General features: G+C 72.0%; 100 protein-coding genes, 1 tRNA gene and 6 pseudogenes (1 of these 107 cut by a window edge). 69 read left to right on the top strand and 38 right to left on the bottom strand.

The window, feature by feature from the left end:
* Nucleotides 1-2,210, bottom strand: the 5' portion of a protein-coding gene (locus ACIA6T_RS24450) for a DEAD/DEAH box helicase (RefSeq protein ID WP_399448593.1). 295 nt of this gene lie to the left of the window's left edge; the window shows 2,210 of its 2,505 coding nt (coding positions 1-2,210); its start codon is at nt 2,208-2,210; its stop codon lies off the left edge, out of view.
* Nucleotides 2,211-2,289: 79 nt separating this feature from the next.
* Here ACIA6T_RS24450 and bldG point away from each other — a divergent pair, with 79 nt between their 5' ends.
* The 13 genes from bldG to ACIA6T_RS24385 all read left to right on the top strand — a co-directional run bounded on the left by bldG (nt 2,290) and on the right by ACIA6T_RS24385 (nt 20,907).
* The gene (gene bldG / locus ACIA6T_RS24445; protein WP_003991900.1) at nt 2,290-2,631 is read left to right on the top strand and encodes an anti-sigma factor antagonist BldG; all 342 of its coding nucleotides are present in this window, start codon (nt 2,290-2,292) and stop codon (nt 2,629-2,631) included.
* Between the two features lie 112 nt (nt 2,632-2,743).
* Nucleotides 2,744-3,175 (top strand): ATP-binding protein, encoded by a 432-nt coding sequence (locus tag ACIA6T_RS24440; protein ID WP_399448592.1) that lies wholly within the window; start codon nt 2,744-2,746, stop codon nt 3,173-3,175.
* A gap of 341 nt (nt 3,176-3,516) precedes the next feature.
* Complete coding sequence (locus tag ACIA6T_RS24435; protein WP_399448591.1) at nt 3,517-5,922, top strand: sodium-translocating pyrophosphatase; 2,406 nt, start codon at nt 3,517-3,519, stop codon at nt 5,920-5,922.
* 211 nt (nt 5,923-6,133) lie between these two features.
* Nucleotides 6,134-6,706: a small secreted protein gene (locus tag ACIA6T_RS24430; protein ID WP_399448590.1), complete on the top strand. Its 573-nt coding sequence runs from the start codon at nt 6,134-6,136 to the stop codon at nt 6,704-6,706.
* A gap of 36 nt (nt 6,707-6,742) precedes the next feature.
* Nucleotides 6,743-8,272 carry a methyltransferase gene (locus ACIA6T_RS24425; RefSeq protein WP_399448589.1) on the top strand — a complete coding sequence of 510 codons (1,530 nt, stop codon included), beginning with the start codon at nt 6,743-6,745 and terminating at the stop codon, nt 8,270-8,272.
* Between the two features lie 292 nt (nt 8,273-8,564).
* Nucleotides 8,565-8,762 (top strand): hypothetical protein, encoded by a 198-nt coding sequence (locus ACIA6T_RS24420; RefSeq protein WP_399448588.1) that lies wholly within the window; start codon nt 8,565-8,567, stop codon nt 8,760-8,762.
* 246 nt (nt 8,763-9,008) lie between these two features.
* Nucleotides 9,009-11,840 (top strand): type I DNA topoisomerase, encoded by a 2,832-nt coding sequence (gene topA, locus ACIA6T_RS24415; RefSeq protein ID WP_399448587.1) that lies wholly within the window; start codon nt 9,009-9,011, stop codon nt 11,838-11,840.
* Between the two features lie 136 nt (nt 11,841-11,976).
* A complete protein-coding gene (tmk, locus tag ACIA6T_RS24410) occupies nt 11,977-15,135 on the top strand; it encodes a dTMP kinase (protein WP_399448586.1) in 3,159 nt (1,052 codons plus the stop codon).
* Nucleotides 15,136-15,223: 88 nt separating this feature from the next.
* A complete protein-coding gene (locus tag ACIA6T_RS24405) occupies nt 15,224-16,429 on the top strand; it encodes a DNA polymerase III subunit delta' (protein WP_399448585.1) in 1,206 nt (401 codons plus the stop codon).
* Between the two features lie 97 nt (nt 16,430-16,526).
* Nucleotides 16,527-18,119: an alpha/beta hydrolase gene (locus ACIA6T_RS24400; protein WP_399448584.1), complete on the top strand. Its 1,593-nt coding sequence runs from the start codon at nt 16,527-16,529 to the stop codon at nt 18,117-18,119.
* A gap of 117 nt (nt 18,120-18,236) precedes the next feature.
* Nucleotides 18,237-18,313: transfer RNA gene (locus ACIA6T_RS24395), tRNA-Thr, on the top strand.
* Between the two features lie 639 nt (nt 18,314-18,952).
* Nucleotides 18,953-19,921: an RICIN domain-containing protein gene (locus ACIA6T_RS24390; RefSeq protein WP_399448583.1), complete on the top strand. Its 969-nt coding sequence runs from the start codon at nt 18,953-18,955 to the stop codon at nt 19,919-19,921.
* 92 nt (nt 19,922-20,013) lie between these two features.
* Nucleotides 20,014-20,907, top strand: coding sequence for a glycosyltransferase family 2 protein (locus ACIA6T_RS24385; protein WP_399448582.1), 894 nt, complete (start codon nt 20,014-20,016; stop codon nt 20,905-20,907).
* Nucleotides 20,908-20,947: 40 nt separating this feature from the next.
* On the opposite strand, the gene ACIA6T_RS24380 is transcribed toward ACIA6T_RS24385, so the two are convergent.
* Both ACIA6T_RS24380 and ACIA6T_RS24375 read right to left on the bottom strand, forming a co-directional pair.
* Complete coding sequence (locus ACIA6T_RS24380) at nt 20,948-22,639, bottom strand: bifunctional 3'-5' exonuclease/DNA polymerase (RefSeq protein ID WP_399448581.1); 1,692 nt, start codon at nt 22,637-22,639, stop codon at nt 20,948-20,950.
* 38 nt (nt 22,640-22,677) lie between these two features.
* Nucleotides 22,678-23,427, bottom strand: coding sequence for a Clp protease N-terminal domain-containing protein (locus ACIA6T_RS24375; protein WP_399448580.1), 750 nt, complete (start codon nt 23,425-23,427; stop codon nt 22,678-22,680).
* A gap of 86 nt (nt 23,428-23,513) precedes the next feature.
* Here ACIA6T_RS24375 and ACIA6T_RS24370 point away from each other — a divergent pair, with 86 nt between their 5' ends.
* A complete protein-coding gene (locus ACIA6T_RS24370) occupies nt 23,514-24,629 on the top strand; it encodes a DUF2786 domain-containing protein (RefSeq protein WP_399448579.1) in 1,116 nt (371 codons plus the stop codon).
* A gap of 157 nt (nt 24,630-24,786) precedes the next feature.
* Here ACIA6T_RS24370 and ACIA6T_RS24365 read toward each other — a convergent pair whose 3' ends face one another.
* Both ACIA6T_RS24365 and ACIA6T_RS24360 read right to left on the bottom strand, forming a co-directional pair.
* Nucleotides 24,787-25,305 (bottom strand): DUF4232 domain-containing protein, encoded by a 519-nt coding sequence (locus ACIA6T_RS24365; RefSeq protein ID WP_399448578.1) that lies wholly within the window; start codon nt 25,303-25,305, stop codon nt 24,787-24,789.
* 79 nt (nt 25,306-25,384) lie between these two features.
* Nucleotides 25,385-25,942 (bottom strand): hypothetical protein, encoded by a 558-nt coding sequence (locus ACIA6T_RS24360; RefSeq protein ID WP_399448577.1) that lies wholly within the window; start codon nt 25,940-25,942, stop codon nt 25,385-25,387.
* A 386-nt stretch (nt 25,943-26,328) separates the two neighbouring features.
* Here ACIA6T_RS24360 and ACIA6T_RS24355 point away from each other — a divergent pair, with 386 nt between their 5' ends.
* A complete protein-coding gene (locus ACIA6T_RS24355; protein ID WP_399448576.1) occupies nt 26,329-26,598 on the top strand; it encodes a DUF397 domain-containing protein in 270 nt (89 codons plus the stop codon).
* A gap of 327 nt (nt 26,599-26,925) precedes the next feature.
* Here ACIA6T_RS24355 and ACIA6T_RS24350 read toward each other — a convergent pair whose 3' ends face one another.
* Nucleotides 26,926-27,423 carry an ATP-binding protein gene (locus tag ACIA6T_RS24350; RefSeq protein ID WP_399448575.1) on the bottom strand — a complete coding sequence of 166 codons (498 nt, stop codon included), beginning with the start codon at nt 27,421-27,423 and terminating at the stop codon, nt 26,926-26,928.
* A gap of 418 nt (nt 27,424-27,841) precedes the next feature.
* Between ACIA6T_RS24350 and ACIA6T_RS24345 the strand changes: the two genes are divergently transcribed.
* The 5 genes from ACIA6T_RS24345 (at nt 27,842) to ACIA6T_RS24325 (ending at nt 32,760) form a co-directional block, all read left to right on the top strand.
* Entirely contained in the window at nt 27,842-28,666 is an 825-nt protein-coding gene (locus ACIA6T_RS24345) for a helix-turn-helix domain-containing protein (RefSeq protein WP_399448639.1), read from the top strand.
* 127 nt (nt 28,667-28,793) lie between these two features.
* On the top strand, nt 28,794-30,254 hold the full coding sequence (locus ACIA6T_RS24340; protein WP_399448574.1) for an aldehyde dehydrogenase family protein: 1,461 nt from the start codon (nt 28,794-28,796) through the stop codon (nt 30,252-30,254).
* A gap of 61 nt (nt 30,255-30,315) precedes the next feature.
* Nucleotides 30,316-30,957: a PadR family transcriptional regulator gene (locus ACIA6T_RS24335; RefSeq protein ID WP_399448573.1), complete on the top strand. Its 642-nt coding sequence runs from the start codon at nt 30,316-30,318 to the stop codon at nt 30,955-30,957.
* 73 nt (nt 30,958-31,030) lie between these two features.
* Nucleotides 31,031-31,996, top strand: coding sequence for an ATP-binding cassette domain-containing protein (locus ACIA6T_RS24330; protein WP_399448571.1), 966 nt, complete (start codon nt 31,031-31,033; stop codon nt 31,994-31,996).
* Nucleotides 31,997-32,031: 35 nt separating this feature from the next.
* Nucleotides 32,032-32,760 carry an ABC transporter permease gene (locus tag ACIA6T_RS24325; protein ID WP_399448638.1) on the top strand — a complete coding sequence of 243 codons (729 nt, stop codon included), beginning with the start codon at nt 32,032-32,034 and terminating at the stop codon, nt 32,758-32,760.
* Nucleotides 32,761-32,770: 10 nt separating this feature from the next.
* Here ACIA6T_RS24325 and ACIA6T_RS24320 read toward each other — a convergent pair whose 3' ends face one another.
* Entirely contained in the window at nt 32,771-33,097 is a 327-nt protein-coding gene (locus ACIA6T_RS24320; protein WP_399448570.1) for a hypothetical protein, read from the bottom strand.
* On the bottom strand, nt 33,094-33,405 hold the full coding sequence (locus ACIA6T_RS24315; protein ID WP_399448569.1) for a hypothetical protein: 312 nt from the start codon (nt 33,403-33,405) through the stop codon (nt 33,094-33,096). The genes ACIA6T_RS24320 and ACIA6T_RS24315 overlap by 4 nt, the downstream gene beginning before the upstream one ends.
* Nucleotides 33,406-33,526: 121 nt before the next feature.
* Between ACIA6T_RS24315 and ACIA6T_RS24310 the strand changes: the two genes are divergently transcribed.
* The gene (locus tag ACIA6T_RS24310) at nt 33,527-34,321 is read left to right on the top strand and encodes a Scr1 family TA system antitoxin-like transcriptional regulator (RefSeq protein WP_399448568.1); all 795 of its coding nucleotides are present in this window, start codon (nt 33,527-33,529) and stop codon (nt 34,319-34,321) included.
* Nucleotides 34,314-34,535, top strand: a complete 222-nt coding sequence (locus ACIA6T_RS24305) for a DUF397 domain-containing protein (RefSeq protein WP_399448567.1) — start codon at nt 34,314-34,316, stop codon at nt 34,533-34,535. Before ACIA6T_RS24310 ends, ACIA6T_RS24305 begins: the two co-directional genes overlap by 8 nt.
* A gap of 122 nt (nt 34,536-34,657) precedes the next feature.
* Here the strand turns inward: ACIA6T_RS24305 and ACIA6T_RS24300 are convergent, their stop codons facing one another.
* Nucleotides 34,658-35,497, bottom strand: coding sequence for a lysostaphin resistance A-like protein (locus ACIA6T_RS24300; protein ID WP_399448566.1), 840 nt, complete (start codon nt 35,495-35,497; stop codon nt 34,658-34,660).
* 198 nt (nt 35,498-35,695) lie between these two features.
* Between ACIA6T_RS24300 and ACIA6T_RS24295 the strand changes: the two are divergent.
* Nucleotides 35,696-35,872 (top strand): annotated as a pseudogene (locus tag ACIA6T_RS24295) (ABC transporter permease); the annotation flags it as partial.
* Here the strand turns inward: ACIA6T_RS24295 and ACIA6T_RS24290 are convergent.
* Together ACIA6T_RS24290 and ACIA6T_RS24285 are read right to left on the bottom strand one after the other, a co-directional pair.
* Entirely contained in the window at nt 35,869-37,266 is a 1,398-nt protein-coding gene (locus tag ACIA6T_RS24290; protein ID WP_399448565.1) for a glutamate decarboxylase, read from the bottom strand. The pseudogene ACIA6T_RS24295 and the gene ACIA6T_RS24290 sit on opposite strands and share 4 nt — an antisense overlap.
* A 70-nt stretch (nt 37,267-37,336) precedes the next feature.
* Nucleotides 37,337-38,617, bottom strand: coding sequence for an ion channel protein (locus ACIA6T_RS24285; protein WP_399448564.1), 1,281 nt, complete (start codon nt 38,615-38,617; stop codon nt 37,337-37,339).
* Nucleotides 38,618-38,718: 101 nt separating this feature from the next.
* Here ACIA6T_RS24285 and ACIA6T_RS24280 point away from each other — a divergent pair, with 101 nt between their 5' ends.
* Together ACIA6T_RS24280 and ACIA6T_RS24275 are read left to right on the top strand one after the other, a co-directional pair.
* Entirely contained in the window at nt 38,719-39,480 is a 762-nt protein-coding gene (locus ACIA6T_RS24280; RefSeq protein ID WP_399448563.1) for a MerR family transcriptional regulator, read from the top strand.
* Nucleotides 39,481-39,669: 189 nt separating this feature from the next.
* Nucleotides 39,670-40,539 carry a DedA family protein gene (locus ACIA6T_RS24275; protein WP_399448562.1) on the top strand — a complete coding sequence of 290 codons (870 nt, stop codon included), beginning with the start codon at nt 39,670-39,672 and terminating at the stop codon, nt 40,537-40,539.
* Between the two features lie 111 nt (nt 40,540-40,650).
* Here ACIA6T_RS24275 and ACIA6T_RS24270 read toward each other — a convergent pair whose 3' ends face one another.
* A complete protein-coding gene (locus ACIA6T_RS24270) occupies nt 40,651-42,345 on the bottom strand; it encodes a threonine/serine exporter family protein (RefSeq protein WP_399448561.1) in 1,695 nt (564 codons plus the stop codon).
* Nucleotides 42,346-42,483: 138 nt separating this feature from the next.
* On the bottom strand, nt 42,484-42,975 hold the full coding sequence (locus tag ACIA6T_RS24265; RefSeq protein ID WP_030828087.1) for an inorganic diphosphatase: 492 nt from the start codon (nt 42,973-42,975) through the stop codon (nt 42,484-42,486).
* Nucleotides 42,976-43,054: 79 nt separating this feature from the next.
* On the opposite strand from ACIA6T_RS24265, the gene dacB reads away from it, so the two are divergent.
* The 6 genes from dacB (at nt 43,055) to folE (ending at nt 50,884) form a co-directional block, all read left to right on the top strand.
* Nucleotides 43,055-44,680, top strand: a complete 1,626-nt coding sequence (gene dacB, locus ACIA6T_RS24260; RefSeq protein ID WP_399448560.1) for a D-alanyl-D-alanine carboxypeptidase/D-alanyl-D-alanine-endopeptidase — start codon at nt 43,055-43,057, stop codon at nt 44,678-44,680.
* A 248-nt stretch (nt 44,681-44,928) separates the two neighbouring features.
* Nucleotides 44,929-46,062: a zinc-dependent metalloprotease gene (locus ACIA6T_RS24255; protein WP_399448559.1), complete on the top strand. Its 1,134-nt coding sequence runs from the start codon at nt 44,929-44,931 to the stop codon at nt 46,060-46,062.
* Nucleotides 46,063-46,254: 192 nt separating this feature from the next.
* Entirely contained in the window at nt 46,255-47,280 is a 1,026-nt protein-coding gene (gene tilS / locus ACIA6T_RS24250) for a tRNA lysidine(34) synthetase TilS (protein ID WP_399448558.1), read from the top strand.
* Nucleotides 47,281-47,348: 68 nt separating this feature from the next.
* Nucleotides 47,349-47,909, top strand: a complete 561-nt coding sequence (gene hpt / locus ACIA6T_RS24245; protein ID WP_030863364.1) for a hypoxanthine phosphoribosyltransferase — start codon at nt 47,349-47,351, stop codon at nt 47,907-47,909.
* A gap of 187 nt (nt 47,910-48,096) precedes the next feature.
* Nucleotides 48,097-50,136 (top strand): ATP-dependent zinc metalloprotease FtsH, encoded by a 2,040-nt coding sequence (ftsH, locus tag ACIA6T_RS24240; RefSeq protein ID WP_399448557.1) that lies wholly within the window; start codon nt 48,097-48,099, stop codon nt 50,134-50,136.
* A 142-nt stretch (nt 50,137-50,278) separates the two neighbouring features.
* Nucleotides 50,279-50,884, top strand: a complete 606-nt coding sequence (gene folE / locus ACIA6T_RS24235) for a GTP cyclohydrolase I FolE (RefSeq protein WP_385058271.1) — start codon at nt 50,279-50,281, stop codon at nt 50,882-50,884.
* A 90-nt stretch (nt 50,885-50,974) separates the two neighbouring features.
* Here the strand turns inward: folE and ACIA6T_RS24230 are convergent, their stop codons facing one another.
* From ACIA6T_RS24230 to folP, 5 genes are all read right to left on the bottom strand, one after another.
* Nucleotides 50,975-51,463 carry a DUF3180 domain-containing protein gene (locus tag ACIA6T_RS24230; RefSeq protein ID WP_399448556.1) on the bottom strand — a complete coding sequence of 163 codons (489 nt, stop codon included), beginning with the start codon at nt 51,461-51,463 and terminating at the stop codon, nt 50,975-50,977.
* A gap of 60 nt (nt 51,464-51,523) precedes the next feature.
* Nucleotides 51,524-52,135, bottom strand: coding sequence for a 2-amino-4-hydroxy-6-hydroxymethyldihydropteridine diphosphokinase (gene folK, locus ACIA6T_RS24225; protein ID WP_399448555.1), 612 nt, complete (start codon nt 52,133-52,135; stop codon nt 51,524-51,526).
* Nucleotides 52,132-52,491, bottom strand: coding sequence for a dihydroneopterin aldolase (folB, locus tag ACIA6T_RS24220; RefSeq protein WP_399448554.1), 360 nt, complete (start codon nt 52,489-52,491; stop codon nt 52,132-52,134). Before folB ends, folK begins: the two co-directional genes overlap by 4 nt.
* Before the next feature lie 259 nt (nt 52,492-52,750).
* Nucleotides 52,751-53,254 carry a nuclear transport factor 2 family protein gene (locus ACIA6T_RS24215; protein ID WP_385058277.1) on the bottom strand — a complete coding sequence of 168 codons (504 nt, stop codon included), beginning with the start codon at nt 53,252-53,254 and terminating at the stop codon, nt 52,751-52,753.
* Nucleotides 53,251-54,165 carry a dihydropteroate synthase gene (folP, locus tag ACIA6T_RS24210; RefSeq protein WP_399448553.1) on the bottom strand — a complete coding sequence of 305 codons (915 nt, stop codon included), beginning with the start codon at nt 54,163-54,165 and terminating at the stop codon, nt 53,251-53,253. Before folP ends, ACIA6T_RS24215 begins: the two co-directional genes overlap by 4 nt.
* Before the next feature lie 340 nt (nt 54,166-54,505).
* Between folP and ACIA6T_RS24205 the strand changes: the two genes are divergently transcribed.
* On the top strand, nt 54,506-55,777 hold the full coding sequence (locus tag ACIA6T_RS24205) for a hypothetical protein (RefSeq protein WP_399448552.1): 1,272 nt from the start codon (nt 54,506-54,508) through the stop codon (nt 55,775-55,777).
* 605 nt (nt 55,778-56,382) lie between these two features.
* On the opposite strand, the gene ACIA6T_RS24200 is transcribed toward ACIA6T_RS24205, so the two are convergent.
* Nucleotides 56,383-57,717, bottom strand: coding sequence for a PH domain-containing protein (locus ACIA6T_RS24200; RefSeq protein ID WP_399448550.1), 1,335 nt, complete (start codon nt 57,715-57,717; stop codon nt 56,383-56,385).
* Nucleotides 57,714-58,244 (bottom strand): PH domain-containing protein, encoded by a 531-nt coding sequence (locus tag ACIA6T_RS24195; RefSeq protein WP_399448549.1) that lies wholly within the window; start codon nt 58,242-58,244, stop codon nt 57,714-57,716. Before ACIA6T_RS24195 ends, ACIA6T_RS24200 begins: the two co-directional genes overlap by 4 nt.
* A 31-nt stretch (nt 58,245-58,275) precedes the next feature.
* Between ACIA6T_RS24195 and ACIA6T_RS24190 the strand changes: the two genes are divergently transcribed.
* On the top strand, nt 58,276-59,427 hold the full coding sequence (locus ACIA6T_RS24190; protein ID WP_399448548.1) for an NADH-quinone oxidoreductase subunit D: 1,152 nt from the start codon (nt 58,276-58,278) through the stop codon (nt 59,425-59,427).
* Here the strand turns inward: ACIA6T_RS24190 and ACIA6T_RS24185 are convergent.
* A complete protein-coding gene (locus ACIA6T_RS24185) occupies nt 59,392-60,444 on the bottom strand; it encodes an SAM-dependent methyltransferase (protein ID WP_399448637.1) in 1,053 nt (350 codons plus the stop codon). The two genes, ACIA6T_RS24190 and ACIA6T_RS24185, sit on opposite strands and share 36 nt — an antisense overlap.
* 138 nt (nt 60,445-60,582) lie before the next feature.
* Here ACIA6T_RS24185 and ACIA6T_RS24180 point away from each other — a divergent pair, with 138 nt between their 5' ends.
* The 3 genes from ACIA6T_RS24180 to ACIA6T_RS24170 all read left to right on the top strand — a co-directional run bounded on the left by ACIA6T_RS24180 (nt 60,583) and on the right by ACIA6T_RS24170 (nt 63,191).
* Nucleotides 60,583-61,785 (top strand): sensor histidine kinase, encoded by a 1,203-nt coding sequence (locus tag ACIA6T_RS24180; RefSeq protein ID WP_399448547.1) that lies wholly within the window; start codon nt 60,583-60,585, stop codon nt 61,783-61,785.
* A gap of 73 nt (nt 61,786-61,858) precedes the next feature.
* On the top strand, nt 61,859-62,530 hold the full coding sequence (locus tag ACIA6T_RS24175; RefSeq protein ID WP_073936742.1) for a response regulator transcription factor: 672 nt from the start codon (nt 61,859-61,861) through the stop codon (nt 62,528-62,530).
* 31 nt (nt 62,531-62,561) lie between these two features.
* Complete coding sequence (locus ACIA6T_RS24170) at nt 62,562-63,191, top strand: AAA family ATPase (protein ID WP_399448546.1); 630 nt, start codon at nt 62,562-62,564, stop codon at nt 63,189-63,191.
* Nucleotides 63,192-63,212: 21 nt separating this feature from the next.
* On the opposite strand, the pseudogene ACIA6T_RS24165 reads toward ACIA6T_RS24170, so the two are convergent.
* Together ACIA6T_RS24165 and ACIA6T_RS24160 are read right to left on the bottom strand one after the other, a co-directional pair.
* Nucleotides 63,213-64,318: pseudogene (locus ACIA6T_RS24165) on the bottom strand (DUF5937 family protein).
* A gap of 103 nt (nt 64,319-64,421) precedes the next feature.
* A complete protein-coding gene (locus ACIA6T_RS24160; protein ID WP_399448545.1) occupies nt 64,422-65,642 on the bottom strand; it encodes a threonine aldolase family protein in 1,221 nt (406 codons plus the stop codon).
* Between the two features lie 196 nt (nt 65,643-65,838).
* Here ACIA6T_RS24160 and ACIA6T_RS24155 point away from each other — a divergent pair, with 196 nt between their 5' ends.
* From ACIA6T_RS24155 to ACIA6T_RS24110, 10 genes are all read left to right on the top strand, one after another.
* Nucleotides 65,839-66,771: a Rossmann-like and DUF2520 domain-containing protein gene (locus tag ACIA6T_RS24155; RefSeq protein ID WP_399448544.1), complete on the top strand. Its 933-nt coding sequence runs from the start codon at nt 65,839-65,841 to the stop codon at nt 66,769-66,771.
* On the top strand, nt 66,768-67,784 hold the full coding sequence (panC, locus tag ACIA6T_RS24150) for a pantoate--beta-alanine ligase (RefSeq protein WP_399448543.1): 1,017 nt from the start codon (nt 66,768-66,770) through the stop codon (nt 67,782-67,784). The genes ACIA6T_RS24155 and panC overlap by 4 nt, the downstream gene beginning before the upstream one ends.
* Nucleotides 67,781-69,490: an L-aspartate oxidase gene (locus ACIA6T_RS24145; RefSeq protein ID WP_399448542.1), complete on the top strand. Its 1,710-nt coding sequence runs from the start codon at nt 67,781-67,783 to the stop codon at nt 69,488-69,490. Before panC ends, ACIA6T_RS24145 begins: the two co-directional genes overlap by 4 nt.
* A 5-nt stretch (nt 69,491-69,495) precedes the next feature.
* Nucleotides 69,496-70,470, top strand: coding sequence for a carboxylating nicotinate-nucleotide diphosphorylase (nadC, locus tag ACIA6T_RS24140; RefSeq protein WP_399448541.1), 975 nt, complete (start codon nt 69,496-69,498; stop codon nt 70,468-70,470).
* A gap of 8 nt (nt 70,471-70,478) precedes the next feature.
* Entirely contained in the window at nt 70,479-71,276 is a 798-nt protein-coding gene (locus ACIA6T_RS24135; protein WP_399448540.1) for a type III pantothenate kinase, read from the top strand.
* Nucleotides 71,277-71,754: 478 nt separating this feature from the next.
* Nucleotides 71,755-72,333: a hypothetical protein gene (locus ACIA6T_RS24130; RefSeq protein ID WP_399448539.1), complete on the top strand. Its 579-nt coding sequence runs from the start codon at nt 71,755-71,757 to the stop codon at nt 72,331-72,333.
* Between the two features lie 27 nt (nt 72,334-72,360).
* Nucleotides 72,361-72,537, top strand: a complete 177-nt coding sequence (locus tag ACIA6T_RS24125; protein ID WP_399448538.1) for a hypothetical protein — start codon at nt 72,361-72,363, stop codon at nt 72,535-72,537.
* Nucleotides 72,538-72,663: 126 nt separating this feature from the next.
* Nucleotides 72,664-73,065 (top strand): BlaI/MecI/CopY family transcriptional regulator, encoded by a 402-nt coding sequence (locus ACIA6T_RS24120; protein WP_306297956.1) that lies wholly within the window; start codon nt 72,664-72,666, stop codon nt 73,063-73,065.
* Between the two features lie 9 nt (nt 73,066-73,074).
* Nucleotides 73,075-73,608 (top strand): amino-acid N-acetyltransferase, encoded by a 534-nt coding sequence (locus ACIA6T_RS24115; RefSeq protein WP_385059136.1) that lies wholly within the window; start codon nt 73,075-73,077, stop codon nt 73,606-73,608.
* 199 nt (nt 73,609-73,807) lie between these two features.
* Nucleotides 73,808-74,143, top strand: coding sequence for an Lsr2 family protein (locus tag ACIA6T_RS24110; protein ID WP_004928054.1), 336 nt, complete (start codon nt 73,808-73,810; stop codon nt 74,141-74,143).
* On the opposite strand, the gene ACIA6T_RS24105 is transcribed toward ACIA6T_RS24110, so the two are convergent.
* Nucleotides 74,122-74,805, bottom strand: a complete 684-nt coding sequence (locus ACIA6T_RS24105; RefSeq protein ID WP_399448537.1) for an SCO3374 family protein — start codon at nt 74,803-74,805, stop codon at nt 74,122-74,124. The two genes, ACIA6T_RS24110 and ACIA6T_RS24105, sit on opposite strands and share 22 nt — an antisense overlap.
* Nucleotides 74,806-75,236: 431 nt before the next feature.
* Here ACIA6T_RS24105 and ACIA6T_RS24100 point away from each other — a divergent pair, with 431 nt between their 5' ends.
* Nucleotides 75,237-77,762: an ATP-dependent Clp protease ATP-binding subunit gene (locus tag ACIA6T_RS24100; RefSeq protein ID WP_030836002.1), complete on the top strand. Its 2,526-nt coding sequence runs from the start codon at nt 75,237-75,239 to the stop codon at nt 77,760-77,762.
* An 80-nt stretch (nt 77,763-77,842) separates the two neighbouring features.
* Here the strand turns inward: ACIA6T_RS24100 and ACIA6T_RS24095 are convergent, their stop codons facing one another.
* A complete protein-coding gene (locus ACIA6T_RS24095) occupies nt 77,843-78,481 on the bottom strand; it encodes an HAD family acid phosphatase (RefSeq protein WP_399448536.1) in 639 nt (212 codons plus the stop codon).
* Between the two features lie 441 nt (nt 78,482-78,922).
* On the opposite strand from ACIA6T_RS24095, the gene ACIA6T_RS24090 reads away from it, so the two are divergent.
* On the top strand, nt 78,923-79,627 hold the full coding sequence (locus tag ACIA6T_RS24090; RefSeq protein ID WP_399448535.1) for a M23 family metallopeptidase: 705 nt from the start codon (nt 78,923-78,925) through the stop codon (nt 79,625-79,627).
* A gap of 20 nt (nt 79,628-79,647) precedes the next feature.
* Here the strand turns inward: ACIA6T_RS24090 and ACIA6T_RS24085 are convergent, their stop codons facing one another.
* Complete coding sequence (locus tag ACIA6T_RS24085) at nt 79,648-80,232, bottom strand: TetR/AcrR family transcriptional regulator (RefSeq protein ID WP_399448534.1); 585 nt, start codon at nt 80,230-80,232, stop codon at nt 79,648-79,650.
* 149 nt (nt 80,233-80,381) lie between these two features.
* Here ACIA6T_RS24085 and ACIA6T_RS24080 point away from each other — a divergent pair, with 149 nt between their 5' ends.
* Both ACIA6T_RS24080 and ACIA6T_RS24075 read left to right on the top strand, forming a co-directional pair.
* Nucleotides 80,382-81,968 carry an MDR family MFS transporter gene (locus ACIA6T_RS24080; protein ID WP_399448533.1) on the top strand — a complete coding sequence of 529 codons (1,587 nt, stop codon included), beginning with the start codon at nt 80,382-80,384 and terminating at the stop codon, nt 81,966-81,968.
* Nucleotides 81,969-82,118: 150 nt separating this feature from the next.
* Nucleotides 82,119-82,325 (top strand): annotated as a pseudogene (locus ACIA6T_RS24075) (helix-turn-helix domain-containing protein); the annotation flags it as partial.
* Between the two features lie 67 nt (nt 82,326-82,392).
* On the opposite strand, the gene cseC reads toward ACIA6T_RS24075, so the two are convergent.
* From cseC to ACIA6T_RS24050, 5 genes are all read right to left on the bottom strand, one after another.
* Nucleotides 82,393-83,739: a two-component system sensor histidine kinase CseC gene (gene cseC, locus ACIA6T_RS24070; protein WP_399448532.1), complete on the bottom strand. Its 1,347-nt coding sequence runs from the start codon at nt 83,737-83,739 to the stop codon at nt 82,393-82,395.
* Between the two features lie 9 nt (nt 83,740-83,748).
* Nucleotides 83,749-84,447 (bottom strand): two-component system response regulator CseB, encoded by a 699-nt coding sequence (gene cseB, locus ACIA6T_RS24065; protein WP_399448531.1) that lies wholly within the window; start codon nt 84,445-84,447, stop codon nt 83,749-83,751.
* A gap of 143 nt (nt 84,448-84,590) precedes the next feature.
* Nucleotides 84,591-85,247, bottom strand: a complete 657-nt coding sequence (locus ACIA6T_RS24060) for a hypothetical protein (protein ID WP_399448530.1) — start codon at nt 85,245-85,247, stop codon at nt 84,591-84,593.
* Entirely contained in the window at nt 85,235-85,786 is a 552-nt protein-coding gene (locus ACIA6T_RS24055) for a SigE family RNA polymerase sigma factor (RefSeq protein WP_399448636.1), read from the bottom strand. The genes ACIA6T_RS24060 and ACIA6T_RS24055 overlap by 13 nt, the downstream gene beginning before the upstream one ends.
* Before the next feature lie 333 nt (nt 85,787-86,119).
* Nucleotides 86,120-87,055, bottom strand: a complete 936-nt coding sequence (locus tag ACIA6T_RS24050; protein WP_352386349.1) for an A/G-specific adenine glycosylase — start codon at nt 87,053-87,055, stop codon at nt 86,120-86,122.
* A gap of 131 nt (nt 87,056-87,186) precedes the next feature.
* Between ACIA6T_RS24050 and ACIA6T_RS24045 the strand changes: the two genes are divergently transcribed.
* The 3 genes and pseudogenes from ACIA6T_RS24045 to ACIA6T_RS24035 form a co-directional block, all read left to right on the top strand.
* Complete coding sequence (locus ACIA6T_RS24045) at nt 87,187-87,648, top strand: hypothetical protein (protein ID WP_399448529.1); 462 nt, start codon at nt 87,187-87,189, stop codon at nt 87,646-87,648.
* Nucleotides 87,649-87,774: 126 nt separating this feature from the next.
* Nucleotides 87,775-88,973: pseudogene (locus tag ACIA6T_RS24040) on the top strand (RNA-guided endonuclease InsQ/TnpB family protein).
* A gap of 32 nt (nt 88,974-89,005) precedes the next feature.
* A pseudogene (locus ACIA6T_RS24035) lies at nt 89,006-89,427 on the top strand (DNA-binding response regulator); the annotation flags it as partial.
* A 6-nt stretch (nt 89,428-89,433) separates the two neighbouring features.
* Here ACIA6T_RS24035 and ACIA6T_RS24030 read toward each other — a convergent pair.
* Entirely contained in the window at nt 89,434-90,087 is a 654-nt protein-coding gene (locus ACIA6T_RS24030) for a phosphatase PAP2 family protein (protein ID WP_399448528.1), read from the bottom strand.
* 174 nt (nt 90,088-90,261) lie between these two features.
* On the opposite strand from ACIA6T_RS24030, the gene ACIA6T_RS24025 reads away from it, so the two are divergent.
* On the top strand, nt 90,262-91,125 hold the full coding sequence (locus tag ACIA6T_RS24025; RefSeq protein ID WP_399448526.1) for a hypothetical protein: 864 nt from the start codon (nt 90,262-90,264) through the stop codon (nt 91,123-91,125).
* A 166-nt stretch (nt 91,126-91,291) separates the two neighbouring features.
* Here ACIA6T_RS24025 and disA read toward each other — a convergent pair whose 3' ends face one another.
* Complete coding sequence (gene disA, locus ACIA6T_RS24020) at nt 91,292-92,416, bottom strand: DNA integrity scanning diadenylate cyclase DisA (RefSeq protein ID WP_399448525.1); 1,125 nt, start codon at nt 92,414-92,416, stop codon at nt 91,292-91,294.
* Nucleotides 92,417-92,497: 81 nt separating this feature from the next.
* The gene (radA, locus tag ACIA6T_RS24015; protein WP_399448524.1) at nt 92,498-93,907 is read right to left on the bottom strand and encodes a DNA repair protein RadA; all 1,410 of its coding nucleotides are present in this window, start codon (nt 93,905-93,907) and stop codon (nt 92,498-92,500) included.
* Nucleotides 93,908-94,158: 251 nt separating this feature from the next.
* Here radA and ACIA6T_RS24010 point away from each other — a divergent pair, with 251 nt between their 5' ends.
* On the top strand, nt 94,159-95,937 hold the full coding sequence (locus tag ACIA6T_RS24010; protein WP_399448523.1) for a hypothetical protein: 1,779 nt from the start codon (nt 94,159-94,161) through the stop codon (nt 95,935-95,937).
* 189 nt (nt 95,938-96,126) lie between these two features.
* Here the strand turns inward: ACIA6T_RS24010 and ACIA6T_RS24005 are convergent, their stop codons facing one another.
* Nucleotides 96,127-96,999 (bottom strand): hypothetical protein, encoded by an 873-nt coding sequence (locus ACIA6T_RS24005; RefSeq protein WP_399448522.1) that lies wholly within the window; start codon nt 96,997-96,999, stop codon nt 96,127-96,129.
* A 94-nt stretch (nt 97,000-97,093) separates the two neighbouring features.
* Here ACIA6T_RS24005 and ACIA6T_RS24000 point away from each other — a divergent pair, with 94 nt between their 5' ends.
* The 4 genes from ACIA6T_RS24000 to ilvD all read left to right on the top strand — a co-directional run bounded on the left by ACIA6T_RS24000 (nt 97,094) and on the right by ilvD (nt 101,563).
* Nucleotides 97,094-98,050: a Ppx/GppA family phosphatase gene (locus ACIA6T_RS24000; RefSeq protein WP_399448521.1), complete on the top strand. Its 957-nt coding sequence runs from the start codon at nt 97,094-97,096 to the stop codon at nt 98,048-98,050.
* A 64-nt stretch (nt 98,051-98,114) separates the two neighbouring features.
* The gene (locus tag ACIA6T_RS23995) at nt 98,115-98,954 is read left to right on the top strand and encodes a sugar phosphate isomerase/epimerase (RefSeq protein ID WP_073936773.1); all 840 of its coding nucleotides are present in this window, start codon (nt 98,115-98,117) and stop codon (nt 98,952-98,954) included.
* A complete protein-coding gene (locus ACIA6T_RS23990) occupies nt 98,951-99,598 on the top strand; it encodes a TetR family transcriptional regulator (RefSeq protein ID WP_399448520.1) in 648 nt (215 codons plus the stop codon). The genes ACIA6T_RS23995 and ACIA6T_RS23990 overlap by 4 nt, the downstream gene beginning before the upstream one ends.
* Nucleotides 99,599-99,709: 111 nt before the next feature.
* Nucleotides 99,710-101,563 carry a dihydroxy-acid dehydratase gene (gene ilvD, locus ACIA6T_RS23985; RefSeq protein ID WP_399448519.1) on the top strand — a complete coding sequence of 618 codons (1,854 nt, stop codon included), beginning with the start codon at nt 99,710-99,712 and terminating at the stop codon, nt 101,561-101,563.
* 342 nt (nt 101,564-101,905) lie between these two features.
* On the opposite strand, the gene ACIA6T_RS23980 is transcribed toward ilvD, so the two are convergent.
* Nucleotides 101,906-104,023, bottom strand: a complete 2,118-nt coding sequence (locus tag ACIA6T_RS23980; RefSeq protein ID WP_399448518.1) for a PQQ-binding-like beta-propeller repeat protein — start codon at nt 104,021-104,023, stop codon at nt 101,906-101,908.
* A gap of 183 nt (nt 104,024-104,206) precedes the next feature.
* Here ACIA6T_RS23980 and ACIA6T_RS23975 point away from each other — a divergent pair, with 183 nt between their 5' ends.
* Nucleotides 104,207-104,527: an SH3 domain-containing protein gene (locus ACIA6T_RS23975; RefSeq protein WP_399448517.1), complete on the top strand. Its 321-nt coding sequence runs from the start codon at nt 104,207-104,209 to the stop codon at nt 104,525-104,527.
* Nucleotides 104,528-104,576: 49 nt separating this feature from the next.
* On the opposite strand, the gene ACIA6T_RS23970 is transcribed toward ACIA6T_RS23975, so the two are convergent.
* A complete protein-coding gene (locus ACIA6T_RS23970) occupies nt 104,577-106,058 on the bottom strand; it encodes an MFS transporter (protein WP_399448516.1) in 1,482 nt (493 codons plus the stop codon).
* Between the two features lie 62 nt (nt 106,059-106,120).
* On the opposite strand from ACIA6T_RS23970, the gene ACIA6T_RS23965 reads away from it, so the two are divergent.
* The 9 genes and pseudogenes from ACIA6T_RS23965 to ACIA6T_RS23925 form a co-directional block, all read left to right on the top strand.
* Complete coding sequence (locus tag ACIA6T_RS23965; protein WP_399448515.1) at nt 106,121-107,092, top strand: helix-turn-helix transcriptional regulator; 972 nt, start codon at nt 106,121-106,123, stop codon at nt 107,090-107,092.
* 165 nt (nt 107,093-107,257) lie between these two features.
* Nucleotides 107,258-108,097 (top strand): helix-turn-helix domain-containing protein, encoded by an 840-nt coding sequence (locus ACIA6T_RS23960; RefSeq protein ID WP_399448635.1) that lies wholly within the window; start codon nt 107,258-107,260, stop codon nt 108,095-108,097.
* Nucleotides 108,094-108,288 carry a DUF397 domain-containing protein gene (locus ACIA6T_RS23955; protein WP_399448514.1) on the top strand — a complete coding sequence of 65 codons (195 nt, stop codon included), beginning with the start codon at nt 108,094-108,096 and terminating at the stop codon, nt 108,286-108,288. The genes ACIA6T_RS23960 and ACIA6T_RS23955 overlap by 4 nt, the downstream gene beginning before the upstream one ends.
* A gap of 136 nt (nt 108,289-108,424) precedes the next feature.
* Entirely contained in the window at nt 108,425-108,928 is a 504-nt protein-coding gene (locus tag ACIA6T_RS23950; RefSeq protein WP_399448513.1) for an EamA/RhaT family transporter, read from the top strand.
* 135 nt (nt 108,929-109,063) lie between these two features.
* Nucleotides 109,064-109,846 (top strand): class I SAM-dependent methyltransferase, encoded by a 783-nt coding sequence (locus ACIA6T_RS23945; protein WP_399448512.1) that lies wholly within the window; start codon nt 109,064-109,066, stop codon nt 109,844-109,846.
* Between the two features lie 33 nt (nt 109,847-109,879).
* A complete protein-coding gene (locus ACIA6T_RS23940) occupies nt 109,880-110,671 on the top strand; it encodes an ABC transporter ATP-binding protein (protein ID WP_399448511.1) in 792 nt (263 codons plus the stop codon).
* Nucleotides 110,668-111,438: an ABC transporter permease gene (locus ACIA6T_RS23935; protein ID WP_399448509.1), complete on the top strand. Its 771-nt coding sequence runs from the start codon at nt 110,668-110,670 to the stop codon at nt 111,436-111,438. Before ACIA6T_RS23940 ends, ACIA6T_RS23935 begins: the two co-directional genes overlap by 4 nt.
* A gap of 253 nt (nt 111,439-111,691) precedes the next feature.
* Nucleotides 111,692-112,504, top strand: coding sequence for a pyrroline-5-carboxylate reductase (proC, locus tag ACIA6T_RS23930; RefSeq protein ID WP_399448508.1), 813 nt, complete (start codon nt 111,692-111,694; stop codon nt 112,502-112,504).
* Nucleotides 112,505-112,517: 13 nt separating this feature from the next.
* Nucleotides 112,518-112,706: pseudogene (locus ACIA6T_RS23925) on the top strand (RNA-guided endonuclease TnpB family protein); the annotation flags it as partial.
* Nucleotides 112,707-112,789: 83 nt separating this feature from the next.
* Here the strand turns inward: ACIA6T_RS23925 and trpS are convergent.
* Nucleotides 112,790-113,824 (bottom strand): tryptophan--tRNA ligase, encoded by a 1,035-nt coding sequence (trpS, locus tag ACIA6T_RS23920; protein ID WP_399448507.1) that lies wholly within the window; start codon nt 113,822-113,824, stop codon nt 112,790-112,792.
* Between the last annotated feature and the right edge of the window lie 588 nt (nt 113,825-114,412).

Below are 114,412 nucleotides of genomic sequence, written 5' to 3'. Positions count from 1 at the left end.
GTGTCGGGGTGCAGCGGGATCGACACACCGCCGATGTCCCAGCGGTCGCAGGTCGCGAAGAGCGGCAGCATGCCGATCGACGCGTGCTCGGCGGCGTGCAGGGCACCACCGAGGATCTCCGGGTTGATCCGGGCCCGGTCCAGCTGGTCCTCGGTGACCGTCCACCACACCGCGCGGGTGCGCAGCGTACGAGGAGGGAGGTCGAGCTTCGTCTCGCCCAGCACTTCGCCGGTGATGACCCGCCGACGCAGGAAGGAGACCACTTGGTTGGTGACCTCGACGGAGCCGTAGCACAGGCGGCCGTCGCCCCACGGGATCTCGGTGTCCGTCTCCAACACGGAGATCGACGTCGTGTCCCTGGCCACCGTCGTGTACGTCGGCGTTGCCCGCTCGACCAGGGCGACGGAGTCCTCCAGGTCGAGCGAGCGGACGAGATACGTCAGGCCCTGGTGCAGATGGACCGCGCCCTCGTGGACGCTCGTGTGGGCCGCGCCCGCGTCGACCGTGCCGAGCAGCCTGCCCGTACCGGCCTCGACGACCTGGACCGGCCGGCCGCCCTGCCCCCGGATGTCGGTCAGGTCGGCGGCCCGCTCCCGGCGGGTCCAGTGCCAGGCCTTCGTCCGGCGGCGCAGCAGCTTCGCGGCCTCCAGTTGCGGGAGCAGCTCCTCGGTGGCCGGGCCGAACAGGTCCAGGTCCTCCTCGGTCAGCGGCAGTTCCTCGGCCGCCGCGCACAGGTGCGGGGCGAGCACGTAGGGGTTGTCGGGGTCGAGGACGGTGGACTCCACGGGCCGGTCGAAGAGAGCCTCCGGGTGGTGGACGAGGAAAGTGTCCAGGGGGTCGTCGCGGGCGACCAGGACGGCGAGGGCACCCCGCCCGGACCGCCCCGCGCGTCCGGCCTGCTGCCACAGGGAGGCCCGGGTGCCCGGATAGCCGGCGATGACCACGGCGTCCAGGCCGGAGACGTCCACGCCGAGTTCGAGGGCGTTCGTCGCCGCGAGGCCGAGCAGTTCGCCGGAGTGCAGGGCGCGTTCCAGGGCGCGGCGCTCCTCGGGGAGGTAGCCGCCCCGGTACGCCGCGACACGCCGGGCCAGCGAGCGGTCGACCTCGGCGAGGCGTTCCTGGGCGATCACGGAGATCAGCTCGGCGCCGCGCCGGGAGCGTACGAAGGTGACCGAGCGGATGCCCTGCACGGTGAGGTCGGTCAGCAAATCGGCGGCCTCGGCGGTGGCCGTACGGCGGACCGGTGCGCCCTTCTCGCCGTGCAGCTCGGTCAGCGGCGGCTCCCAGAGGGCGAACACCAGTTCACCGCGCGGTGAGGCGTCGTCGGCCACCTCCACGACCGGCACGCCGGTGAGGCGGCGGGCGGCGACCGCGGGCTCGGCGGCGGTCGCGGAGGCCAGCAGGAACACGGGCGAGGCGCCGTAGCGGGCGCACAGGCGGCGCAGGCGGCGCAGCACCTGGGCGACGTGCGAGCCGAAGACGCCCCGGTAGGTGTGGCACTCGTCGATGACGACGTACTTCAGCGACTTGAGGAAGGAGGACCAGCGGGGGTGGGCCGGCAGGATGCCCCGGTGCAGCATGTCCGGGTTGGTCAGCACGTAGTTGGCGTACTGGCGGATCCACTCGCGTTCCTCGAACGGCGTGTCGCCGTCGTGGACGGCCGCGCGCACCGAATGGCCCAGTGGTTGTGAAAGTTCCTTCACGGACCGGCACTGGTCCGCCGCGAGGGCCTTCGTGGGGGCGAGGTACAGGGCGGTCGCGCCGCGGCCGTTCGGGGCCTCGGCACCGTCCAGGAGCGTGGACAGGACGGGCATGAGGTACGCAAGGGACTTGCCTGACGCGGTGCCGGTGGCGACCACGACGGACTCGCCGTCCAGGGCGTGCTCGGCGGCGCGTGCCTGGTGGGCCCAGGGGTGCTCCACGCCCGTGGCCCGTACGGCGGCGAGGACCTCCGGACGGATCCGGTCCGGCCAGACGGCATGGCGACCCTCGCGCGGGGGCAAGTGCTCCGTATGAGTGATGCGCGAAGCCCGGTTCGGTCCGGACGCGAGCCGGTCCAGGACCGCGCCCGGGGCGGGCCCGGACGGGAGGTCCGTCGGGGGTCGATCGGATCGGTGATTCTTGGCCATCGGCACCGAGTGTGTCACTGGCGTGACGGACAATGGGGCCAAGGCGTCGTGCACGCCTGCCGGTAAGTGATTGAATGCCATCGCGGCTGGCGAACCGTCCCGGGGGCTGAGCCGAGATGTCCCAAGGGCGACCGCTCGATAGCTAGGTGCTGGAGGATCCGTGGACCTGTCCCTGTCGACCGAAACCATGGGCGATCGCACGATCGTCAGGGTCGGTGGCGAAATCGACGTATATACCGCGCCCAAGCTGCGCGAACAGTTGGTCGAGCTGGTGAACGACGGCAGTTTCCACCTTGTCGTCGACATGGAAGGCGTGGACTTCCTCGACTCCACCGGACTCGGCGTGCTGGTCGGCGGCCTGAAGCGCGTCCGTGCCCATGAGGGCTCACTGCGCCTGGTCTGCAACCAGGAGCGTATTCTCAAGATCTTCCGCATTACCGGCCTCACCAAGGTGTTCCCGATCCACACCTCGGTCGAGGAAGCGGTGGCGGCCACCGACTGACCACCCCGCTCCCGGGCCGCGTGCCCGGACGGCGGAAGAGAACCCAGGAGGAGGGCCGGGCTTTCGGCGGCCCGGCCTCTCCACAGCACGCCCGTAGTCGCGAGGGGGATGCATGGCCACCGTCGAACTCCGCTTCAGCGCGCTGCCCGAGCACGTCAGGACCGCCCGGCTCGTGGCGGCGGCGGTGGCGCGCAGGGCCGGAGTGGACGAGGCCGTCCTCGACGAGGTCAGACTCGCCGTCGGCGAGGCCTGCACCCGTGCCGTGGGACTGCACCGGAACGGCGGCATCTCGGCCCCCGTGAAGGTGCTGCTGATCGAGGAGGAGAAGCAGTTCTCCATCGAGGTCGGCGACGAGGCACCCCACGCGACCCCCGGCGAGCGGGCGCCCGGTGACGTGCCGGGCGACGCGGAGACCGAGGAGGACGAGATGGGCCTCGCGGTCATCAGTGGACTCGTCGACGACGTCGAGGTCAGCGCGGGGCAGCACGGCGGATCGATCCGCATGAGGTGGCCCACCGTGCCGCCGGCCACCCTCCTCGCCTGACCGCTTCACCCGGACTCGTCTGACCGCTTCACCCGGACGGCGACCGTTTTTCCGAAGGGCCCCCTCGTGGGGCCCTTCGTCATGTGCGGGTGTCAGTGCCCGCGCTTACAGTGGTCTCGTGCGGTTGATCGCGTGAATTCGTTCACGACCGGCCGTGCCACGAAAATGCGATCACGTGAATGCTCCAAAGGCATTACCGATTTCCGGTCGCCGACCGCAGGCGATCATTAGGGAAGAGTGCGTGCAGGACATTTACATTTCACGCGCCCTGTTTTGATCGGCTTCCGGTGCCTACAATCCCGTCCACATCTTGAGCTCAGCCCAAGCGTCAAGGAGGACGAATGGCGGGGCTTTCCCTCACACGAGAGTCGGGCCAATCCACATCCCTCGCAGCCGCCGTGCTGACCGACGACAACCGCCTGCTCGTGGTGGTCATCGGCGTCGTCGCGCTGGCGGCGCTGGTGGTCGCCGGAGTCCTGGTGCGCCAGGTTCTCGCGGCCGGCGAGGGCACCGACAGCATGAAGAAGATCGCGGCAGCGGTCCAGGAGGGCGCGAACGCCTATCTGGCCCGCCAGTTGCGCACCCTCGGCGTATTCGCCGTGGTCGTGTTCTTCCTGCTCATGCTGCTGCCCGCGGACGACTGGAATCAGCGTGCCGGACGGTCGGTGTTCTTCTTGATCGGAGCGGCGTTCTCGGCGGCCACCGGCTATATCGGTATGTGGCTCGCCGTACGCAGCAATGTGCGGGTCGCCGCGGCGGCGCGCGAAGCGACTCCGGCCGAGGGCGAGCCGGAAAAGGATCTCACCGCCGTCTCGCACAAAGCGATGAAGATCGCTTTCCGTACGGGCGGCGTCGTCGGCATGTTCACCGTAGGCCTCGGTCTGCTGGGCGCCTCCTGCGTGGTGCTGGTGTACGCGGCCGACGCCCCGAAGGTGCTCGAGGGGTTCGGTCTCGGGGCCGCGCTGATCGCGATGTTCATGAGGGTCGGCGGCGGCATCTTCACCAAGGCCGCCGACGTCGGCGCCGACCTGGTCGGCAAGGTCGAGCAGGGCATTCCGGAGGACGATCCGCGCAATGCCGCGACCATCGCCGACAACGTGGGTGACAACGTCGGCGACTGCGCGGGCATGGCGGCCGACCTGTTCGAGTCGTACGCCGTGACCCTGGTGGCCGCGCTGATCCTGGGCTCGGCGGCGTTCGGCGACGCCGGGCTCGCCTTCCCGCTGCTGGTGCCCGCCATCGGTGTCCTCACCGCGATGGCCGGCATCTTCGCGGTGGCCCCGAGGCGTGCCGACCGCAGCGGCATGAGCGCGATCAACCGGGGGTTCTTCATCTCCGCGCTGATCTCGCTCGTCCTGGTCGCGATCGCCGTGTTCGTCTATCTGCCGTCGTCGTACGCCGATCTCGACGGCGTCACCGACGAGGCGATCCTGGGCAAGGACGGCGACCCGCGGGTCCTCGCGCTCGCCGCGGTGGCCATCGGCATCGTTCTCGCCGCCCTCATCCAGCAGCTCACCGGCTACTTCACCGAGACCACCCGGCGCCCCGTGCGGGACATCGGCAAGACCTCGCTCACCGGCCCGGCCACCGTCGTCCTCTCCGGTATCTCGATCGGTCTCGAATCCGCCGTCTACACGGCCCTGTTGATCGGCCTCGGCGTGTACGGGGCGTTCCTGCTCGGCGGTACGTCGATCATGCTGGCGCTGTTCGCGGTGGCGCTGGCCGGCACCGGACTGCTCACCACGGTCGGTGTGATCGTCGCGATGGACACCTTCGGCCCGGTCTCCGACAACGCGCAGGGCATCGCCGAGATGTCCGGCGACGTGGAGGGCGCGGGCGCCCAGGTGCTCACCGACCTGGACGCGGTCGGCAACACCACCAAGGCCATCACCAAGGGCATCGCGATCGCCACGGCCGTACTGGCGGCGTCGGCGCTGTTCGGCTCGTACCGGGACGCCATCACCACCGGAGCGAGAGACGTGGGCGAGCGGCTCAGCGGTGAGGGCGCGCCGATGAGCCTGATGATGGACATCTCCCAGCCCAACAACCTCGTCGGCCTGATCGCGGGCGCGGCGGTCGTCTTCCTCTTCTCGGGACTGGCGATCAACGCGGTGTCCCGGTCGGCGGGTTCGGTGGTCTACGAGGTGCGGCGGCAGTTCCGCGAGAAGCCCGGGATCATGGACTACAGCGAGGAGCCGGAGTACGGCAAGGTCGTCGACATCTGCACCAAGGACGCCCTGCGCGAGCTCGCCACACCCGGGCTGCTCGCCGTGATGGCGCCCATCTTCATCGGGTTCACGCTCGGCGTCGGCGCCCTGGGCGCCTTCCTCGCGGGCGCGATCGGCGCGGGCACCCTGATGGCGGTGTTCCTCGCCAACTCCGGTGGCGCCTGGGACAACGCGAAGAAACTCGTCGAGGACGGCCACCACGGCGGCAAGGGCAGCGAGGCCCATGCGGCCACCGTCATCGGCGACACCGTCGGAGACCCCTTCAAGGACACCGCCGGACCCGCGATCAACCCTCTGCTGAAGGTGATGAACCTGGTGGCGCTGCTCATCGCGCCCGCGGTCATCAAGTTCTCCTACGGCGCGGACCGGAGCGTCGGGATGCGGGTGCTCATCGCGGTCCTGGCGCTGCTCGTCATAGTCGGCGCGGTGTACGTGTCCAAGCGGCGCGGCATCGCGGTGGAGGACGAGGACGACCCCGAGCCGGAGCCCAAGTCGGCCGATCCGGCGGTGGTTTCCTAGAGCCGGGCGACGGACACCGGATCAAGGTGCGGGCGGGCGGCGCGTATTGACGCGTCGCCCGCCCTCTCCCCGTGCGCGGGGCCCATGCCGTGAGCCTTCTCTCGCGTGGTGCAAATGGCTTCAAAAGTTCCTTACCGGATGTCCGGCGGGTGGGTGTAGGCCATCTGGCGTGTATGTTCCGGGGCCGAAGGCCATGGAAGGGACCAATCCGGTGAACAAGAAGCTCGCGGCCGCACTGTCCGGCGGTGCGGTACTGGTACTGGCGCTGACGGGATGCGGCGGCGACGACAACAACGAGAAGCTGGACGCCTGGGCGAAGCAGGTCTGCGACGCGGTGAAGCCGCAGGCCGCCAAGATCAAGTCGGCCAACGCCGCGATCCAGAAGGAGACCTCGGACAACAGCACGCCGGAAGAGGTCCAGAAGGCCGACTCGAAGGCCTTCCAGGACATGTCCGACGCCTACAAGGCGATCGGCGCCGCCGTGGACAAGGCCGGGGCGCCGGACGTCGAGAACGGGGAGAAGAAGCAGACGGACGCGGTCAAGGAGCTCAACGACATCTCCGCGTCGTACGCCTCGCTGAAGAAGCAGGTCGACGGCCTCGACACGGACGACCAGGCGGAGTTCGCCGACGGTCTGAAGGACATCGCCGCCGAGCTGGACAAGCTCGGCAAGAGCGGCAGCGACGCCCTCAGCGCGCTGGAGGAGGGCGAGGTCGGCGAGGCCATGTCCCGGCAGGCGAGCTGCCAGACGGCCACCGCGACGCCGGGGGCCACCAAGAGCTGACGCCGCGGGACGCGCCGGGTGAGGGCGGCGGCCACAATGGAGGGCGTGAGTGACGCCAGCCTGCCGCCCCTGCCCTCGTCCGACCGCCCCGAAGCCGCCGCCCGGCTGCGGGACGCGCTGCTCGGAGCCTCCTTCACCGCCGACGGACTGCTCGAACTGCTCGGCGCCCCCGCCTACGCGGCGCTGGCCCGCAGCGAGACCGTGCCCGCCCTGAGGGCCACCCGCGGGGACACGCCGCTGGAGATGCTCGTACGGCTGTTCCTGCTGCGGCAGCCCGTGCCGCACGCGCGCGTGGCCGGCGTACTGCCCGTGGACGTCTGCCTGGAGAGCGGATGGCTGACGCGCGCCGGCGCGGACGGTCTCACCGCGACCGTGGACGTACGGCCGTACGGCGGGCCGGGCGGCGAGGACTGGTTCATCGTGTCCGACCTCGGGTGCGCGGTCGGCGGCGCCGGGGGCATCGGCAGCCGCGACGAGGGTGTCGTGCTCGGCGTCGGCGGGGCGTCCACGACCCTGGCCGGCCTCACCGTCCGTACGCCCGTGGCCTCCGCGCTCGACCTGGGCACCGGATCCGGCGTCCAGGCGCTGCACGCCGCCCGGCACGCCACGCGCGTGACGGCCACCGACGTCAACCCGCGCGCCCTGCACATCACCGCGCTCACCCTGGCCCTCTCCGGGGTCCCGGCCGCCGACCTGCGCGAGGGCTCGCTGTTCGCGCCGGTCCGGGACGACGAGACGTACGACCTGATCGTGTCCAACCCGCCGTTCGTGATCTCGCCGGGCGCCCGGCTCACCTACCGCGACGGCGGGATGGGCGGGGACGATCTGTGCCGCACGATCGTTCAGGAGGCGGGGGAACGGCTGAACGAGGGCGGGTTCGCACAGTTCCTCGCCAACTGGCAGCACGTCGAGGGGGAGGACTGGCAGGACAGACTCAGGTCATGGGTGCCCCGCGGGTGCGACGCCTGGATCGTGCAGCGCGAGGTGCAGGACATCACCCAGTACGCCGAACTGTGGCTGCGGGACGCGGGCGACCACCGCGGTGACGAGGCCGAGTACCGGGCGCGGTACGACGCGTGGCTGGACGAGTTCGAGGCGCGCAAGGTGAAGGCGGTCGGCTTCGGCTGGATCACCCTGCGCAAGTCGGGCTCCGCCGCGGAGTCGATCACGGTGGAGGAGTGGCCGCACCCGGTCGAGCAGCCGCTCGGCGAGACGGTCCGGGCGCACTTCGACCGGCTCGACTACCTGCGGACGCACGACGACGCGGCGCTCCTCGAAGCGCGCTTCGCGCTGGCCGCCGAGGTGGTGCAGGAGCAGGTCGGGCTGCCCGGCGCCGAGGACCCGGAGCACGTCGTGCTGCGGCAGAACCGCGGGATGCGCCGGGCCACCAAGGTGGACACGATCGGCGCGGGCTTCGCGGGCGTGTGCGACGGCACCATGGGCGCGGGCCGGATCCTGGACGCCATCGCCCAGCTCCTCGGCGAGGACCCCGTGCTGCTGCGCGACCGCACGCCGGCCCAGATCCGGCTGCTCGTGGAGCAGGGGTTCCTGGAGCCCGCCGGCTGACACGAGCGGCGGCGGTCCCACGGGCGGGAGGTCCCACGGGGCACCTCGGCGGGGCGCCCCATGAGCCACGTCACTGTCTCCTGCCGCGTCCTTCACGCCGGCCACAGCCGCCGTCCCGGCCCTTTCACATCGATCCGGAATTTCCGTGAAAGGGCCCACGGGCCGCTTTCCGGACACTTGATCAGGTCCCTGGCCCTCCCGTTCACCTCCGATTCGTCTGCCCGCCGCCCGGGCGTGGCAGCGTCACCCCGAGGCCGGTACCAGCGGACGGGAAAGAGGGCATCGGGCGACCATGGAGAGCGGACCGGCGATCTTCGCGGGGATGGTGTTCTGCCTGTTCGGAGGCGGATTGCTGGCCTGGACCGTGACCCGCGCGCGGCAGCACCGCCCCGTCGCCCAGGGTGTGAGCCCCGTCGCATCGGCCACCGTCGCGGGACTGGTCGCGGTGATCTCCCTGGCCCTCGGCGCATGGTGTCTGACCAGCCTGTGAGAAGCGCGAAACCCTAGCAGCTCCCGGTAACCGGTAGATCGCGCTCCGCATAAGCGCGGGTGGAGTCTGGTCGGTCCCGGCGGCAGGAACGGTGGTAGTCGGGTTACCGTTCGAGTGGCCGTTGCGGGCTTTTCCCGTTTGACACGGGAGCGGGATGTACCGTCACACTCCGCAGCGTCACCATGACCCGACCCCGGGGGAGACCGCCTGGGGAGCCCCAGGCGCCGACCGGAGAGAAGAGCGAAGTTGTCCCCGACCAGCGAGACCGCGAAGGGCGGCCGCCGACTCGTCATCGTCGAGTCGCCTGCCAAGGCGAAGACGATCAAGGGCTACCTCGGCCCTGGCTACATCGTCGAGGCGAGCGTCGGGCACATTCGCGATCTTCCCAACGGCGCCGCCGAGGTGCCGGAGAAGTACACCGGTGAGGTCCGCCGCCTCGGTGTGGACGTCGACCACGACTTCCAGCCGATCTATGTGGTCAACGCGGACAAGCGGGCCCAGGTCAAGAAGCTCAAGGACCTGCTGAAGGAGTCCGACGAACTCTTCCTCGCCACCGATGAGGACCGCGAGGGCGAGGCCATCGCCTGGCACCTGCAGGAAGTGCTCAAGCCGAAGATCCCGGTCAAGCGGATGGTCTTCCACGAGATCACCAAGGACGCGATCCGCGCGGCCGTGGCCAACCCGCGCCAGCTCAACCAGAAGCTGGTCGACGCCCAGGAGACCCGCCGCATCCTCGACCGCCTCTACGGCTACGAGGTCTCGCCGGTCCTGTGGAAGAAGGTCATGCCCCGGCTGTCCGCCGGCCGCGTCCAGTCCGTCGCCACGAGGCTCGTGGTGGAGCGGGAACGCGAGCGCATGGCTTTCCGTTCCGCTGAGTACTGGGACCTGACGGGCACCTTCGCGACCGGCCGCGCGGGTGACGCGTCGGACCCCTCGTCGCTGGTCGCCCGCCTGCAGACCGTCGACGGCAGGCGGGTCGCGCAGGGCCGCGACTTCGACTCCCTGGGACAGTTGAAGAGCGCGAACACCCTCCACCTCGACGAGGCGAACGCCCGGGCCCTGGCCGCCGCCCTGGAGAACACGCGGTTCGCCGTGCGTTCCGTCGAGTCCAAGCCGTACCGCCGCTCGCCGTACGCCCCGTTCCGTACGACGACGATGCAGCAGGAGGCTTCGAGGAAGCTCGGCTTCGGCGCCAAGGCGACCATGCAGGTCGCCCAGAAGCTGTACGAGAACGGCTACATCACTTACATGCGTACGGACTCGACGACCCTGAGCGAGACGGCGGTCGCCGCCGCCCGCGCCCAGGTCACGCAGCTGTACGGCGCCGACTACCTGCCCCCGCAGCCGCGCACCTACGCGGGCAAGGTCAAGAACGCGCAGGAGGCGCACGAGGCGATCCGTCCCTCGGGCGACCGTTTCCGTACGCCCGCCGAGACCGGGCTGACCGGCGACCAGTTCAGGCTCTACGAGCTGATCTGGAAGCGGACCGTCGCCTCGCAGATGAAGGACGCCACCGGCGACTCCGTCACCGTGAAGATCGGCGGCACGGCGGCCGACGGCCGGGACGTCGAGTTCAGCGCGTCCGGCAAGACGATCACGTTCCACGGCTTCCTGAAGGCGTACGTGGAAGGCGCCGACGACCCGAACGCCGAACTCGACGACCGCGAGCGCCGGCTGCCGCAGGTCACCGAGGGCGACGCCCTCACCGCCGAGCAGATCACGGTCGACGGGCACGCCACCAAGCCCCCGGCCCGCTACACCGAGGCGTCGCTGGTCAAGGAGCTGGAGGAGCGGGAGATCGGCCGCCCGTCGACGTACGCGTCGATCATCGGCACGATCCTCGACCGCGGTTACGTGTTCAAGAAGGGCACGGCCCTGGTGCCGTCCTTCCTCTCCTTCGCCGTGGTCAACCTGCTGGAGAAGCACTTCGGCCGGCTCGTCGACTACGACTTCACCGCCCGGATGGAGGACGACCTCGACCGCATCGCGCGGGGCGAGGCGCGCGCGGTGCCGTGGCTGAAGCGGTTCTACTTCGGCGAGGGCGCGAGCAACGGTGACGCGGCCGACGCGGGCAACGGCGACGGGGACCACCTCGGCGGTCTCAAGGAGCTGGTGACCGACCTGGGCGCGATCGACGCGCGCGAGGTGTCGTCGTTCCCGGTGGGCAGCGGCATCGTGCTGCGGGTCGGTCGCTACGGCCCGTACATCGAGCGCGGCGAGAAGGACACCGAGCAGCACCAGCGCGCCGACATCCCCACGGACCTGGCGCCCGACGAGCTGACCGTCGAGCTCGCCGAGGAGCTGCTCGCCAAGCCGAGCGGTGACTTCGAGCTGGGCACCGACCCGGCGACCGGTCACACGATTGTCGCCAAGGACGGCCGCTACGGCCCGTACGTCACGGAGATCCTCCCCGAGGGCACCCCGAAGACCGGCAAGAACGCGGTCAAGCCGCGTACGGCCTCCCTGTTCAAGTCGATGTCCCCGGACACGGTGACGCTCGACGAGGCGCTGAAGCTGATGTCGCTGCCGCGGGTGGTCGGGACCGACGCCGAGGGCCAGGAGATCACCGCGCAGAACGGCCGCTACGGGCCGTATCTGAAGAAGGGCACCGACTCGCGGTCGCTGCAGTCCGAGGAGCAGCTCTTCACGATCACGCTGGAGGAGGCGCTGGCGATCTACGCCCAGCCCAAGCAGCGCGGTCGGGCGGCGGCCAAGCCGCCGCTGAAGGAGCTGGGCACCGACCCGGTCAGCGAGAAGCCGGTCGTGGTGAAGGACGGCCGCTTCGGGCCGTACGTCACCGACGGGGAGACCAACGCGACGCTGCGCTCCGGCGACAGCGTCGAGGAGATCACCCCGGAGCGCGGTTTCGAGCTGCTCGCCGAGAAGCGGGCGAAGGGTCCCGCCAAGAAGACGGCGAAGAAGGCCACCACCAAGAAGACGGCGGCCAAGAAGGCGCCGGCGAAGAAGACGGTTGCGGCCAAGAAGACCGCGGCGAAGAAGACCACGACCGCGAAGAAGACGACGGCCAAGGCGACCGCCGCCAAGAAGGCGACCGCCTCGAACGGCGCGGAGGACTGACCTCTTCTCCGGTCACGCCGGGTGGTCTTCGCCCGGCGTTCGGAATGCACACACCCCGACAACACTTCGATGTCGGGGTGTGTGCATGTCAGGCGCGTCGCGCCGGGCTGTCGGCGCGGGCCGATAGGCTGAACGCATGACGCGAGCCGAGCAGCCAACGGCCCCTCGACCGAACCCCGACGACGCCCTTGTCGCGGACTCCCGCGAGCGTGCCGTCCGCGCCCTGCTGCGCCGACCCCAGCTGAAACGGCTGTGGAGCGCGCAGCTCGTGGGCGGGGTCGGTGACGTCCTCGCCCTCCTGGTGCTGGTCCTCCTGGCCCTGCAGGCGGCGGTCGCCGAGGGGTCCTTCGGCGGGGGCTACCGGGGCGTGGCGTTCGCAGTGGCGACCGTTTTCGGGGTACGCATCCTGGCGACGCTGCTGTTCGGCGCCGTACTCCTCGGCCCGCTCACGTCGCTCACCTCGCAGGACGGGCCGCTGGACCGCCGCTGGACCATGGTCGGCGCGGACGGCCTGCGGGCCGCGCTGCTCATCGTGGCGCCGCTGTGGATCGACTGGACGCCCGAGGACGCGCTGGCCGTCCTCCTCGTCACCGCCTTCGTGACCGGGGTCGCCGAGCGGTTCTGGACGGTGTGCCGGGAGAGCGCCGCGCCCGCCCTGCTGCCGGCCCCGCCCCCGGAGGGCGCGACCGTGCGCCCGCTGCCCGACCACATGGACGCGCTGCGCCGGCTGACACTGCGTACGGGCTTCGTGGCGATACCGCTGGCGGCCGTCGCACTCGTCGTGGCGGCCCTGTTCAACAACCTGCTCGGCACCGGGCTCGACTGGTTCGGCGAACACCGGGCGGCTCTCGCCTCGTACGTCGCGGCCGGACTGTTCGCCGCGTCGCTGTCCGTCCTGACCTTCCTGGAACTGCCCGGCACCCGCACCCCGCGCGCACGGTCGCCGCTGGAGGGACTGCGCCGCCCGAAGAGCGCCACCGGCTCCGACAAGGGCCGCACCGGCGCGATGCCGCTGCTGGTGCTCGCGTCCGCGTCCGTCGCCGCCGCGGTGTCGGCCGCCGTCGCCGTGTCGGTGCTGCACGCCAAGGACCTGGGCGGCGGCCCCGTGCTGTACGGCCTGCTGGTGGGCGCGCTGACCGGTGGTGTCGTCGTCGGTATCCGTACGGCGCCCGCCCTGCTGCCGGCCCTGTCCCGGCGCCGGCTGCTCGCGCTCGCCCTCGCCTTCACGGGCGTCGCGCTGCTGGCCGCCGGACTCGTACCGGACGTCACCAGCGTGGTGCTGATCACGGCGCTGGCCGGTGTCGGCGCGGGGCTCGCCGCCAACACCGGGCACACGCTGCTCGACCAGGAGGCCGAGGACCAGCGGAGGGCCCGTACGACCGAGCACCTGCACGCGGTGGTCCGGGTCTTCGTGGCGCTCGGCGCGGTGATCGCCCCGCTGGTCGCCGCGGCCATCGGGCCGCACCGGCTGGAGAACGGCCGGTTCGTCTTCGCGCACGGCGGCGCCGCCTTCACGCTGATGCTGGTCGGCGCGCTGCTGCTGCCGGTGGCCGCGCTGGTGCTGGCCAAGGTCGACGACCGCTCCGGCGTGCCGCTGCGGCAGGACCTGCGCGACGCGCTGCTCGGTGGCGCCGACCCGGACCAGACGTCCGCCGCGTCCGGCTTCTTCATCGCCCTGGAGGGCGGCGACGGCGCCGGGAAGTCCACTCAGGCCGAGGCCCTCGCCGAGTGGATCAGGGCCAAGGGCCACGAGGTCGTGCTCACCCGCGAACCCGGGGCGACCCCGGTCGGCAAGCGGCTGCGCTCCATCCTGCTGGACGTCTCCAGCGCCGGACTCTCGCACCGCGCGGAGGCACTGCTGTACGCCGCGGACCGCGCGGAGCACATCGACACCGTCGTACGGCCCGCCCTGGAGCGCGGCGCCGTGGTCATCACCGACCGGTACATCGACTCCTCCGTCGCCTACCAGGGCGCCGGGCGCGATCTGTCGCCGACCGAGATCGCCCGCATCAACCGCTGGGCGACCGACGGACTGGTCCCGAATCTGACGGTGCTGCTGGACGTGGCCCCGGAGACCGCGCGGGAGCGCTTCACCGAGGCACCGGACCGGCTGGAGTCGGAGCCCGCCGAGTTCCACGCGCGCGTGCGGGCCGGTTTCCTCACCCTGGCCGCGGCCGACCCCGGCCGCTACCTGGTGGTCGACGCCGGCCAGGAGCCGGAGGCGGTCACCACCGTGATCCGGCACCGGCTCGACCAGGTGCTGCCGCTGTCCGAGGCCGAGATCGAGGCCCGCGAGGAGGCCCGCCGCAAGGCCGAGGAGGAGGCCCGCCGCAAGGCCGAGGAAGAGGCGGCCCGCAAGGCCGAGGAGGAGCGCCTGGAGCGCGAGCGCGAGGAGCAGCTCGCGCGGCTGCGCGCCGAGGAGGAGGAGCGCAAGCGGCGCGAGCTGGAGGAGGCGCAGCGGCGCGAGGCGGAGCGGCAGGCGGAGGAGGCCCGGCAGCGGGCCGAGGAAGCACGCCGGCGCGCGGAGGAGGAGCGGCAGCGGCTGCTCGCCGAGGAGAAGGCGCGCGCCGAGGAGGAGGCCCGCCGCAAGGCCGAGGAGGAACGCCGCCGCAGGCAGGCCGAGGAGGAGGCGCGGCTGCGCGCCGAGGCCGAGTCGCTGCGCCTGGAGAAGCAGCGCAAGGCCGAGGAGGCGCTGCTGCGCGCGGAGCAGGCCCGGCGGCTGGCCGAGCAGGCGGCGGCCGCGGCGGAGGCGGGACCGAAGACGACGGCCGCCCCCGATGCCGCAGGCCGGCGAGCGGTCGACGAAGCGGCGACCGTGCCGACGCCGGTGGTGACGCCGACGAACGCGTCGGGCGGGCCGGTCGACGAGACCGCCGTGCTGCCCCGGGTGCCGGAGGAGGACGCCGGGCAGCGGTCCGGCGGCCGGTCCGGGGTGTCCGACGCCGAGGTGACGACCGAGCTGCCGATGCCGTCGGTTCCGCCGGGCGCGGCGGACGAGACGGCGGTGCTGCCCCCGGTGCGGGGAGACGAGCGGGGCCCCGCGGACCGGAGGGTGCCGTCCGGCTACTTCCGGGACGAGCGTCAGGCGAGCGGCCCCGAGGACACCGACGGTCCCGACGACCGCACGCGCGAGCTGCCCCAGATCGACCCCGAGGGCCCGCCCCGCCGCCGGCAGCGCTCGGACTGGGCCGAGGAGACCCCGCTGGACGACCTGCCGACGCTGGCCGACGAACTGCTGGGCCCCCGCGACGGCGAGGACGGCGACGAGGACGGCCGCCGGGGGCGCCGGCGCTGATTGGTCGGTCCACAGGTGCGGGTGTTGTCAGTGCCCACCCGCACAATGGACCCGGTAAGGCAGACGTGACGGAAGGACGGGCTGACCCATGACCGTGTGGGACGACCTCGTCGGGCAGGAGCGGGTGAGCGAGCGGCTCGACGGCGCCGCCCGCGACGCCGACGCGCTCGTCACCGCCGCGGCGGCCGACGCGCCCCCGCCGGAGGCGTCGAGGATGACGCACGCCTGGCTGTTCACGGGCCCGCCCGGCGCGGGAGTGACACAGACGGCGCGGGCTTTCGCCGCAGCGCTGCAGTGCGTGAGTCCCGACCGGGCACTGGGCGGCGCGCCCGGCTGTGGCTTCTGCGACGGATGCCACACGGCGCTCATCGGCACCCACGCGGACGTCAACACGGTGGTCGCCATGGGCGCGGAGATTCTTTACAAGCACATGAAGGAGACCGTCCGCAAGTCGTTCACCTCGCCCGCGAACGGTCGCTGGCAGATCATCCTCGTCGAGGAGGCCGAGCGGCTGAACGAGAAGTCCGGCAACGCCGTCCTCAAGGCCGTCGAGGAGCCTGCCCCCCGCACCGTCTGGTTGCTGTGCGCCCCCTCGATCGAGGACGTCCTGCCGACGATCCGCTCCCGCTGCCGTCACCTCAACCTGAGCACGCCGTCGGTGGCCGCCGTCGCCGACATGCTCGTCCGGCGCGAGGGCGTCGAGCCGGACGTCGCCGCCGCCGTGGCCCGCGCCACCCAGGGCGACGTCGACCGTGCCCGCCGCCTGGCCACCGACCCGGCCGCCCGCGCACGCCGTGCCTCCGTGCTGAAGCTGCCGCTGCGGGTCGAGGACGTCGGCGGCGCGCTCAAGGCGGCCCAGGAGCTGGTCGACGTGGCGGCCGAGGACGCCAAGCAGCTCGCCGAGGAGATGGAGGCCAAGGAGACCGAGGAACTGAAGGCGGCGTTGGGCGCGCCCCAGGGCGGCCGGCTGCCGCGCGGCACGGCAGGCGTGATCAAGGACCTCGAGGACGATCAGAAACGCCGCAGACGGCGCACGCAGCGCAACACCCTCGACATCGCGCTGAGCGACCTGACCGGCTTCTACCGCGACGTCCTCGCCCTCCAGCTCGGCTCCCGCGTCGCCATCGCCAACGGTGACGCCGAGGACGTACTGGAGCGCATGGCCCGCGGCAGTTCCCCGGAGTCCACGCTCCGCCGCATCGAGGCGATCGCGGCGTGCGGCAGGGCCCTGGACCGCAACGTGGCCCCGCTGCTCGCGGTGGAGGCGATGACGATGGCCCTCAGAGCGGGCTGACCGAGGGCATCCGCTCAGTGGCTCGACGCGGTAACTCGTACGAGGCACGACGCGCACACTGAGCACCCATTCCATTGCACACGGTTACGCTCGCCGTATGCACACAAGGCGCACCCCCCGCGGGACCCGTACCGGAACCGGAGTCGCTCTGCTCGCCGCCGCCGCACTGCTGGTCTCGGGCTGCTCCTCGGGGAACAGCCCGAGCACGACCAGTGCGGCGGCGGGGGAGGCGGCGGCAGCCCTCGCCCCCCTGCCCCGCTCCACACCCACGGCCCTCACGCCGTACTACGGGCAGAAACCGGCCTGGCGCGACTGCGGAGTCCCCGGTTTCCAGTGCGCCACGCTGAAGGTCCCGCTCGACTACGCCGAGCCGGCGGCCGGTGACGTGCGCCTCGCCCTCACCCGCAAGAAGGCCACCGGCCCGGGAAAGCGGCTGGGCTCACTGCTGGTGAACCCCGGCGGCCCGGGCGGCTCGGCGATCGGCTACGTCCAGGCGTACGCCGGGATCGGCTACCCGGCCGGTGTGCGGGCCCGCTACGACATGGTGGCCGTCGACCCGCGGGGCGTCGCCCGCAGCGAACCCGTCGAGTGCCTGGACGGGACCGGGATGGACGCGTTCACCCGGACGGACATCACCCCGGACGACGCGAAGGAGACCGGCGCGCTGGTCGCGTCGTACAAGAAGTTCGCCGAGGGCTGCGGGGCGGACGCGCCGAAGCTGCTGCGCCATGTGTCCACCGTCGAGGCGGCCCGGGACATGGACATCGTCCGGGCCGCGCTGGGCGACGAGAAGCTGAACTACGTCGGCGCCTCGTACGGCACCTTCCTCGGCGCGACCTACGCCGGCCTGTTCCCGGACCGGGCGGGCCGGCTCGTCCTGGACGGCGCGATGGACCCCTCGCTGCCCGCGCGCCGGCTCAACCTGGAACAGACGGAGGGCTTCGACACGGCGTTCACCGCCTTCGCCAAGGACTGCGTGCGGCGGAGCGACTGCCCGCTCGGCGGCCGGGGCACCGCCCCCGGGCAGGTCGGCAAGAACCTCAAGACGTTCTTCGAGGAGCTCGACGCCCGTCCGGTCCCCACCGGTGACGCCGACGGCCGCAGGCTCACCGAGTCGCTCGCGACGATCGGCGTGATCGCCGCGATGTACGACGAGGGCGCCTGGCAGCAGCTGCGCGAGGCGCTGACGGCCGCGATGAAGGAGAACGACGGCGCAGGACTCCTCCTCCTCTCCGACAGCTACTACGAGCGTGACGCGCACGGCGACTACAGCAACCTGATGTTCGCCAACGCGGCCGTGAACTGCCTCGACCTCCCGCCCGCCTTCGACTCCCCGGACGAGGTGCGCAAGGCGCTCCCCGCCTTCGAGAAGGCGTCCCCGGTGTTCGGCGAGGGCCTCGCCTGGGCCTCACTGAACTGCGCGTACTGGCCGGTGCGGGCCACGGGTGAGGCGCAGCGCATCGAGGCGAAGGGCGCGGCCCCGATCGTCGTCGTCGGCACCACCCGGGACCCGGCCACCCCGTACCGCTGGGCCGAGTCCCTGGCCGGCCAGCTCTCCTCGGCCCGCCTCCTCACCTACGAGGGTGACGGCCACACCGCCTACGGCCGGGGCAGCGCCTGCATCGACTCCGCGATCAACACCTACCTGCTCGACGGCACCCCGCCGAAGGACGGAAAGCGCTGCTCATAGCCGGTACGACCACCCCCGGAGGCGTACGCTCCGGCCCGCCTCCGGGGCCGGTACGAAGCACCCCCGGAAACTGTGTAGACTTACCGACGTTGCTGATCGCATCATGGTGCGCAGCGCGCCGCCTTAGCTCAGATGGCCAGAGCAACGCACTCGTAATGCGTAGGTCTCGGGTTCGAATCCCGAAGGCGGCTCCATCTCGAACCGCAGGTCATGGTTATGACCTGCGGTTCTTTGTTTCCTGCCGGTGGCTGTGGCCGCCTCGATCCGACGCCGCCCGGAGCGTTGCCACGCCGAGCCGTCGTGCCGGTTCCTTACGTGATCGTCGCAGGAGGTCTCCTGCCGGGCGGGCTGGTCGCGCCGGCACGGCTGCCGGCGTCGCGGCCGAAGCCTGACCCGTGAGTACGGCGTGCTCGCCGTGTGTGCCGTCCTACGTTCACCCAGTCGAGGTTTGGACGCAACCAAGCGTGCTTCAGAGTGGGTTGCGTGAGTTTCGAGCCCTTGGGGCATGCCCGTGACCGACGGGCCGGGTGGGTCGTAGTGAGTGAGGAGCAGCGTTTATGCCACGTCAGCACGAACCTCCGGCCGGCGGGGCGACGCCGGCCGTGGCCGTCCGCCGTGCGGTTTCCGTGCCCGCGCCGGGTAATGACCCCGGCGCGGATCTGAGACCGCGCAGTCCTGAGCCCGTTCCTGCCTCCGGCTCCGTCGTAGAACCGGCCGCCGCCGAGGAGGGACGGCAGCAAGAGCAGAAGCAAGAGCAGAAACAAGAGCAAGAACAGCAACAGCAGCGGCAGGCGGCAGAACCCGGCGGAGCGGAAGCCGAGGCCGCGGTCGGTGTGGTCGCGGCCGGGAACGGCGACGGCGCGAAAGCGGGCGCGGGCGCGGATGCGGACGAGGACGAGACGGTGCCGGGGCGGCTGCGCGGGCCCATGGTGGCCGCGGCCGCCATCGTGGGGGCGGTGCTGATCTGCGTACCTCTCCTGGTGCTCGGCCTCACCCGTGAAGAGGACCGTACGGTCGAGACGGCTCCCGTCGGGGGGACGACCCTTGACCCCGGCACGTCCGACGACATCCCGGCCGCCGACTACCAGGCCGCGTCCCCGTCATCCTCGGCGTCGCCGAGCGGAGCCGCGTCCGCGTCCGGCTCCCCGGCCGAGTCCGAGCCCAAGTCCAAGTCCAAGTCCAAGTCCGAGCCTTCGCCGTCCCGTTCGGCCGAGGTGAAGGCCGCGCCCCGGCCCGCCACCGAGAAGGCGACCGACGGGAAGGAGACGCCGAAGGCGGAGAATCCCCCCGCGATCACTCCCCGGCAACTGGCCAACGCCCTCTCCACCCGCGTCAACGCGCAGTTGAAGAACGTCGCGACCGGCAAGTGCGCCGACCTGCCCTACTTCGAGAAGGGTTCGGTCGACGGCCCGGTGAGCCAGTACAACTGCCGGCCCACCACCAAGGACAACCAGCTCTGGGACCTGGAGGTGGCCGACTCGAACGGCGGGCCCGGCGGAGCGAGCCTCTTCGTCATCAGGAACCGCAAGGACGGGTTGTGCATGGACCTGCCCAACTACGGCAGTGTCGCGGCCGGGACCAAGGTCACCGAGTACCACTGCAGGCCGGCCGCGGACAACCAGCTCTGGTGGCTGGACCCGCGGTCGGGGGGTTACTGGATCCGCAACGCCGCGAGCAACCTGTGCATGAGCGTGGTCGGCGGCAGTTCCGCCGGGAACGACGCCAGGCTCCAGGTGGCGCGGTGCGGCTCGGGGACGGGCGAGCAGCGCTGGTCCGTCGTCTCCGTGGTCAAGCCCTCCTGAACGACATCACCGCCCGGCCTACTGCGGGAGGCCACGGCATGAACGGCTAGCATCGCGAACGCAGTCGTCGGCCGGGATGGTGAGGTGAGGACGTGGGGACGCCGAGGATCGCCGTCGCCGTGGTGACCATGGGGAACCGGCCCGCCGAGGTGGACGCGTTGCTGGAGTCCGTGGCGAAGCAGGACCTCCCGCCCGCGCGGATCGTCATCGTGGGCAACGGCTGCCCGCTGCCCGAGTTCGCCCGGCGGCTGTCGCTCCCCGGCGAGGTCACCACCGTGGAGCTGGAGGAGAACCTCGGCTGTCCCGGCGGGCGGAACGCGGCGATCGCGCGGCTGCGGGAGTTCGGGGACGTGGACGTCGTCGTCGAGCTGGACGACGACGGGCTGCTCGTCGACGCCGATGTGCTGCGCCGCGTGGGGGAGTTGTACGCCCTCGACGAGCGGCTCGGGATCGTCGGCTTCCGGATCGCCGACGAGCTGGGGGAGACCCAGCAGCGGCATGTGCCACGGGTCGGGAGGTCGGATCCGATGCGCGGCGGGTACGTCACCGGGTTCCTCGGCGGCGGGCACGCGCTGCGGATGGCGATGCTGGACGGGATCGGCGACTGGCCCGCCGCGTTCTTCTTCGCGCACGAGGAGACCGACCTCGCCTGGCGGGCCGTCGACGCCGGGTGGCGGATCCTCTACGCGCCCGAACTGCTGCTCCAGCACCCGAAGACCTCCCCCGCCCGGCACGCCATCTACTACCGGGTGAACGCCCGCAACCGGGTGTGGCTGGCCCGGCGACGGCTGCCGCTCCCGCTCGTCCCCGTCCATCTCGGCGTGTGGATGCTGCTCACCCTGGTGCGGAACCGGTCGGCCAGCGGGCTGCGGGCCTGGTTCGGCGGGTTCGTGGAAGGGCTGCGGGAGCCGGCCGGGGAGCGGCGGGCCATGAGCTGGCGGACGGTGTGGCGGCTCACCCGGCTCGGACGGCCACCGGTCGTCTGACCCGACGGGCGGTACGACGAGGGGCCGGCCGGCGATCCGGTCATTTGGCGTCCGCGTAGCACTCCACCACCGCCGTCGTGAACGGGAACCGCACCGGTGTCTGTCCGAAGGTCAGCCGGCCGGCCAGGTCCGCGGCCCCCCGGATCGCCGCCACCACCCTCTCCGCCTCCTCCTCGGGACAGTGCACGATCACCTCGTCGTGCTGGAAGAAGACCAGCTCGGCCGCCGTGCCGCTCAGGGTCCGCCGCAGTGCGGCGAGCAGCAGCAGGGCCCAGTCGGCGGCGCTGCCCTGGACGACGAAGTTACGGGCGAAGCGGCCACGGGCACGGGCGTTGGTCGAGGCGTAGCCCGGCACCCAGGGGCGGCCCCCATCGGTGGCGTCCTCCTCCGCGACCGGGATGCCGGCCTCCTCCACCGCGTCGTCCGTCGTACGGGCGGCCGGCGGGCAGGTGCGGCCCAGCCAGGTCCGTACGAGCCGGCCCTCCTCGCCCGCGCGGGCGGCCTCGTCGACGTAGGCCACCGCCTTGGGGAAGCGGCGGCGGAGCGCGGCGAGGTTCTTCAGGCCGTCGCCGGAGGTCTGGCCGTAGACCGCGCCGAGGACGGCGAGCTTGGCCTGGGCGCGGTCGCCGGAGAAGGCGCGGTCGGACACCGACTGGTACAGGTCGCTCTCCCGGCCGGCCACCTCCATCAGTCCGGGGTCGCGGGAGATCGCCGCCAACACGCGCGGCTCCATCTGGTCGGCGTCGGCGACGACGAGCCGCCAGCCGGGGTCGGCGACGGCCGCGCGGCGGATCACCTTGGGGATCTGCAGGGCGCCCCCGCCGTTGGTCACCCAGCGGCCGGTCACCGTCCCGCCCGCGAGGAACTCGGGCCGGAAGCGGCCGTCGCGCACCCAGTCCTGGAGCCAGGACCAGCCGTGGGCGACCCAGATCCGGTACAGCTTCTTGTACTCGATCAGCGGTTTGACGGCCGGGTGGTCGACGGACTCGATCTCCCAGCGGCGGGTCGAGGTGACCTTGACGCCGGCCTGCGCGAAGGCCTTCACCACATCGGCGGGCAGGTCGGGCCGGACCCGGCGGCCGAAGGCGGCGGACACCTCGTCGGCCAGCTCGGCGAGCCGGCGTGGCTCGCCGCCGCCCGCGTACCGCTCGCCGAGCAGGTCGTGCAGCACCGCGCGGTGCACGTCCGCCCGCCAGGGCAGTCCCGCGCGGTTCATCTCGGCGGCCACCAGCGTCCCCGCCGACTCGGCGGCCGTCAGCAGCCGCATCCGGTCCGGGTGCGCGGCCCGGCCGGTCCGCCGCTGCTGCTCGGCGTAGACCGCGAGGAGGTCCGTCAGCGGCAGCCGGACGCACTGGGGTTCGAAGAGGGAGGACTGGGCGCCCGGTTCGGCATGGCGCTGCGGCGGGTCGGGCGGTACGGGGCCGCCGCGCAGCCGGGCCAGCGCCGCCACGGCCGAACGGGGTTCCCCGTACCGCCCCTCGTGGCCGAGCAGGAGCGTCTCGGCGGCCTCGATGTCGTAGGCCCGCTCCACTCGCACCCCCGCGGCGAGCAGGCCCGGGTAGACCTCGGCGGTGGACCGCCACACCCACCGCGTGACACCGGGACGGCTCCGTACGGCCTCGGCGGGGTCCGCCTCCCGCAGCACCGGACCGGCGGGCAGCCCGTCCGGGCCGAGGGGGGCGACGTCCACGCCACCGTCCTCGGCCGGAGCGAGCGCCCACCGGTCGGCCATGCTGCGAGTGTGGCAGGGGGGTCTGACAACGCCCCCGGTCAGCCTTCCTGACCGGGCTCGTCCTCCGTCCGGGTCTCCACGTACTGCGCCAGCGTCTCGGCGACGTACCGCTCGGTGGCGGCCTTGGTGACGCCGAGGCCGCTGAGGAGGCCCTCGCCGTTCTCGTGCTCCAGCAGGGCGAGCAGGATGTGCTCGGTGCCGATGTAGTTGTGGCCGAGGCGGAGGGCCTCGCGGAAGGTGAGTTCCAGGACCTTCTTGGCCGCCGGGCCGTACGGCACCAGCTCGGGGGCGTCCTCGACGGCCGGTGGGAGCGCCGCGCGGGCGGCCTCGCGGACCGCGTTCACGGTGACGCCCTGCTCGGTGATCGCCTTGGCCGCCAGGCCCTGCGGCTCGGCCAGCAGGCCGAGGACCAGGTGCTCGGGCAGGCCCTCCGCGTTGTGCGCGGCCTGGGCCTCGTTGTGCGCGGCCATGACCGTGTTGCGGGCGCGGGGCGTGTAGCGGTTGAAGCCCTGGCCGGGGTCGAGGTCGTTGCCCTCCTTCGGTACGAAGCGCTTCTGGGCCGCCTGCCGGGTGACGCCCATGCTCTTGCCGATGTCCGTCCAGGAGGCGCCCGAACGCCGGGCCTGGTCCACGAAGTGGCCGATCAGGTGGTCGGCCACGTCGCCGAGGTGCTCACCGGCGAGCACCGCGTCCTGGAGCTGTTCCAGGGGCTCCTCGTGGACCTTCTTGATGGCCGCGATGAGGTCGTCGAGACGCACGGATGACTTGATGGCGGGGTTCGTCGTCATGTGTCAACCGTAGGTTGACAGTCGAGGGGCGTCAACCCGAAGTTGACACTTCCGGGTGAATCCCCGGGGCATGGCACGATCGGCTCGTGAGTACGTCCAGCACCGTCGACCGGGCCTTCCGGGCCGCCCTCTACGACACCGGCGACACCGCCCTCGACACCGGCGCGTCCCTGCTCGCCGCCGATCCGGCGGCCGACACCGAACTCGCCCGGCGCGGCGAGGAGTTCGTGGCGACCGCCTGGCGGCGCGGCTGGCAGCCCGCCGACGTCGTACGGATCGTCCGGCGCGAGCTGGACGACGTCCACGTACGGCTCGTCTCCGCGTTGATCCGTACGCAGGCACCGCGCGACGACCGGCCGCGCGGGCCCCGCTGGAAGGCCCAGCTGGACGGGCTCGGAGCGGACGACGCCCCGCGCGGCGACCGTTTCTCGTACGCCGTGGCCGTCCTGGAGCTGTACCGCCTGCTGCTGCGCCTGCCCGCCCTCGAACCCCTCGACGGGACGGCCGCCCCGGACCCGGCGGACCGGCGGCCGGAGTCCCGCGTGCTCGGCCGCATCCGCGCGCTGCTGGCCAAGGCGGAGGCGACAGGGTTCCCGGACGAGGCGGAGGCGCTCAGCGCCAAGGCGCAGGAGCTGATGGCGCGGCACAGCGTCGACGAGGCGCTGCTCGCCGCGCGGGAGCCCTCGGCCGCGGCACCGGGTGCCTGCCGGATCGGGGTGGAGCCGCCGTACGAGCAGGCCAAGGCGGTGCTGCTGGACGCGGTCGCCGGCGCGAACCACTGCCGGGCCGTGTGGAACGAACCGCTCGGCTTCTCCACCGTGGTCGGCTTCGCCTCCGACCTGGAGGCCGTGGAACTCCTCTACACCTCACTGCTCGTGCAGGCCACCACCGCGATGACCAGGGCGGAGGCCGCACAGCGCGCGGGCGGACGCAAGCGGACCAAGACCTTCCGGCAGTCCTTCCTCGCCGCCTACGCGCACCGCGTGGGGACACGTCTCGCGGCCGTCGCCGAGACCCAGGTGAGCGACGACCTGCTCCCGGTGCTCGCCTCCCGCGCGGTGGCGGTCACCGAGCGGACGGACCGCCTGTTCCCGGAGACGACGACCACCCGGCTGCGCGGGGTGAGCGACGCGGCGGGCTGGGAGGAGGGCGCCCGCGCGGCGGACGGCGCCCAGGTCAGGGCCCGCCCGCACCTTCCCTGAGCGCCAGGCGGGTCAGGCGGGGTCCGCCGCGGTTCGGCAGCGCCCCCGAAGGGGCGCGGGACCGTACCGACGTGCGACCACCGCCGCGTGGGCGCGGCCGTCCGCGACGGCGCCGCGGACGGCCGACGGCGCATCGCCGTACTTCCGGCGGAGCCGTTCAGTCCCCCGCCTGCTGGTAGGCGCTCACGGAGATCTTGTGGCCGGTCCGGCCGTCGGACGCGACCGGGCCGTACGTCCAGCGGAAGGTCCGGGTGCCGGAGAGGCCGACCAGCAGGCTCTCCGCGTCGAAGGCGCCGTCGCCGGGCGTGCCGCGCTCGTAGGTGAGGGTGAACGACGCGGACTCGCCCTTGGCCAGGGTCAGTTTCTGGGCCTTGGCCCCTTCGGCCGGCGGCACCTCGACGGTGGTGGAATCACCGGCACCGGCCAGCCGCACCTCGGGGAAACCGTCCAGGGTGCAGGCGGCGCTCTGGTTGGTGAAGCCGACGGGAACCTCGCCGGTGTCCCCGGCGGCCGGCGCGATGCTCGCGGGCCCGACCTCCATGCTCACCGTGTCGACCGAGCAGGTGGTGCTCTCCTGCTTCCCGTCGCCGCCCCCGTCCCCGCCCGTGCCGCCGCAGGCGGTCAGCAGGAGGAGCGCGGCGAGGGCGGCGGGGACGGCGAGCGGCGTGGTGCGCATGAGTGATCCTCTGGGGTTCGTGGAGGTGCCCACCGGTCATCATCACGCACCCGCCACCGATCCGCCCCGCGGACCGGCCCTAGGAGCCCAGCCCCTCCGTGGGCAGCCCCGTCGGGAGGGAGCCGCCCTCGGCCCTGGTGTACGTCTCGGTGCCGAGGGCGCCCTCCCAGGTGACCTTCAGGGAGTCCTCGCCGACGGAGCCGACCGTGCCGTTCGCCCGGTCCTCGGTGCCCTCGCCGCACTTCAGGCGGATCGAACGGGTCCCGGCCTGCTCCCGCGCGGTGCCGCTGCACACGGTGCCGCCCGTGGCGAAGAGGGCGGCCTCCTCGCCGTGGACCATCAGGACCACGGCCTTGCCGCCGGCCGTGGTGAGCCAGCTTCCCTCCAGCTCGCTCGCCGGGGCCGTGCTCGTGTCGGAGCCCCCGGTGCCGCCACCGGAGTCCGCGGTCGCCGTGGCCGACGGGGTGGGGCCGGTCGCGGAGTCGTCCGAGTCGTCGGAGCCGTTCCCGCCGCACGCGGTCAGCGCGAGCGCGCCGGCCAGTGCCGCGGCCGTGACCGCGACCCGTGAGCGCCGGGAGTCCGACCCGCGTGATGACGGCGATGCGGGCGAGTACGTCACCGAAGCCTGCGAAGTCACTGCGAACCCCCTGGCTGTGGCCGGCCCCGTCGGCCGGACGACCGCCGCCAGCTAACAGGACCCGCCCGGCACCCCACCAGCCTCCGTGACACACCTCGCACAGCATGTCCACGACGAACGGGTGGATCGGCGCGCGGGGAATGCGGAGAACACACAAGGGAACACGATGGAACAGAAAGGCCCCCGCGTGCGTCTCTTAGGAGGCGGGGATCGGTAAAGCGTCCGTCAAAGCGGGCATGGCGCGACCGTCAAGGCTGTAGTCGCAGGAACACCCCGCGTGCACGTGCATCTGCTCATGCATCAGCACATGAACAAAGCTATGATCCCGGTCAGTTGACCACTGCATCAATGGCCACACCAGCCAGTGCACCAGCGGGGAGCGACCTGTGGACCACGACGTGTACGACGGTGCCGACGCGTCCGGCGTGTACAACGGCATGACGGCCACCGGGCTGGACGGCGTGGCCTGGCAGAAGAGCCGGCACAGCAACTCGCAGGGTTCCTGCGTGGAGTTCGCCCGGCTGCCCGGCGGAGAGGTGGCCGTGCGCAACTCCCGCTTCCCCGACGGCCCCGCGCTCGTCTACACCCGCGCGGAGATCGAGGCCATGCTGCTGGGCGTGAAGGACGGCGAGTTCGACCACCTGGTCGTCGGCTGACCGTCCTGCCGGGACGGACGACGGACCCCCGGTCCGCCCCGGCAGGGACCGGAGTGGACCGGCGGACCGGAGCGGACCGGCGGACCGGAGTGGACCAACGGACTGGAGTGGACCGGCGGACCGGAGTGGACCGGCGGACCGGAGTGGACCAACGGACTGGAGTGGACCGGCGGACCGGAGTGGACCGGCGGACCGGAGTGGACCAACGGACCGGAGTGGACCAACGGACCGGAGTGGACCAACGGACCGGAGTGGACCAACGGACCGGAGTGGCTCAGGAGGCGCCAACGCGCGTAGAACCGCGGCACCCAAGAGCGCCGCGGCCCGTCAGGTGCCGGGACGGGAGCGGCCGGCGGGGCGCGGCAGCCGGAACAGGGCCCAGACCACCTTGCCGCCGAACGCGCCGGCCATCGGGTGCCAGCCCCAGCCGTCGCTGAAGGACTCGACCAGGAACAGCCCCCGGCCCGACTCGGCGGAGAAGTCGTCCGACTCGCGGGCGACGGGGCTGTCGTCGCTGGGGTCGCGCACCGCGCACACCAGCCGTTCGGTCCACCGCATCAGATGCAGCCGTACCGGCAGGTCCGGCACCGCCGGCCGCGGCGTGTCGGCCGGCAGGCCGTGCCGCAGGGCGTTGGTGACCAGCTCGGAGACGACCAGGCACACGTCGTCGAAGCGGTCGCCCAGGTCCCACTGGTCGAGCGTCTTGCGGGTGAACCGCCGGGCCTCGCGGACCGCTTCGTAGCGGGCGGGGAGGGCGCAGGAGGAGGCGTCGGACGCGGCCGCGAGGTTCAGCGGCGGAAGGCCCTGCCGTAACGGCTCGAGCATGGTCGATCCATTCGTCCCCATGCGAGGCACTCCCGGGAATTCGCGGTCGTAGCGAGGCTGCGGTGGTGCGGAGACCATGGTTTCGGATGCGTACAGCAGATGCAAGGGCAGATGCACGTGCAGCTGACCGAAATCATCCCTGCCGTACTGGTTTGTTGGCCAATTTTTCCGTCATCTTCCTGTCGTCTTCCGGCTGTTCCCTTGTCTCCTCGTTACTCCTTCCTTCTCCTCCCTTCTCCTCCCTTCTCCTTCCGTGCCCGTTCCGTGCTCCTTCCCGACCGGTATCCTCGGCCGGATTCCGTTTCCGTAACCGGACGAGTACTGCTCGAAGTGTTTTAGTGGCAGACTGCGGGCCCTGAAGACGTTGGGGAGGCTGGCGAACGTGAGCGCGGGAGAGCCGGGATCGGTGGTGCGGCGCATGCTGCTCGGATCACAACTGCGGCGACTGCGTGAGGCGCGGGGGATCACGCGCGAGGCGGCGGGCTATTCGATCCGCGCCTCCGAATCGAAGATCAGCCGGATGGAGTTGGGCCGGGTGAGCTTCAAGACCAGGGATGTCGAGGATCTGCTGACGCTGTACGGCATCACGGACGAGCAGGAGCGCCTGTCGCTGGTCTCCCTCGCCAAGGAGGCCAACGTGGCCGGCTGGTGGCACAGTTACTCGGACGTGCTGCCGAGCTGGTTCCCCACGTACGTGGGTCTGGAGGGCGCCGCCTCGCTGATCCGGGCGTACGAGGTGCAGTTCGTGCACGGCCTGCTGCAGACCGAGGAGTACGCCCGCGCGGTGGTGCGCCGCGGCATGAAGGGGGCGAGCGAGGAGGACGTCGAACGGCGGGTGACGCTGCGCCTGGAGCGGCAGAAGTACCTGGTCTCGGAGAACGCCCCCGAGTTCCACGTGGTCCTCGACGAGGCCGCCCTGCGCCGGCCGTACGGCGACCGCGCGGTGATGCGCGGCCAGCTCCAGCACCTCATCGACGTCTCCGAGCGGCCCAAGGTCCGGCTGCAGGTCATGCCGTTCAGCCTCGGCGGGCACTCCGGCGAGTCGGGCGCGTTCACCATCCTCAGCTTCCCCGAGTCCGACCTGTCGGACGTCGTGTACCTGGAGCAGCTCACCAGCGCGCTGTATCTCGACAAGGCCGAGGACGTCGCCCAGTACGAGAAGGCGCTCAAGGAGCTCCAGCACGACGGCCCGGGTCCGGCGGAGAGCCGGGACCTTCTGCGGGGGCTGCTGCACATGTCCTGAGGGAGTCCTCGACTCCCGAGGCGACCCTCAACTCACATGAGACACAAGTACGATGACGTTCGATCAGGCCGTGCGGTCGATCGGTGCCCCACTGATGCAACGACGCAGCAAGGGATTGAGGGATCACATGTCGTCGTACTTCACCGACCTGGCTCAGCAGTACATCGACGGTGAGTGGCGCCCGGGCACCGGCTCCTGGGACATCATCGACTTCAACCCGTACGACGACGAGAAGCTCGCGTCGATCACGATAGCCACGGTCGACGAGGTCGATCAGGCGTACAGGGCGGCCGCCCGCGCGCAGAAGCAGTGGGCGGCGACCAATCCGTACGCCCGCCGCACGGTGTTCGAGAAGGCGCTCAGGCTGGTCGAGGAGCGCGAGGAGGAGATCGCCGAGGCGATCGTCGCCGAGCTCGGCGGCACCCGCCTGAAGGCCGCCTTCGAGCTGCACCTCGCCAAGGAGTTCCTGCGCGAGGCGGTCCACCTGGCGCTGCGCCCCGAGGGCCGGATCATCCCCTCGCCGGTGGACGGCAAGGAGAACCGCGTCTACCGCGTGCCCGTGGGCGTCGTGGGCGTGATCAGCCCCTTCAACTTCCCCTTCCTGCTCTCCCTCAAGTCGGTCGCCCCCGCGCTCGCGCTCGGCAACGGCGTGGTGCTCAAGCCGCACCAGAACACGCCGGTCGTCGGCGGCTCCCTGGTCGCGAAGATCTTCGAGGACGCGGGCCTGCCCGGCGGACTGCTCAACGTCGTCATCACCGACATCGCGGAGATCGGCGACGCCTTCCTGGAGCACCCGGTACCGAAGGTCATCTCCTTCACCGGCTCGGACGCGGTCGGCCGCCACGTGGCCACCGTCTGCGCCTCCCTCTTCAAGCGCTCGGTCCTCGAACTCGGCGGCAACAGCGCGCTGGTGGTCCTCGACGACGCCGACCTCGACTACGCGGTGGACGCGGCCGTCTTCAGCCGGTTCGTCCACCAGGGCCAGGTCTGCATGGCCGCCAACCGCGTCCTGGTCGACCGGTCGGTCGCCGACGAGTTCACCGAGAAGTTCGTCGCCAAGGTCAGGTCCCTCAAGGCCGGCGACCCGCGCGACCCGGAGACGGTCATCGGCCCGGTGATCAACTCCCGTCAGGCGGACGCCCTGTCCGGCGTGGTCGAGCAGGCGCTCACCGAGGGCGCCACTGCCCTGGTGCGCGGCGACCGCACCGACAACCTGGTCGAGCCGTCCGTCCTCACCGGCCTGCCCGCGGACTCGCCCCTGCTGCGGCAGGAGGTCTTCGGGCCCGTCGCCTTCCTCGTCCCGTTCGACGGCGAGGAGGAGGCGGTGCGCATCGTCAACGACACCCCGTACGGCCTGAGCGGCGCCGTGCACACCGGTGACATCGAGCGCGGCGTGAACTTCGCCAAGCAGATCGACACCGGCATGTTCCACGTGAACGACGGCACCGTGCACGACGAGCCGATCGTCCCCTTCGGCGGCGAGAAGCACTCGGGCATCGGCCGGCTGAACGGCGACACCATGCTGGACGCCTTCACCACGGTGAAGTGGATCTCGGTGCAGCACGGCCGGAGCGGCTTCCCGTTCTGAGCGGGCTCCGGGCGGGCAGGGCAGCCCCCGGGGCCGGTCCCGGGGGTCCTACGCTGGGCACATGTCAGTGATCCGTCTCCTGGTGCTCGGCGCGGTGCGCCAGCACGGGCGGGCCCACGGGTACCAGGTGCGCAACGACCTGGAGTACTGGGGCGCGCACGAGTGGTCCAACGCCAAGCCCGGCTCGATCTACCACGCGCTGAAGCAGATGGCGAAGCAGGGGCTGCTGCACGCGCACGAGATCGCGCCGTCCACGGCCGGCGGCCCGCCGCGCACGGAGTACGAGATCACCGAGCAGGGCACCGAGGAGTTCTTCCGGCTGCTGCGGGAGGCCCTGACCTCCTACGACCAGAAGCCGGACGTGCTCTCGGCGGGGCTCGGCCTGATGGTCGACCTGGAGCGCGCGGAGGCCCTCGCGCTGCTCGAGCGGCGGATGCGTGCGATCGGGGAGTGGCGCAAGGCCGTCACCGAGTACTACACGCCCGAGGACGGTCCCGGTCGGCTCGGCCACATCGGGGAGATCATGGACTTCTGGGTGCACTCCGCCGACACCGGCGCCGAGTGGACCCGCTCCCTCATCGAGCGCATCCGGGGCGGCGCGTACACCTTCGCCGGTGAGGGCGAGCCGTTCGTCGGCGTACTGGCCGAGGGCGAGGAGAACCCGTACGGGACGGGGGAGCGGCATCCCGGGGACGATCGCTAATCAAGTTTGACCAGAAGCCTCGCGGGTATTACGGTCGAGCGGGTAGTCAACTTTGACTAGCGAGGGGATTCGAGTGTCCGACGCGGCGATCACCGTCGAGGAAGCACACAAGACATACAGGGGCGGCAGCAGTGGCCCCGCACTGGACGGGCTCGACCTGACGGTCGCGCGCGGCACGGTGCACGGGGTGCTCGGCCCGAACGGCGCGGGCAAGACCACCCTGGTGAGGATCCTGGCCACCCTGCTGCGGCCCGACGCGGGCCGGATCGAGGTGGCGGGGCACGACGTCGTGCGCGAGGCGTACGCCGTACGGCTGCGCATCGGCCTGCTCGGCCAGCACGCGGCGCTCGACGAGGAACTCGGCGGCCGGCAGAACCTGGAGCTGTTCGGCCGGCTGCACCACCTGGGCGCGCGACGCGCATGCGCGCGTGCCGACGAACTTCTGGAGCGCTTCGAGCTCTCCGGCACCGGACAGAAGGCGGTCAAGCAGTACAGCGGCGGCATGCGACGCCGCCTGGACCTCGCCGCCTCCCTGATCACCGAACCGGAGGTGCTCTTCCTGGACGAACCGACCACGGGCCTCGACCCGCGCGGCCGCGCGGAGGTGTGGGACTCGGTCCGCTCCCTGGTCGGCGGCGGTACGACGGTCCTGCTCACCACCCAGTACCTGGAGGAGGCCGACCAGCTCGCCGACCGCATCTCCCTGGTGGACGCCGGCCGGGTCGTCGCCGACGGCACGGCGGACGAGCTCAAGGCGGCCATCGGCGGCGACCGCATCGACGTCGTCCTGCGCGACGCCGGTCACCTGGGCACGGCCGTCGCCCTGCTGCCCGTACCGAAGGACGCGATCACCGTGGACACCGACCGGCGGCTGCTGAGTGCCCCCGTCACCGACCGCATGGCGGCCCTGGCCGGGGTCGTCCGCGCGCTGGAGGAGGCCGGCGTCGAGGCCGAGGACATCGCCCTGCGCAGGCCCACCCTCGACGAGGTGTTCCTGCGGCTGACCGGGCACGACGACCGGGCGAAGGAGGCCGCGTGACCACCACGGCGTACGCCCTGACCGACTCCTGGACCATGACCCGCCGCGAACTCGCCCGCTGGGGGCGGCAGCCGGTCACGGTGGTGGTGAACCTGGTCTTCCCGGTGATGCTGCTGCTGATGTTCGGCTACCTGGTCGGCGGAGGCCGGGGCGTGAGCGGCGAGTACCTCGACTTCCTGGTGCCCGGCATGCTCGCGCTCACCATGGCCTTCGGCCTGGAGGGCACGATGGTCGCCGTCACCCAGGATCTCGACAAGGGCGTCATCGACCGCTTCCGCTCCATGCCCATGGCCAACGGTGCGGTCTTGGTGGGCCGTTCCGCCGCGGACATGCTCCAGTCGGCGCTCGGCCTGGCGGTGCTCCTCGCCGTCGCCGCCGCGCTCGGCTGGCGCGCCCAGGGCGGCCCGGCGGGCTTCCTGGGCGCCGTGGGACTGCTGCTGCTGTTCCGGTTCGCGATGCTGTGGATCGGCATCCACCTGGCGCTGGTCGCCGGGAAGCCGGAACTGGTGCAGGCCGTGCAGATCCTGGTCTGGCCGGTCGGCTTCCTGTCCAACGCCTTCGCCGCCCCCGGGTCCATGCCCGACTGGCTGGGCACGGTCGTCGAGTGGAACCCCATGTCCCACACCGCCACGGCCGTACGCGACCTGTTCGGCGGCCCCGGCGGCGAACCGGGCCACGTGTGGGCCGCCGTCGTATGGCCGCTGGCGCTGCTGGCGGTGTTCTTCCCGCCGGCGGTAAGGAGGTTCTCGCGGCTCGGCAGGTGAGGGCGGGTCCTCAGCCGTCCGGACCCGTACCGGCGTCGGGGTCCGTGTACACGCGCAGGCGAGCGCCCCTGCTCTCCGCGATGCGGCACACGTCGGTCAGGGCCTCGCCCATGCGGGCCAGCAGGTAGCGGAGCTGGACGGCACTCACGTGCTCCTCGTCGTGGAGCATGTCGGCGAGATGGGCGAGCAGATCGGCGGCCATGTCGAGCTGGACGCCCTCGGCGATGTCGGCGGCCCGGGAGAGGCGCCCGCTGCCGTCTGTCAGGAGGTAGCAGGGCTTGCCCTCGGGGCTCGGCCAGGGCAGGAGGCGGGCGGGGGTGAGGGCGTGGTGTGTCATGCGGTCAGTCCCAGGCGGTGTGTCGGGTGCGGGGGCAGGTGGACGCCCTGAGGGGCGATCAGCAGGGAACGGCGCCGGGCTTGTCGGCGCCGTTCCCGTTCTCGACGCTCGTGCGCGATGACGTAGGGACGTACGAGGCCGTGGTCCTCGCCGCGAAGGGGGCGCGCGCCGAACTGGCGTGGGGCGGGGCCCTCGGCGGGCGGGGGCGGGGGGTCGTAACCGTCCCGTGCGTCGAGCCGGCGTCGTCCGGTACCGGGGGAGACGAGGCTGAGCAGCGGTTCGATGAGGCGGGCGATGAGGCCGAGCATGGTGTGACTCCGTGATCGATGTCGCGTTCTGTAGCGATCGACATACAGAGTGAAACGGCCCGTATTAGGCTCGCCAGGGGGTTCGGCGTGACAGAGCATTTGTCACAGAGGAGTTGATCTCGTGGGCACCAACTACGGCGAGTGGCTCAAGGAGCAGCGCGAGGCGGCGGGGCTGACGCAGCAGCAACTGGCCGAGGCCGCGGTCATGACTCGAACGCACATCGCGCACATCGAGGCGGGGCGCCGGGTGCCGTCGCGGGAGGACGCGCGGCGGCTGGACAACGCGCTGGGCACGGGGGATGTGCTGAGCCGGTTTCTGCCGCAGGAGGACGTAGCGGTCGCCGACTACTTCGAGGCGGCCCGGCGACTCGAACAACAGGCTGTGATGATCCGCGAGTTCGCCCTGTCGTTCGTCCCGGGGATCCTCCAGACGGAAAGGTACGCGCGTGCGGTTCTGAGCACGTCGTTCCCTCCGGTGAGTGAAGAGGAATGTGACAGGCTCGTTGTCACACGCCTGGAGCGGGCGAAGGTCCTGGACGATCCGGTGACGCCCGTAGTGTGGGCGCTGCTGGACGAGGCGGTGCTGCGGCGGGTCGTGGGTGGCCGGGAGGTCATGGCGGAACAGGTCCTGCACATGGTCCGGCTGGCGGAGAGTGGCCGGGTGCGGGTCCATGTGATGCCGTTCGACGTCGGCTTCCATCCGCTGATGGAGAGCATGCTCACGTTGATGGACTTTGAGGATCAGCCGCCAGTGGCGTATGGAGAGGGCTCGCACATGGGCAAGCTCCACGACTCCCCGTCTGTGGTTCGGACGCTGGAGGGACGTTACGCTCTGGCGCTAGGCGATGCACTGCCGCTCAAGGAGTCCCTGGCCCTGCTCAGGGCTACAGCGAAGGACTATGAACACCATGACTGATCGCGTCATGTCCAATGCAGCGATAGCAGCGGGCTGGAGAAGATCCTCCTACAGCAACAGTGAGGGCGGCAGCTGCCTCGAAGTCCTCGACGGCCACCGCCGGGGTGTTCCCGTACGTGACTCGAAGAACCCCCACGGTCCCGCAGTGGTCGTTCCTGCCTCCGCCTGGTCGACGTTCGTCACGGCGGTCAGGAGCGGCGGCTTCCCCTCCTGACCGCCCGCTGACCCACGGCCACGCGTCCGCCTCGGCCTCCGCCCGCTCCAGTACGCGAAGGATCTCGCCCCCGCTCGTAGGGCGAGCGGGGGCGAGACCCCGTGGTCGGCGGGCACCGGGTGTCAGCGGTGCCCGCGGCGCATGGGCACCAGGTTGCCGCGCCGGTGGGCGGCGACGAGCATGGGGATCGCGATCAGCACGCTGACGATGACGGGCACGATCGACGCCTCCAGGCCGAACTCTCCGCCGGTCACCAGGTCGGGGCCGGTCGGAGTGGTGGTCATCAGGCCCTCCGAGGCGTGGCCGGAGACGGGGATGCCGATCAGCCCCAGGGCGGTGTTCCAGGCGAAGTGCAGGCCCACGACGAACCAGATGTTGCGCTTCCACAGGAACGCGGCACCGAGGAGGACGCCGGCCTCGATGGCGATCGCGGTCGAACTCCACAGCGTGGCACCCGGGTTGGCCGCGTGCAGTCCGCCGAACAGCGCCGCGGTGATCGCCAGGGCCGCCCAGCTGCCGCACATCTTCTCCAGTGCCTGGAGGGCGAGGCCGCGGAAGAGCAGTTCCTCGGTCACGGCGGCGCCGACCTGTACCGCGGCCATGCTCGCCACGATCGACAGGCCGTCACCGGGCCGTTCGTCGAAAGAGAATTCGGTGAGGAGCGTGAGCATCGACACGGTGATGAGCCCGAAGCCGATCACGACACCGGACAACGTCTGTGTCACGGCCCCCGACTTCGCGATCTCCGGTACGTCCCGCCGGGCGACGTAGCGCATGACCGCCCAGTAGACGACAACCGCCACGGCCGCACCCATGACGGCGACCACCCCGCCCACCGAGACCAGGCTGGACGCCAGGCCCACACCCACTATCCCGGTCAGCATCCAGCCGAGGGGGGACCGGAGGAAGCGGCCACCCTTTTGGCGTGTGGGCTGGGGGGACGCGGTGTGTGTCGTACTCATGATGACCTCCGTATGGCATCGGTCGAGTGCCTTCCGCGACCTGCCGAGAACGCTACGAGAGCGGCGGCATCTCCGAATCACCCCTGAGCGGACAGATCCGAGTAGCTCCCACGGGGGACACGGGGGGGCGTCGGCATCGAACGCCGTGATGGCCGGTCACGGTGGTGGTGAACCTGGTCTTCCCGGTGATGCTGCCGGCTGGGCACGGCCGTCCAGGGGAACCCGATGTCCCACACCGCCACGGCCGTGCGCGACCTGTTCGGCGGCCCCGGCGGCGAACCGGGCCACGTGTGGGCCGCCGTCGTATGGCCGCTGGCGCTGCTGGCGGTGTTCTTCCCGCCGGCGGTGCGCCGGTTCTCGCGGCTCGGCCGCTAGTGATGGAAGCCGGTGGCCGCTTGCCTGTCACGGGTGAGGGGACGCGGCTGCCGGCGCAGTCCCGGCAGCAGCCGGGTCAGGTCCTCGGCGAAGACGTCGGCGAGGTCCTCGGAGAAGCCGTTGCGGCACACCACGCGGAGCACGGAGAGGTCCTGGCGGTTCGCCGGGAAGGTGTACGCGGGCACCAGCCAGCCGTGCTCCCGCATCCGCCGGGACACGTCGAAGACGTCGTACGCCGTCACGTCGTCGGCGGTCGTGAACGCGAACACCGGGAGCTGGTCGCCCCGCGTGAGCAGCCGGAAGTCGCCGAGCGACCCGATCCGCGCGGAGAGGCCCGTGGCCACGTCCCGCGCGGCCTGCTGCACCGCGCGGTAGCCGTCGCGGCCGAGCCGCAGGAACGTGTAGTACTGCGCCACGACCTGCGCGCCCGGCCGGGAGAAGTTCAGCGCGAAGGTCGGCATGTCGCCGCCCAGGTAGTTCACCCGGAAGACCAGCTCCTCGGGCAGCGCGTCCGCGTCCCGCCACAGCGCCCAGCCGACACCCGGGTACACCAGCCCGTACTTGTGCCCCGAGGTGTTGATGGACGCCACGCGCGGGAGGCGGAAGTCCCACACCAGGTCCTCGTCGAGGAAGGGCGCGACCATCGCACCGGACGCCCCGTCGACGTGCACCGGGATGTCGAGGCCGGTGCGCTCCTGGAGCTCGTCCAGCGCGGCGCACAGGCCGGCGATCGGCTCGTACGACCCGTCGAAGGTGGAGCCCAGTACGCCGACGACCCCGATGGTGTTCTCGTCGCACAGCCCGGCGGCGGCCTCCGGGTCGAGGTGGAACCGCTCGCCCTCCATGGGTACCTGACGGGGCTCCACCTCCCAGAAGGTGCAGAACTTGTCCCAGCAGACCTGCACGTTGACGCCCATGACGAGGTTGGGCCGGGCGTCCCGCGCGGGAGCGCGCCCGCTCCAGCGCCGCTTCAGCGCCATTCCGGCGAGCATGCACGCCTCGCTCGAACCGGTCGTCGAACAGCCCACGACCGCCGCCGGATCGGGCGCGTGCCACAGGTCGGCGAGCATCGCCACACAGCGCCGCTCCAGCTCGGCGGTGCGCGGGTACTCGTCCTTGTCGATCATGTTCTTGTCCCGGCACTCCGCCATCAGACGGCCGGCCTCCGGCTCCATCCAGGTGGTGACGAAGGTGGCCAGGTTCAGCCGCGCGTTGCCGTCCAGCATCAGCTCGTCGTGCACGAGCTGGTACGCCGTCGAGGGCGCCATGGGCGTGTCGGGCAGCCGGTGCTTGGGCGGCGCCTCGGTCATGTCCCCGACCGGATTGGCCGGCCCCAGGAAGGGGTTGACGGACATGGGGCGCTCGTCGTGCTGCGTGCCTTTGTGGAGCGGCATGGGGTCTCCTTGGTCTCGGGAGCGACGGGGGCGACGGGGGCGACGGGGGTGGGGAGAGGCCGGGGGAAGGTCATCGCACGGCCGTGCCGTCCTCCCGCAGCTGCATCAGCGGGCGTCCCGTCACCAGCAGCCAGGTCGGCAGCGACGCGATGCACAGGAGGACGAGGATCCCGGGGGAGACGACCAGGACGGCGGCGACGAACAGGCTCACCCAGCCCTGCCGGGTGATGGCCAGCAGGATCCCCAGCACCCCCGCCGACACGCCCACCGCCGGCGGTACCCCGGGCACCAGGGCGTGCGCGGACAGCCCGAGCGCGGTGCCGACGAACACCGCCGGGAAGATCCGTCCGCCCCGGAAGCCGCAGGGCGCGGCGACGAGCAGCGCGGCCGGCTTCACCACCGTCATCGTGGCGAACTCGCCCGCCGACCAGCCGTCGGGGTCACGTGCCAGGACCGCGATCTCGTCGAGCCCCTTGAACAGGGTCAGGTGCCCGCCCAGGGCCGCCAGGACGCCCAGCACCAGCCCGCCGGCGGGAAGCATCAGCATCGGGTGCCGCAGCCGCCGGAACGCCCCGTGGACGTACGGGAAGGCGTACACGGCGCACATGCCGAGCAGCGCGCCCACCGGAGCCAGCACGAGGGACGCCAGCAGATCGCCCCAGCCGGGCTGCCCGAACGGCGGCAGCCGGAGATCGAAGCTCGGCTCCGACACCAGGGAGATGGTGAGCGCGCCGGCCCCGGCGGCGGCCAGCGGCGCGAAGAGGCTGTCCCACAGCCGCCCCTTGATCCGCTGCCCGGCCAGCGCCTCGGAGATGACCAGCGCGGCGGCGACCGGCGTGCCGAACAGCGCGCCGATCGTGCCGGCCTCCGCCAGCGCCACCCAGCCCTGTTCCCGGGTCTGTGGGAAGGCCCTGAGACCCGCCCATACCGCCAGCGAGACGTTCACGGCGATGATCGGGTTCTCGGGCCCCGGACTGGGCCCGCCGGCCAGCATGAACGCGGTCGCCGGCAGCAGCCCCGGCAGCACCGCGGGCGGCAGCACCGGTGCGTCGAGACCGGTGGTCGCCGGGTCGGGGCCCGCGTGCCCCGGCACCTTCCACACCACCAGTCCGACCGCGATCCCGGTGGCGACGAGCACCACGGACATCCACAGCACGGAGTACCCGCCGACGCCGAGGGCGTCCGGCAGGTCCTGCCAGAGCACATCCTGCAGCTCCTCGGCCGCCGTGCTCACCCCCACCAGGACCAGGCTCGCCACCACGCCCACGACCAGCGCGGGGACGACGGTCGGCAGCAGGGCGCGTGCCGGGGTGGCGGCGGGGAGTGCCTGCTGCGAGCTGTCCTGGGCCACGCGCACACGATAAACAGACAAGCCGGGCAAAACCGTGACCGGCTTGCATCTCACGTGGCGTGAGGACCCAGGCTGGAGCGCGTACCGAGAAGGGAGCGGAAGTGAGCTACTCCGTGGGACAGGTGACCGGATTCGCCGGTGTCACCGTGCGCACCCTGCACCACTACGACGACATCGGCCTGCTCGTCCCGAGCGGGCGCAGCCACGCGGGGCACCGGCGCTACAGCGACGCCGACCTCGACCGGCTGCAGCAGATCCTGTTCTACCGCGAGCTCGGCTTCCCGCTCGACGAGGTCGCCGTCCTGCTCGACGACCCGGACGCGGACCCGCGCGCGCATCTGCGCCGGCAGCACGAACTGCTGACCGCCCGGATCGAGAAGCTGAAGAAGATGGCGGCGGCCGTGGAGCACGCCATGGAGGCACGCAAGATGGGGATCGATCTGACGCCCGAGGAGAGGTTCGAGGTGTTCGGGGACAAGGACCCCGAGCAGTACGCCGCCGAGGCGGAGGAACGCTGGGGCGGCACCGAGGCGTACGCCGAGTCGCAGCGCCGCGCGGCGAGCTACACCAAGGAGGACTGGAAGCGCGTCCAGGCCGAGGTCGACGACTGGCAGGAGCGGTACACCGCCCTGATGGCCGCCGGAGGGCAGCCGTCCGGCGAGGCGGCCATGGACCTGGCCGAGGAGCACCGGCGGCACGTCGGCAAGTGGTACTTCGAGGTGTCGTACGAGATGCACAGGTGTTTCGCGGAGATGTACGTCTCCGACGAGCGCTTCAAGGCGTACTACGACTCCATGCGGCCCGGTCTCGCCGAGCACCTCAGGGAGGCGATCCTCGCCAACGCCGCGCGGCACACCGCCTGAGCGTCGTGGCCCGGCTCACATCCGGGCCACGACCTGCGGGTTGCTTCCCGCACCACGGCTCGCGGCTTTCTCCGGGACGGGTCACAGGGCATCCTGGGTACCCCCGCGGAACCTGGGCCCCGACGGCTGCGTTCATAATTTGGGCAGCCAGCCCAGCCCTTACCCCCCAGCTGCAGGAGCCACATCCCCGTGACCACGCTTGCGCTCGGCCCTGAGTGGCTGAGCCCGGACTACCTGATCGAGACCTTCAGCCTGCCCGGCATCCTGCTGATCGTCTTCGCGGAGTCCGGACTCTTCGCGTTCCTGCCCGGTGACTCCCTGCTGTTCACGGCGGGTCTCTTCGTGGCCGAGGGCACTTACATCAGCCAGCCGCTGTGGCTGGTGTGCACGCTGATCGTGCTGGCCGCCGTCATCGGCGACCAGGTCGGTTACATGATCGGCAAGTTCTTCGGGCCCAGGCTGTTCAGCCGGCCGAACTCCAAGCTCTTCAAACAGGAGAACCTGGAGAAGGCGCACGAGTTCATGGAGAAGTACGGCCCCAAGGCGATCGTCCTGGCCCGCTTCGTGCCGATCGTGCGCACGTTCGCGCCCATCGTGGCCGGCGCCGGCCGCATGAAGTACCGCACGTTCTTCACGTACAACCTCATCGGCGGTGTCGCCTGGGGCTGCGGTGTCACCCTCGCGGGCTACTGGCTCGGGCAGATCGAGTTCATCAAGACCAACGTCGAGCCGATCCTCGTCCTGATCGTCCTCGTCTCCGTGGTGCCGATCATCATCGAGTACCTGCGCGAGCGCGGGAAGAAGAAGCGCGCCGCCGCCGAGACCCCGGCCACCGCCCCGCAGCACCCCCAGCACCCGGTCATGGACGACGCCACGACCCAGCTGCGCCGCATCACCCCGTCCGCCCCGCAGCGCCCCCAGCAGCAGCACTACGGCAACCAGGGGTACCCCCAGCAGCCGTACGGCGACCAGGGGTACCCGCAGCAGCCCCAGCAGCCGTATGGCGACGAGCAGTACTACGACCAGAACCAGCAGCAGCCGTACAACCGGGGCTACTGAAGCGCCCCAAAGGGGCGCGGGGAACTGCGCGATCAGCCCCACCCGGCCCGCGGCCGCCAACGCAGACGAGGCCCCGAGCCGGATGGCGCCGAGACTTGAATGGCGCCCGCGCTAAAACCCCCGCGTCCGCTTCGCCGCCCGGCGCTTCTCCGCGGACCCGATCCGCAGGAAGATCCGCGAGATCTCCGACCCGAGGTTCACCCCGATCGCGATGGCCATGGCCAGTGCCACGGCCTTCGTGAGGGACGTCAGCCCCGAGTCGACCTCGTTCTGGGCGATCCCCAGCAGACCGAAGTACGTCGCGGAACCGGGCAGCAGCGGCCCGATCGCCGCCGTGGTGTACGGCAGCGCGGACGCGAACCGGTACCGGGCCAGCAACTGCCCGAACAGGCCCACGAGGCCCGCCGCCGCGGTCGTGGAGACCACCGGTGAGATGTCGCCGGTGTAGTGCATCGCGCCGTACACCACCCAGGCGACCCCGCCGTTCAGGGTCGCCATCAGCACGGTGGACCGTTCCTGCTGGAGCAGCACCGCGAAGGCCAGGGACAGCAGCATCGACGCGGCGATCTGCCACAGCGGGTCGTCGGAGACGCCGAGCGCCGCGTCCGGGTTCAGCCTGGCGCCCAGCTGCACGCCGAAGTACAGCACCGTCAGCACCCCGGCCACGATGCCCACGAAGAAGTACAGGACCTCCAGCAGACGCGCGGACGCCGTGATGTAGAAGCCGGTCAGGCCGTCCTGCACGCCGGCCACCAGCGCCCGCCCGGGCAGCAGCGCGAACAGCCCACCGGTGATCACCGCGGACGCCTTCACGTCCGCGTGCGCCAGCGTCAGCGCCACCCCGATCGCGGCCGGCGGCATCGCGGCCACCGTGAACTGGTAGAACTCCGGCAGCCCGCGCCCCGCGCACAGCCAGGCCAGCCGGTCGCCGAGCATCGCGCCGACCGCGGCCGACACGAACACCAGGAAGCCGCCGCCGACGAGCACCGAGGCCGCTCCCGCGAGCAGTCCGCTCGCCGCGGTCAGAGCCCAGCCGGGGTACGGGTGCCGGTTGCGGCGGATCTCCGCCAGCCGGCGGTAGGCCTCCTCCAGGGAGACGTGCGTCTCGTCGTCGCTGAGGTCGTCCACCAGCTGGTAGACGGCCGCCAGCCGGGTGTAGTCGGGGCTGCGGCGCCGCACCGTGCGCGACGCGGTCACCGGGTCGTCGACCAGGGACGGCTGGTGGGAGATCGACAGCAGGGTGAACGTGACGTTGGGCTCGCAGCGGTCCAGGCCGTAGGAGCGGCACACGGCGAACATCGCCGCCTCCACGTCCTCGGCACCCTCGCCGCCCGCCAGCAGCAGCTCGCCGATGCGCAGGGTCAGGTCGAGCACGCGCGGCACGGCCGGACCGGCCTCGTCGTGCCGCTGCACCGGCTCCGGAGCCGGCCGTTCGGTCACCGGCATGCGCAGCATGGTGCGCATCCGGTCCTGCCACGGCACGTCCTTGGCCAGGCTGACCAGCGGGATCCCGCTCGCCGGGGTGAACGTCGCGGTCTGCTTCGCGCTGTAGGTGCTCGGCGTGCTGAACGCCGACCCCTCCGTCCCGTCCGGGGGCGGCGGGGCCACGTCCAGCCCCTCCGGGAGAGCGAACTCGGAGGTCGTCTCGGACTCCGTGCCGGTCCTCGGGACGGCCAGCCCCTCGGGGACGGCGAACTCGGACGTCGTCGACGACTCCGGCTCGGCCGGCGCCGCGACACCGGTGGGAGGCGCGAACACGCTCCTCGCCTCGTCCGACCGCGGCTTGCGGCCCTCCGCGTCCGTCACCTGCTCCGCTCTCCCTTTACGACACCGTCCGTGAGACCGTCCGTAAGCCTGCCCCGTACAGCCTCAGTATGCGCACGCACGGCAAGACGGGCCGCACGCGCGCGTGCGGCCCGTCTCTGCGTCGCGCAGCGGGAGGGCTCAGTGGCCGCCCGTCTCCTTGAAACGCTTGTAGGACCGCTCGATCTCCGCCTCGGCGTCCACCCGGCCGACCCAGTTGGCGCCCTCGACCGACTTGCCCGGCTCCAGGTCCTTGTAGACCTCGAAGAAGTGCTGGATCTCCAGGCGGTCGAACTCGGACACGTGGTGGATGTCCCGCAGGTGCTCCACGCGCGGGTCCGTCGACGGGACGCAGAGCAGCTTGTCGTCGCCGCCGGCCTCGTCCGTCATCCGGAACATGCCGATCGCGCGGCAGCGGATCAGGCAGCCCGGGAACGTCGGCTCGTCCAGGATGACCAGCGCGTCCAGCGGGTCGCCGTCCTCGCCGAGGGTGTTCTCGACGAAGCCGTAGTCGGTCGGGTAGGCGGTCGAGGTGAAGAGCCGACGGTCCAGGCGGATCCGACCCGTCTCGTGGTCCACCTCGTACTTGTTCCGCGAACCCTTCGGGATCTCGATCGTGACGTCGAACTCCACCGGACGCTCCTCCATGATCAGCACATAGTTCTGGTGATTAAGTGTCCCTCACGCAGGTGTGTGATCGCGAAAGGGGCTGGTGGTCGTGCCAGAGCTGAGGCCTTGGCGGGCCGCGGGACCGCACGTCGTGCGGATCGCGGACGCCGTACGACCTCGTCTCACCCGGGCCGCGGAGACCGTACGACCACGTCTGGCGCGCGTCACCGCGGCCGTCGGGCCATGGTTCGCGCGGCCGGGCCGGCCGGGATCACCGCAGGCCCCGCGGGTCGCGCGGCCGAAGACCTGGCAGTTCACCGCGACCGCCGCCACCGCCGGTCTGGCGCTGGCCGCGGGTGTGGCGACCGCCGCCGGTCCCTGGGACTCCTCGGGTCAGCGTACGGCCGAGCGGGACCGGGCCGTGGCCCTGGAAGCCGCGCGTGGCACAGATCACGGTGGCACCCGCGCCCACGCCGGTACGCCGCCCCGCGGACCACAGGCCGTCCCGCCGGCCGTCTCCGTGCTCACCGGCCTCGGTGGCACCGCCACCACCGTGAAGTCGGCGCCCGGCGGCAAGGCCCTCGGCGCCGTCCTCGACCCGCTGCTGAGGAACCCGGCGCTCGGCCGCCACTCCGCCGCCGTGGTCGACGTGGCCACCGGCGAACGGCTCTACGGCACCGGCTCCGGGGACGCGCTCATCCCCGCCTCGACCACCAAGATCGCCACCGCCGTCGCCGCGCTCTCCGCGATGGGCGCCGACCACCGCCTCACCACCCGCGCGGTGTACGAACCCGACACCGGGGAGGTCGTCCTGGTCGGCGGCGGCGACCCCACGCTCACCGCCCGCAAGGAGGCCGGCGGTCTCGCGAGCCTGCGCGACCTCGCGGAGCGGACCGCCGCCGCCCTGGCCAAGCGGGGGGTGCGCGAGGTGACGCTGTCGTACGACACGACCCTCTACGAGGGCGCCACGATCCACCCGATCGGGGTCAACCCGAACCTCGCGGCCGTCACCCCCCTGATGGTCGACGAGGCCCGCTCCGACGGCTCCACCAGCGGACCGGCCCCGCGGATCGCGGACCCGGCGGCCGACGCCGCGCGGAAGTTCGGCGACCTGCTGAAGGAGCGAGGTGTCAGAGCCACCCCTCCCGGCCTGTCGAAGGCGACCACCCGCGCGTCCACGCTCGCCACGGTCTCCTCGCCCCCGCTGGCCGCCCTCGTCGAGCGGATGCTGACCAACAGCGACAACGACCTCGCCGAGGCCCTCGCGCGCCACACCGCCCTGGCCACCGGCGGGAGCGCCGACTTCGCGGGCGCCGGCGCGGCGGTCACCGCCCGTCTGAAGCACCTCGGTCTGTCTTCGAAGGGCGCGGAGGTCAAGGACGGCAGCGGCCTCGACCGGCGCGACAAACTCACCACCGACCTCCTCACCGCCCTGCTCGTCAAGGCCGGCGACCCGGCCCACCCCGAGCTGCGGCCCGCCCTCACCGGCCTGCCCGTCGCCGGCTTCACCGGCACCCTCGCCGGCCGCTACACCGACGGCGCGGCCGGCGTCGTACGCGCCAAGACCGGCACGCTCACCGGCGTGAACACACTGGCGGGCACGGTCGTCGACAAGGACGGCCGCCTCCTGGCCTTCGCCTTCCTGGCGAACGACACCACCGCCCCCACGGCGGCCCAGTCCGCCCTGGACAAGGCGGCCACGGCCCTGGCGGCGTGCGGCTGCCGCTGACCTTCAAAGGGGGTCTGGGCATAAAGGGGCGCGGGGAACTGCGCAAGGGGGTCTGGGGGCAAAGCCCCCAGGGACGGGACGGGAAGGGGCGGCGGGGCGAAGAACTCAAAGCACGACGACCACCCGCCCTGCCCGGAACCGACGTCGGCTTCCTGTGGAGCCGCGCGAACCGCGTCAAGGGGACCGGGGGTCACCCCCGTCACCTCGCCGTCCTGCCCGAAACCGGGGCACTCACGTACCGTTGACGCATGACGAGCATCGGTGGTGCTGCCTCTTCCGGGATGGTCGACTGGAATCTCGCGGTCGCGACCGCGACCCGCCTCATGCGGCCGGGCCCCGACGTGAGCCGCGACGAGGCCAGGGCCGTCGTCGCGGAACTGCGCCGGCACGCGAAAGCCTCGGAGGAACACGTCCGGGGCTTCACTCGTCTGGGCACCGAGGAGACCCACGACACCCCCGTCCTCGTCGTCGACCGCCCCGGCTGGGTCCGGGCCAACGTCGCCGGCTTCCGCGAACTGCTCAAACCGCTCCTCGACAAGATGCAGGAACGACGCGGCACCAGCCCCGGCAACGCGGTCCTCGGTGCCGTCGGCGGCAAGGTCACCGGCGTGGAGCTGGGCATGCTGCTGTCCTTCCTCGCCTCCCGCGTCCTCGGCCAGTACGAGACCTTCGCCCCCGCCACCCGCGACCTCCCGGCCGGTGCGAACGGTGCAGGACGGCTGCTGCTCGTCGCCCCCAACATCGTCCACGTCGAACGCGAACTCGATGTCGAACCGCACGACTTCCGCCTGTGGGTGACCCTCCACGAGGAGACCCACCGCACTCAGTTCACCGCCGTGCCCTGGCTGCGCGACCACCTGGAGGGCGAGATCCAGTCGTTCCTGGGGGAGACCGACGTCGACCCCATGACCGTCCTGGAACGCGTCCGTGAGGCCGCCCAGTCGCTCGCCGGAGGGCGTCCCGAGGGCGAGGAGGGCGACGAGGGGCGTTCCCTCGTCGAGCTCGTGCAGACCCCCGCCCAGCGTGAGATCCTCGGCCGGCTCACCGCCGTGATGTCCCTGCTGGAGGGCCACGCCGACTTCGTGATGGACGGTGTCGGCCCCGCCGTCGTGCCGAGCGTCGCCGAGATCCGCGAGAAGTTCCAGCAGCGCCGCGCCAAGGGCGCCTCCCGCCTGGACACGGCCCTGCGCAAGCTGCTCGGCCTGGACGCCAAGCTCCGCCAGTACCGGGACGGCGAACGCTTCGTGCGCGCCGTCGTCGAGGAGGTCGGCATGGACGGCTTCAACCGGGTGTGGACCTCGCCCAACACGCTCCCCACCAAGGCGGAGATCGCCAAACCGGCGGACTGGATCACACGGGTGCACCGCAAACCGGAAGCCTGAGCACCGCGCACCGTCATGCGCCGCACACGGCCGGCGGCAGACGAACGCCCCTCCAATCACCCGTCCGAGGGACCGTGAGCCTTGAGTAGGCGTGCAATGCTCGGGGAACGGCCCGGTTCTGTCACCATCTACACACTCTGAGTGACCGAACCTCGGGCTCACCCCCCGACAATTTCATGAAGGGAACCGGACATGGGTCCCCATCCCGCGGTCGCGGCGATACGCCTGGCGGTCCGCCGCGTCCTGACCGACATCCTCGACGACCACGGCCGAGCCCCCGGCCGCGCACCGCACGAGCAGCCGCCCTCCCCGCTCGTGCTCGTGGCCTGCTCCGGCGGCGCCGACTCCATGGCGCTCGCCTCCGCCCTCGCCTTCGAAGCCCTCCGTCTCGGCGTCCGCGCCGGCGGCGTCACCGTCGACCACGGCCTCCAGGCCGGCTCCGACCTGCGCGCCGCCGAAGTCGCCTCGCGCCTGCGCGAACTCGGCCTCGATCCCGTCGAGTGCACCGCTGTCACCGTCGGCCGGGGCGGCGGCCCGGAGGCCGCCGCCCGGGACGCCCGCTACGCCGCCCTGGACGCCGCCGCCGAACGGCACGGCGCCACCGCCGTCCTGCTCGGCCACACCCGCGACGACCAGGCCGAGACCGTCCTGCTCGGCCTCGCCCGCGGCTCCGGCATCCGCTCCCTGTCCGGAATGGCCGCGGTCTCGGGGGCCGACGGCCGTTACCGGCGCCCCTTCCTCCAGCTCGACCGGCAGACCGCCCGCAAGGCCTGCATGGTCCAGTCCCTGCCCGTCTGGGACGACCCGCACAACGCCGACCCCGCCTACACCCGTTCCCGGCTCCGCCACGAGGGCCTGCCCGCCCTGGAGAAGGCCCTCGGCAAGGGCGTCGTCGAGGCCCTCGCCCGTACGGCCCAGCTCTCCCGCGACGACGCGGACGCCCTCGACGCCTGGGCCGGCCGGGCCGAAGCCGGCGTCCGCGACGCCGACGGCCGCCTGGAGTGCGCCGCACTGCACGACCTGCCGCCCGCCGTACGCCGCCGTGTGCTGCGCCGCGCCGCCATCGAGGCCGGCGCGCCGGCCGGTTCGCTGTTCGCCCGCCACATCGAGGAAGTCGACCGGCTGATCACCGGCTGGCGCGGTCAGGGGGCCATCAATCTCCCCGGCCGGGTCGTGGCCCGCCGGCAGGGTGGCAGACTGGTGATTCGGCAGGGCTGAATCCGGACCCCACCGACCCGTACGAGTCGCGGGACGGACCGGACCGGCCGGTGGGACGACCGAAAGTGATGCGGGTGGACGCGAAAGACATGGGTGCCGACCTCGAGAAGGTACTCATCACCAAGGAAGAGATCGACGCCAAGCTGGCGGAGCTGGCCGCGAAGATCGACGCGGAGTACGCGGGCAAGGACCTGCTGATCGTCGGCGTGCTCAAGGGCGCGGTGATGGTGATGGCCGACCTCGCGCGGGCGCTGTCCACCCCCGTCACGATGGACTGGATGGCCGTGTCCTCGTACGGGGCGGGCACCCAGTCCTCCGGTGTGGTGCGGATCCTCAAGGACCTCGACACCGACATCAAGGGCCGGCACGTCCTGATCGTCGAGGACATCATCGACTCCGGACTGACCCTGTCCTGGCTGATCTCCAACCTCGGCTCGCGCGAGCCCGCCTCCCTCAAGGTGTGCACGCTGCTGCGCAAGCCCGATGCCGCCAAGGTCGCCATCGACGTGGAATGGGTCGGCTTCGACATTCCCAACGAGTTCGTCGTCGGCTACGGCCTCGACTACGCCGAGAAGTACCGCAACCTCCCGTTCGTCGGTACGCTCGCGCCTCACGTCTACGGCGGCTGAACCCCGGGTCCGGGCCCGCCGTACGTGATCGGGAACCCCGGCGGGCTCCGCGGCGTTGGAGCATGCGTGGACGCGATTGCCGGCTGTCCCCCGCAGCTTCGGGGGACAAAGCTGGGGTACCGTCCGAAGAACAGCCTTTATCAAACTCACTATGGCAGGAGGGACGGGGCGGCACCGCTCCGTATGGATGGACGTGAAGCGATACTTCCGTGGGCCGGTCATGTGGATCGTGCTGGCCGTCCTCGCCGTGGTCGTGTTGATGCAGGTCGTCGGCTCGTCCGGCGGCTACAAGACGGTGGACACCGGCGAGGTCGTCCAGGCGATCAATGAGAACAAGGTCGAGTCGGCCAAGCTGACCACCGGCGACGAGCAGATCATCAAGGTCCAGCTCAAGGACGGCGTCGAGGTCAAGGACAGCTCGAAGATCCAGGCGAGCTATATCGGCGACCAGGGCGTCACCATCGCCAGCACGCTGCAGGACAAGTTCCAGAACAAGCAGATCCCGGACGGCTACACCGTCTCGCCGTCCAAGCAGAACGCGTTCGTGAGCATTCTGCTGTCCCTGCTGCCCTTCGTCCTCATCGTGGTCGTCTTCCTGTTCCTGATGAATCAGATGCAGGGCGGCGGCTCCCGCGTCATGCAGTTCGGCAAGTCCAAGGCGAAGCTCATCACCAAGGACACCCCGAAGACGACGTTCTCGGACGTCGCGGGATCGGACGAGGCGGTGGAGGAGCTCCACGAGATCAAGGAGTTCCTGCAGGAGCCGGCGAAGTTCCAGGCCGTCGGGGCGAAGATCCCCAAGGGTGTGCTGCTCTACGGCCCGCCCGGTACCGGTAAGACCCTGCTCGCGCGTGCCGTCGCGGGCGAGGCCGGTGTGCCGTTCTACTCGATCTCCGGTTCCGACTTCGTCGAGATGTTCGTCGGTGTCGGTGCCTCCCGGGTCCGTGACCTGTTCGAGCAGGCCAAGGCCAACGCCCCCGCGATCGTCTTCGTCGACGAGATCGACGCGGTCGGCCGCCACCGCGGCGCCGGCCTCGGCGGTGGTCACGACGAGCGTGAGCAGACCCTGAACCAGCTCCTCGTCGAGATGGACGGCTTCGATGTCAAGGGCGGCGTGATCCTCATCGCCGCGACGAACCGGCCCGACATCCTCGACCCGGCGCTGCTGCGTCCCGGCCGCTTCGACCGCCAGATCGCGGTCGACCGCCCGGACATGCAGGGCCGCCTCGAGATCCTCAAGGTGCACCAGAAGGGCAAGCCGGTCGCCCCGGACGTCGACCTGTCGGCCGTCGCCCGCCGCACCCCCGGCATGACCGGTGCCGACCTGGCCAACGTGCTGAACGAGGCCGCGCTGCTGACCGCGCGCAGCGATCAGAAGCTGATCGACAACAAGATGCTGGACGAGGCGATCGACCGTGTGGTCGCGGGCCCGCAGAAGCGGACCCGGATCATGTCGGACAAGGAGAAGAAGATCACCGCGTACCACGAGGGCGGACACGCCCTGGTGGCGGCGGCCTCCCCGAACTCCGACCCCGTCCACAAGATCACCATCCTCTCCAGGGGCCGTGCCCTCGGCTACACGATGGTGCTCCCGGACGAGGACAAGTACTCGACCACGCGCAACGAGATGCTGGACCAGCTCGCCTACATGCTGGGCGGCCGCGCGGCCGAGGAGCTCGTCTTCCACGACCCGACCACCGGTGCCGCCAACGACATCGAGAAGGCCACCGGTGTGGCCCGCGCGATGGTCACGCAGTACGGCATGACCGAGCGTCTCGGTGCGATCAAGTTCGGCGGGGACAACACCGAGCCGTTCCTCGGACGTGAGATGGCTCACCAGCGCGACTACTCGGAAGAGGTCGCCGCGCTGGTCGACGAAGAGGTCAAGAAGCTCATCGAGACCGCGCACAACGAGGCGTGGGAGATCCTCGTCGAGAACCGTGACGTCCTCGACAACCTGGTCCTGGCCCTCCTGGAGCGGGAGACGCTGGGCAAGGAGGAGATCGCCGAGATCTTCGCGCCGATCGTCAAGCGCCCGCCCAGGCCCGCCTGGACCGGCTCCTCCCGCCGTACGCCGTCCACCCGCCCGCCGGTCCTCTCCCCCAAGGAGCTGGCCCTGACGAACGGGGCGAACGGCGCGACGCCGGCCATCACCACCGCCAAGAGCACCGTGGCGGACCCCGCCCCGGCGCCGGAGCGGACCCCGGAGGAACGCCCCGAGAGCTGATCCCGAGGCTCCCGGTGACCCCACCGGGCCCGGAATGGATGCCGCGCCCCCCTGGTTCTAGCCTGGGGGGCGCGGCATTTTGTGTACCCGCAGTTGAGACGCGTGTCCCTCACGCGTGAAGGCACAGGAACGAGGCACCCACATGACCGACCCCGTGACGCTGGACGGCATGGCCACCATCGGCGAGTTCGACGAGAAGCGGGCCCGGAACGCCGTACGTGAGCTTCTGATCGCCGTCGGTGAGGACCCCGACCGGGAGGGTCTGCTGGAGACACCGGCGCGGGTGGCGCGGGCGTACCGGGAGATATTCGCGGGGCTGTGGCAGAAGCCCGAGGACGTGCTGACGACGACGTTCGACCTCGGTCACGACGAGATGGTGCTGGTCAAGGACATCGAGGTGTACTCGACCTGTGAGCACCACCTGGTGCCGTTCCGGGGCGTGGCGCACGTCGGGTACATCCCGGCCACCAGCGGGAAGATCACGGGCCTGTCCAAGCTGGCCCGGCTGGTGGACGTCTACGCCCGCCGCCCGCAGGTGCAGGAACGGCTCACCACGCAGATCGCGGACTCCCTGATGGACATCCTGGAGCCGCGCGGGGTGATCGTGGTCGTGGAGTGCGAGCACATGTGCATGTCGATGCGGGGCATCCGCAAGCCCGGTGCGAAGACCCTCACCTCGGCCGTACGCGGTCAGCTGCGGGACGCGACGACGCGCAACGAGGCGATGAGCCTGATCATGGCCCGCTGACGCACCGCGCGCCACGCGCCGACACGGGCGCGCTTGAGGCGCTGGGCTGACATGGGTGCGCCTGAGACCTCGGGTCGGCGCGGGTGCGCCTCATGCCACCGGTGCCGTGCCCGGACCGTTCGTGTCGTCGTCCTCCGGGAGCTTGCAGACGCGCTCCAGGAAGATGGCCGCCGCTATGACGCCGATGCCCGCCAGGACCGAGAAGCCTGCGTAGATGGCCTGGTCACGGCGGGCGGGAATGTCCAGGGACTCCAGCAGGAAGACGCCCGTGCCGCCGTACATGCCGGCGACGAGCGCGGCCACCAGGGCGCTGGCCTGCCCGAACACGACCGCGCGGGCGGCCATCAGGGGGTCGACGCCCTTGGCGTCGGCCTGCCGCTCGCGCTGGGCCTTGAGGCGGGCTCGGATGGACAGCGCGGTGGCCGCGAGGACCACCGCGATCAGGGCGAGGACGATGGGCGCGGCCACGGGCACACTCGGAAGGGTGCCCAAGGAGTTCCAGAGGCGGGCGCCGGCCCAGGACAGGATCCCGGCCACGACGAAGACGCCTGCCAGCACCCTGATGCGCAGCTCTTTCACGGTGTCCCTTCGCGTTCCCCCGGACGGTGCCCCGGAATGTGGTCGTGTCGACCTTAACGGCTACTCGGGCAGCCGGAGTTCCAGGTCCGCGCGGGGTGTGACGCCCTCACGGGTGACCGCGCCGAGGAGATCGGCGACCGGCCCGCGGCCGGGCAGCTCCGCCTCGGGGTCGACGTCGTGCCAGGGGGCGAGCACGAAGGCGCGCTCGTGGGCGCGCGGGTGCGGGAGAGTGAGCTGCGGGTCGTCGGAGTGGAGATCCGCGTACGAGACGATGTCCACGTCCAGGGTGCGCGGGCCCCAGCGCTCGTCCCGGACCCGGTGGAAGGCCTCCTCGACCGCGTGCGCCCGCTCCAGCAGGGAGGAAGGGGGCAGGGTGGTCTTCAGCACCACGACCGCGTTGAAGTACGAGGGCTGGCTGCCGGGCTCGACGCCCCACGGCTCCGTCTCGTACACGGGGGAGACCGCCTTGACCCGGATGCCCGGGGTGTCCTCCAGGGCGTCGACGGCCCCCTGGAGGGTCTCCAGGCGGTTGCCGAGGTTGGCGCCGAGGGAGACCACGGCCCGTTTCGGATTGTGCAGGGTGGTGTCGGCGGCGTCGACCCGCTCGACCACGGAGGCGGGGACGGGCTGGACGGTCGGGTCGGTCTGGCCCTGGGTGGACGGCCTGGTCATGCGCGGCTCCGGGTGATGGTGACGGTCACGTCGTCGAAGGGCACGGTGATCGGCGCGTCCGGCTTGTGGACGCACACCTCGACCTCCTGGACCACGTCGTGCTTCAGACAGACCTGGGCGATGTGCTCGGCGAGCGTCTCGATGAGGTTGAGCGGCTCGCCCTGGACGACCGCCACGACCTCCTCGGCCACGATGCCGTAGTGCACGGTCCTCGTCAGGTCGTCGTCGGCCGCGGCCGGCCGGGTGTCCAGGCCGAGGACGAGGTCCACGATGAAGGTCTGGCCATCCTCGCGTTCCTTGGGGAACACACCGTGGTGCCCACGGGCCTTCAGGCCGCGCAGCGCGACACGATCCACGCGAATCACTCCTGCAGTCGTCGGTCCGGCCGGTCGGTGCCTGTGCGGACGGCACACCGGCCTGCATTCGAATCTACCCGCGGGCACCGACAGCACCGGTGGTCCGGGGGTGCGGGTGCGGGCCGGTGGCCGGGGATCTCACCGTCCGTTTCCCTGGGGAGGCCGGGGGCCCACGAGGTGGTGGCCGCCCCTGCCCGCCCCGTCGTGATTCCCACCACTTCCGGTGAGGGGCGACGGGCCATGAGGTCCGTCTACCCCCTCAGGCCGGGGTGTCGTCGTCCTCGCCGTCCTCTTCCTCGGCGAGGACCGGGGAGGCGTGGTGGGACCAGAGCTTCCAGCCGGACGGGGTGCGCCGGAACACGTTGGTGGCCACGACGAGCTGGCCGACCAGGGGGCCGAGCTCCTCGCCGGCCTCGGGGGCCGGGCCGCCGCTGAGGATGTTCTCGGTGCACGTCACCAGGGCGGTGTCGCCGGTGACGGAGACATGCGTGTCGGTGAGGAAGAACTGGATGTAGTCGGTGTTCGCCATGATCAGGGCGTACGACCTGAGCACCTCGCCGCGTCCGGTGAGCACGGGCCAGCCGGGGTGCACGCAGGAGACCACGCCGGTGTCCGCGGGGTCGTGGTACGACTCGTCGACGCCGAGGTCGCCGGGGGTCAGCCAGAGCGACGCGACCTCTTCGAAGTCGCCCCTTTCGAGCGCCTCGTAGAAGGCGGTGTTGGCGGCCTCGACGTGCTCGACATCGGTGTGGGGTGCGCTCACCGGGCTCCTTCTGCGCCGTGCGCGCCGGGTTCGGGGGGTGTGGTGTCCACCGTGCGCGCCTGCGCTATGGCGCGGGTGACCCGTACGGCGTCGGCGGTGGCGCGTACCTCGTGCACGCGGACCGCCCAGGCGCCGGCCTGTGCGGCGAGGGCGGAGACGGCGGCGGTGGCCGCGTCGCGCTCCCGCGCGGGCGGTGCCGCGCCGTCCGGACCGGCCAGGACACGGCCGAGGAACCGCTTGCGGGAGGCTGCGACGAGCACCGGGTGGCCGAGGGCCAGGAGGCGGTCGAGGCGGGCGAGGAGGGCCAGGTCGTGGTCGGCGCCCTTGGAGAAGCCGAGGCCGGGGTCGACGATCACACGGTCGGCGGCGATCCCGCCTTCCAGGACGGCCTCCACGCGCGCGTGCAGTTCCTCGGCGACCTCCGTGACCACGTCGGTGTACACACCCTCGATGTTGCCGCCCTCCAGGAAGCCGCGCCAGTGCATGACGACGAAGGGGGCGCCGACGGCGGCGACGACGGGGATCATGGCCGGATCGGCGAGTCCGCCGCTGACGTCGTTGACCAGGGCGGCACCGGCCGCGAGGGACTGTTCGGCGACGGAGGCGCGCATGGTGTCGACGGAGACGGTGACGCCCTCGGCGGCGAGGCCGCGGACCACGGGGATGACGCGCTTGAGCTCCTCGGCCTCGTCGACGCGGGTGGCGCCGGGCCGGGTGGACTCGCCGCCGACGTCGACCAGGTCGGCGCCCTGGGCGACCAGGTCGAGGCCGTGCTTGACGGCGGTCGTCGTGTCGAACCAGCGGCCGCCGTCGGAGAAGGAGTCGGGGGTGACGTTCACGACTCCCATGACCGCGCAGCGGTCCCAGTGAGGAAGGCCCGCGACCTGGCGGCGTCCGCTGTGGTTGCTCATATGTTCAGCGTAGGCCCGTAAGGGGCCGGGGTACGCCTCGGGCCGGGGCGGGGCGTCCGGGAGCCTGCGGGGGTGCCGTGGAGGCTGTTCGGCGCATTGGCGCATTGGCGCATCGGCGACGGCGTGCGGACGGCTGCCCGGCAAGGCGGCCGGGATACACGGAGTTCGCCGGGCGGAGTTCGGCGGGCGGTTCACGGGACAATAAACGATCTTGATAATTGGGCAATACGTCTATTCACGTGTGACGCGCGTTCCCTGATGCCCTGTGAAATCCCCGGCGTGGCTTTGTTTTTACGGGGTGGGGCACCATCATTCGCCTACGCGCGGTAAGTTTCTGGCCATGCCACGTGGACGTCACCGTCATTCCCCGCCTCTGCACAGGATGCTGCCCCCGTCGGCGATCGCAGGCGTGTCCGTCGTCTGCGCCGTGGGGCCCTGGGTGTTCACGCAACCGATGGTGCTTCGTGTCCTGGCCGCGACCGCCGCGGTCACGGCGGTCGCGGGCGCCGTCGTCATGCGGCACTGGGACGCCCAGGCGGGCAAACGCGTCGCCGAGCTCACGCGCGCGCGTGCGAGCGACGAATGGCGTTTCGAGGAGCGGGTCGCCGAACTGGAGTCCGACCTCGAGGAGTCGCGCGAGCTGCGGGCGAAACTGGAGCAGCGGTTGCGCGCCAAGCGCGCGGAACTCGCCGGGCTGCGCAACGAGCACGCGGCTCTGCTGCGGCGGTACGCCGCGTCGGAGGTCGACCGGGCGAGCGTCCTGGAGGAACGCCGGGTGCTCGAGATAGAGGCCGCTGTTCCGGTCCGCGCGCTGCCGGCGGGACCGTCGGAGGTGCCGGAGCAGGCGGAGTCCGGGGCGGTGGAGCGGGACGAGGCCGTCGCCGAGGAGACGCCGGCGGCTCCGTCCGTCTTCTCGCCGGAGGGGGCGAAGCTGTTCCTGCGCGCCGAGGCGGCACTGGCGCGGCTCGCCGCCGACGCGGAGGCCGTGGAGGACGGCGTCGACACGGACGTACGGACCGACGGGGCGTCCGGGCGGGCCGACGACGACGCCCGGACCGGTGACATGCCGAAGGGCGACGGCTCCCCGAAGGGCGACGACGCCTCCGAGGGCCCCGAGGACGACGGTCCCGAGCCCACGAAGCGGTCCGAGCGGGAACAGGCGCAGGAGGACGAGGCCGGGACCGAGGCCGAGGCCGAGGCCGAGAGGCAGACCGAGGCGGTCGACGGGCACGAGCGCACGACCGCCGACTCCCCCGCGCCGGACGCTCCTCCGGCCCAGTCCGTGCGGCAGCCCTCCGGGCACTTCACCGTGCCGACGGCGGTGGCGGTCGTACCGCAGACCGCACCGGTACGGCGGCCGGTGTCCGAGGGCGGCTTCGACTTCTTCGGGACGAAGAAGGACACCGACGGCGCCACCCTGGACACCGTGCAGAACGAGGACCTCGCCGACGTCGTCGGCCAGGAGGCGCTCGCGCTGCACAAGGCGGAGGCCGAGGCGCGGTTCAAGCCCGCCGACGAGGAGGCACGCGGCGTCGGCCAGGTCATCGACCTGACGGCACACGACGAGACGGAACACATCGACGTCGAGGGCCTGCGCAGCGCGGTCTCCTGACCCGGTGCACCAGCAGAACGGGCCCCGCGCGGTGTGCGCGGGGCCCGTTCGGCGTTCCGGCGCACCCGCGCGCGTACGGGCGGTGCGCCCGTCCCTCCGGGGGCGGGCTTCTCCGTGTGGCTGTGCCCGCGAGGGTGCGGTCGATGCCGTCCAACGACAGGGACGGGCTCCCACGGCCGGTGCGCGTGCCCCTTACACGTCGTCGGTCTCAGCAGCCCCGGCAGGCGTTCTCACGGCCTGTGCCGTCGCCCCGGCAGCCCCGGCAGCCCCGGCAGCCCCGGCAGCCCCGGCAGCCCCGGCAGGCCCGGCAGGCCCGCTCCCGTCTCCCTTGTGTGCCGTCTGCCTCAACGGTCCTGGCAGGTGTTTCCGGGGCCTGTGTGCCGTCGTCTCAGGGGTCCGGGCAGCCGCTCCCGCCTTCTGCGCCGTCCGTCTCAACGGCCCCGGCAGGCCCGCTCCCGTCTCCCTTGTGTGCCGTCTGCCTCAACGGCCCCAGCAGATGTTTCCGGGTCCGGGTGCCGTCGCCCCGGCAGCCCCGGCAGGCCGCTCCCGCCCCCTGTGCGGCGTCTGCCTCAGCAGCCCCGGCAGGCGCTCGTCGTCTGTGCGGGTCAGGCCATCCAGCGGTCCGGGCGGGCGTCCCTGCGGCCGGTGCGGGAGCGTTCCGCCTGGGAGTGGAGGAGGGCCGCCGCCTCCGTGGCATCCCGGAGGTGGGCCGTCACCGACTTGTTCGCGCCGGTGTCCACGTGGACGTCCGCGACACCCCGGGCCCGCCGCCAGGGCCCCTGGACCAGCCGTACGCTCTGCACCTTGGCGTGCGGCACCAGGGACAGGCTGCGTCGCAGCAGCCCGTGACGGGCGGCGAACACCGCGTCGGTGACGGCGAGTCCGTAGCCCCGCCACCACAACGGAACGCACCACCGCGCGCGGCGCGGCGGCCGGGAGAACGCCTCGCGCGGGGGCACGCTCACCCCGGGCAGCACCCGCGCGACGACCGACTCGGCGAGCTCGCGCGGAGCGACCGGCAGCAGCAGGGAGTTGGACGAACCCGCCACGTCCAGTTCCACCCGCACCCAGTCGCGCCACCGCCACAGCAACGGCTCGACCAGCCGTACCGTCTGCACACGCCCCGGCGGCACCGTCTCGTGCGCCCGGTCCAGCAGTCCGTGGTCGATGCGCAGCCCGTCGGGCGACTCGCCCAGCGTCCAGTCGTACTCGGCGACGAACCGGCCCACACTGCTCGCGCCCGCGGCGCCGAGCAGCGGCACGGCCGTGGCGAGCACCGTCCACAGGCTGTGGGTGGCCGTCCACAGCAGCGGCACCACCACGGCGGCGACGAGGAGCCAGCCCCAGGTCGCCCCGGTCAGCAGCAGGGAGACGGCGAGGACGCCCGGCGGCACCCGCAGCATCTCCCGGGACGGCGCCTCGCCCACCTCGTGCGCGGTCTCCGGCGCGAAACCCGCCGCCCGCGCGAGGAGTTCCGCGCGCAGGGCACGCGCCTCACCGGCGCCCAGGAAGGCGAGTTCGTCCTTCTTGTCGGTGCCTATGACGTCGAGTCTGAGCTTCGCCACGCCCGCCACCCGCGCGAGCAGCGGCTGGGTGACGTCGATGGCCTGGATCCGCTCGAGGCGGATGTGCGCGGTGCGCCGGAACAGCAGCCCGGTCCGGATGCGCAGCTCGCTCTCGGTCACCGCGAAGTGGGTGAACCACCAGGTCAGAAAGCCGTAGAGGGCGGCGGCCGGGATGAGTACGGCGAGCCCGATCAGCAGGTGCGTCGTCGTCAGCCGGGTCAGCTGGCGCTGCGCCTGGTCGGGGTCGTGCAGCGCCCACCCGATCAGCACCGCGACGGGCGCCCACGCCCGCCTGAGCGGCGTGACGGGGTGCAGCCGCCTCTCGGTCACGGGCGGCCGGTCGCGTACGTCCTCCTGGACGCCCGGGGCCGTCACAGCCCCGCCGATCGGGCCTCGCCGAGCTCGGTGAGCCGGTCGCGCAGCCGCTCCGCCTCGGCCGGGTCGAGGCCGGGGATGGTGGCGTCGGTCGCCGCCGCAGCCGTGTGCAGCTGCACGCTGGCCAGCCCGAAGTGCCGTTCCACGGGCCCGGAGGTGACCTCCACCAGCTGCATCCGCCCGTACGGCACGACCGTCTCCTCGCGCCACAGCACGCCCCGGCTGATCAGCAGGTCGTCGGCGCGCTCCGCGTACCGCCAGGAACGCCAGTTCCGCTCCAGCATCACCCGGCCCCAGACCAGCAGGGCCAGCGGCAGCAGCGCGAAGGCGGCCCAGCCGGGCCCGGCCAGCAGCCCCGGGACCAGTGCGGTGGCCAGGGTCAGCAGCCCCAGCCACACCACCAGCAGCAGCAGCCGCATCCTCAGCAGTCCCGGGGGCAGGGCGATCCACCCCGGCTCCTCGCCGCCCGGTACCGCCGGCCCGCCCGTTGCCGCTGTCCCCGTGTCGTGCGGGCTCCCCGTCTCCATGGGCCCAGCGTACGTAGGGGAGACTGTGTTCATGACTCCTACGACGGAGACCATGGTCGGTATCGGCGGCGCGGCGGAGAGCACCGACATGGTGCTCAACATCGGGCCCCAGCACCCGTCCACGCACGGCGTGCTGCGGCTGAAACTCGTCCTGGACGGCGAGCGCGTCGTCCGCGCGGAGCCCGTGATCGGCTATATGCACCGGGGCGCGGAGAAGCTGTTCGAGGCCCGGGACTACCGCCAGATCATCATGCTGGCCAACCGCCACGACTGGCTGTCGGCGTTCTCCAACGAGCTGGGCGTGGTCCTCGCCGTGGAGCGGATGCTCGGCATGGAGGTCCCCGAGCGCGCGGTGTGGCTGCGCACGCTGCTCGCGGAGCTGAACCGGGTGCTCAACCACCTGATGTTCCTCGGCTCCTATCCGCTGGAACTGGGCGGCATCACCCCGATCTTCTACGCCTTCCGGGAGCGCGAGGAGCTCCAGCACGTCATGGAGGAGGTCTCCGGCGGGCGCATGCACTACATGTTCAACCGCGTGGGCGGCCTCAAGGAGGACCTTCCCGCCGGATGGACGGCCCGCGCGCGTGCCGCCGTCGCCGACGTGCGCTCCCGCATGGACCGCTTCGACGACCTGGTGCTCGGCAACGAGATCTTCCGCGGCCGCACGCGCGGTGTCGGCGTGCTGTCCCCGGAGGCGGTGCACGCGTACGGGGTGAGCGGGCCGATCGCCCGCGCGTCCGGCGTCGACTTCGACCTGCGCCGCGACGAGCCGTACCTCGCCTACGGCGAACTGGGCGACGTCCTGAAGGTGGTGACCCGCGCGGAGGGCGACTGCCTCGCCCGCTTCGAGTGCCTCCTGGAGCAGACCCACAACGCCCTCGACCTCGCCGACGCCTGCCTCGACCGGCTCGCCGAGCTGCCCCCGGGCCCGGTCAACCAGCGGCTCCCGAAGGTGCTCAAGGCGCCCGAGGGGCACACGTACGCGTGGACCGAGAACCCGCTCGGCATCAATGGCTACTACCTGGTCAGCAAGGGCGAGAAGACCCCGTACCGGCTGAAGCTGCGCTCGGCGTCGTACAACAACATCCAGGCGCTCACCGAGCTGCTGCCGGGGACGCTGGTCGCGGACATGGTGGCGATCCTCGGGTCACTGTTCTTCGTCGTCGGCGACATCGACAAGTAGGTCCCCCGCGTCCGCGATCCCCACCGGCTGCACCAGCCACCCGAAGTCACCGAGTCCGCCCGGCGCGGTGAGTTCGGCGGCCTCCCCGGCGCCCGCGAGGGCGCGTACGTACCCGGCCGGGTCGGTGGACGCCAGCGTGAGCGGGGGGCGTGCGCCGCTGATGCCCAGAGCGCGCAGGGCGTCCCGCTGGGTCAGCAGGCGCGTGCCGGGGAGCGCGCAGGCCGCGGCGCACGCGTCCAGGGCCACATGCGCGGTGAGGTCGCACGTCCCGTCCGGCACGGGCGTCGTCTCCCGCCCCTCCCGGAACGCCGTGAGCGTCCCGAACGGCGGCCGCGCGGTGGCCGTGTGCGCGTAGTCCACGGCGACGGCGAGCCCCCGCGCGAGCGTGCCGACGGCCGACGCCCAGGCCCGGTCCCGCGGCAGCCCGATCTCCGCGCGGAGCCCTTCTCCGGCCCCCAACGGCCACCACCGCACCAGCCACTCGGCCGCCGCGCCCGCGACCGGCTCCCCGAGCCGCTCCGTCCCGTCCTCCCGCACCAGCACCAGCCGCGGTACGCCCGCAGGGTCCACCTCGGCGACGTCCACGGGCACGTTGTCCAGCCACTCGTTGGCGAAGAGCAGCCCCGTGATCCCCTCCGGGGGCTCGGTCCGCCACTCGATCCGGTGATCCAGCCCGGCCGGCCGGTCGGCGAGCTCGACGGCGTACGCACGCACGCGCGGCGCCACATCGGCGGGCAGCGCGGCGAGGACGCCGGTGACCAGTTCGCCCCGCCCGGCCGCCATGTCCACGAAGCCGAGCACCGCCGGCCGCCCCAGCGCCTCGTCGACCCGGCACAGCAGCCGCGCGACGGCGCCGGCGAACAGCGGCGAGGCGTGCACGGACGTACGGAAGTGCCCGGCCGGGCCCGCGCCGGGCCCGCGGTAGAAGCCGCCCGGCCCGTACAGGGCGTCCTGGGCCGCCGCCCGCCAGCCCCGCAGGCCGCCGCCCCCCGCCGCCCCCGCCGTCACCGGTTCCACACCCCCGCCGTCGTCGTCACCGGCCCAGGTTAAGCGCGCGGACACGCCGGGCCTCCACCTTGCGGAGTACACGTGCCGACCGGGGATCGGCCCTCCGGTTGACCCCTGCACGCATTTCGCTTCCCTACGCTGGGTTACGTGCAACGCCTCTATGACTTCCTCCGCAGACACCCGACGTGGGTCGACGGCTTCTGGGCCGCGGTCCTCTTCGGGATTTCGGTGATCAGCGGAGCGAGCATGGAGGAGTCCCGGGGGACGGACCTGCCCGCCCTCACGGTGCCGGTCATGCTGCTGCTGTCGCTGGTCGTCGCGCTGCGCCGCCGGATGCCCGAGCGGATGCTGGTCCTCGCCCTCGCCGTGGGCCTGGGGCAGCTGATCGCGGACGTGGCGACGCTGCCCGCCGACTTCGCCCTGCTGGTGATCGTCTACACGGTCGCGGCGGTCGGGGCCCGCTGGGCCTCCCGCCTCGCGCTGACCGCCGCGCTGATCGCGGCTCCGCTGGCGCAGTTGCGCTGGCCCAACCACGAGGCGGGCACGGCGGAGAACATCGCCATAATGATCTTCCAGGCGGTGCCGTTCGCCCTCGCCTGGGTGCTCGGCGACTCCATCCGCACCCGCCGCGCGTACTTCGCGCAGCTGGAGGAGCGGGCCGCCCGGCTGGAGAAGGAGCGCGAGGCGCAGGCCAAGGTCGCGGTCGCCGCCGAACGCGCCCGGATCGCCCGCGAGCTGCACGACGTCGTCGCGCACAACGTGTCGGTGATGGTGGTGCAGGCCGACGGCGCCGCCTACGTCCTCGACGCCGCCCCCGACCAGGCGAAGAAGGCCCTGGAGACGATCTCCTCCACCGGCCGCCAGGCCCTCGCCGAGATGCGCCGCCTGCTGGGCGTGCTGCGCACCGGCGAGCACCAGGAGGCCGGGGAGTACGTGCCGCAGCCCGACGTGCAGCAGATAGAGGACCTCGTCGAGCAGTGCCGGGGATCGGGACTGCCGGTGGACTTCAAGGTCGAGGGCACTCCGCGCCCGCTGCCCAGCGGCGTCGAGCTCACCGCGTACCGCATCGTGCAGGAGGCGCTCACCAACACCCGCAAGCACGGGGGCTCCGACGTGGGCGCCAGCGTGCGCCTGGTGTACTTCGACGACGGTCTCGGCCTCCTCGTGGAGGACGACGGCAAGGGCGCCCCGCACGAGCTGTACGAGGAGGGCGGCTACGACGGGCAGGGCCACGGCCTGATCGGCATGCGCGAGCGGGTCGGCATGGTCGGCGGCACCCTGGACGCGGGCCCGCGCCCCGGCGGAGGATTCCGCATCAGTGTGCTGCTGCCGCTCAAACCCGCGCATTGACGCCCGCGCACGCCCCTGTTGACACCTGTCACACCCCCTGCGACGACTTGACGACCGAATGGAAGAGGCCCCGATGACGATCCGCGTGATGCTCGTCGACGACCAGGTGCTGCTGCGCACCGGGTTCCGGATGGTGCTCGCCGCCCAGCCGGACATGGACGTCGTGGCGGAGGCGGGCAACGGCGTCGAGGCCCTGGAGGTGCTGCGGTCCACCGCCGTCGACGTGGTGCTGATGGACGTCCGCATGCCCAAGCTCGACGGAGTGGAGACGACCCGCCGGATCTGCGCGGACACCGACCCGCCGAAGGTGCTGATCCTCACCACCTTCGACCTCGACGAGTACGCCTTCTCCGGGCTGAAGGCGGGCGCGTCCGGCTTCATGCTCAAGGACGTGCCGCCGGGCGAGCTGCTCGCCGCGATCCGCGCGGTGCACAGCGGCGACGCCGTGGTCGCCCCGTCCACCACCCGCCGGCTCCTGGACCGGTTCGCGCCGATGCTGCCCAGCACGGGCAAGCAGCCCGAGCACAAGGAGCTGGAGCGCCTCACCGAGCGCGAGCGGGAGGTCATGGTGCTGGTCGCGCAGGGTCTGTCCAACGGCGAGATCGCGGCCCGGCTGGTGCTCTCCGAGGCGACCGTGAAGACCCACGTGGGCCGCATCCTGACCAAGCTGGGCCTGCGGGACCGGGTGCAGGTGGTCGTCCTCGCCTACGAGACGGGCCTGGTACGGGCCGGCGGACACGGCTGAACGGACGGCCGCGCGCCGGTAGGGTGCGCGCATGCTGCTGTGGATCAACGGACCCTTCGGGGGCGGCAAGACACAGACCGCACACGAGATACGGCGCCGCCTGCCGGGCAGCGTCGTCTGTGACCCGGAGCATCCCGGGTTCGGCCTGCACCGCATGCTGCCGCCCGGACTGCGCGGCGACTTCCAGGGCCTGCGGGCCTGGCGGCAGGGTGTCGTCGAGGTGCTCGACCTCGCGCTGAACAGGCACGACGGCGTGGTGATCGCCCCCATGACCGTCACCGACTCCGGGCACTTCGCGGAGACCGTCGGCCGGCTGCGCGAACTCGGCCACGACGTGCGCCACTTCACCCTCCTCGCCGAGCGCGCGACGGTGCTGCGACGGCTGCGCGAGCGCGGATTCGGCCACCTCCTCGGGTCCGTCATGGGCAACGCCTCACTGCGCCGGGAGAGCTGGGCGGTGCAGCGCCTCGACCACTGCCTGGAGCGGCTGAGCGAGCCGGAGTTCGCCGAGCACCTGTGGACCGACCACACCACGGTGCCGAAGACGGCCGACCGCATCGCCGTCCTGGCCGGGCTGAAGCTGCTCCCCAACCACGAGGGACGGCTGCGGACCCGGATGCGGCAGGCGGGCGTGGGCATCCGGCACATCCGCCGGGACTGACCGCACGCGCGGGACGCGTCCTCAGCGCAGGATCCCCTCCAGGAAGTCGCTGCCGAGCCGGGCCACCACCGTCACGTCCAACTGGTGCAGCACGTACCGCCCACGGCGGCGGGTGGTGACCAGACCGGCCTTCTTCAGCACGCTCAGGTGCCGGGATATCTCCGGCGCCGTCATACCGTGCACCTGGACCAGCTCGCCCGTGGTGTACGCGCTGCGGGCGAGGTGGCGGCACATGCGCATGCGGACCGGGTGGGACAGTGCGGTCATCCGCAGGGCCAGCTGCTCGACCGTCGGCGGGGCGGCCGGCTCGGCGGAGCCGACCGGGTAGTGCAGCACCGGCTGCCAGCCGTACCGGTGCAGCACCATCAGGTCGGCCAGCCGAGGCTGGTCGGGATCAGCAGCAGCCCGCCGTCACCCGTGGCCGTACGCCCCTCGCCCAGCTTGTCGACGGTGATCCGCCCGGCGGCCTCGTCGAGCGTCACCGCGGGCGACACCGCCGCCAGCGCCTCGGCCAGTCCCTTGTGCCGGAGCAGGTCGGTCTTGTGGCGGGTGTCCGCGGTGAGCTGATGCCGCAGCCGGGACCACGCCTCGGCGAAGAACGCCTCGTCGCAGTCCCGCAGGAACTGCCGCAGCCAGTCCCTGATCCGCGGCGGGTCGGCGAGCAGCCGCTCGGTGAACTCCGTCTGGCGCGGCCCCCGCGCGGCGGCCAGCTCCAGCGAGCGGCGCCGCAGTTTTTCGTCGGTGAGCGGGCCCGCGCCCGGAGCGCCGTAGGGGAGAGCGCAGGTGAACTCCAGGGCGGCGCCCACGAACTGCTCGTCGGACAGCTTGTCCAGCAGGTCCAGTTCCTCGTCGAGGGTCCCGCCCGGGAGCGTCGCGCGGCCCGGCAGGCCGGCGCTCGGCAGGAACAGGTCCGAGAACGTCGTGCGCCACAGGAAGTCGGCCTCGCACATCCGGTCCGCGAGATGCGGGTCCAGCCGTGCGGTCACCCCCGTCACCCAGCCCTGGAGCCCCGGGTGGTGCCCCGGCTCGGACAGCGCGTGCAGCGCCATGCCGAGCTCGGCGAGGGGCGAGGGCACGACGGCGACCCTCTCCGGCCGCAGCCCCGCGACGTCGATACTCACGCTCATGCCCACGTGGCGCACCCGGTCACTGACAACGCCGCCCCTTCCCGTCCTCGGGGGCAGCGCCCCGGTGTCGGGACGGGAAGGGGCGGCGGAGGCGGAGAAATCCTCAGACCCGGAGCAGCCGCCGCGCGAACTCCACCGCCGCCGCGCGTACGTCCTCGGCCGTCCACTCCAGCCCCGCGGAACGCACGTACACCTCCGTGAAGGACACCCCCGGCCCCTTCGGATCCCAGTGGTTGGCGAAGAGCACGGTTCCCGTCTCCTCGGCCGCCCGGATCGCCACCTCGGCGACCACATCCGCGTCGTACGGCAGCCACACCTGGAAGTCATGGGTGTGCGGCGCCTCGGGGTGGACGCGGAACCAGGGCAGTCCCCCCGCTTCCAGGCCCTCCCGCAGCGCGGCGGCCACCACGCGCGCGTGCCCGACGTACTCCGGCAGCCGTGGCAGCTCCCGCTCCAGTCCGATCAGCGCCGACAGCGCGGTCGGGAACTGCTGGAAGACGTTGCCCCCGTACCGGTGCCGCCAGGCCCGCGCCTCCTCGATCAGGCTCGCGGGACCGGCGAGGGCGGCGCCGCCGTAGGCGTCGAGGGACTTGTAGAACGACACGTAGACGCTGTCCGCGAGGCCCGCGATCTCCTCCAGCGGCCGGCCGAAGTGCTCGGTGCACTCCCACAGCCGGGCCCCGTCGAAGTGCACGACCGCCTCGCGTTCCCGCGCGGCGGCCACCACCTCGGTCAGCTCCTCCCACGTGGGCAGCACGAAACCGGCGTCCCTGAGCGGCAGCTCCAGCATCAGCGCCCCGAAGGGCTCCTCGAAGTCGCGGACCTCTTCGGCGGTGGGCAGCCGGGGCTCGCTCGTCATCCGCACCGGCCGCAATCCGCTGACCTGACTGAACGCGTTCCGCTCGTACACCTCCGGGTGGCTGAGCGGATGCAGCGCGACCGCCGGGTCGCCGGTGCGGCCGGCCCAGCAGCGCAGCGCCACCTGCTGGGCCATCGTCCCGGTCGGGAAGAACGCGGCGGCCTCGGTGCCGAGCAGACCGGCGACCCGCTTCTCCAGGGCCTCGACGACGCCGTTGCCGTAGATGTCGGACGTCTCGTCGAGGTCGTACACGCTCCCCGCCGCCTCCAGCAGGGCCAGCCGCTCCGAGAGGGGGGCGGGGAAGCCGAGGCGCGCGAGCACACGCGGGGCGGCGCGCCAGGCGGCGATCCGCCGTTCGCGCGACGTCGGCCGCGCCGCGTCGTCCGCCTCCTGCCCGGGCTCCCGCTCCTCCCGCACCGTCGTGGTGTCACTCGTGCCGTCGGTATCACTCATGCGCGCGATCATCCCGCGCCCCCGTCCGCGCGGGCACCCCCATTTCCGTACGCGTGCCCGCCGCACATTTCCGCACGCGCGTGTGTCACGACGGCGCACGGAAACCCACAGCCTGTGGACAACCGATCGCCCCCGGAACCGATCGCGTTAACATGACGAGAAATCGTCCGGTACCCCGAGCGGACTGGAACGGGAAGGCCGCCGTCGCGTGAACACAACCCCACAGCCAGATCCCCGGGACCGCCCCGCGCGGCTCACCGTCGGCGTCGTCGGCGCCGGACGCGTGGGCCCCGCCCTGGCCGCGTCCCTCCAGCTCGCCGGGCACCGCCCGGTGGCCGTCTCCGCCGTCTCCGACGCCTCCCGCAGGCGCGCCGAGCGGATGCTCCCCGACGTGCCGGTGGTGCCGCCCGCCGAGGTCCTCCAGCGGTCCGAACTGGTCCTGCTGACCGTCCCGGACGACGCCCTGCCCGAGCTGGTCTCCGGACTTTCCGACACCGGCGCGGTGCGGCCGGGCCAGCTGCTGGTGCACACCTCCGGGCGGTACGGCGCGAAGGTGCTCGCCCCCGCCCTGCGGGCCGGCGCGCTGCCGCTCGCCCTGCATCCCGCGATGACGTTCACCGGCACCCCCGTCGACGTGCAGCGCCTCGCCGGGTGCTCCTTCGGCGTCACCGCCCCCGAGGAGCTGCGGCTGGCCGCCGAGGCCCTCGTCGTCGAGATGGGCGGCGAGCCGGAATGGATCGCCGAGGAGAACCGCCCGCTCTACCACGCGGCCCTCGCCCTGGGCGCCAACCATCTGGTCACCCTGGTCGCCCAGTCCCTGGAACTGCTGCGCACCGCCGGTGTCGAGGCCCCCGACCGGATGCTCGGCCCGCTGCTCGGCGCCGCCCTGGACAACGCCCTGCGCTCCGGCGACGCGGCCCTCACCGGCCCGGTCGCGCGCGGTGACGCGGGCACGGTCGCCGCGCACGTCACCGAGTTGCGCCGGCACGCCCCGGGGGCCGTCGCCGGCTATCTGGCGATGGCCCGCGCGACCGCCGACCGGGCCCTCGTCCACGGCCTGCTGAAGCCCGAACTTGCCGAAGACCTGCTGGGCGTGCTCGCCGACGGAGCGGAGCTGCCCGAGAACCGGGGAGACCGATGAAGCCCGACTTCGAACTCGTACCCACCTTCGACGACCTGGACTACGTCCTGGGGCACTTCGCCGTGCCGGGCCGCACCGCCGTCGTGATGACGATGGGCGCCCTGCACGAGGGCCACGCGACGCTGATCCGCGCCGCCCGTGAACACGTCGGCCACGGCGGTTTCGTGATCGTCACCGTCTTCGTCAACCCGCTCCAGTTCGGCGCGGGCGAGGACCTCGAGCGTTACCCGCGCACCCTCGACGCCGACCTCAAGACCGCCGAGGAGGCGGGCGCGGACATCGTGTTCGCGCCGTCGGCCGACGAGATGTATCCCGGTGGCAGGCCCGAGGTCACCCTCCGCGCGGGGGCCATGGGTGAACGCCTGGAGGGCGCCGCCCGCCCCGGCCACTTCGACGGCATGCTCACCGTCGTCGCCAAACTGCTCCACCTCACCCGCCCCGACCTCGCGCTGTACGGCCAGAAGGACGCCCAGCAGCTCGCCCTGATCCGCCGCATGGTGCGGGACCTGAACTTCGGCGTCGAGATCGTCGGCGTCCCCACCGTGCGCGAGGAGGACGGGCTCGCCCTGTCCAGCCGCAACCGCTACCTCTCGCCCGCCGAGCGGCGCACCGCGCTCGCCCTGTCCCAGGCCCTGTTCGCGGGCCGCGACCGGCACGCCGCCCAGCAGGCGCTGCGCGCGCGTGCGAGTGAGGTGCCCTCCACGCGCGCGCGTGCCGAGGCGCTCAGCGCCATAGGGGAGTCCCGCGCGGCGGCCGACGCGCACGCCGTCGCCACGACCGCCGGCGGCCCGGTGGCCGTCCGCGCCGCCGCCCGCCTGGTCCTCGACGAGGCCGCCCGCCTCACGCCGCCCCTCGACCTGGACTACCTGGCCCTGGTCGACCCCTCCGACTTCACCGAGATCGGCGACGACTTCACCGGAGAGGCCGTCCTCGCCGTGGCCGCCCGCGTGGGTACCACCCGCCTGATCGACAACATCCCCCTGACCTTCGGAACCTTCGGAGCCGCCTCGTGACCAGCACAGGCATACGACTGCACGCGCCCGCGCCCGGGTGGTCCATCGACGCGGACGTCGTGGTCGTCGGTTCCGGCGTCGCCGGCCTCACCGCCGCCCTGCGCTGCGAGGCCGCCGGCCTGACGACGGTGGTCGTCACCAAGGCCCGCCTCGACGACGGCTCCACCCGCTGGGCCCAGGGCGGCATCGCCGCGGCCCTCGGCGAGGGCGACACCCCCGAGCAGCACCTGGACGACACCCTGGTCGCCGGCGCGGGACTGTGCGACGAGGAGGCGGTCCGCATCCTCGTCACCGAGGGGCCCGACGCCGTACGCCGCCTCATCGCGACCGGCGCGCACTTCGACGAGTCGACCGACGGTGACCTGGAGCTGACCCGCGAGGGCGGCCACCACCGCCGCCGCATCGCCCACGCGGGCGGCGACGCCACCGGCGCGGAGATCTCCCGGGCCCTCGTCGAGGCGGTCCGCGCACGCGGGACGCGCACCATCGAGAACGCCCTCGTCCTCGACCTCCTCACCGACGCCGACGGCCGCACCGCCGGCGTCACCCTGCACGTCATGGGCGAGGGCCAGCACGACGGCGTGGGCGCCGTCCACGCCCCCGCCGTGGTCCTGGCGACCGGCGGCATGGGCCAGGTCTTCTCGGCGACCACGAACCCCGCCGTCTCCACGGGCGACGGCGTGGCCCTCGCCCTCCGCGCGGGCGCCGAGGTGAGCGACCTCGAATTCGTCCAGTTCCACCCGACGGTGCTCTTCCTCGGACCCGAGGCGGAGGGCCAGCAGCCGCTGGTCTCCGAGGCGGTGCGCGGTGAGGGCGCCCACCTGGTGGACGCCGACGGCGTGCGCTTCATGCAGGGGCAGCACGAACTCGCCGAACTCGCGCCCCGGGACATCGTCGCCAAGGGCATCATGCGCCGCATGCGGGAGCAGGACGCCGAGCACATGTACCTCGACGCCCGCCACTTCGGCGCCGAGATGTGGGAGCACCGCTTCCCCACGATCCTCGCCGCCTGCCGCGCGCACGGCATCGACCCGGTCACCGAGCCCGTACCGGTCGCCCCGGCCGCCCACTACGCCTCCGGCGGCGTCCGCACCGACTCCCACGGCCGCACCACCGTGCCCGGCCTGTACGCGTGCGGTGAGGTCGCCTGCACCGGCGTGCACGGCGCCAACCGCCTCGCCTCCAACTCCCTCCTCGAGGGCCTGGTCTACGCCGAGCGCATCGCCGCCGACATCGCGCGCGCCGGAAACACCCTCCACGCGCGCGTGCCGCAGCCGCTCCCCGTCACGGAGCGCCCCGCCTACCCCCTCCTCCCCCCGGAGGCCCGCTTCACCGTCCAGCGGATCATGAGCCGGGGAGCAGGCGTACTCCGCTCCGCGACCTCCCTCTCCCAGGCCGCCGACGGTCTCCACCGGCTCCACGCCGACGCACGCGACGCCCTCGACGAGAACGGCAAGACCGCCGAGCCCGGCGTCGACACCTGGGAGGCCACCAACCTCCTGTGCGTGGCCCGCGTCCTGGTCGCCGCCGCGCAGCGGCGCGAGGAGACCCGCGGCTGCCACTGGCGCGAGGACCGTCCCGAGCGCGACGACACGGCCTGGCGCCGCCACATCGTCGTACGGCTGAATCCGGACCGATCGCTGGCGGAGCACACCACCGACACCACAGACTTCCCCCCGACCCTCACCCAGGCCCAGGAGCAGTGACAGCAGTGACCACCCCCGACCTTCCCCTCGTTTCCTCCGGCGGCTGTGGCGACGGCTGCGCCTGCGGCGCCGGCGAGGAGACCTACCTGGAGTGCGGCCTCGACCCCGCGCTCGCCCAGCTCCTGGCCGACGCCGGCCTCGACCCCGTCGAGGTCGAGGACATCGCCAACGTCGCCCTCCAGGAGGACCTGGCCCACGGCGTGGACGTGACGACGGTCGCGACCATCCCGGAGGACGCCGTCGCCACCGCCGACTTCACCGCGCGGGAGGCGGGCACCGTGGCGGGCCTGAGGATCGCCGAGGCGGTCATGTCGGTCGTGTGCACGGAGGAGTTCGAGGTCGAACGCCACGCGGAGGACGGCGACCGCGTGGAGGCGGGCCAGACCCTGCTCTCCGTCACGACCCGCACCCGCGACATCCTCACCGCGGAACGCAGCGCCCTGAACCTGCTGTGCCGCCTGTCGGGCATCGCCACCGCCACGCGCGCGTGGGCGGACACCCTGGAGGGCACCAAGGCGAAGGTCCGCGACACCCGCAAGACGACCCCCGGCCTGCGCAGCCTGGAGAAGTTCGCCGTGCGCTGCGGCGGCGGCGTCAACCACCGCATGTCCCTCTCGGACGCGGCCCTGGTCAAGGACAACCACGTGGTGGCCGCCGGCGGTGTCGCCGAGGCCTTCAACGCGGTCCGCGAGCGCTTCCCCGACGTCCCGATCGAGGTCGAGGTCGACACCCTGCACCAGCTCCGCGAGGTCCTGGACGCCGGCGCCGACCTGATCCTGCTGGACAACTTCACGCCCGGCGAGTGCGAGGAGGCGGTGGCCCTCGTCGACGGCCGCGCCGCCCTGGAGGCCTCCGGCCGCCTCACGCTCACCAACGCGAAGGCGTACGCGGACACGGGCGTCGACTACCTGGCGGTGGGGGCCCTCACCCACTCCTCACCGATCCTCGACATCGGCCTCGACCTGCGAGCGGCGGAGTAGGGCCGGCCATGCTGCTGACGATCGACGTGGGCAACACGCACACCGTCCTGGGCCTCTTCGACGGCGACGACATCGTCGAACACTGGCGCATCTCCACGGACGCGCGCCGCACGGCCGACGAACTCGCGGTCCTGCTCCAGGGCCTGATGGGCATGCACCCGCTGCTGGGCGACGAGCTGGGCGACGGCATCGACGGCATCGCGATCTGCGCGACGGTCCCGTCCGTCCTGCACGAACTCCGCGAGGTGACGCGCCGCTACTACGGAGACGTGCCGGCGGTCCTGGTGGAACCGGGCGTGAAGACGGGCGTGCCGATCCTCACCGACAACCCCAAGGAGGTCGGCGCGGACCGCATCATCAACGCGGTCGCGGCGGTCGACCTCTACGGCGGACCGGCGATCGTCGTCGACTTCGGTACGGCGACGACGTTCGACGCGGTCTCCGCGCGGGGGGAGTACGTCGGTGGGGTCATCGCCCCCGGCATCGAGATCTCCGTCGAGGCGCTCGGCGTCCGCGGTGCGCAGTTGCGGAAGATCGAGGTGGCGCGCCCGCGCAGTGTGATCGGCAAGAACACGGTCGAGGCGATGCAGTCCGGCATCATCTACGGATTCGCCGGTCAGGTCGATGGCGTGGTCAACCGGATGGCCCGCGAGCTGGCGGAGGATCCCGAGGACGTGACGGTCATCGCGACGGGTGGGCTGGCGCCGATGGTGCTGGGTGAGAGCTCGGTCATCGACGAGCACGAGCCGTGGCTGACGCTGATCGGTCTGCGCCTGGTGTACGAACGGAACGTGTCGCGTCTGTGACGTGCGCGGGTGCCTGCGCGGCCCGGTGCGGTACAGGGTGCCCGGCGTTGATGCGGAGCGGGGGTGTTCGTGCGGCCCGGCGCGCTTGCGGGGTGCTCCGCGTCGGTGTGGAGCGGAGGGTGTTCGTGCGGCCCGGCGCTTTGCGGGTGCCCCCGGCGTTGGTGTGGGCCGGGGGGTGTTCGTGCGGCCCGGCGCTTACGGGGTGCCGTCGCGCCCACCCGTGCCGCCCCAGCGGCACGACTGCCCGTGGAAACGGCGGGGGCGGCGGCTGCCCGCGGGAGCGGCGGCACGACTTGCCCGCGGATAGCGGAAGACGGCGGGGCGGCCGTAGGTGGCCCCGCCCCACCCACCGCAGGCGCTACCCCAGCCCCCACCGGACCGAAAGCTGCGCCGCAGGCATCCCGCCCACCCGGGTGGCGCCCCGCGCCACACCTGCCCCATACGCGGTGTTTGTCTGATTAGCGCGTATCGTCGCAGCATGCCCACGCCCTACGGACCCCGCGGCGGCATGGCGTTCGGCGCGGAGGAACTGCGCGTGCTCCGCCGCGCTCTCGCCCTCGCCCTGTGCCCCACTCCCACCCCCGCCTCGGCCGACGACCTCCAGGACTGCCTCCGCCTCGCCACGGACCTCGACGAGGCGACGCGGGAGAGTGCCCGGCTGCGCGCCTTCCTCCTGGCCGACCTCGGCCGCTACCGTGCCGCCCTCCCCGGCACCGCCGCCGGCTACCTCACGCTCCTGGAGGAGGCGCTGGGCGCCGGATACCGCCCCCACTCCGACGACCTGGCCGCCCTCCGGGCCCTGCGCGGCAACCCCATCGCCGCCGCCCTCCTGCGCCACTGCCGGCGCACCTTCCTCCTGGCCCTCCCCGGAGGCCGCGCGGCCACCGAGGACCCGCAGAGGGAGCAGGACCCGTCCCGGAAGCCGGCCACCCCCCGCCCCGCCCCGAACCCCGCCCCCGCGCCCGACCCCGCCCGCCCCATCCCCACCCCCGGCGAGGTCTTCCCCCGGCGCAAACCCACTCCGCCCCCGCCGGACCAGCACCTGGCCGCCGGCTGACGACCCCCGCTGCCCTACCCTGGACCCATGGACTACGTCTCCGCGCTCCTCCCCCCGGCCGTCATGGCCGTCCTCTTCATCGGCGTGATCCGGGTGATCGTGAAGACCCAGGGCGGCGCCAACAAGACCAAGGAGGACGCCGCGGTCGACGCGGCCCTCGCGCGGGTGCAGGGCTCCCAGCCCGGCCCCAAGACCGAGGCCTGACCGGCCCGACCCCGGCGTACGACCCAAGGTCGTACGCCCTTTTTGTTCATGTTTGGCGACGATCATGCCTGTCCGGCACGCCATTACATGGATTCGCCACTATTGTTCTGAGTTGTGCCTCGCCCATTGGGAGAACTCGAAGACGCGGTCATGACGCGGGTGTGGAAGTGGAACCGCCCGGTGACCGTTCGGGAAGTCCTGGAAGATCTTCAGAAGGAACGGTCCATCGCGTACACCACGGTGATGACCGTTTTGGACAATCTCCATCAGAAGGGCTGGGTGCGCCGAGAGGCGGAAGGCAGGGCCTATCGATATGAGGCGGTCTCCACTCGTGCCGCCTACGCCGCCGCGCTGATGAACGAAGCGTGGTCGCAGAGCGACAACGCCGCCGCCGCTCTCGTGGCGTTCTTCGGCATGATGAGCGAGGAACAGCGTCAGGCTCTCACCGACGCGGTCCGCATCGTCCAGCTCCCGGAAACCCCCGCCGACGAGAACCCCGGCTCGGCAGAGGGCCGGAGCGGACGATAGCGTCCGCCCATGTCCGCAGACAGCCCCGAAGTCCCCGCAAAAGCCATCACGGTCCGACGGGCCCGCACCAGCGATGTCCCCGCCGTGCGCCGGCTCCTTGACGCCTACGTCCGCGGGCGCATCCTGCTCGACAAAGCAACGGTGACGCTTTACGAGGACATCCAGGAGTTCTGGGTCGCGGAACGGGACGACAACGCGGAGGTGGTCGGCTGCGGAGCCCTGCACGTGATGTGGGAAGACCTCGCGGAAGTCCGCACTCTCGCCGTGAAGCCGGGCCTGAAGGGCGCGGGCGTCGGACACCGGTTGCTGGAGAAGTTGCTGGAGACCGCCCGCTGGCTCGGTGTTCGGCGCGTATTCTGCCTGACCTTCGAAGTGGAGTTCTTCGGCAAGCACGGCTTCGTGGAGATCGGTGAGACACCCGTCGACACCGATGTGTACGCGGAGTTGCTGCGCTCCTATGACGAGGGCGTCGCGGAGTTCCTCGGCCTCGAACGCGTGAAACCGAACACCTTGGGCAACAGCCGGATGCTTCTGCATCTGTGATCTGCGCGCGGTGCCCTATGTCCGAAACGCGCACGTTTCCGGGCCGGGTGCGGGCAGCGGGCCCCCGCCAGGGGTTTGTGTTTTTACGGCAAAAGCGGTTTGCTTTCCGGAGTACTGCAGTACTGGATATAACAAGGGGCGGCGATACGGCGGACGCCGGCACAGCCCGGCCCTCAAGTTATCGATGAAAGGAAATCCGGTGGCACAGAAGGTTCAGGTCCTTCTTGTCGACGACCTCGACGGCGGCGAGGCGGACGAGACCGTGACGTTCGCGTTGGACGGCAAGACGTACGAGATCGATCTCACCACCGCCAATGCGGACAAGCTCCGCGGCCTTCTCGACCCTTACGTGAAGGGCGGTCGTCGTACCGGAGGCCGTGCTTCGGGCGGGCGCGGAAAGGCGCGCGCCTCTTCCGGCGGCAGCCAGGACACCGCGGCCATCCGCGCGTGGGCGAAGGAGAACGGCTACGAGGTCAACGACCGCGGCCGTGTCCCCGCGTCCATCCGCGAGGCCTACGAGAAGGCCAACGGCTGACCGTCGGCCCGTACGGCGGCGGCAGCGCACGCATGCCGCAGCCGGACCCGGTGGATCTGTGTCGCCACCGTGTTCACCAGCCGCACGAGATCCGGGGGGACGTCCCGGTCCCCCCTCGCACCACCGCTCGTGCCCATCGCCGACAACGTCGGCAGCGAGGCCTCGGCCCCGCGTCCCGGCTCGGGGGGCCGCAGCCACACGGCGGCCCCCTGCGATCCGTCACGGCCCGGGGGGAGCGGCCGGGCGGCGGGACCGGCGTCACCGCCGACGACGGCGCCAGGGGGCCGGGGAGCGTCCATGAGACCTCCCGCGCCGACCGCCACCAGGTCCAGCGCCAGCGCACCCCAGTCCAGCCACTCCAGCAGCCCCGGCAACTCCTCCGCGCTGCCCGCCGCCACCAGCAGCCGCATCCGGCCGTCCCGCAGGGCCACCGGGAACCCCCGCCCGAGCCCTCCCGAGCGCCCCAGGCGCTCCAGCGCCGCGCACCCCGCCTCCGCGGGCACGTCCAGGACGTCGAAACGCACCCCCACCACCAGCCGCACCGGCGCCCCGGGCACTGTGGGCCACCCCAGCGCGTTCTCGTACCAGAGCCGCACCTCGTCGTCGCTCGGCGTGAGCGGCCGGTGGGGGAACGGCACTGCGGGAGCGGCGGTCCGAGCCATGCCCGACGCAACGTCCCGGCACCCTCCGGGTTACGCTGGGTGCTCACGCGTAAGCGAGGGGTGTCGAACAAGGGGGCGTGCGGGGGTGCGGGGAGGCGCAAGGTTGTTCGCCCGTAGCGGAGGAAACCCGTGCACTCGGCATGGACTGTCCGTAGCAGCGGGTAAGACATCCCTAGTGGGAGGGGGCGACACGCAGGGCGGGACGTCTCCCGTTCGCCATGGGCGTACTGGCGAAGGGGGTAACTGCCTGGCCTGCGGGAACATCGTCTCGCACCATCGGGTTGGAGCAGATGTCGGCGTGAGCGGGGTCAGGAGGCCATCGACAGTGTCGGCAGTTGGAATGAGCGGTCCCCGCTTGCGGGACTAAGCTGCGGAAGGACAGGGAGGGGAAGTTCCCCCCACTGCCTGACCGCTCTGAGGAGCGATTAACGATGTTCGAGAGGTTCACCGACCGCGCGCGGCGGGTTGTCGTCCTGGCTCAGGAAGAAGCCCGGATGCTCAACCACAACTACATCGGCACCGAGCACATCCTCCTGGGCCTGATCCACGAGGGTGAGGGTGTCGCCGCCAAGGCCCTTGAGAGCCTCGGGATTTCGCTCGAGGCGGTCCGCCAGCAGGTGGAGGAGATCATCGGGCAGGGCCAGCAGGCCCCGTCGGGTCACATTCCCTTCACCCCCCGTGCCAAGAAGGTCCTGGAGCTGTCGCTCCGCGAGGCCCTTCAGCTGGGCCACAACTACATCGGCACGGAGCACATCCTGCTCGGCCTGATCCGTGAGGGCGAGGGCGTCGCCGCCCAGGTCCTGGTCAAGCTGGGCGCCGATCTGAACCGGGTGCGGCAGCAGGTCATCCAGCTGCTCTCCGGTTACCAGGGCAAGGAGACCGCCACCGCCGGCGGTCCTGCCGAGGGCACCCCCTCCACGTCCCTGGTCCTCGACCAGTTCGGCCGGAACCTCACCCAGGCCGCTCGTGAGTCCAAGCTCGACCCGGTCATCGGGCGCGAGAAGGAGATCGAGCGGGTCATGCAGGTGCTGTCCCGCCGTACCAAGAACAACCCGGTGCTGATCGGTGAGCCCGGCGTCGGCAAGACCGCCGTCGTCGAGGGTCTCGCCCAGGCCATCGTCAAGGGCGAGGTGCCCGAGACCCTCAAGGACAAGCACCTCTACACCCTGGACCTCGGCGCCCTGGTCGCCGGCTCCCGCTACCGCGGTGACTTCGAGGAGCGCCTGAAGAAGGTGCTCAAGGAGATCCGCACCCGCGGCGACATCATCCTGTTCATCGACGAGCTGCACACGCTGGTCGGTGCGGGTGCCGCCGAGGGCGCCATCGACGCCGCGAGCATCCTCAAGCCGATGCTGGCCCGCGGTGAGCTGCAGACCATCGGTGCGACCACGCTGGACGAGTACCGCAAGCACCTGGAGAAGGACGCGGCCCTGGAGCGCCGCTTCCAGCCCATCCAGGTCGCGGAGCCGTCCCTGCCGCACACGATCGAGATCCTCAAGGGCCTGCGCGACCGGTACGAGGCGCACCACCGCGTCTCGATCACCGACGAGGCCCTGGTGCAGGCGGCGACGCTCGCCGACCGCTACATCTCGGACCGCTTCCTGCCGGACAAGGCGATCGACCTGATCGACGAGGCCGGTTCCCGGATGCGCATCCGCCGGATGACCGCGCCGCCGGACCTGCGCGAGTTCGACGAGAAGATCGCCGGCGTCCGCCGCGACAAGGAGTCCGCGATCGACTCGCAGGACTTCGAGAAGGCCGCCTCCCTGCGCGACAAGGAGAAGCAGCTCCTCGCCGCCAAGGCGAAGCGGGAGAAGGAGTGGAAGGCCGGCGACATGGACGTCGTCGCCGAGGTCGACGGCGAGCTGATCGCCGAGGTCCTCGCCACGGCGACGGGCATCCCGGTCTTCAAGCTCACGGAGGAGGAGTCGTCCCGCCTGCTGCGCATGGAGGACGAGCTCCACAAGCGGGTCATCGGCCAGGTCGACGCCGTCAAGGCGCTGTCCAAGGCGATCCGCCGTACCCGTGCCGGCCTGAAGGACCCGAAGCGTCCCGGTGGCTCGTTCATCTTCGCCGGTCCGTCCGGTGTCGGTAAGACCGAGCTGTCCAAGGCGCTCGCGGAGTTCCTCTTCGGTGACGAGGACGCGCTGATCTCCCTCGACATGTCGGAGTTCAGCGAGAAGCACACGGTCTCGCGCCTCTTCGGTTCGCCCCCCGGCTACGTGGGCTACGAGGAGGGCGGCCAGCTGACGGAGAAGGTGCGCCGCAAGCCGTTCTCGGTCGTCCTCTTCGACGAGGTCGAGAAGGCCCACCCGGACATCTTCAACTCGCTGCTGCAGATCCTGGAGGACGGTCGCCTGACCGACTCCCAGGGCCGGGTCGTGGACTTCAAGAACACGGTCATCATCATGACGACCAACCTCGGCACCCGGGACATCTCCAAGGGCTTCAACCTGGGCTTCGCCGCCGCGGGCGACACGAAGACCAACTACGAGCGCATGAAGAACAAGGTCCAGGACGAGCTCAAGCAGCACTTCCGGCCCGAGTTCCTCAACCGCGTCGACGACGTGGTCGTCTTCCCGCAGCTCAGCCAGGAGGACATCCTGCGGATCGTCGACCTGATGATCGACAAGGTGGACGAGCGCCTCAAGGACCGGGACATGGGCATCGAGCTCTCCCAGTCCGCCAAGGAACTGCTGTCCAAGAAGGGCTACGACCCGGTGCTGGGCGCGCGTCCGCTGCGCCGCACGATCCAGCGCGAGATCGAGGACACGCTCTCGGAGAAGATCCTCTTCGGCGAGCTGCGTCCCGGTCACATCGTGGTCGTGGACACCGAGGGCGAGGGCGAGTCCCAGACCTTCACCTTCCGCGGTGAGGAGAAGTCGGCCCTGCCCGACGTCCCGCCGATCGAGCAGGCGGCCGGCGGAGCCGGTCCGAACCTGAGCAAGGACGCGTAAGCGTCCCACGGCAACCGAAAGGGGCCGGTGCCCGAAAGGCACCGGCCCCTTTCGCGTGCCCGCGGGCACGCGTGCCCGCGCTACGACAGCTGACCGTCGTAGTCCGGCAGCTTGAACGTCCTCTCGGCGTGGCCGCCCGACAGGTCGGTGGCGCTGTTGCCGATGTTGGCGATGATCGTGTAGCCCTTGGCCTCGATGTGGGCGCGCTGGGCGGTCTTGTAGTCGGCGACGTTCTTGAACAGGTCGAAGAACCCGCGGACGTACAGGCCGGAGGACTCGTAGCCGGCGTGGTCGAGGTTCCAGTCGGTGGGCGCGTGGATGATGCCCGGGCGGGCGGTCACGAAGAACACGGCGACGCCGTGCTCCTGTGCGTACTCCGCGGCCTCCAGGACCGGCTCGTTGGCGGGCTGCGGGAAGCTGAACCCGAAGTCGGTCTCCAGCGCGGTGTTGTCGACGTCGAGGACGATCGCCTGCTTCTCGCCCGGCCCGGTGTCCCCGATCCGCTGCTTCAGATAGGGCAGGGCCTGGTCCATGACCGCCCGGCAGTCCCGCTGCCAGGTGTCGTAGTCGACGTCCGCCGCCGCGGTGGCGGCTGCCACCGGGGAAACGGCCGGTGAGGCGGGGGCCGTGGCCTCGGCCGGTGCGGCCAGGGCCACCAGGGCGGCCGCGGAGACGGCGGTGACCGATGCGCGGATCGGCCAGGAGCGTCGGCTTCTCATCTCGTGGGGGTCCTCTCACGTCCGTGACGCTGCCAACGTGTCGTGTGCATGCTCCTCTGCGAGGGTGACGCGAGGTGAACCGTAGGGTTACCGGGCGGTAGGCGCCTAGAGGCCTGCGCCACATTTATGGAATGGCCGAACCCGGTCCCCGGTGACATGGTGCACAGGCGCTTTGTCCGGTACTAGCCGGAATAGTGGCTAAAGCCCGCACGCAAAACGGACATTTATCCCATGATTCTGATCGATCAGCTCTAAATGGGGGGTTTCGTCCGATAAGGGGACTGTGTCAAGAGACCTGCATCTCAGTGCAGATCTACGACTTTCCGTCGTAGGTCACACCTTTGCGCACTTATGTCCGGAAGGGCTACCAATGAATCACCACCGAGGCGCGGATCCGTCCGCCAGGTGGTTTTCCCACGCCCCCTTCCTGATGAGGTTGAGATGTCCCAGCGCGTCACGCCCCGCTCCTTCCGTACGTCCCGGATCCGCACCCGCGCGGCCGTGCTGGCCGCCGGACTGGGGGCCTCGGTCGTGATGGGAGCCGGGGTCGCGGCCGCCGCCGACACCACGGCCGCGTCCGGCGCCGCCAGTGCCGTCCAGGCGCAGGCCGCCGCCCAGGCCAAGGCCGCGAAGGCCCAGGCCGCCCAGGCCGAGAAGGCCGCCGAGGCGAAGGCCGCGAAGGCCGCCCAGGCGAAGAAGGCCGCCCAGGCCGCCGCCAAGAAGCAGGCGTCCTGGATCGACCCGGTCAAGAGCTACAAGCTGTCCGCGAGCTTCGCCCAGAACGGCGGCATGTGGGCGTCCAAGCACAGCGGCCAGGACTACGCCGTCCCGACCGGCACCACCGTGATGGCCGCGCACGGCGGCACCGTCGTCAAGGCCGGCCCCAACGGCGCCGGCGACGGCCCCGCGTACGGCAACGCCGTCGTCATCAAGCACGGCAACGGCACGTACTCCCAGTACGCCCACCTCTCGCAGGTCGACGTGAAGGCCGGCCAGATCGTCAAGACCGGCCAGAAGATCGCCCTGTCCGGCAACACCGGCAACTCCAGCGGCCCGCACCTGCACTTCGAGATCCGCACCACCCCGAACTACGGCTCCGCCGTCGACCCGGTCAAGTTCCTGCACTCCAAGGGCGTGACCGTCTGACCCGCACGGACGAACAGCGCCTAAGCGCCCCCGGACCCCCGGTGGGCCTGGGTGATCAGATCGATGGCGACCTCGAGGACGGCCTTGCGCTTCTCCTCGGGGTCGCTTTCGACGTCCTGCAGGACGTGCATCCCCGCGTGCATGGTGAACAGGGCGCTGACGCAGCGCACCTGGTCGACCAGGTCGGCGTCCGGGTCCATGAGGATGTCGCGCAGCCCGAGCATGCGGGTCTTGAACATCTCGCCGATGCGCAGCTCGCGGATCGTGGCCTGGTTCTCCTGCATGAAGCGGAAGAGCGGGGCCGCGCCCGCCAGTGCCTCGCTGTACCGGCGGATGATCTCCTGCTTGGTCTCCAGCGAGTGCGGCTGTTGCCGCCCCCACTCGATCAGGTCCTCGATCGGCCGCGAGAGGTCCTCGAAGATGCCGACGAGGATCTCCTCCTTCGTCTTGAAGTGGTAGTACAGCGCCGCCTTGGTGACGTCCAGGTGCTCGGCGATCTCGCGCAGCGACGTCTTCTCGTAGCCCTGCTCGGCGAAGAGTTCGAGGGCCACGTCCTGGATGCGCTGGCGGGTGTTCCCGCGGCGCCGCTGTCTGGTGCCGTCCATGGTGCCGCCCATCCTCCTACTCGACCCCTCTTGACGAAAACTTACTTGACGACCGGCTAGTTACGCGACTAGCTTCCCAGTGCGGTGAACTAGCCGGTCGGCAAGTAAGTAGCAGTGGTCACGCGACCGTGGCCGGGGGAGAAGGAATCATGGCGGACACACCAGCGGCGGGGGCCGTGGAGACGGACACCGGCAAACAGCCGAAGAGCGTGCGGGTGGTCCTGCTCGCACTCATGATCGCGATGATGCTCGCGATGCTCGACAACATGATCATCGGTACGGCGATGCCGACGATCGTGGGCGAGCTGGGCGGACTGGAGCACCTGTCCTGGGTGGTCACCGCCTACACCCTGGCCACCGCGGCCTCCACCCCGGTCTGGGGCAAGCTCGGTGACATGTACGGGCGCAAGGCCACGTTCATGACGTCCATCGTGATCTTCCTGATCGGCTCCGCGCTCAGCGGCATGGCCCAGGACATGGGCCAGCTGATCGCCTTCCGAGCGGTGCAGGGTCTGGGCGCCGGCGGACTGATGGTCGGCGTCATGGCGATCATCGGCGACCTGATCCCGCCCCGGGAGCGCGGCAAGTACCAGGGCATGATGGCGGCCGTGATGGCGCTGGCGATGATCGGCGGACCCCTGGTCGGCGGCACCATCACCGACAACTGGGGCTGGCGCTGGGCCTTCTACATCAACCTGCCGCTCGGCGCGATCGCGCTGGCCGCCGTGGGCGCCGTACTGCACCTGCCGAAGAAGCGGGCCGAGGCCGGCATCGACTACCTCGGGGTCGCGCTGCTGACCGTCGGCATCACCGCCGTCGTGCTCGTCACCACCTGGGGCGGCACGGAGTACGCCTGGACCTCCGCGCGGATCATGGAGCTGATCGGGCTCGGTGTCGCGTCCCTCGTGGGCTTCGTGTTCTGGCAGACCAGGGCCGCCGAGCCGGTGGTGCCGCTGCACATCTTCCGCAGCCGCAACTTCACGCTGATGTCCGTCATCGGCTTCATCACCGGCTTCGTGATGTTCGGCGCGACGCTCTTCCTGCCGCTCTACCAGCAGTCCGTGCAGGGTGCCTCCGCCACCAACTCCGGCCTGCTGCTCCTGCCGATGCTCGGCGCGATGCTGGTCACCTCGATGGTGGCGGGCCGGGTCACCACCAACACCGGCCGGTACAAGATCTTCCCGGTGCTCGGCAGCGCGCTGATGATCGTCGGCCTGTACCTGCTGTCCACGATGGACACCGGGACCTCCCGGTTCACCTCCGGTGTCTTCATGGCCGTGGTCGGTCTCGGCATGGGCTGTCTGATGCAGATCACCATGCTGGTCGCGCAGAACAGCGTCGAGATGAAGGACATGGGCGTGGCGTCCTCGTCCACCACCCTGTTCCGTACCCTCGGCTCCTCCTTCGGCGTCGCGATCATGGGCGCGCTGTTCAACAACCGCGTCCAGGACGGCATGGCCGATAAGGCCGGCTCGCTGGGCTCCAAGGTGACCGAGCAGTCCGCCCAACTGGACGCCGCGAGCCTGGCGAAGCTGCCGGAGGCGGCCCGCGAGGCCTACCAGCACGCGGTGTCCTCGGGTACCCACTCGGCGTTCCTCCTGGGCGCCGTGATCGCGGTGCTCTCGCTGGCGGCGGCGGTCTTCGTGAAGGAGGTCCCCCTGAAGGGCGCGGGCCCGCAGAAGGACGGCTCCGGTGACGGCGCCCCGGCACCGATGGCGGTCACCGAGCCCGTCTGACCCTCCTCCAGGGCGGCACGAAGGCCCCCGGCGGCGCACCCGCGCTTCCGGGGGCCTTCCCCGTACGCCGGACCGGACCCGTTGCCGGACCCCCGTGCCACCATCGGGCGCACGGACAGGGCGCGGCAGCCGAGGCCGGCCAAGGACGCGATGGACCGGGACCGGGCCGACCCGGACCTCGACCCGGCCGCGAGCGCCGCGCACGCCGGACACTCGCGCCACCACTTCATACACGCCTTCAGGGAGACCCACGGCGAGACACCGGGCCAGTACCCCACGCACCGCCGGATCGAGCGCGCCGAGGACCCGCTGCGCACCGCGAACCCGTCGGTGACGGAGATCTGCCACCCGGCCGGTTTCAGCAGCGTCCCCGATCGGCTCAGTGATCCCCACGGACAAGGACCGGTCCTGCTGAACCACCCCGCTACTGCGTCGGCATGGGATAGCTCCCGGTGTTCGTCGGTGCGTGTTCGGGCAGCCACAGCACGGCGACCGCGCCCTCGGCCGGCGCGTCGTCCGGGGCCCCCGGCGGCCGTACGTTGCGGAAGGTCAGCCGCGCGCCCAGCACCCGCGCCTGCCCCGCCGCGATGGTCAGGCCCAGCCCGTGGCCGCGGCCGGCCCGGTCCGCGCTGCCGGTGCGGAAGCGGCTCGGCCCCTCGGCGAGCAGCGCCTCGGGGAAGCCGGGCCCGTGGTCGCGGACCCGGATGACCCGGCCCTCGACGGTGACCTCGATGGGCGGCCTGCCGTGCCGGGCGGCGTTGGCGAGCAGGTTGAGCAGCACGCGCTCCAGCCGCCGCGGGTCGGTGGTGACCTCCGACTCGTGCACCACCCGCACGGTGACGTCCGGGTCCTTCGCCGCCACCCGCCGGGCGACGAACCCGCCCAGCAGGATGTCCTGCAGTTCCGCCCGCTCGGAGGCGCTGTCCAGCCGGGCCACCTCCAGGACGTCCTCGACGAGGGTGCGCATCGCCTTGGCCCGGTCCAGCACCAGCTCGGTCGGCCGGCCCGGCGGCAGCAGTTCGGCGGCGGTGAGCAGGCCGGTCACGGGGGTGCGCAGCTCGTGCGCGATGTCGGCGGTGACCCGGCGCTCGGCCTCCAGCCGCTGCCGCAGCGCGTCCGCCATGGCGTCCACCGCGCTGGCCAGGTCGTCGGTCTCGTCGCGCACCACCCCGCCGATCGCCTCGCGCACCCGGACGTCCGTCTCGCCCTTCGCGACCCGGTTGGCGGCCGTGGCCGCCTTCCGCAGCCGCCGCGACAGATGCCCCCCGATGAGCACCCCGAGCGCGCTGCCGCCCAGCACCACCGCGATGGAGCCGATCACCAGGGCCTGGTCGAGGTCCTTGAGGATGTCCGAGCTGCGGTCCGTGAAACCGGAGTGCAGCGACATCACGTGCCCGTTCTTCAGCGGCACCGCCGCCCAGATGTCCGGCGCCCCGCCCGGCCGGTCCGCCACATAGGTCGCCCGCCGGCCCCCCTCGGCCTTCTCCCGCAGCTCCTCCGGCAGCTCCGGGTCGTCGATCTTGGTGTTGGGGAAGTTCAGCCGCCCCGACAGCTCGTAGTTGCGCTGGGCGATCATGACGCGCTCGTCCGCCAGGTCGCGCGCGTTGTCCAGCATCGACACCCGGGCCGCGTTGTGCACGACCAGGCTCAGCGCGACCGCCACCAGCGCCCCGACCAGCGCGATGGCCGCGCTGAGCTTCCACCGCAGACCCGTACCTATGCCCACCCGGTCGACGCACGCCGCCACCAGGCGCCGGAAATACCCGCGCATCCGCTTCGCTCAGGCCTTCAGCTTGTAACCGAAGCCGCGGACCGTCTCGATACGGTCCTGGCCGATCTTCGTACGCAACCGCTGCACATGGACGTCGACGACCCGCGTGTCACCGCCCCAGCCGTACTCCCACACCCGCTCCAGCAGCTTGTCGCGGGAGAGCACGGTGTTCGGCGCCGCCGAGAACTCCAGCAGCAGCCGCATCTCGGTCGGCGTCAGCGCCACCGGCCTGCCCGCCCGGCGCACCTCCATGCCCCCGGTGTCGACCTCCAGCTCGCCGAACGCCAGCACACCCCCGTCACCCGGACCGTCCGCGTCCTCCCGGCCGCCGTTCGCGCGCCCGAAGCGGCGCAGCACCGCGCGGATCCGGGCCACCAGCACCGCACTGTCGAACGGCTTGGTCACATAGTCGTCGGCGCCCGCCTCCAGGCCCAGCACCACGTCGATGGCGTCGGCCCGCGCCGACAGCATGATCACCGGCACCGTCGACTCGTCCCGGATGCGCCGGCACAGGCTCACCCCGTCGAGCCCGGGCACCATGACGTCGAGCAGCGCGATGTCGGGACGGTCCGTGCGGAACGCCTCCAGGCCCGACAGCCCGTCGGGCATCGCGGTGACCGCGAAGCCGTCCCGCTCCAGGGTGAGCTGGGTGGCCTCACGGATGACGTCGTCGTCCTCGACGAACAGGACGTGGGTCTGGTCTGCCATCCCGGTGCTCTCAGTCCTCGTGTGATCTCGGGGTCGGTGCGCGCGTGTTCTTCTCGTTCACCCCACGGACGCGGGGGCCGCGCCGCGGGTTCACCCGTTCATCGGCCCGGAGGGTCCCATCGGTTCACGACGTGAGCCATGTCTCAGCTCCCGGGCGCCGGTGTCGGCTCCGCGCCGGCCACCTGCCCGTAGTCGTTGTGCGTGCGGTACTTCTCGGCGAACCGGCCCGAGTCCCAGCGGTACGTGATCACGTTCTCCCCGGACGGGCTCGACACCGGGTCGCCCCGGTCGTACACCTGCTTGGTCACCACCAGGTCCCCGCGGTCGATCTCCGCGTACACCGGGGGCTCCTCGGCCGAGAACACGTTCACGTACGCGCCACCCTGCTCGCGGTACACATACGTGCCGACACCCACCGCGTCCCCGCAGGTCAGCACGTTGACGACGATGTCGTCGACGGCTCCTCGGGTGAGGTTGCCGTAGCTCACGTCGACGGGGTACTGGTCGGCGACGCACGGCTGCAGTTCCCGCTTGACCTCCGCCGAGACCTCCGGGTCGGCCTTGACCAGCCGGACCGCGTCCGCCCGGTCGGGGGTCCGCGAGGGCTCGGCCGACGCCGCGGCGGCGGGGGCGCTCGCCACGGAGTCCACGTGCGCCGGGCCCTCGTCCCGCGCGCCGGTGCCGCCCGTGCCGCAGCCGGCGACGAACAGGACGACGGCGGCGAACACGGCCGTCACCGTGGTCGCCGCCCTGGCGGTGGTCCGGGCCCAGGTGGGCCCCGCGCCGGTCAGGCCGCGCAACGCTCCCGCTCCTCACGCTCCAGCGCGCGGGCGTCCAGATCGCGCGCCTGAAGCTCCTCGCGGAGCCGGGCGAGCGCCCGGTGCAGGGTGCTCTTGACCGTTCCGGCCGACATGCCGAGGGCGGCGGCCGTCTCCTCCGTGGACATCTGCTCCCAGTGTCGCAGCACCACGACGCTGCGCTGCTTCGGGGCGAGGACCTTCAGGATGTCCATCAGCAGGGCGCGGTCGGCGTGCTGCTCGGTGGAGTCGTCCACACAGGCGTCCGGGAGCTGCTCGGTGGGCACCTCCTCCAGCTTGCGGGCCCGCCACCACTCCGTCCGCGTGTTGATCATGACCCGGCGCAGGTAAGCGTCGGCCAGCCGCTTGTCCTCGATGGTCTCCCAGCGGCCGTACGTCCGGGCCAGCGCGGTCTGCAGCAGGTCCTGCGCGTCGATGGGGTCCGGGACCAGACGGCGGGCGCTGCGCAGCAGTGCGTCCTGCCGGGTGCGGACGTACTCCTCGAACGCGAGGACCTCACCCCGTACCTCGCCCCGCGCCATGTCCCGCGCCATGTCCTGCGCCATGGTGAACCGCCTCCCGCTCCCCGTGTCCGGCCCGCTCGCGCGAGCCGGTGGTACCGCCTGTGATCCGTCGTCGTCGTGCCCTTGTCGAGCACGTGATCGACGGTACGGAGGCGTTGTCACGGCGTTGTCCGAGGAAGCCTGCGGGAAGCGCTCGGCTGTCCGTCGGTTGTGTAACGGAAGGAGGAGCGGGGTAAAGCGGGCGGTCGATCGGGGCGGGTGCGGGCCGGTATGTCCCGCCGTGCCGATGGGGCGTGTGTGAAACGGCTGTACGCGACGTCGGACGGGTGTGTGAACCGGCTGTATCCGGTGTCAGGTCATCGGCAGCCGGTACAGGCCGCCCGGCAGCGGCTCCACCAGACCGTCGGCGACCAGGCCGTCCAGCGCGCGGGCCCGCTGCACCGGCTCGTGCCACACCCGGTCCAGCGCGGCCTGCGGCACCGCGCCGTGCGCCTCCCGCAGCACGGCCAGCAGCCGCCCGCGGACCTGACGGTCCGTGCCCGCGTACGTCTGGCCCCGGCGCGGCGGACCCTCGTGGGCCGGCTTGCCCGCCAGCCGCCACGCGCACTGCGCGGCGATCGGGCAGCGCTGACACGACTCGTTCTTCGCCGTGCACACCAGCGCGCCGAGCTCCATGGAGGCGGCGGCCCACCGCGCGGCGGTCGGGGCGTCCTCCGGCAGCAGGGCGCGGGCCAGCCGGCGCTCGGCGGCGGTGGTGGCGTTCGGCGGGTACTGCGCACCGGTGACCGCGCGGGCGAACACCCGGCGCACATTGGTGTCCAGCACCGCGTGCCGCTGCCCGTACGCGAACGACGCCACCGCCGCGGCCGTGTACTCCCCGATGCCGGGCAGCGCCAGCAGCTGGGCGTGGTCGGCCGGTACGTCGCCGCCGTGCCGCTCCGTTATGGCGACGGCGGCGCCGTGCAGCCGGAGCGCGCGGCGCGGGTAGCCGAGCCGGCCCCAGGCGCGGACCGCCTCACCGGGCGCCTCCGCGGCGAGGTCGGCGGGGCGCGGCCAGCGGGCCAGCCACTGCTCGTAGACGGGCAGCACCCGGTTCACCGGGGTCTGCTGCAGCATGAACTCGCTGACCATCACCCCCCACGCACCGGCCTCCGGACGCCGCCACGGCAGGTCCCGGGCGTGCTCGTCGAACCAGTCGATGACGGGGGAGTGCAGCGGCTCACCGGGAGCACGCTCGGACGCGGAATCGGCGGCGTTGCCGTACGGGGGCTTAGTGGGAGCAGTCATGGCCCCTCGATCCTCCCACGCCGGTGCCCGCCCGTGGTGGGAGCGCCACGGCGGAGGCCTCCCGCAGGGTGACGGCACACCTGACGATCGACGGCGGTGGCACACCCCCGTCCGCTTGTAGCGTCAAGGCCATGGAACGTGCCCGTCCCGCCGCGCTCGGCAAGGGCTGCCTGCTCTGGGCGGCCCTCGCCCTGCCCGCGGTCTGCGCCGACCGGATCGGGCTGAACGAGCCGCGTCCGCTCTGGCAGCAGCTCGCCGGACTCGGCGTGCTCACCGCCGCCACCGCCGTGGCCCGACGCCGCCCGGCGGCCGCCTTCGGACTGACGGCAGCGCTCGGCATCGCCGCCACGCCCGCGCTGTTCAGCGTCTCCTACGGCCCCGCCCTCGCGGTGTTCGCGCCGCTGCTCGGCCTGAGGTCGCCCCGTACGGCCCCCGCGGCGCTGTGCCTCGCCGCCGTCGCCTGCGCCGGCGGCGTGAAGATCGCGCTCGGGACTCGATCCCGTCCCCTGGCATCCGCAAGGAATCCGCGGCGTTCACACCGGGGAAGAAGCGCATCCCGCGCCCGGACAACTGCGTCCGATAGAGCCGGATGAAGGCGAACGCGTGTGCCCCCCCATTCGCCGGTTGGGGCGATTGTGCGGGAAGAAGTATGCGGGTGTGCGGAGCTCGTACGTACGGTCAGTTGACCGGGAGTCGGTTGATCGGAACAGAGGCAGGGGGTGCGGGCTGTGGGGGAGGCGGTTGGGCGCGCTCGGTATATCCACCGGCTGCGGGTGTGGGCCACTGCCCGTGCGGGGTTGGAGAGGGGGAGTGGGGGCGGTGTCGGTGGCTGTGGAACGAGTGTGTGGCCCGTTCCAGGAGGGCCTACGCCGAGGGGGAGGAGTGCGGTCCGGCCCGGCTGGACCAGATGCTGACCCAGGCGCGCGGGATGACACCGTGGCCGGCTGAGAGTGCCTCGGTTCCGCAGCAGCAGATCATTCGTGACTTCGCCGCCTCCCGCACGAAGGCCCTGAAGGGCATCAGGGACCGGCTGCCGCTGCACAGGCGGGCCGGGCTGCCCCGGCACAAGAAGCGGCGCGAGACCGAACCGAGCCTGAACTGCACCCGGCGCGGCTTCCGCCTCAAGGACAGCCGCCTGCACTTGGCGGGCGGGATCGTCCTGACCGTGGTGTGGTCGCGTCCTCTTTCGGCAGAGCCTTCCTCGGTGCGGGTCTACCGCGACGGTGTTGGGCATTGGTATGCCTCGTTCGTCGTCCCCGCCCCGATCGGGCCGCTGCCGCCGACGGGCGCGGTCATCGGTATCGACTGGGGCGTGCGGGAAACGGCCACCACCACCTCCGACGCCCACGACCTCCCCCGTCCCCGCCATGGCAGGAAGGCGCAGGAGAAGCTGTCCCGCTACGACCGGATGATGGCCCGCCGCAAACCTAGGAGAGGGCAGGCGGCGTCGAAGGGGTACCGGGAGGCGAAGCGGTGGCGGGCGAAGACGTACGCGAAGATTGCCCGGCAGCGGCAGGACACCGCCCGCACGTGGGCGAAGAAGGTCGTGCGCGACCATGACGTGATCGCGGTGGAGGACTTCCGCCCGAAGTTCCTCGCCCGCACCAGCATGGCGCGCAAGGCGGCCGACGCCGCGATCGGCGCCACCAAACAGGCCCTGGTCGAGATGGGCCGCAAACACGGGCGGGACGTACGGCTCGTACATCCCGCGCACACCACCATGGACTGCGCCGGATGCGGAGCGAGAGCCAGGCACGCCCTGCCGCTGTCCGAACGCACCTACACCTGCACCGCGTGCGGAGCCGTCTCCCCTCGGGACAAGAACTCCGCCCGCGTGATGCTCGTCCGGGCAGGTCTGGACCCGGCTGGTGACGAGGGCACAAGACCTCCCGGAGCGCCGCTCCGGGAGGCAGCCTGAGCCAGAGCTCCCCTCACTTAAGGAGGGGAGCAGTCAACACCTTCTCCGAACGCGCCTACGTCGCCCGCGCCCTCGGCGGCGGCGCCACCGGCTTCCTGCTGAAGTCCGGCGACCCGTACGAACTCATCGCGGGCGTACGGGCGGTGGCGGGCGGCGCGGCCTTCCTGTCGCCCAAGGTGGCCCGGTACGTCATCGAGGGCCTCGGCGGGGCCGACGGCGGCGGCCGGCTCGCCCGGGAGGCCGAGGCGCGCGCGTGGCGGTGCTGAGCCCGCGTGAACGCGAGGTCCTCGGCCTGGTCGGGGCCGGACTGTCCAACCCGGAGATCGCCGCCCGGCTGCACCTCGTCGAGGGCACGGTGAAGGCGTACGTCAGCGCGGTCCTCGACCGGCTCGGCGTACGCAATCGCGTACAGGCGGCGATCGTCGCCTACGAGGCGGGCCTGGTGGCGGGCTGAACCCGCTCAGCGCCGCCGGTGCGTGGCGTACGGAGGCACCGCGCGGGCGACGGTTTCCGGCCCCGGCCCGGTGAACCACCGCGCGGTGGACGCCGACGAGGCGCGCATCGCCTCCGCGAGCCGGACCGCCGGTCGCGTGCCCAGTCGTACGACGGCGAAGGCGACGACCGTGCCGAGCAGCAGGCCTGCCGCCACGTCGTGCGGGTAGTGCACGCCGACGAACACCCGGGAGAACGCCATGAGCAGGGCCAGCGGGGCCGTCAGCCGGACGAGCGCGCGCCGGACCAGGACCAGTGCGAGGGCCGAGGCGCCCGCGATCGTGGCGTGGTTGCTCGGGAACGACCAGTCGCCGTGTGGCGGGCAATCCGCCAGCGACGGGGCGGCGCCGGTGACCGCCCGGCACGGACGCTCCTGAGTCACACCGGACTTGAGCACCTCACCACACACGTACGCCACAGCCGTGGCCAGAGGCGCAAGGACCGCTATCGCGAACGCGCGGGTGCCGGAGTGCCGTGCCCGCCACCAGCCGGCCACGAACAGCGCGACGAACACCAGCAGTCCGGCCTCCGTCCCGATCTCGGCCGTGTGCTGTACCCACGTCGGGGCGCCGTGCGCGTAGTCGGTGATGTCGCGGTAGAGCCCGCTGTCCACGAAGTCCATGGTCACGCACGGTAGGCGAGGCGCCGATACGGTCACACCCCGCGATCGTCGCGTGCCGTACCTGACGAAAGACAGGGGTCACAGGACCTTTACCGGAATGATGATCCGGAAAAGTTGGGCTCGGAGCGGCGGGTGGGACAAGCGAACGCGCCGATCTCTCGTACAGTTTGCGCCGTGGGATCTCTGCGCAATCCGGTCGGGCCGCTTCCCTCCACCATCTACTGGCGTCGGAGGGCCGTACTGCTGTCCGTACTGGCCCTGTTGGCGTTGTTGATCACCTGGGTGGTGGTCTCCGGCGACGGGGGCGGTGGCGACCGTGACAACGGGGCCAACGGCAAGAATCCCGCGCCGTCCATCACTCCGGGACCGTCGAGTTCGGGGCCGGCGATCAGTCAGGCGCCGGGCGGGCGCGACGAGTCGGGGTCCGGTGGATCCGACAGCGGGTCCGAAGGCTCGGGCGGCTCGGACGGCTCGTCGTCCGGTTCCGGCGACGACGGGGCCAACGGTGATCCCGCGGACTCCGGTGGCGGTGACGGTGGTGGTGCCGGGGGCAGTGCGGGCGGTGGTTCCGAGGGCGGTACGTCGGCGGGGGTCGGCGCGGGTGACGCGCTGCCGGCCGGATCGGGGTCCTCGCTGCCCAACTGCACGGCGAACGCGGTGAAGTTCACTCTGCGCAGCTCCCACAACTCCTACGAGCCCGGGCAGACGCCCACGTTCCTGCTCACCGCGCGGAACACCTCCGGCAGCGACTGCAAGGTCGATCTCGGGCCGGACAACGCGGTGTTGACGATCATTCCGGCGAGTGTCGAGGACGCGTACTGGGCGTCGGACGACTGCCCGAAGGGGGCACGGAGCCTGGTGTTCCGGGTGCCGGCGGAGGACAGCATCACGTACACCGTGAAGTGGGACCGCAAGGCGAGCGAGCCGGAGTGCGCGACGCCGAAGGCCGGCACGGCCGGCGCGGGGACCTACCTGGTGGAGGTGAAGGCACCGGGGTTCGAGAGGGTGCGGACGTCGTTCGTACTGAAGGCCGGTTAGCCTGCCGGGGGTGGGTTTCGCTCACCCGCGCTTGCGGGGTGCCTCTCCCACGCTCGGCTCCGCTCGCGCGGGAGGTGCCCCCACCGCCCACCCGTGCCGCCCTGGGGGTACCTTCCAGGCCCTTGAGGCCCTGGGGGAGGCACGACTGCCCGCGGTTACGGCCGTCCTAGACGTACCGCTCGAGGATCGAACTCTCCGCCAGCCGCGACAGCCCCTCGCGCACGCTCCGCGCCCGCGCCTCACCGACCCCGTCCACGGTCTGCAGATCATCCACGCTGGCGGCAAGCAGCTTCTGCAACCCCCCGAAGTGCTCCACCAGCCGATCGATGATCGCCCCCGGCAGCCGCGGCACCTTGGCCAGCAACCGGAACCCGCGCGGGGACACCGCGGAGTCCAGCGTCTCCGGCGATCCCGTGTAGCCCAGCGCACGGGCCACCGTCGGCAGCTCCAGCAGCTCCGCGTGCGTGAGCACGTTCAGCTCGTGCAGCGCCTCGTCGACCGTGCGGGAACGCTTGGCGGTGGGCTCGGGAACGTAGTCCCGTACGACCAGCTCGCGCTCCGGCTCCACGCCCGCGATCAACTCGTCCAGCTGCAGGGCGAGAAGACGACCGTCGGTGCCCAGTTCGACCACGTATTCGGCGATTTCGGTGGCGATGCGGCGCACCATCTCCAGCCGCTGCGCGACCGCCGAGACGTCCCGGACGGTCACCAGGTCCTCGATCTCCAGCGCCGACAGCGTGCCCGCGACCTCGTCGAGACGGAGCTTGTAACGCTCCAGGGTGGCCAGCGCCTGGTTGGCACGGGACAGGATCGCCGCCGAGTCCTCCAGGACCCGCCGGTGGCCGTCGACGTACAGCGCGATCAGGCGCATCGACTGGGAGACGGAGACGACCGGGAAGCCGACCTGCTTGGAGACGCGGTCGGCGGTGCGGTGCCGGGTGCCGGTCTCCTCGGTGGGGATGGTCGGGTCCGGCACCAGCTGGACACCCGCCCGCAGGATCTTGGACAGGTCGGAGGAGAGCACGATGCCGCCGTCCAGCTTGCACAGCTCGCGCAGCCGGGTCGCGGTGAACTCGACGTCCAGCACGAAGCCGCCGCTGCACAGCGCCTCGACGGTCTTGTCGGAACCGAGCACGATGAGACCGCCGGTGTTGCCGCGGAGCACGCGCTCCAGGCCGTCACGCAGCCCGGTACCGGGTGCCACGGCGCTCAGCGAGGCGCGCATCAGGCCCTCGGAGCCGGCACTCCCACCGGACTTTCCGGGAGCTGCTGCCCGGTCGTTGGCTGCCACTGCACTCCTCCGGTCGCAGGTTCTGGGGCGCCGTCGTTCCGCACACTCGGTTCGTACGGACGGGCGAGACCTGGGCAAAGTCTACCGGCGGTCCTCCTCGTCCCGTGGGGCCTCTCGTCGACGGGAGCGCGGAAGCACCCGCAGCGCGTCCCCCATGTCCGCCACTTCCAGCACCTTCATGCCCGGCGGGACCTTGCCCGGATCGGCCGGTACCAGGGCGTGCGTGAAGCCCAGACGGTGTGCCTCGGCGAGTCTGCGCTGGACACCCGTGACCCGTCTCACCTCACCGGCGAGGCCGACCTCGCCGATCGCGACCAGGTTCTTCGGCAGCGGGGTGTCGCTCGCCGCCGACGCCAGCGCGAGCGCGACGGCCAGGTCCGCGGCCGGCTCCGAGAGCTTCACGCCGCCCACCGTCGCGGAGTAGATGTCCCGTTTGCCCAAAGCGCTGATCCGGCCGCGCTGTTCCAGCACCGCCAGCATCATCGAGACGCGTGAGGTCTCCAGGCCGGACGTGGTGCGCCGGGGCGAGGGGATCTGCGAGTCGACCGTGAGCGCCTGCACTTCGGCGACCAGGGGGCGGCGGCCTTCCAGGGTGACGGTCAGGCAGGTGCCGGGGACCGGTTCGTCACGGCGGGTCAGGAAAAGTCCGCTGGGGTCCGCGAGGCCCGTGATGCCCTCGTCGTGCAGTTCGAAGCAGCCCACCTCGTCCGTGGTGCCGTAGCGGTTCTTGACGCCGCGCACCAGACGCAGGCGCGCGTGCCGGTCGCCCTCGAAGTGCAGGACGACGTCCACCAGGTGCTCCAGCAGGCGCGGACCCGCGATCGCGCCGTCCTTGGTGACGTGGCCCACGAGGAGCGTGGACATCCCGCGATCCTTGGAGGCCCGGATCAGCGCGCCGGCCACCTCGCGGACCTGGGCCATGCCGCCCGGGGCGCCGTCGATCTCGGGGGACGCCACCGTCTGCACCGAGTCCATGATCAGCAGGGACGGCTTCACCGCGTCCAAGTGGCCGAGCACGGCGGACAGATCCGTCTCGGCGGCGAGGTACAGGTGATCGTCGATGGCGTGGATGCGGTCGGCGCGCAGCCGGACCTGGCTCGCCGACTCCTCCCCGGTGACGTACAGCGTGCGGTGCTCCTCGCTCGCCGCCTTGGCCGCCACGTCCAGCAGCAGCGTGGACTTTCCCACGCCCGGCTCACCCGCGACCAGCACCACCGCGCCGGGCACCAGGCCGCCGCCGAGCACCCGGTCCAGCTCGGGCACGCCGGTGGAGCGGGCGGTGGCCTGACGGCCGTCGACCTGGCCGATGGGCAGGGCGGAGGTGGTGACCCGTCCGGGCGCCGTCGTACGGACCGCGGGCGCGCCGTACTCCTCGATCGTCCCCCAGGCCTGGCACTCGGGGCAGCGGCCGAGCCACTTGGCCGTCTGCCAGCCGCACTCGGTGCAGCGGTAGGACGGTCGGTCCTTGGTGGTCTTGGTACGGGCAGCCATGCGAAAACGGTAACGGCACGCACTGACAACGGGTCGTGCCCGCCCTCCCGGGGCCCCATGCCCCGGCCCCCGCCCCGGCCCCCGCTTCGGCCGGAACGGCCTCGTCCTCAAGCGCCGGACGGGCTGACGAAGCCCACCGGAACGGTGAAGCGAAAGGTTCCTGTCCCCGATAGAGGGATCGTTTCACCCGTACGGATTAAAAGCGCGCAGCACTCCCGTAGGTGCCGCCCCGCGCCGCCTACGGTCGCCGGATGACGAGCAGCGGCCCGGAGACCTCGACCCGCACGACCGGAACCCACCGGACGCACCGGGAAGTGCGCGACCGCGGGGCCGCGCGCACGCTGGCCCAGCGGCCGGCCACCCGCTACGAGTCGCATCTGGACGGCCTGTTCACCTACTGCCTGTCCGTCCTCTGCGACCACGACGCGGCGACCGCCGCCCTGGCCGACGTCCTCGTGCTCGCGGAACGCCGCGGCCGGCACGTCCCCGACGAGCTCGGGAGCCGCAGGGCCTGGCTGTACGCCCTGGCCCGCTGGGCGTGTCTGCGCAAGCTGGCCGAGGCCGGGCAGAAGCGCCGGTCCACCCACGCCGTGGGCCGCGCCGGCCGGCGGCGGGCGGCAGGGGCCGCCCCCGTCCCGGCCGTCTCCGAGGACGTCCAGGAGCGGCGCCGCCGCGAACTGGCCGAGCTGGCCTGGCCGGAGGCCGCCGGCACCACGCCCGAGCAGCGCGAGGCGCTCGAACTCGCCGTGCGCCACCACCTCGCCGCCCACGAGGTCGCCGCCGTGCTCGGCATGCAGCCGGCCGCCGCGCGTGCGCTGCTCGCCGCCGCGGCCTGCGAGGTGGAACGCACCCGCGCGGCGCTCGCCGTCATCGAGACCGGCGCCTGCCCGGGCGTGGCGCATCTCACCGGCGACCGGCGGCTCGTGCTCAGCGCGACCCTGCGCCGGGAACTCGTCCGGCACGTCGACGACTGCCCGCGCTGTCGTCGTACCGCCGAGCGGGCCGTTCCCGGCCGCTGGCCCGGCACCAGCGTCACCCCGGACGCGCTGCCCGTCCTCCCGGCGCCCGGAGCGGCCCTGCACGCCGCCATGGCGCACCCTCCACGCGCGCGTGCCACCGCGCCGCGCTTCGACCGGCGCGGCTTCCCGATGGACCACAAGGACCGCGTCGCCCGGCGGGACCGGCTGCGCGCGCGTGCCGTCACGACGACGGTCGTCGCCACCGTCGTCGCCGCGCCGGTGCTCGCCCTGTGGGCCGCCTACCGGAGCACCCCCGTGGGCGAGGACCGGGACGGCCGCCCGTCCTCCGCGCGGGAGGACGGCGGCCCCCTCGACCTCGACGGCGAGGGAGCGGGCGGCTACGAGAACACCGGCAACGCGAGCACACGGCCCGAGACCGGATTCGGCGAGAACGGTGAGCCGGACGTGTCCGTGGAGGTCGTGAGCGTCGCCGGAGCCGGGCACGAGGGCGCCGGCGCGCTGGGCGTCACGGCCGGCCACAGCGGCGACACCACGCTGATCACCCTGACCGCGACGGGGGCCGAACCGGTCCGCTGGTCCGTGTCGACGGAAGCGTCCTGGCTCTACCCGAGCCGGTCGTCGGGAACGCTCGCGCCCGGCGAGTCGGTGACGGTCAGGGTCCACGTCGACCAGCTGCGCGAGCCGTCCGGCCCCTGGAGCGCGGCCGTGGCGATCTCACCCGCCGGTTCCGTCGTGACCATCGACGGTCACGGCCCCGTCCCCTCCGCCCCGGGCGGCGGCTCGCCCTCCGGTCACCCCGGCGGTCCGGGCACCGCGCACCCCGGCACGCCGAGCGCCCCGCCTCCGTCGTCGCCCGGCCCGGAGCCGGCGCCCACGGCACCGGCGCCCTCGGAGCCCCCACCTGGCGACCCGCCGTCCTCGCCCGGCCCGGACCCCACGACGGGCGGCCCGACACCCACCGGGCCCACCCCCTCCGCCCCGGTGCCGACCGGCCCGGAGGACTCGCCGCCGCCCACCGGGGGCGACGCCCAGAGCCCGGCCACGTCCTAGCGGGGCCGTGTCCGCGAAGTCCCGCCCGGCTCGCGACGCCCGGCACGGCGCCGCGCCGGGCGGCCGGGACCGCCCGCGTACGCCCGGCGCGCGGGTGGCCCCCTCCGCCTTGCGACGCACCGCACCGGACGACGCGAGTCCTGCCCCGCGGGCGGACGGCGCGCTTGTGCGGACACGCCCCGGGAAGCGTCAGGCGGGGTCCGCCGGATGCGGGGTCAGCAGGGGCAGCTGGGATGCCAGCCGTTCCTCGCACAGCTCGACCAGACGGTCGTAACCCGCCTTGCCCATCAGCTCGGTCAGCTCCGCGCGGTAGGAGACGTACACCGGGTCCCCGGCGCCGTGCGCCGAAGTGGCCGAGGTGCACCACCAGTGCAGGTCGTGGCCGCCCGGGCCCCAGCCCCGGCGGTCGTACTCACCGATCGACACCTGCAGCACGCGCGTGTCGTCGGGCCGGTCGATCCAGTCGTAGGTCCGCCGGACGGGAAGCTGCCAGCACACGTCCGGCTTGGTCTCCAGCGGCTCCCGGCCCTCCTTCAGGGCCAGGATGTGCAGCGAGCAGCCCATGCCGCCCGCGAAGCCCGGCCGGTTCTGGAAGATGCACGAGCCCTGGAACGGGCGGGTCTGACGGTCGCCGTCCTCGTCCTCGGAGACCCAGCCGTTCCGCGTGCCCTCCGCGTGGTGCTGCCAGATGTCCGGAGTGAGCCGCGCCACATGCCCGGCGACCCGCTTCTCGTCGTCCTCGTCCGAGAAGTGGGCACCCAGGGTGCAGCAGCCGTCGTCCGCGCGACCCGCCTGGATGCCCTGGCAGCCGCTGCCGAAGATGCAGTTCCAGCGAGAGGTCAGCCATGTCAGATCGCAGCGGAAGACCTGCTCGTCGTCGGCCGGATCGGGAAACTCCACCCACGCGCGGGCGAAGTCGAGCCCCTTCTCGTCGTCCGCCGGCGCCGTTCCCGGCGCCCGCGCTGCTGTCACCCGCGAAGAACCCTCGGCCAGTCCGGCCTTCTTGTCCTTCTTGGCCTTCTTGTCCGTCTTTTCGTCCTTCGCCTTTTTCGTCTTTGGCACCCGTCCAGGGTAAGTCGCCCATGCCCCCGCCGGGACCGGCTCGACCACCGCAGACAGGGCATCACACCGCGCGGCGGGCAGTAGCGTTCCGTACATGAGACTCGGTGTCCTCGACGTGGGTTCGAACACGGTGCATCTGCTGGTGGTGGACGCGCATCCCGGCGCGCGCCCGCTGCCCGCGCACTCGCACAAGGCGGAACTGCGCCTCGCCCAGCTCCTCGACGACGACGGGGCCATCGGCCCCGACGGCGTCGACAGGCTGGTCGCGGTCGTCCACGAGGCGCTCCGGGCCGCCGAGGACAAGGGCGTCGAGGAGCTGCTGCCGTTCGCGACCTCCGCGGTGCGCGACGCCGGCAACGCCGACGACGTCCTCACGCGCGTGCGCGAGGAGACCGGGGTCGAGCTGCAGGTGCTCAGCGGCGACGAGGAGGCCCGGCTCACCTTCCTCGCCGCCCGCCGCTGGTTCGGCTGGTCGGCGGGGAAACTGCTCGTCATCGACATCGGCGGCGGCTCCCTGGAGATCGCCTACGGCATGGACGAGGAGCCCGACGCCACGGTGTCCCTGCCGCTCGGCGCCGGCCGCCTCACCGCCGCGCGGCTGCCCGGCGACCCGCCCGAGCCGGACGGCGTACGCGCGCTGCGCCGCCATGTCCGTACCGAGATAGCCCGCACGGTCGGGGAGTTCAGCCGTTTCGGCGCACCCGACCACGTGGTGGCCACCTCCAAGACCTTCAGGCAGCTCGCCCGCATCGCCGGTGCCCCCGGCTCCGCCGAGGGCCTGTACGTCCAGCGCGAACTGAAGCGGGAGTCCCTGGAGGGCTGGGTGCCGCGGCTCGCCGCGATGACCGCCGCCGAGCGCGCCGAACTGCCCGGTGTCTCCGAGGCCCGCGCGGGCCAGCTGGTCGCCGGGGCCCTGGTCGCGGAGGGCGCCATGGACCTGTTCGGCGTGGAACGCCTGGAGATCTGCCCCTGGGCCCTGCGCGAGGGCGTGATCCTCCGCAGACTGGATCACCTGGACCAGGGACAAGGGGCAGCGGCCCTGAGTCCATGACAAACGCCACAACGGCGAACCGGCACCCCGCACCCACCCGGCCCCACCCCGTAACCTGAGGCTCGTGGCAGAACCAAGGGACGTAGTCCGCATCCCGGATGCGAAGGTCGCCCTGTCGACGGCCTCCGTCTACCCGGAGTCGACGGCGACGGCCTTCGAGATCGCCGCGCGCCTCGGGTACGACGGCGTCGAGGTCATGGTGTGGACCGACCCGGTCAGCCAGGACATCGAGGCCCTGCGCAGACTCAGCGACTACCACCGCATCCCCGTCCTGGCCGTCCACGCGCCCTGCCTGCTCATCACGCAGCGCGTGTGGTCCACCGACCCCTGGACCAAGCTCCAGCGCGCCCAGGCCGCCGCCGAGAAGCTCGGCGCCGGAACGGTCGTCGTCCATCCCCCCTTCCGCTGGCAGCGGCAGTACGCCCGCGACTTCGTGGAGGGCGTCTGGCGGATGGCCGGCGAGACGGACGTGCGGTTCGCCGTGGAGAACATGTACCCCTGGCGCTACCGCGACCGCGAGATGCTCGCGTACGCCCCCGACTGGGACGTCACCAAAGAGGACTACCGCCACTTCACGATCGACCTCAGCCACGCCTCGACCGCCCGCACTGACGCCCTGCAGATGATCGACCGCATGGGCGACCGCCTCGGCCACGTCCACCTCGCCGACGGCCGGGGCTCCGCCAAGGACGAGCACCTGGTGCCCGGCCGCGGCGACCAGCCCTGTGCCGAGGTGCTGGAGGGCCTCGCCTCGCGCGGCTTCGACGGGCATGTCGTCATCGAGGTCAACACCCGCCGGGCCATGTCGAGCGCGGAGCGCGAGGCCGACCTGGCCGAGGCACTGGCGTTCACCCGCCGGCACCTGTCCTCCGCCGCCTCCGCGATCGAGGTGCCCCGCCGGTGACCGGCACCGCCCCGGGCGACGGCCCGGGTACTCCCGCGCGGGGCGACGGCACCACCCGGCGCCGCGGCCGTCCTCCTCGTACCGAATCGGCCGGCACCCGGGACCGCATCCTCGACGCGGCCCGCGAGGAGTTCTCCGCGCGGGGGTACGAGAAGACGTCCGTCCGGGGCATCGCCAAGTCGGCCGGGGTCGACTCCGCGCTGGTGCACCACTACTTCGGCACCAAGGAGCAGGTGTTCGAGGCCGCCGTGGAGGTCGCCTTCGCGCCGGCGTTCACCGCGCGGGACACGATCCTCGACGGTCCCGTCGAGGAGGCCGGCGAGCGGATGACCCGCATGATCATCGGCCTCTGGGAGAGCCCGGTCTCCCGGGCCCCGCTGCTCGCGATCGTCCGCTCCGCCGTGAACAACGAGATCGCGGCCGGTGTCTTCCGCCGCCTGATCGCCGGCCAGCTGCTGCGCCGGATCGCCGGACAGCTCGACGTCCCCGACGCGGAGCTGCGCGCCGAGCTCGCCGCCGCGCAGCTGGTCGGCATCGCGATGATCCGGTACGTGATCAGGGTGGAGCCGCTGGCCTCGGCGGACGCCGAGCAGATCATCAGGCGGGTGGCGCCGGTGGTGCAGGGGCACCTCACCGGACGCTGACGCCCTTGTCGGCTGGGACACCTGTCCCGAAATCCGGACACCCCGTCCCGCCCTCTGGATGACCGGCGTACGCTCGACGACAGTCATAACTCTCCGAAGGAGCGAGCGACGATGCCCGAGCTGAGGTCCCGCACAGTCACCCACGGCCGCAACATGGCGGGCGCCCGCGCCCTTATGCGCGCCTCCGGTGTACCGGGTGCGGACATCGGCCGCAAGCCGATCATCGCGGTCGCCAACAGCTTCACGGAGTTCGTCCCCGGCCACACCCACCTGGCCCCGGTCGGCCGGATCGTCAGCGAGGCGGTCGTCGCGGCCGGCGGCATCCCGCGCGAGTTCAACACCATCGCCGTCGACGACGGCATCGCGATGGGCCACGGCGGCATGCTGTACTCCCTGCCCTCCCGCGACCTGATCGCGGACAGCGTGGAGTACATGGTGGAGGCGCACCGCGCGGACGCCCTGATCTGCATCTCCAACTGCGACAAGATCACCCCGGGCATGCTCAACGCGGCCCTGCGGCTGAACATCCCCACGGTCTTCGTCTCCGGCGGCCCGATGGAGTCCGGCCGCGCCACCCTGGTCGACGGCACGGTCCGTACCCTCGACCTGGTCGACGCGATGTCGGAAGCGGTCAACGACAAGATCTCCGACGCGGACATCCTCCGCATCGAGGAGAACGCCTGTCCCACCTGCGGCTCCTGCTCCGGCATGTTCACCGCCAACTCGATGAACTGCCTGACCGAGGCCATCGGCCTCTCCCTCCCCGGCAACGGCTCGGTCCTGGCCACCCACACCGCCCGCAAGGCGCTCTACGAGAACGCCGCGCGTACGGTGATGGACCTGACCCGCCGCTACTACGAGCAGGACGACGACTCGGTCCTGCCCCGCAACATCGCCACCCCCGCGGCCTTCGAGAACGCCATGGCGCTCGACATCGCCATGGGTGGCTCCACCAACACGATCCTGCACCTGCTGGCCGCCGCCCAGGAGGCGGAGGTCCCCTACGGCCTCGCCGAGATGGACGCCCTCTCGCGCCGCGTCCCCTGCCTGGCCAAGGTCGCCCCGAACGTCGCCAAGGACCGCACGTACTACATGGAGGACGTGCACCGCGCGGGAGGCATCCCCGCCCTCCTCGGCGAACTGCACCGGGGGGGCCTGCTCAACGAGGACGTGCACTCCGTCCACAGCCCGTCCCTGACCGACTGGCTGAAGACCTGGGACGTGCGCGGCGGCTCCCCGTCGCAGGAGGCGGTCGAGCTGTGGCACGCGGCCCCCGGCTGCGTCCGCTCCGCCGAGGCCTTCTCCCAGTCCGAGCGCTGGGACTCCCTGGACGAGGACGCCCAGGGCGGCTGCATCCGCTCCGTGGAGCACGCCTACTCCGAGGACGGCGGCCTCGCCGTCCTGCGCGGCAACCTGGCGGTCGACGGCTGCGTCGTCAAGACGGCCGGCGTCGACGAGTCCATCTGGACCTTCGAGGGCCCGGCGGTCGTCTGCGAGTCGCAGGAGGAGGCCGTCGAGAAGATCCTCACCCAGCAGGTCAAGGAGGGCGACGTCGTCGTCATCCGCTACGAGGGCCCCAAGGGCGGCCCCGGCATGCAGGAGATGCTCTACCCGACGTCGTACCTGAAGGGCCGCGGCCTCGGAAAGGCCTGCGCCCTGATCACCGACGGCCGCTTCTCCGGCGGCACGTCCGGCCTGTCCATCGGCCACGCCTCCCCGGAGGCGGCCTCGGGCGGCACCATCGCCCTGGTCGAGGACGGCGACCGCATCCGCATCGACATCCCGAACCGCTCGATCGACCTGCTGGTCGACGAGGCGGAACTCGCCCGCCGAGAGCAGGCCCTGAACGGCCGGTACGCCCCGAAGAACCGCGACCGCAAGGTCTCCGCGGCCCTGAAGGCGTACGCGGCGATGGCCACCAGCGCGGACAAGGGCGCGGTGCGCGACATCACCAAGCTGGGCTGACCCACCCCACCCGCACGACGAGCCCGCCGGCCCCCGTACGTCCCGGCGGGCTCGCGTATGCGTGTGCCCGGTGGACTTCGGTACGGGCGTCCGGCGCCCTCCGCCGGTCCGGGGCGACGTCCCGTACGGCCGCCCACCGGCCCTCGTACACCGAGCCCGCCGGATCCCCTACGCCCCGCCTGACGAACCGGCGGGTTCGCCGTGTGCCCGTGTCCGCCCGGCAGGCTTCCTGCGCGCTGTACGACCGTCCGGCGGCGGGGCGACGACCCGTACGCCCCCACCGGACCCCGCGCCCCCACCGGACCCCGCTCGTACGGCCGACCCGGCCCAGCCCGCCCGCCCCTACCAGCCTTCCGGATCCTGCCCGGCCACCCCGAACACCGTCCCGTCGGGCGCCCCGGCGTAGACGTGGCCGCCCGCGAGCACGGGCTCGGGCAGCGCGGCGGGGACCCGGTCGGACTCCGCGCCGAGCCGTGGCCGGGTCTGCCCGAGGAGCTTCCCCTCACGGGCGTCGACGCCCAGCAGCCGCCCGTCGGGAGCGGTGACGTACACGTGCCGCCCGTCGGAGACGGGCACCGAGCCCCGGCTCACGCCCGTCTCCAGCCGCCACCGCTGCTTCCCCGCCGCCATGTCGACGGCCACCAGCGAACCGCCCGCGCCCATGAGGTACACGGTGTCCCCGTGCACGCCGGCCTCCGCCTGCGCGACCGGCACGGGCAGCGTCACCCGGCGGACGGCCCCGGTGCCGGGCGTGTAGCGGAGCACGGCCTTCGCGTCCCCGTACACGGCGCCGCCGACGACGAGGTACACGGCCCCGTCCGCCGCCCCCACGGGCGTCAGGTCCCCCTCCAGCTCCGCGTCCCACAGCACGTCACCCGTCGCCGGATCCACCGCGGTGACCCGGGTCCCGTTCCCGTCCCCGGACGGACTCACCGCGTACGCCGACGGCCCGCCCGACTCCTCCGACTCCCCGGCGAACGAGGAGAAGTACGGCACGGCCTGTCCCGGAATCCGGTGGGACCACCTGGTCTCGCCCGAGGCGCCGTCCACGCCCGTGACCGTCCCGTCGGAGCGGGTGAGCAGGAGCATGTCGCCGACCGCCCGCACCCCGTCGTACTCGGTCGGGTCCTCCCGCCACACCGGCTCGCCCGTGGTGGGGTCGAGCGCCTCCAGGTCACCGATCCGGTCGAGGGAGGGCTGGACGAGGCCGCCCGACACGACCGGCGGTTCGCTCCGGTCCGTCCCCGCGACGTCGTGCCGCCACAGGACGCGGCCGTCGGCCGGATCGAGGGCGAAGACCCGGCCGGGCAGCGCGCACAGCAGGCTCTCCGTCCCGTACGAGCACTGGGGCATGCCGCCGTGCTCCGCGCCGGGCACCGCCTCCCACGCGCCGAAGCCGTCCGACGCGCTCTGCGCGGCGGTGGTCTTCCGCGCCGGTTCCGCGCCGCCGAACACCTGCACCGAGGCGAGCCCGCCGAGCACCGCGAGGCAGAGCACCCCCGCCACCAGGACCGTCCGCCTGCCGAGCCGCCGCGCGGGCCGCGCCTCAGGCGTGTCCGGGGGTTCCGGCACGACCTCCTCCCGCTCTTCGGGCGTCCGCGGCGCCGGTACGAACACCTGAGTGTCGTACGCCGCCGACACCGACCGCAGCTCCCGCATCAGCTCGTCCGGCGTGGGCCGGTCGTCGGGCTCCTTGGCGAGACACCGCAGCACCAGCGGCGCGAGCGGCTCCGGTACGCCGGTCAGGTCGGGTTCGTCGTGCACGACCTGGTAGGCGACGACGTACGGGCTGTCGGAGTCGAACGGACCGCGCCCCGTCGTCGCGTGCACCATGAGCGACCCGAGCGCGAACACGTCGGCCGCGGGACCCACTTCCCGGGGCCGCCGGAACTGCTCGGGCGCCATGAACGGCGGTGTGCCGATCAACTTCCCCGTCTCGGTGCGCAGTTCGCTGTCTTTCGGCCGGGAGATGCCGAAGTCGATGACCTTCGGCCCGTCCTCGGCGAGCAGCACGTTGCTCGGCTTCAGGTCCCGGTGCACGACCCCGACCCGGTGGATGTCGCGCAGCGCCTCCGCGAGTCCGGCCATCAGCCGGCGCGACTGGTCCGGGTCCATGGGTCCGTTCCGCTTCACCTCCTCGGAGAGCGTCGGACCGGGGATGTACAGGGTGGCCATCCAGGGCCGCCCGCCCTCCGGATCGGCGTCGACGACCGGCGCGGTGAAAGCCCCGCTCACCCGTCGCGCGGCGGCCACCTCCTGCCGGAACCGCCCTCTGAACTCGGGGTCCATGGCATACCGGGCGTGTACGACCTTCACCGCGACCCGCATCCCGGAGGTGCTCCGGGCCAGATGCACGACGCCCATGCCGCCCGAGCCCAGACAGGACTCCAGACGGTAGTGACCGGCGTACTCCGGAAGTTCCGCTTCCGCGCCCGCTCCGGCGTTCCGCTGCGACGCCATGGAACCACCCCCGTGCTGTTCGTTCGCGCGCGCGACGCTCGGAGCCTAGTCGATGGTGCGTGGGGGACCGAGGCGGCTTGCCCACCTGCGCGTGCGAGTTGCGAACTGGTGTTTCATGGCTTGTTCCAGGGGTATCAACGTGGCCCCACGGCAGCCGTGGGGTGCAACGGGGGAGGTTTTCTCATGTCTGTCGACCAGACGCAGGACATCGCGGGCGGGGACGAGAAGGCGACGGTGGAGGTGATGGCGGCCACGACCGCGGCCTCCTACCCGGTCGCTCCGGGCTACCGGCTGAACGTCCGCAGCGGACCCGGCACCGGCTACTCCGTCGTCCGGGTCCTGTCCGAGGGCGCCGAGGTCCGGATCAACTGCCAGACACCGGGCACGTGGGTGTCGGGCCCGTACGGCACCTCGAACATCTGGGACAACATCGGCAGCGGCCAGTACGTCTCCGACACGTACGTCCGTACCGGCAGCGACGGGTACGTCGCCGCCCGCTGCTAGTGACACCCCTTCTCCGGGCCGACGCCGGCGGAGGGAGTCCGGTACGGCTTCACCGGCCGGTGTCCTCGGCCGCGGTCCTGGGGAGCGCGAGCATCACGAGCGCCGCCACGACGTAGAGCACCGCGGAGACGACGAGGACGAGGCCGAACGCGCGACCGTGGTCGGCCGGTCCCGGCGCACCGGCCGTCGATCCGGTGAGGGCGCCGAAGAAGACCGTGCCGAGAGCGGCGATGCCGACGGCGGCGCCGATCTGGTTGACGGTGGAGAGCACCCCGCCCGCGGCACCCGCGTTGCGGGCGGGGACGCCGGCGAGGACGACGTTGACGAGGACGGGGGCGGCAAGACCGAGCCCGAGGCCGCCGATGAAGAGGGCGAGGGCGAGCGGCCAGTACCCGGGTTCCCCGCCGTCCCTGACGACCGCCCACAGGACGCACTGGGACACGGCGACGGTGAGCGATCCGGCGATCAGCAAGGCCCTCCCGGCCCTGGTGGCGAGAGCGACTCCGAGCCCCGAGGTGACGATCGAGCCGAACGCGTACGGCAGGATCACCAGGCCGGTCTCCCACGCGCTGCGGCCGGTGCCGGCCTGGAGGTAGACCGACAGCGTGAGGAAGAACGCCCCGAGGCCGCCGAAGAAGAGCACGGACGCGCCCAGGCCGGCCGCGAAGGCGCGGACGCGGAGCAGAGCCGGATCGAAGACGGGTTCGCCCCCGCGTCCGGTCAGCCGGCGCTCGTGGGTGAGGAAGAGCGCCAGTACGACGACGCCGGCGGCGAGAAGGGCGTAGCTGCCCGCGGTCCATCCCCAGGTCTCGGTCTGGATGACCGGCAACAGCAGGAGCAGGATGCCCGAGGCCGCGAGCAGCGCGCCCCGGAGGTCGAGCCGCGCGGTCGAGGCCGAGCGGGACTCCGGCAGGACCTTCGCGCCGATGACGAGCGCCAGGACCGAGACGGGCACGTTGATCCAGAAGATCGTGCGCCATCCCAGTCCGAACAGGTCGGCGTCGATGAGCAGCCCGCCCAGCAGCGGTCCCGCGACCGAGGCGAGACCCTGGACGGCCCCGTAGGCGCCGAACGCCTTGGCGCGCTCGCCGGGGGCGAACGAGGCCCGGATGATCCCGAACACCTGCGGGACCATGATCCCCGCGGTCAGTCCCTGCACGGCGCGCATGCCGATGAGCATGTCCGGACCGGCGGCCAGCGCGCAGAGCGCGGAGGTGAGCATGAACCCGCCCAGCCCGGTCAGGAACAGGCGCTTGCGGCCGTACTGGTCACCGAGCCGTCCACCGGTGATCAGGCCCGCGCCCAGCGCCAGGACGTAGGCGGCGATCATCCACTGGATCTGTGCGTCGCCGGCGCCCAGGTCCCGGGCGATCGCCGGGGCCGCGACGGTGACGATCGTCGCGTCGAGGAGGTCCAGGAAGGAACCGAAGAGCACCACCAGGAGCGCGGCGCCCGCACTCGTGCCGGAGACGAGCGCTGAGGAGGCCGCGGGTGAGCGTGCCCCTTCTTGACGGATGTGTGAAGCGGTCATGGCGGACACGTTGACAGCTATAGTTGCCGCCGAGTGACCGCAATGGCGGAGGGGAACGAGCGATGGCTGCCACCTCCGCGCGGACGCTGAAGCTGCTGTCGGTCTTCGGGACCGGCGCGACCCTGACCGCCGAGCAGCTCGCCACCCGGCTCGGGGCGTCCGTGCGGACCGTGCGACGTGACATCGACACGCTCAGGGAGCTCGGGTACGAGATCGAGGCCGTGCGCGGGGTGGGCGGAGGCTACCGGCTCGGCCGCGCCACCCGGTTGCCGCCGGTCGTCTTCGACGAGGAACAGGCCGTCGCGGTGGCCGTCGCGATCCAGACCGTCCCCACCCTCCTGTCCGGCATCCGCGAGAACGCGGCCCGCGCCCTCACCACGCTGCGGCAGGCGATGCCCGCCCGCAGCCGTATACACGCCGAGGCGTTCACCGTCTCGGCGGCGCGCAACTACTGGGAGTTCCCCGCGGAGCCCATCGACGCCCAGGCCATCGGCGTCATCGGGGGCGCGATCAACCGACAGCATGTCCTCCGTGTGGACTGCACGGGCGAGGACGGACCGGCCACGCTCACGCTCGAACCACACCACCTCGTCGTGTGGGCGGCACGGTGGTACCTCGTCGCGTACGAACCAGACGCGGACCGCTGGCGCGCGATGCGCGTCGACCGCCTCGCACCGCGCATGCCCACGGGAAGGACCTTCGACCGCCGCGACGTCCCGCACGGCGATCCGGCCGCCTTCGTCATGAGCACCCACGACCGCGGCGACACCCCGGCGGAATGGCCCTGCCGGGGCTCCGCGCTCCTCGCACTGCCCGCACCCGTCGTCGCCCGGTTCGCCCCCGGCGGCTCGACGGTCGAGCACATCACCGACGCCGGCTGCCGCCTCACACTCGGCGCGTGGTCCTGGGCCGGCCTGGCGGGACTGCTCCTCACGTTCGACGCCGGCATCACGGACATCGAGCCGGCCGAACTCAGGCAGGCGCTGCGCACGTTGCGCACCCGCATCGACGAAGGACTGGGACCCGCCGGGTGAGTTCCCGTTCAGGTGAACTCCCGGGATCTCGCCGATGACGCGAACCGGTGCTTCCTGGCGTGGCTCTCGCCGGGCGTGATCCGACGTGGCACGACCGGCTGTTGTCGGTGCGCGGCGGAGGTGAGCGGTCGGATGAGCGAACGGGTACAGGACCCTGTCGGAACCATGGTGGCGGACGAGGAGGCGGAAGCCCCCGGACCGCCGGATCCGGGGTCGGGCATCCTGCGGGTGTTCGGGCGGCAGTTGAAGCGGTTCCGGACGCGGGCGGGACTGGAGCGTGCCGAGGTCGGGTCGCGGACGGGCTACTCTCCGTCCACGATCGCCTCGTACGAACAGGGCAGACGCGTACCGCCGCCCCGGTTCATCGACGTGGCGGACGAACTGCTCGACGCGGGCGGCGTCCTGCTGGAGATGAAGGACGAGGTCGCACGGGCCCAGTTCCCGGCGTTCTTCCGGGACGCGGCGCGGTTGGAGACGGAGGCGGTCGAGCTGCATGTGTACGACACACATGTGGTCAACGGGCTTCTGCAGACGGAGGACTACGCGCGGGCGGTCTTCACGATGCGCCGCCCGCTGCTCGACGAGGAGACGATCGAGCAGCGGGTGACCGCGCGGATGCGCAGGCAGGAGATCTTCTCCCGCCGGCCCGCGCCGCTGATGAGCTTCGTCATCGAGGAGGCCGTGCTGCGCCGCCCCATCGGCGGGGCGGAGGTGCACCGCGGGCAACTGGAACGGATCCTGCTCACCGGGCAGCACCGCAACGTCGAGATCCAGGTGATGCCGACGCGGCGGGAGGACCACGCGGGGCTCGCCGGCCCGTTCACCCTGATCGAGACCAGGTCGGGACAGCGCATCGCGTACGCGGAGGTCCAGAAGAGCAGTTCGCTCTACACCGACCGGGCTCCCGTACGGGAGTTGGAGGCGCAGTATGGAATCATCCGGGCCCAGGCTCTCACTCCGGGGGAGTCCATGGCCTTCGTCGAGGAGCTGTTGGGAGAACTGTGAAGGGCGCAACGGAACTGACGTGGGTCAAGAGCACCTACAGCAGCGGTGAGGGTGGCCAGTGCGTCGAGGTGGCCGCCTTCTCCCACACGGTCCGCGTGAGGGACTCCAAGGACGTCGCCCGCCCCGGGCTGGCCGTCGGCCGGGATGCCTGGGGGATGTTCGTCGGATACGCCGTCGAAGAGATCCGCTGAGCTGTCGCCGTACGACCGTGCCCTGGGGCTTCGTCCGGAGCCGCAGGGCACGGTCGTGCACGACCGGCCCGCGGCGGGGGCCTGGCAGGGGAGGGGGACCCGCGTGCGCACGCGGGGGAGGAGTCACAATCGACCGGTGAGCGCAGCAGAGAACGACCCGAACGGCACCCCGGCCACCCCCGCCGGCCCGCAGCCCGAGCCCATCCGCTTCTTCGGCACCACGTGGGTCGACCACTCCGGCGGCTACACCGCCCGCCGCGTCGGCGTCGCGGTGGGTTCCCTCGCCGCCGCGGCAGCCGCCTGCCTCGTCCTGCGCACCGCCTACGACGGGCTCCGCATCGCCGATGTCGGCAGCTTCGTCTCGCTGCTCATGGTCGTGATGTTCGCGATCTGCAGCTCGCTCGCCTTCCGCCACACCTGGTCCGCCTTCACCACCCGCCCCGACCCCGACCGCCAGGCGTCCCTGCGCGGCCTGCTGGCCGTCGGTTTCGTCGGCTCGCTCCTCGCCTACTTCTTCCGCACCTTCACCGAGGCCCCGGGCGAGAAGCTCCACCGCGCGGAGTACGACAAGGCCCGCGCGGAGTACGACAAGCGCACCACCCGCCGCTCGGGCAACCCGTCGAAGAAGCGCCGCCGCTAGCGCCCGCGCGGCGGCCCCGGCGACCGCCCGCCGCGCCACCGGCCCGGGCGGGCCCGCTGCTCCGCCCGGCTCCGACGGCCGCCCGCCCGCCCCGAAAACCCCCGCGCGTCACATCCGCCCGGTCACCATGGCCGTATGACGACACCCAGGGCCGACCACCTCACCCGAGCCCACTCCTTCAACGCGGCCGCAGCCCAGTACGCCGCCAACCGCCCCTCCTACCCGCCCGCCCTCTTCGACACGGTCGAGGAGCTGACCGGCCGCCCCCTCGCCGGCTCCCGGGTCGTGGACGTCGGTGCCGGTACGGGCATGGCGACCGCGCATCTGCACGCGCGCGGCGCCGACGTGATCGCCGTCGAGCCCGGTGACGGCATGGCGGCCGAGTTCCGCCGCACCCTCCCCGACGTGCCGGTCGTCCGGGGCAGCGGCGACGCCCTCCCCCTCGCCGGCCACCACGCCGACCTCCTCACCTACGCCCAGGCCTGGCACTGGACCGACCCCGCCCGCGCCGTCCCGGAGGCGGTACGGGTCCTGCGGCCGGGCGGCGCGCTCGCCCTGTGGTGGAACACCGACGCGCTCGACGTGCCCTGGATCGCCGAAGAAGCCGAACGCACCGCGCGCCGCTTCGGCGTGAACCTCGCCGCCGAGCGACGCGACACCAACGCCCGAGCCGCCGACCCCACCGGCCTCCTGCACTTCACCCGCCGGGAGATCCGCTGGAGCCGCCGCGTCCCGATCGACACCCACCTGGCCAACCTCGCCAGCCACTCGGTCCTCCTCGTCGACAGCGACCGCGCCGCCGCCTTCCTCGCCGAGCAGCGCGAGCACCTCACCGCCGCCTTCCCGGACGGCACCGTCGAGGAGACCTACGACGTCGTCCTCCTCCTCGCCACCACACCCCCGGCCCCGACGGCTTGACTCCTCCCCGGACCCGGGAGGAGTATTCATCGCATGATGAATTCCTCCTCCCGCCCACCGGAGGAACCGGCCGTCCACGCCCAGGACCTCACCGTCGTCCGAGGCCCCCGCACCGTCCTGCGCGGCCTCGACTTCACCGTCCCGCGCGGTCAGATCACCGGCCTCCTCGGCCCCTCCGGCTGCGGCAAGTCGACCCTGATGCGGGCCGTCGTCGGCACCCAGGCCAAGGTCACCGGCACCCTGGACGTCCTCGGCAGCCCCGCCGGCCACCCCACCCTGCGCACCCGCATCGGCTACGTCACCCAGGCCCCCTCCATCTACGACGACCTGACCGTCCGCCAGAACCTCGACTACTTCGCCGCGATCCTCCACCCCGGCCGAGCGGCCGCCGACCGCCGCCACGAGAACGTCACCCGCGCGATCACCGACGTCGACCTCACCACCCACACCGACGCCCTCGCCGGCGACCTCTCCGGCGGCCAGCGCAGCCGCGTCTCCCTCGCCGTGGCCCTCCTCAGCACCCCCGAACTCCTCGTCCTCGACGAACCCACCGTCGGCCTCGACCCCGTCCTGCGCCGCGACCTCTGGAACCTCTTCCACACCCTCGCCGCCGAACGCGGCACCACCCTCCTGATCTCCTCCCACGTCATGGACGAGGCCGAGCGCTGCCACCGCCTCCTCCTCATGCGCGAGGGCGGGATCCTCGCCGACGACACCCCCGACGCCCTGCGCGCCCGCACCGGCTCCGACACCGTCGAGGCGGCTTTCCTGCGCCTGGTCGACCAGGCCGCCACGGCGGGCCGTACGAAGGAGTCCACCCGATGAGCACGGCCGCCCCCGCCCCGGCGCGCGCCCTCAACGCCTCCCGCACCCTCGCCACCGCCGCCCGGGTGCTGCGCCAGCTCCGCCACGACCCGCGCACCATCGCGCTGATGCTGCTGGTCCCCTGCCTGATGCTGCTTCTGCTCCGCTACGTCTACGACGGCAGCGCGCACGTCTTCGACAACATCGGCGCGTCACTCCTCGGGATCTTCCCGCTGATCACGATGTTCCTGGTCACCTCGATCGCCACCCTGCGCGAACGCACCTCCGGCACCCTCGAACGCCTCCTCGCCATGCCGCTGGGCAAGGGCGACCTGATCGCCGGCTACGCCCTCGCCTTCGGCGCCCTCGCGATCGTCCAGTCCGCCCTGGCCACGGGCCTCGCCGTATGGTTCCTCGGTCTCGACGTCATCGGCAGCCCCTGGCTGCTCCTGCTGATCGCCCTGCTCGACGCACTCCTCGGCACGGCCCTCGGCCTCTTCGTCTCGGCCTTCGCGGCCTCCGAATTCCAGGCGGTCCAGTTCATGCCGGCGGTGATCTTCCCCCAGCTCCTCCTCTGCGGCCTCCTCACCCCGCGCGAGAACATGCACCCGGCCCTGGAGGCCATCTCCGACGTCCTCCCCATGTCCTATGCGGTCGACGGCATGAACGAGGTCCTGAAGCACACCGACATGACCACGGCCTTCATCCGCGACACGGCGATCGTCGCGGGCTGCGCCCTGCTGGTCCTCACCCTGGGCGCGGCCACCTTGAAACGCCGAACGGTGTAAATCAGCCCGTCCGGCGTTCGAGGACGAGGCCCGTTCAGGGCCGAAGGGGGTCCGGGGCACAGCCCCCGGGGACGATGGGGGTCCCTCCCGCTCGAGCGAAGTCGAGAGTGGGGGAGGGAAGGAGCGGCGGGGGCGGAAAACTCACGACGGCAACCCACCGCCGACATCCCGCCCACCGGACACCCCACCCCCCACCTGCCCCGGGATGCGAGGATGCCCACAGGACGACGCACCCCCGGAGGGCACCCCAGCCATGACCCAGAAAGTCGCAGTCCTCGGCACCGGCAAAATCGGCGAAGCCCTGCTCAGCGGAATGATCCGCGCCGGCTGGGCCCCCACCGACCTCCTCGTCACCGCCCGCCGCCAGGAGCGGGCCGACGATCTCCGCACCCGCTACGGAGTCACCCCGGTCTCCAACCAGGAAGCCGCCAAGACCGCCGACACCCTGATCCTCACGGTCAAACCGCAGGACATGGGCACCCTCCTCGACGAACTCGCCCCCCACGTCCCCGCCGACCGCCTGATCATCAGTGGCGCCGCCGGCATCCCCACCGCCTTCTTCGAGGACCGCCTCGCCACCGGCACCCCGGTCGTCCGGGTCATGACCAACACCCCCGCCCTCGTCGACGAGGCCATGTCGGTCATCTCCGCCGGAAGCCACGCCACCGCCGACCACCTCGCCCACGCCGAGGAGATCTTCGGCGCCGTCGGCAAGACCCTCCGCGTCCCCGAGTCCCAGCAGGACGCCTGCACCGCCCTCTCCGGCTCCGGCCCGGCGTACTTTTTTTACCTGGTCGAAGCCATGACCGACGCCGGCATCCTGCTCGGCCTGCCCCGCGACAAGGCCCACGACCTGATCGTCCAGTCCGCGATCGGCGCCGCGACGATGCTCCGCGACAGCGGCGAACACCCGGTGAAGCTCCGCGAGAACGTGACCTCCCCCGCCGGCACCACCATCAACGCCATCCGCGAACTCGAGAACCACGGCGTACGAGCCGCCCTCATCGCCGCCCTCGAAGCCGCCCGCGACCGCAGCCGCGAACTCGCCAGCGGCACCAAGGACTGAGGAGTAGGGCCAAGCCGGGTGCGGAGCGAGAGCCAGGCACGCCCTGCCGCTGTCGGAACGCACCTACACCTGCACCGTGTGTGGAGCCGTCTCCCCCAGGGACAAGAACTCCGCCCGCGTGATGCTCGTCCGGGCAGGTCTGGCCCCGGCTGGTGTCGAGGGGGCAAGACCTCCCGGAGCGCCGCTCCGGGAGGCAGCCTGAGCCGGGAATCCCCTCCTGTGTAGGAGGGGAGCAGTCAAGATGCGCCAGCACTTCGCATCGCGCCTCGCCACCAGCCCCCGCGCCTACCGGGCCGCGTTCAGCACGGGCGCCCCGGTATCCGAGCCCGCCGGCAACAAACCGATCGCCCGATAAGCGGCATCAACGGTCGGTCGAGCCATGCCCCGCGCCCGCTCCGCGCCATCCCGCAGCACCCCCTCCACATAGCCGGGATCCGCGCACAACTCCTTGTGCCTCTCCCGCACCGGCCTCAGCACCTCGACCACCGCCTCCGCGGTGTCACGCTTCAAATCCCCGTACGACTCATATACACCGGCCAACGCCTCCGGGTTCCCACCCGAGCACGCGGCAAGGACCTCCAGCAGATTCGCCACCCCCGGCCGGGTCTCCCTGTCGTACACGACGTCCCGCCCGCTGTCGGTCACCGCCCGCATGACCTTCTTCCGCGCCACGTCCGGCTCGTCCAGCAGATAGACGATCCCCGGCCCCGTGTCGTCGCTCTTGCCCATCTTCGCCATGGGGTCCTGCAGATTCATCACCCGCGCCGCCACCGACGGATTCGTCGCCCGCGGCACCACGAACGTGTGCCCGTACCGCTGGTTGAACCGCACCGCGAGATCCCGCGCCAGCTCCACGTGCTGCGTCTGGTCGTGCCCGACCGGCACCTCGTCCGTCCCGTACGCCAGGATGTCGGCCGCCATCAGCACCGGATACGTCAGCAGCGACAGCCGCACGCTCCCACCCCGCCGCTGCTCCCGCGCGGCCTTCTCCTTGTACTGGATCATCCGTCGCATCTCGCCGTCCGTGGCCACGCACTCCAGCAGATACGACAGCCGCGCGTGCTCGTCCACATGGCTCTGCACGAACACCGTGCACAGCGCCGGGTCCAGCCCGGACGCCAGCAGCAACGTCGCCGCCTGCCGGCTCAGCCTGCGCACCCGCGCGGGATCGTGGTGCACGGTCAGCGCGTGCAGATCGACGACGCAGAACAGCGCGTCCGCCTGGTGCTGGTCGACCGCGGCCCACTGCCGCATGGCTCCCAGGTAGTTTCCCAGCGTCAGATGCCCGGTCGGCTTGATCCCACTGAAGACCCGTGTCATCTCTTCTCTTCTCCATCTCCGGTCCGAGGCCGCCGTCCCTGGCCGGCCGCCCCTCGGAGTCCTGGAGGGAGAAACAGAAACGGCCGCCGAGGCGGCGGCCGCTGATGTACGTACGTAGGGGGCGGCCGCCGTCAGGCGGCCCACCAGAACTGGCTGTACGTACGCGTGGTCATGCGGCCCAGAGTACGCCCGGGGGCGGGACAAGGCAGCGAGTTGACACGCCCCGGCCGGATCCGTACTGTTCTCCGAGTTGTCCGACGTGAGCGCCGACCCCGGTCGGTCCCCGGACAGCCATTCCACAAGTACCACCATTGTTCGAGACAGCGGTCTGTCTGCTGTCACGTCCTTGGCATACGTATTTGCGAAATGAGGAATCCGCACCCGAAAGGGAGCAGGACCCCGATTAGGTCGGGGACCGGGAATCCGCTAAAGTCTCACTCGTCGGAACGGCCCAACGGCCGGGAAGGCAGCCCGCTCTGACCGGGAATCAGGCCCGAAAGGATCTGATAGAGTCGGAACCGCCGGAAAGGGAAACGCGAGAGCGGAACCCCGGAAAGCACCGAGGAAATCGGATCGGAAAGATCTGAT

Origin of the sequence: Streptomyces sp. NPDC051740 (assembly GCF_044453165.1) — a bacterium.
Taxonomy (GTDB): domain Bacteria; phylum Actinomycetota; class Actinomycetes; order Streptomycetales; family Streptomycetaceae; genus Streptomyces; species Streptomyces atrovirens.
Note: the sequence above shows the minus strand (reverse complement) of the source record. Positions and strands in the feature narration are given on the sequence as shown.

Bases quoted from the DNA above. Each gene is read 5' to 3' on its own strand.
- ACIA6T_RS24405 (WP_399448585.1), top strand. From the start codon at position 15,224: ATGACCGTGTGGGACGACCTCGTCGGGCAGGAGCGGGTGAGCGAGCGG.
- ACIA6T_RS24055 (WP_399448636.1), bottom strand. From the start codon at position 85,786: ATGGCGCGGGGCGAGGTACGGGGTGAGGTCCTCGCGTTCGAGGAGTAC.
- ACIA6T_RS24085 (WP_399448534.1), bottom strand. From the start codon at position 80,232: ATGGACGGCACCAGACAGCGGCGCCGCGGGAACACCCGCCAGCGCATC.
- ACIA6T_RS24170 (WP_399448546.1), top strand. From the start codon at position 62,562: ATGCTGCTGTGGATCAACGGACCCTTCGGGGGCGGCAAGACACAGACC.
- trpS (WP_399448507.1), bottom strand. From the start codon at position 113,824: ATGACACGGGTCTTCAGTGGGATCAAGCCGACCGGGCATCTGACGCTG.
- ACIA6T_RS24010 (WP_399448523.1), top strand. From the start codon at position 94,159: ATGACGAGCAGCGGCCCGGAGACCTCGACCCGCACGACCGGAACCCAC.
- ACIA6T_RS23940 (WP_399448511.1), top strand. From the start codon at position 109,880: ATGATGAATTCCTCCTCCCGCCCACCGGAGGAACCGGCCGTCCACGCC.
- tmk (WP_399448586.1), top strand. From the start codon at position 11,977: ATGACGCGAGCCGAGCAGCCAACGGCCCCTCGACCGAACCCCGACGAC.
- ACIA6T_RS24095 (WP_399448536.1), bottom strand. From the start codon at position 78,481: ATGAGAAGCCGACGCTCCTGGCCGATCCGCGCATCGGTCACCGCCGTC.
- folE (WP_385058271.1), top strand. From the start codon at position 50,279: ATGACCGACCCCGTGACGCTGGACGGCATGGCCACCATCGGCGAGTTC.
- ACIA6T_RS24100 (WP_030836002.1), top strand. From the start codon at position 75,237: ATGTTCGAGAGGTTCACCGACCGCGCGCGGCGGGTTGTCGTCCTGGCT.
- ACIA6T_RS23965 (WP_399448515.1), top strand. From the start codon at position 106,121: ATGGCTGCCACCTCCGCGCGGACGCTGAAGCTGCTGTCGGTCTTCGGG.
- ACIA6T_RS24205 (WP_399448552.1), top strand. From the start codon at position 54,506: ATGCCACGTGGACGTCACCGTCATTCCCCGCCTCTGCACAGGATGCTG.
- tilS (WP_399448558.1), top strand. From the start codon at position 46,255: ATGGGTCCCCATCCCGCGGTCGCGGCGATACGCCTGGCGGTCCGCCGC.
- ACIA6T_RS24375 (WP_399448580.1), bottom strand. From the start codon at position 23,427: ATGACGACGAACCCCGCCATCAAGTCATCCGTGCGTCTCGACGACCTC.
- ACIA6T_RS24190 (WP_399448548.1), top strand. From the start codon at position 58,276: ATGACTCCTACGACGGAGACCATGGTCGGTATCGGCGGCGCGGCGGAG.
- ACIA6T_RS24380 (WP_399448581.1), bottom strand. From the start codon at position 22,639: ATGGCCGACCGGTGGGCGCTCGCTCCGGCCGAGGACGGTGGCGTGGAC.
- ACIA6T_RS24320 (WP_399448570.1), bottom strand. From the start codon at position 33,097: ATGACACACCACGCCCTCACCCCCGCCCGCCTCCTGCCCTGGCCGAGC.
- ACIA6T_RS24105 (WP_399448537.1), bottom strand. From the start codon at position 74,805: ATGGCTCGGACCGCCGCTCCCGCAGTGCCGTTCCCCCACCGGCCGCTC.
- ACIA6T_RS24420 (WP_399448588.1), top strand. From the start codon at position 8,565: ATGGAGAGCGGACCGGCGATCTTCGCGGGGATGGTGTTCTGCCTGTTC.
- ACIA6T_RS24335 (WP_399448573.1), top strand. From the start codon at position 30,316: ATGTCAGTGATCCGTCTCCTGGTGCTCGGCGCGGTGCGCCAGCACGGG.
- ACIA6T_RS24090 (WP_399448535.1), top strand. From the start codon at position 78,923: ATGTCCCAGCGCGTCACGCCCCGCTCCTTCCGTACGTCCCGGATCCGC.
- ilvD (WP_399448519.1), top strand. From the start codon at position 99,710: ATGCCCGAGCTGAGGTCCCGCACAGTCACCCACGGCCGCAACATGGCG.
- ACIA6T_RS24115 (WP_385059136.1), top strand. From the start codon at position 73,075: ATGTCCGCAGACAGCCCCGAAGTCCCCGCAAAAGCCATCACGGTCCGA.
- ACIA6T_RS24365 (WP_399448578.1), bottom strand. From the start codon at position 25,305: ATGCGCACCACGCCGCTCGCCGTCCCCGCCGCCCTCGCCGCGCTCCTC.
- panC (WP_399448543.1), top strand. From the start codon at position 66,768: ATGAAGCCCGACTTCGAACTCGTACCCACCTTCGACGACCTGGACTAC.
- ACIA6T_RS24050 (WP_352386349.1), bottom strand. From the start codon at position 87,055: ATGACTGCTCCCACTAAGCCCCCGTACGGCAACGCCGCCGATTCCGCG.
- ACIA6T_RS24425 (WP_399448589.1), top strand. From the start codon at position 6,743: ATGGAGGGCGTGAGTGACGCCAGCCTGCCGCCCCTGCCCTCGTCCGAC.
- radA (WP_399448524.1), bottom strand. From the start codon at position 93,907: ATGGCTGCCCGTACCAAGACCACCAAGGACCGACCGTCCTACCGCTGC.
- folK (WP_399448555.1), bottom strand. From the start codon at position 52,135: ATGACCAGGCCGTCCACCCAGGGCCAGACCGACCCGACCGTCCAGCCC.
- ACIA6T_RS24290 (WP_399448565.1), bottom strand. From the start codon at position 37,266: ATGCCGCTCCACAAAGGCACGCAGCACGACGAGCGCCCCATGTCCGTC.
- ACIA6T_RS23960 (WP_399448635.1), top strand. From the start codon at position 107,258: ATGGTGGCGGACGAGGAGGCGGAAGCCCCCGGACCGCCGGATCCGGGG.
- ACIA6T_RS24400 (WP_399448584.1), top strand. From the start codon at position 16,527: ATGCACACAAGGCGCACCCCCCGCGGGACCCGTACCGGAACCGGAGTC.
- ACIA6T_RS24000 (WP_399448521.1), top strand. From the start codon at position 97,094: ATGAGACTCGGTGTCCTCGACGTGGGTTCGAACACGGTGCATCTGCTG.
- folP (WP_399448553.1), bottom strand. From the start codon at position 54,165: ATGAGCAACCACAGCGGACGCCGCCAGGTCGCGGGCCTTCCTCACTGG.
- ACIA6T_RS24080 (WP_399448533.1), top strand. From the start codon at position 80,382: ATGGCGGACACACCAGCGGCGGGGGCCGTGGAGACGGACACCGGCAAA.
- ACIA6T_RS24435 (WP_399448591.1), top strand. From the start codon at position 3,517: ATGGCGGGGCTTTCCCTCACACGAGAGTCGGGCCAATCCACATCCCTC.
- ACIA6T_RS23970 (WP_399448516.1), bottom strand. From the start codon at position 106,058: ATGACCGCTTCACACATCCGTCAAGAAGGGGCACGCTCACCCGCGGCC.
- ACIA6T_RS24175 (WP_073936742.1), top strand. From the start codon at position 61,859: ATGACGATCCGCGTGATGCTCGTCGACGACCAGGTGCTGCTGCGCACC.
- ACIA6T_RS23945 (WP_399448512.1), top strand. From the start codon at position 109,064: ATGACGACACCCAGGGCCGACCACCTCACCCGAGCCCACTCCTTCAAC.
- ACIA6T_RS24345 (WP_399448639.1), top strand. From the start codon at position 27,842: ATGCTGCTCGGATCACAACTGCGGCGACTGCGTGAGGCGCGGGGGATC.
- cseB (WP_399448531.1), bottom strand. From the start codon at position 84,447: ATGGCAGACCAGACCCACGTCCTGTTCGTCGAGGACGACGACGTCATC.
- hpt (WP_030863364.1), top strand. From the start codon at position 47,349: ATGCGGGTGGACGCGAAAGACATGGGTGCCGACCTCGAGAAGGTACTC.
- cseC (WP_399448532.1), bottom strand. From the start codon at position 83,739: ATGCGCGGGTATTTCCGGCGCCTGGTGGCGGCGTGCGTCGACCGGGTG.
- ACIA6T_RS24300 (WP_399448566.1), bottom strand. From the start codon at position 35,497: ATGAGTACGACACACACCGCGTCCCCCCAGCCCACACGCCAAAAGGGT.
- ACIA6T_RS23935 (WP_399448509.1), top strand. From the start codon at position 110,668: ATGAGCACGGCCGCCCCCGCCCCGGCGCGCGCCCTCAACGCCTCCCGC.
- ACIA6T_RS24305 (WP_399448567.1), top strand. From the start codon at position 34,314: ATGACTGATCGCGTCATGTCCAATGCAGCGATAGCAGCGGGCTGGAGA.
- ACIA6T_RS24350 (WP_399448575.1), bottom strand. From the start codon at position 27,423: ATGCTCGAGCCGTTACGGCAGGGCCTTCCGCCGCTGAACCTCGCGGCC.
- ACIA6T_RS24030 (WP_399448528.1), bottom strand. From the start codon at position 90,087: ATGGACTTCGTGGACAGCGGGCTCTACCGCGACATCACCGACTACGCG.
- ACIA6T_RS24045 (WP_399448529.1), top strand. From the start codon at position 87,187: ATGGAACGTGCCCGTCCCGCCGCGCTCGGCAAGGGCTGCCTGCTCTGG.
- ACIA6T_RS24255 (WP_399448559.1), top strand. From the start codon at position 44,929: ATGACGAGCATCGGTGGTGCTGCCTCTTCCGGGATGGTCGACTGGAAT.
- ACIA6T_RS24125 (WP_399448538.1), top strand. From the start codon at position 72,361: ATGGACTACGTCTCCGCGCTCCTCCCCCCGGCCGTCATGGCCGTCCTC.
- ACIA6T_RS24160 (WP_399448545.1), bottom strand. From the start codon at position 65,642: ATGATCGCGCGCATGAGTGATACCGACGGCACGAGTGACACCACGACG.
- ACIA6T_RS24135 (WP_399448540.1), top strand. From the start codon at position 70,479: ATGCTGCTGACGATCGACGTGGGCAACACGCACACCGTCCTGGGCCTC.
- ACIA6T_RS23975 (WP_399448517.1), top strand. From the start codon at position 104,207: ATGTCTGTCGACCAGACGCAGGACATCGCGGGCGGGGACGAGAAGGCG.
- ACIA6T_RS24315 (WP_399448569.1), bottom strand. From the start codon at position 33,405: ATGCTCGGCCTCATCGCCCGCCTCATCGAACCGCTGCTCAGCCTCGTC.
- ACIA6T_RS24325 (WP_399448638.1), top strand. From the start codon at position 32,032: ATGACCCGCCGCGAACTCGCCCGCTGGGGGCGGCAGCCGGTCACGGTG.
- proC (WP_399448508.1), top strand. From the start codon at position 111,692: ATGACCCAGAAAGTCGCAGTCCTCGGCACCGGCAAAATCGGCGAAGCC.
- ftsH (WP_399448557.1), top strand. From the start codon at position 48,097: ATGGACGTGAAGCGATACTTCCGTGGGCCGGTCATGTGGATCGTGCTG.
- ACIA6T_RS23980 (WP_399448518.1), bottom strand. From the start codon at position 104,023: ATGGCGTCGCAGCGGAACGCCGGAGCGGGCGCGGAAGCGGAACTTCCG.
- ACIA6T_RS24340 (WP_399448574.1), top strand. From the start codon at position 28,794: ATGTCGTCGTACTTCACCGACCTGGCTCAGCAGTACATCGACGGTGAG.
- ACIA6T_RS24195 (WP_399448549.1), bottom strand. From the start codon at position 58,244: ATGGAGACGGGGAGCCCGCACGACACGGGGACAGCGGCAACGGGCGGG.
- ACIA6T_RS24440 (WP_399448592.1), top strand. From the start codon at position 2,744: ATGGCCACCGTCGAACTCCGCTTCAGCGCGCTGCCCGAGCACGTCAGG.
- ACIA6T_RS24130 (WP_399448539.1), top strand. From the start codon at position 71,755: ATGCCCACGCCCTACGGACCCCGCGGCGGCATGGCGTTCGGCGCGGAG.